The sequence below is a fragment of the Micromonospora sp. HM134 genome, assembly GCF_007833915.1.
GTDB lineage: Bacteria > Actinomycetota > Actinomycetes > Mycobacteriales > Micromonosporaceae > Micromonospora > Micromonospora wenchangensis.
In genome coordinates, this window is the sequence record NZ_CP041061.1 from 6417199 (window position 1) to 6530358 (window position 113160).

General features: G+C 73.2%; 103 protein-coding genes and 2 pseudogenes (2 of these 105 cut by a window edge). 50 read left to right on the top strand and 55 right to left on the bottom strand.

Translation table 11 applies throughout. From position 1 onward, the window contains the following. Nucleotides 1–334, bottom strand: partial view of a pitrilysin family protein gene (locus tag FJK98_RS27790; protein WP_145921591.1) — the 5' end (the start) only. The gene continues 977 nt to the left of window position 1, outside the view; only the first 334 of its 1311 coding nucleotides appear in the window; the start codon lies at nucleotides 332–334; its stop codon lies beyond the left edge, outside the window. A gap of 54 nt (nucleotides 335–388) precedes the next feature. Continuing rightward, on the bottom strand, nucleotides 389–1474 hold the full coding sequence (locus FJK98_RS27795; RefSeq protein ID WP_145921592.1) for an LLM class flavin-dependent oxidoreductase: 1086 nt from the start codon (nucleotides 1472–1474) through the stop codon (nucleotides 389–391). 188 nt (nucleotides 1475–1662) lie between these two features. On the opposite strand from FJK98_RS27795, the gene FJK98_RS27800 reads away from it, so the two are divergent. The 4 genes from FJK98_RS27800 to FJK98_RS27815 are packed head-to-tail and all read left to right on the top strand — an operon-like array spanning nucleotide 1663 to nucleotide 4876. Continuing rightward, nucleotides 1663–2730, top strand: a complete 1068-nt coding sequence (locus tag FJK98_RS27800; protein WP_145923040.1) for an ABC transporter substrate-binding protein — start codon at nucleotides 1663–1665, stop codon at nucleotides 2728–2730. Continuing rightward, entirely contained in the window at nucleotides 2727–3506 is a 780-nt protein-coding gene (locus FJK98_RS27805; protein ID WP_145921593.1) for an ABC transporter ATP-binding protein, read from the top strand. The genes FJK98_RS27800 and FJK98_RS27805 overlap by 4 nt, the downstream gene beginning before the upstream one ends. Then, entirely contained in the window at nucleotides 3496–4380 is an 885-nt protein-coding gene (locus FJK98_RS27810) for an ABC transporter permease (RefSeq protein WP_145921594.1), read from the top strand. The genes FJK98_RS27805 and FJK98_RS27810 overlap by 11 nt, the downstream gene beginning before the upstream one ends. 1 nt (nucleotide 4381) lies before the next feature. Continuing rightward, complete coding sequence (locus tag FJK98_RS27815) at nucleotides 4382–4876, top strand: Rrf2 family transcriptional regulator (RefSeq protein ID WP_145921595.1); 495 nt, start codon at nucleotides 4382–4384, stop codon at nucleotides 4874–4876. 102 nt (nucleotides 4877–4978) lie between these two features. On the opposite strand, the gene FJK98_RS27820 is transcribed toward FJK98_RS27815, so the two are convergent. From FJK98_RS27820 to FJK98_RS27850, 7 genes and pseudogenes are all read right to left on the bottom strand, one after another. After that, entirely contained in the window at nucleotides 4979–5179 is a 201-nt protein-coding gene (locus FJK98_RS27820) for a hypothetical protein (protein ID WP_088644250.1), read from the bottom strand. Between the two features lie 370 nt (nucleotides 5180–5549). Further along, entirely contained in the window at nucleotides 5550–6923 is a 1374-nt protein-coding gene (locus FJK98_RS27825; protein WP_145921596.1) for a DEAD/DEAH box helicase, read from the bottom strand. Nucleotides 6924–7147: 224 nt separating this feature from the next. Next, nucleotides 7148–7351: a cold-shock protein gene (locus tag FJK98_RS27830; RefSeq protein ID WP_067374184.1), complete on the bottom strand. Its 204-nt coding sequence runs from the start codon at nucleotides 7349–7351 to the stop codon at nucleotides 7148–7150. Between the two features lie 200 nt (nucleotides 7352–7551). After that, nucleotides 7552–11040 carry an ATP-dependent DNA helicase gene (locus tag FJK98_RS27835; protein WP_145921597.1) on the bottom strand — a complete coding sequence of 1163 codons (3489 nt, stop codon included), beginning with the start codon at nucleotides 11038–11040 and terminating at the stop codon, nucleotides 7552–7554. Further along, a complete protein-coding gene (locus FJK98_RS27840; protein ID WP_145921598.1) occupies nucleotides 11037–14705 on the bottom strand; it encodes an ATP-dependent DNA helicase in 3669 nt (1222 codons plus the stop codon). Before FJK98_RS27840 ends, FJK98_RS27835 begins: the two co-directional genes overlap by 4 nt. A gap of 107 nt (nucleotides 14706–14812) precedes the next feature. Continuing rightward, nucleotides 14813–15358 carry a TIGR00730 family Rossman fold protein gene (locus tag FJK98_RS27845; protein WP_145921599.1) on the bottom strand — a complete coding sequence of 182 codons (546 nt, stop codon included), beginning with the start codon at nucleotides 15356–15358 and terminating at the stop codon, nucleotides 14813–14815. A gap of 106 nt (nucleotides 15359–15464) precedes the next feature. Next, a pseudogene (locus tag FJK98_RS27850) lies at nucleotides 15465–16286 on the bottom strand (TIGR00730 family Rossman fold protein); the annotation flags it as partial. A 155-nt stretch (nucleotides 16287–16441) separates the two neighbouring features. Here FJK98_RS27850 and FJK98_RS33395 point away from each other — a divergent pair. Further along, the gene (locus FJK98_RS33395) at nucleotides 16442–16609 is read left to right on the top strand and encodes a hypothetical protein (protein WP_158224170.1); all 168 of its coding nucleotides are present in this window, start codon (nucleotides 16442–16444) and stop codon (nucleotides 16607–16609) included. Between the two features lie 327 nt (nucleotides 16610–16936). Here FJK98_RS33395 and dapE read toward each other — a convergent pair whose 3' ends face one another. Further along, nucleotides 16937–18010: a succinyl-diaminopimelate desuccinylase gene (gene dapE, locus FJK98_RS27855; protein WP_145921600.1), complete on the bottom strand. Its 1074-nt coding sequence runs from the start codon at nucleotides 18008–18010 to the stop codon at nucleotides 16937–16939. Between the two features lie 81 nt (nucleotides 18011–18091). Here dapE and dapD point away from each other — a divergent pair, with 81 nt between their 5' ends. Further along, a complete protein-coding gene (gene dapD, locus FJK98_RS27860; protein ID WP_145921601.1) occupies nucleotides 18092–19048 on the top strand; it encodes a 2,3,4,5-tetrahydropyridine-2,6-dicarboxylate N-succinyltransferase in 957 nt (318 codons plus the stop codon). 50 nt (nucleotides 19049–19098) lie between these two features. On the opposite strand, the gene FJK98_RS27865 is transcribed toward dapD, so the two are convergent. Continuing rightward, the gene (locus tag FJK98_RS27865) at nucleotides 19099–22440 is read right to left on the bottom strand and encodes a S8 family serine peptidase (protein WP_145921602.1); all 3342 of its coding nucleotides are present in this window, start codon (nucleotides 22438–22440) and stop codon (nucleotides 19099–19101) included. 221 nt (nucleotides 22441–22661) lie between these two features. Here FJK98_RS27865 and FJK98_RS27870 point away from each other — a divergent pair, with 221 nt between their 5' ends. Continuing rightward, complete coding sequence (locus FJK98_RS27870) at nucleotides 22662–23219, top strand: sugar O-acetyltransferase (RefSeq protein WP_145921603.1); 558 nt, start codon at nucleotides 22662–22664, stop codon at nucleotides 23217–23219. 91 nt (nucleotides 23220–23310) lie between these two features. Beyond that, a complete protein-coding gene (locus FJK98_RS27875; RefSeq protein ID WP_145921604.1) occupies nucleotides 23311–25881 on the top strand; it encodes a hypothetical protein in 2571 nt (856 codons plus the stop codon). On the opposite strand, the gene FJK98_RS27880 is transcribed toward FJK98_RS27875, so the two are convergent. The 5 genes from FJK98_RS27880 to fdxA form a co-directional block, all read right to left on the bottom strand. Then, nucleotides 25864–26505 (bottom strand): nucleoside/nucleotide kinase family protein, encoded by a 642-nt coding sequence (locus FJK98_RS27880; RefSeq protein WP_145921605.1) that lies wholly within the window; start codon nucleotides 26503–26505, stop codon nucleotides 25864–25866. The genes FJK98_RS27875 and FJK98_RS27880 overlap by 18 nt on opposite strands. Next, nucleotides 26505–27143 (bottom strand): SIMPL domain-containing protein, encoded by a 639-nt coding sequence (locus FJK98_RS27885; protein ID WP_145921606.1) that lies wholly within the window; start codon nucleotides 27141–27143, stop codon nucleotides 26505–26507. Before FJK98_RS27885 ends, FJK98_RS27880 begins: the two co-directional genes overlap by 1 nt. Nucleotides 27144–27190: 47 nt before the next feature. Then, nucleotides 27191–28195, bottom strand: a complete 1005-nt coding sequence (locus FJK98_RS27890; RefSeq protein ID WP_145921607.1) for a prephenate dehydrogenase/arogenate dehydrogenase family protein — start codon at nucleotides 28193–28195, stop codon at nucleotides 27191–27193. Nucleotides 28196–28206: 11 nt separating this feature from the next. Then, nucleotides 28207–29292 carry a succinyldiaminopimelate transaminase gene (gene dapC / locus FJK98_RS27895; RefSeq protein WP_194821199.1) on the bottom strand — a complete coding sequence of 362 codons (1086 nt, stop codon included), beginning with the start codon at nucleotides 29290–29292 and terminating at the stop codon, nucleotides 28207–28209. A 104-nt stretch (nucleotides 29293–29396) separates the two neighbouring features. After that, nucleotides 29397–29723, bottom strand: coding sequence for a ferredoxin (gene fdxA / locus FJK98_RS27900; protein ID WP_007072862.1), 327 nt, complete (start codon nucleotides 29721–29723; stop codon nucleotides 29397–29399). A 79-nt stretch (nucleotides 29724–29802) separates the two neighbouring features. Between fdxA and FJK98_RS27905 the strand changes: the two genes are divergently transcribed. Then, nucleotides 29803–30876, top strand: a complete 1074-nt coding sequence (locus FJK98_RS27905; RefSeq protein ID WP_145921609.1) for a GNAT family N-acetyltransferase — start codon at nucleotides 29803–29805, stop codon at nucleotides 30874–30876. Nucleotides 30877–30987: 111 nt separating this feature from the next. Here the strand turns inward: FJK98_RS27905 and FJK98_RS27910 are convergent, their stop codons facing one another. The 3 genes from FJK98_RS27910 to mshB all read right to left on the bottom strand — a co-directional run bounded on the left by FJK98_RS27910 (nucleotide 30988) and on the right by mshB (nucleotide 32981). Next, complete coding sequence (locus tag FJK98_RS27910) at nucleotides 30988–31452, bottom strand: hypothetical protein (protein WP_145921610.1); 465 nt, start codon at nucleotides 31450–31452, stop codon at nucleotides 30988–30990. Nucleotides 31453–31533: 81 nt separating this feature from the next. Beyond that, nucleotides 31534–31977 carry a hypothetical protein gene (locus tag FJK98_RS27915; RefSeq protein WP_145923041.1) on the bottom strand — a complete coding sequence of 148 codons (444 nt, stop codon included), beginning with the start codon at nucleotides 31975–31977 and terminating at the stop codon, nucleotides 31534–31536. Nucleotides 31978–31994: 17 nt separating this feature from the next. Next, nucleotides 31995–32981 (bottom strand): N-acetyl-1-D-myo-inositol-2-amino-2-deoxy-alpha-D-glucopyranoside deacetylase, encoded by a 987-nt coding sequence (mshB, locus tag FJK98_RS27920; protein ID WP_205789256.1) that lies wholly within the window; start codon nucleotides 32979–32981, stop codon nucleotides 31995–31997. Between the two features lie 86 nt (nucleotides 32982–33067). Between mshB and FJK98_RS27925 the strand changes: the two genes are divergently transcribed. Continuing rightward, the gene (locus FJK98_RS27925; RefSeq protein WP_145921612.1) at nucleotides 33068–35212 is read left to right on the top strand and encodes a prolyl oligopeptidase family serine peptidase; all 2145 of its coding nucleotides are present in this window, start codon (nucleotides 33068–33070) and stop codon (nucleotides 35210–35212) included. A gap of 22 nt (nucleotides 35213–35234) precedes the next feature. Here the strand turns inward: FJK98_RS27925 and FJK98_RS27930 are convergent, their stop codons facing one another. Next, entirely contained in the window at nucleotides 35235–35999 is a 765-nt protein-coding gene (locus FJK98_RS27930; protein WP_145921613.1) for a bifunctional 2-polyprenyl-6-hydroxyphenol methylase/3-demethylubiquinol 3-O-methyltransferase UbiG, read from the bottom strand. 234 nt (nucleotides 36000–36233) lie between these two features. Here FJK98_RS27930 and FJK98_RS27935 point away from each other — a divergent pair, with 234 nt between their 5' ends. Both FJK98_RS27935 and FJK98_RS27940 read left to right on the top strand, forming a co-directional pair. After that, nucleotides 36234–36674: a DUF5980 family protein gene (locus FJK98_RS27935; protein ID WP_145921614.1), complete on the top strand. Its 441-nt coding sequence runs from the start codon at nucleotides 36234–36236 to the stop codon at nucleotides 36672–36674. Nucleotides 36675–37001: 327 nt separating this feature from the next. Next, nucleotides 37002–37376 carry a hypothetical protein gene (locus FJK98_RS27940; RefSeq protein WP_145921615.1) on the top strand — a complete coding sequence of 125 codons (375 nt, stop codon included), beginning with the start codon at nucleotides 37002–37004 and terminating at the stop codon, nucleotides 37374–37376. Nucleotides 37377–37524: 148 nt separating this feature from the next. Here FJK98_RS27940 and FJK98_RS34595 read toward each other — a convergent pair whose 3' ends face one another. Further along, nucleotides 37525–37659: a hypothetical protein gene (locus tag FJK98_RS34595; RefSeq protein WP_255470053.1), complete on the bottom strand. Its 135-nt coding sequence runs from the start codon at nucleotides 37657–37659 to the stop codon at nucleotides 37525–37527. A 15-nt stretch (nucleotides 37660–37674) separates the two neighbouring features. Further along, the gene (locus FJK98_RS27945) at nucleotides 37675–38262 is read right to left on the bottom strand and encodes a TetR/AcrR family transcriptional regulator (RefSeq protein WP_145921616.1); all 588 of its coding nucleotides are present in this window, start codon (nucleotides 38260–38262) and stop codon (nucleotides 37675–37677) included. Between the two features lie 90 nt (nucleotides 38263–38352). On the opposite strand from FJK98_RS27945, the gene FJK98_RS27950 reads away from it, so the two are divergent. Then, on the top strand, nucleotides 38353–39198 hold the full coding sequence (locus FJK98_RS27950) for an SDR family NAD(P)-dependent oxidoreductase (protein WP_145921617.1): 846 nt from the start codon (nucleotides 38353–38355) through the stop codon (nucleotides 39196–39198). 186 nt (nucleotides 39199–39384) lie between these two features. Here FJK98_RS27950 and FJK98_RS27955 read toward each other — a convergent pair whose 3' ends face one another. The 5 genes from FJK98_RS27955 to FJK98_RS27975 all read right to left on the bottom strand — a co-directional run bounded on the left by FJK98_RS27955 (nucleotide 39385) and on the right by FJK98_RS27975 (nucleotide 45393). Then, nucleotides 39385–41127 (bottom strand): ABC transporter substrate-binding protein, encoded by a 1743-nt coding sequence (locus FJK98_RS27955; protein WP_145921618.1) that lies wholly within the window; start codon nucleotides 41125–41127, stop codon nucleotides 39385–39387. A 119-nt stretch (nucleotides 41128–41246) separates the two neighbouring features. After that, nucleotides 41247–42233, bottom strand: a complete 987-nt coding sequence (locus tag FJK98_RS27960) for an ABC transporter permease (protein WP_145921619.1) — start codon at nucleotides 42231–42233, stop codon at nucleotides 41247–41249. A 12-nt stretch (nucleotides 42234–42245) separates the two neighbouring features. After that, entirely contained in the window at nucleotides 42246–43250 is a 1005-nt protein-coding gene (locus tag FJK98_RS27965) for an ABC transporter permease (protein WP_145921620.1), read from the bottom strand. Next, the gene (locus tag FJK98_RS27970) at nucleotides 43247–44305 is read right to left on the bottom strand and encodes an ABC transporter ATP-binding protein (RefSeq protein ID WP_145921621.1); all 1059 of its coding nucleotides are present in this window, start codon (nucleotides 44303–44305) and stop codon (nucleotides 43247–43249) included. Before FJK98_RS27970 ends, FJK98_RS27965 begins: the two co-directional genes overlap by 4 nt. Before the next feature lie 41 nt (nucleotides 44306–44346). Further along, nucleotides 44347–45393, bottom strand: coding sequence for an ABC transporter ATP-binding protein (locus FJK98_RS27975; RefSeq protein WP_145921622.1), 1047 nt, complete (start codon nucleotides 45391–45393; stop codon nucleotides 44347–44349). A 194-nt stretch (nucleotides 45394–45587) separates the two neighbouring features. Here FJK98_RS27975 and FJK98_RS27980 point away from each other — a divergent pair, with 194 nt between their 5' ends. From FJK98_RS27980 to FJK98_RS28005, 6 genes are all read left to right on the top strand, one after another. Beyond that, on the top strand, nucleotides 45588–46136 hold the full coding sequence (locus FJK98_RS27980) for a Uma2 family endonuclease (RefSeq protein ID WP_145921623.1): 549 nt from the start codon (nucleotides 45588–45590) through the stop codon (nucleotides 46134–46136). A 32-nt stretch (nucleotides 46137–46168) separates the two neighbouring features. After that, nucleotides 46169–47605, top strand: a complete 1437-nt coding sequence (locus tag FJK98_RS27985; protein ID WP_145921624.1) for a TldD/PmbA family protein — start codon at nucleotides 46169–46171, stop codon at nucleotides 47603–47605. Continuing rightward, complete coding sequence (locus FJK98_RS27990; protein WP_145921625.1) at nucleotides 47602–49029, top strand: TldD/PmbA family protein; 1428 nt, start codon at nucleotides 47602–47604, stop codon at nucleotides 49027–49029. The genes FJK98_RS27985 and FJK98_RS27990 overlap by 4 nt, the downstream gene beginning before the upstream one ends. 284 nt (nucleotides 49030–49313) lie before the next feature. Next, complete coding sequence (locus FJK98_RS27995) at nucleotides 49314–50120, top strand: hypothetical protein (RefSeq protein ID WP_145921626.1); 807 nt, start codon at nucleotides 49314–49316, stop codon at nucleotides 50118–50120. A gap of 13 nt (nucleotides 50121–50133) precedes the next feature. Further along, nucleotides 50134–52050 carry a fumarate reductase/succinate dehydrogenase flavoprotein subunit gene (locus tag FJK98_RS28000; protein WP_145921627.1) on the top strand — a complete coding sequence of 639 codons (1917 nt, stop codon included), beginning with the start codon at nucleotides 50134–50136 and terminating at the stop codon, nucleotides 52048–52050. Further along, entirely contained in the window at nucleotides 52050–53117 is a 1068-nt protein-coding gene (locus tag FJK98_RS28005) for a succinate dehydrogenase/fumarate reductase iron-sulfur subunit (RefSeq protein WP_088644277.1), read from the top strand. Before FJK98_RS28000 ends, FJK98_RS28005 begins: the two co-directional genes overlap by 1 nt. Nucleotides 53118–53278: 161 nt before the next feature. On the opposite strand, the gene FJK98_RS28010 is transcribed toward FJK98_RS28005, so the two are convergent. Beyond that, entirely contained in the window at nucleotides 53279–53719 is a 441-nt protein-coding gene (locus FJK98_RS28010; RefSeq protein WP_145921628.1) for a (deoxy)nucleoside triphosphate pyrophosphohydrolase, read from the bottom strand. A gap of 182 nt (nucleotides 53720–53901) precedes the next feature. Here FJK98_RS28010 and FJK98_RS28015 point away from each other — a divergent pair, with 182 nt between their 5' ends. Continuing rightward, the gene (locus FJK98_RS28015) at nucleotides 53902–54210 is read left to right on the top strand and encodes a 4a-hydroxytetrahydrobiopterin dehydratase (protein ID WP_145921629.1); all 309 of its coding nucleotides are present in this window, start codon (nucleotides 53902–53904) and stop codon (nucleotides 54208–54210) included. A gap of 171 nt (nucleotides 54211–54381) precedes the next feature. Here the strand turns inward: FJK98_RS28015 and FJK98_RS28020 are convergent, their stop codons facing one another. Continuing rightward, complete coding sequence (locus FJK98_RS28020; RefSeq protein ID WP_168222564.1) at nucleotides 54382–55752, bottom strand: DUF4190 domain-containing protein; 1371 nt, start codon at nucleotides 55750–55752, stop codon at nucleotides 54382–54384. 111 nt (nucleotides 55753–55863) lie between these two features. Here FJK98_RS28020 and FJK98_RS28025 point away from each other — a divergent pair, with 111 nt between their 5' ends. Beyond that, nucleotides 55864–56226: a PH domain-containing protein gene (locus tag FJK98_RS28025; protein WP_088647519.1), complete on the top strand. Its 363-nt coding sequence runs from the start codon at nucleotides 55864–55866 to the stop codon at nucleotides 56224–56226. A gap of 43 nt (nucleotides 56227–56269) precedes the next feature. Here FJK98_RS28025 and FJK98_RS28030 read toward each other — a convergent pair whose 3' ends face one another. After that, nucleotides 56270–56635 carry a MerR family transcriptional regulator gene (locus tag FJK98_RS28030; RefSeq protein WP_145921631.1) on the bottom strand — a complete coding sequence of 122 codons (366 nt, stop codon included), beginning with the start codon at nucleotides 56633–56635 and terminating at the stop codon, nucleotides 56270–56272. 60 nt (nucleotides 56636–56695) lie between these two features. On the opposite strand from FJK98_RS28030, the gene FJK98_RS28035 reads away from it, so the two are divergent. After that, on the top strand, nucleotides 56696–57589 hold the full coding sequence (locus tag FJK98_RS28035; RefSeq protein WP_145921632.1) for an NAD(P)-dependent oxidoreductase: 894 nt from the start codon (nucleotides 56696–56698) through the stop codon (nucleotides 57587–57589). An 80-nt stretch (nucleotides 57590–57669) separates the two neighbouring features. After that, the gene (locus FJK98_RS28040) at nucleotides 57670–58152 is read left to right on the top strand and encodes a GNAT family N-acetyltransferase (RefSeq protein ID WP_145921633.1); all 483 of its coding nucleotides are present in this window, start codon (nucleotides 57670–57672) and stop codon (nucleotides 58150–58152) included. Nucleotides 58153–58250: 98 nt separating this feature from the next. On the opposite strand, the gene FJK98_RS28045 is transcribed toward FJK98_RS28040, so the two are convergent. Then, on the bottom strand, nucleotides 58251–58718 hold the full coding sequence (locus FJK98_RS28045) for a GNAT family N-acetyltransferase (RefSeq protein WP_145921634.1): 468 nt from the start codon (nucleotides 58716–58718) through the stop codon (nucleotides 58251–58253). Nucleotides 58719–58838: 120 nt separating this feature from the next. On the opposite strand from FJK98_RS28045, the gene FJK98_RS28050 reads away from it, so the two are divergent. Both FJK98_RS28050 and FJK98_RS28055 read left to right on the top strand, forming a co-directional pair. Continuing rightward, on the top strand, nucleotides 58839–59456 hold the full coding sequence (locus tag FJK98_RS28050; protein WP_145921635.1) for a hypothetical protein: 618 nt from the start codon (nucleotides 58839–58841) through the stop codon (nucleotides 59454–59456). A gap of 88 nt (nucleotides 59457–59544) precedes the next feature. Then, on the top strand, nucleotides 59545–60198 hold the full coding sequence (locus tag FJK98_RS28055) for a Uma2 family endonuclease (RefSeq protein WP_240762398.1): 654 nt from the start codon (nucleotides 59545–59547) through the stop codon (nucleotides 60196–60198). 51 nt (nucleotides 60199–60249) lie between these two features. Here the strand turns inward: FJK98_RS28055 and FJK98_RS28060 are convergent, their stop codons facing one another. The 7 genes from FJK98_RS28060 to FJK98_RS28090 all read right to left on the bottom strand — a co-directional run bounded on the left by FJK98_RS28060 (nucleotide 60250) and on the right by FJK98_RS28090 (nucleotide 64471). Further along, entirely contained in the window at nucleotides 60250–60759 is a 510-nt protein-coding gene (locus FJK98_RS28060) for a GNAT family N-acetyltransferase (protein ID WP_145923043.1), read from the bottom strand. A 45-nt stretch (nucleotides 60760–60804) separates the two neighbouring features. Next, nucleotides 60805–61200, bottom strand: a complete 396-nt coding sequence (locus FJK98_RS28065; protein WP_145921636.1) for a PIN domain nuclease — start codon at nucleotides 61198–61200, stop codon at nucleotides 60805–60807. Then, nucleotides 61197–61436 (bottom strand): hypothetical protein, encoded by a 240-nt coding sequence (locus tag FJK98_RS28070; RefSeq protein WP_145921637.1) that lies wholly within the window; start codon nucleotides 61434–61436, stop codon nucleotides 61197–61199. The genes FJK98_RS28065 and FJK98_RS28070 overlap by 4 nt, the downstream gene beginning before the upstream one ends. 156 nt (nucleotides 61437–61592) lie before the next feature. Further along, nucleotides 61593–61988, bottom strand: a complete 396-nt coding sequence (locus FJK98_RS28075) for a VOC family protein (protein WP_145921638.1) — start codon at nucleotides 61986–61988, stop codon at nucleotides 61593–61595. Nucleotides 61989–62060: 72 nt separating this feature from the next. After that, nucleotides 62061–63146, bottom strand: coding sequence for a redox-regulated ATPase YchF (gene ychF / locus FJK98_RS28080; RefSeq protein WP_088647525.1), 1086 nt, complete (start codon nucleotides 63144–63146; stop codon nucleotides 62061–62063). Between the two features lie 58 nt (nucleotides 63147–63204). Beyond that, entirely contained in the window at nucleotides 63205–63939 is a 735-nt protein-coding gene (locus FJK98_RS28085) for a peptidase E (protein ID WP_145921639.1), read from the bottom strand. A gap of 70 nt (nucleotides 63940–64009) precedes the next feature. Continuing rightward, on the bottom strand, nucleotides 64010–64471 hold the full coding sequence (locus FJK98_RS28090; protein ID WP_145921640.1) for a hypothetical protein: 462 nt from the start codon (nucleotides 64469–64471) through the stop codon (nucleotides 64010–64012). A 143-nt stretch (nucleotides 64472–64614) separates the two neighbouring features. Between FJK98_RS28090 and FJK98_RS28095 the strand changes: the two genes are divergently transcribed. The 8 genes from FJK98_RS28095 (at nucleotide 64615) to valS (ending at nucleotide 76085) form a co-directional block, all read left to right on the top strand. Continuing rightward, a complete protein-coding gene (locus FJK98_RS28095; RefSeq protein ID WP_145921641.1) occupies nucleotides 64615–65124 on the top strand; it encodes a SigE family RNA polymerase sigma factor in 510 nt (169 codons plus the stop codon). After that, nucleotides 65121–65711, top strand: a complete 591-nt coding sequence (locus tag FJK98_RS28100) for a hypothetical protein (protein ID WP_145921642.1) — start codon at nucleotides 65121–65123, stop codon at nucleotides 65709–65711. Before FJK98_RS28095 ends, FJK98_RS28100 begins: the two co-directional genes overlap by 4 nt. Before the next feature lie 113 nt (nucleotides 65712–65824). Beyond that, nucleotides 65825–67375: a DNA-3-methyladenine glycosylase 2 family protein gene (locus FJK98_RS28105; protein ID WP_145923044.1), complete on the top strand. Its 1551-nt coding sequence runs from the start codon at nucleotides 65825–65827 to the stop codon at nucleotides 67373–67375. Further along, entirely contained in the window at nucleotides 67372–67884 is a 513-nt protein-coding gene (locus FJK98_RS28110; protein WP_145921643.1) for a methylated-DNA--[protein]-cysteine S-methyltransferase, read from the top strand. Before FJK98_RS28105 ends, FJK98_RS28110 begins: the two co-directional genes overlap by 4 nt. Before the next feature lie 37 nt (nucleotides 67885–67921). Next, nucleotides 67922–69727 carry an ABC transporter ATP-binding protein gene (locus FJK98_RS28115; RefSeq protein WP_145921644.1) on the top strand — a complete coding sequence of 602 codons (1806 nt, stop codon included), beginning with the start codon at nucleotides 67922–67924 and terminating at the stop codon, nucleotides 69725–69727. Between the two features lie 95 nt (nucleotides 69728–69822). Next, complete coding sequence (locus tag FJK98_RS28120; RefSeq protein ID WP_145923045.1) at nucleotides 69823–71655, top strand: ABC transporter ATP-binding protein; 1833 nt, start codon at nucleotides 69823–69825, stop codon at nucleotides 71653–71655. A 144-nt stretch (nucleotides 71656–71799) separates the two neighbouring features. Continuing rightward, nucleotides 71800–73374 carry a trypsin-like serine protease gene (locus FJK98_RS28125; protein WP_145921645.1) on the top strand — a complete coding sequence of 525 codons (1575 nt, stop codon included), beginning with the start codon at nucleotides 71800–71802 and terminating at the stop codon, nucleotides 73372–73374. A 95-nt stretch (nucleotides 73375–73469) separates the two neighbouring features. After that, a complete protein-coding gene (valS, locus tag FJK98_RS28130) occupies nucleotides 73470–76085 on the top strand; it encodes a valine--tRNA ligase (RefSeq protein WP_145921646.1) in 2616 nt (871 codons plus the stop codon). A gap of 119 nt (nucleotides 76086–76204) precedes the next feature. On the opposite strand, the gene FJK98_RS28135 is transcribed toward valS, so the two are convergent. The 7 genes from FJK98_RS28135 to FJK98_RS28165 form a co-directional block, all read right to left on the bottom strand. Next, complete coding sequence (locus FJK98_RS28135; protein ID WP_145921647.1) at nucleotides 76205–76915, bottom strand: ABC transporter permease subunit; 711 nt, start codon at nucleotides 76913–76915, stop codon at nucleotides 76205–76207. Next, nucleotides 76915–77865, bottom strand: a complete 951-nt coding sequence (locus FJK98_RS28140) for an ABC transporter ATP-binding protein (protein WP_088647152.1) — start codon at nucleotides 77863–77865, stop codon at nucleotides 76915–76917. The genes FJK98_RS28135 and FJK98_RS28140 overlap by 1 nt, the downstream gene beginning before the upstream one ends. Continuing rightward, the gene (locus FJK98_RS28145) at nucleotides 77862–78743 is read right to left on the bottom strand and encodes an ABC transporter permease (protein WP_145921648.1); all 882 of its coding nucleotides are present in this window, start codon (nucleotides 78741–78743) and stop codon (nucleotides 77862–77864) included. The genes FJK98_RS28140 and FJK98_RS28145 overlap by 4 nt, the downstream gene beginning before the upstream one ends. Next, entirely contained in the window at nucleotides 78736–79650 is a 915-nt protein-coding gene (locus FJK98_RS28150; protein ID WP_145921649.1) for an ABC transporter ATP-binding protein, read from the bottom strand. The genes FJK98_RS28145 and FJK98_RS28150 overlap by 8 nt, the downstream gene beginning before the upstream one ends. Nucleotides 79651–79760: 110 nt before the next feature. Beyond that, nucleotides 79761–81530, bottom strand: coding sequence for a CotH kinase family protein (locus FJK98_RS28155; protein WP_145921650.1), 1770 nt, complete (start codon nucleotides 81528–81530; stop codon nucleotides 79761–79763). Beyond that, nucleotides 81530–82207, bottom strand: a complete 678-nt coding sequence (locus FJK98_RS28160) for a DUF4956 domain-containing protein (RefSeq protein ID WP_145921651.1) — start codon at nucleotides 82205–82207, stop codon at nucleotides 81530–81532. The genes FJK98_RS28155 and FJK98_RS28160 overlap by 1 nt, the downstream gene beginning before the upstream one ends. A gap of 6 nt (nucleotides 82208–82213) precedes the next feature. Further along, the gene (locus FJK98_RS28165) at nucleotides 82214–83140 is read right to left on the bottom strand and encodes a polyphosphate polymerase domain-containing protein (RefSeq protein WP_145921652.1); all 927 of its coding nucleotides are present in this window, start codon (nucleotides 83138–83140) and stop codon (nucleotides 82214–82216) included. 175 nt (nucleotides 83141–83315) lie between these two features. Here FJK98_RS28165 and FJK98_RS28170 point away from each other — a divergent pair, with 175 nt between their 5' ends. The 4 genes from FJK98_RS28170 to galT all read left to right on the top strand — a co-directional run bounded on the left by FJK98_RS28170 (nucleotide 83316) and on the right by galT (nucleotide 87543). Then, nucleotides 83316–83903 carry a DM13 domain-containing protein gene (locus FJK98_RS28170; protein WP_145921653.1) on the top strand — a complete coding sequence of 196 codons (588 nt, stop codon included), beginning with the start codon at nucleotides 83316–83318 and terminating at the stop codon, nucleotides 83901–83903. 127 nt (nucleotides 83904–84030) lie between these two features. Further along, nucleotides 84031–85560 (top strand): adenylyl-sulfate kinase, encoded by a 1530-nt coding sequence (gene cysC / locus FJK98_RS28175; protein ID WP_145921654.1) that lies wholly within the window; start codon nucleotides 84031–84033, stop codon nucleotides 85558–85560. Between the two features lie 103 nt (nucleotides 85561–85663). Beyond that, on the top strand, nucleotides 85664–86470 hold the full coding sequence (locus tag FJK98_RS28180; protein ID WP_145921655.1) for a DeoR/GlpR family DNA-binding transcription regulator: 807 nt from the start codon (nucleotides 85664–85666) through the stop codon (nucleotides 86468–86470). After that, on the top strand, nucleotides 86467–87543 hold the full coding sequence (gene galT, locus FJK98_RS28185) for a galactose-1-phosphate uridylyltransferase (protein ID WP_145921656.1): 1077 nt from the start codon (nucleotides 86467–86469) through the stop codon (nucleotides 87541–87543). The genes FJK98_RS28180 and galT overlap by 4 nt, the downstream gene beginning before the upstream one ends. A gap of 303 nt (nucleotides 87544–87846) precedes the next feature. Here the strand turns inward: galT and FJK98_RS28190 are convergent, their stop codons facing one another. Further along, a complete protein-coding gene (locus tag FJK98_RS28190) occupies nucleotides 87847–89064 on the bottom strand; it encodes an NADP-dependent isocitrate dehydrogenase (RefSeq protein ID WP_145921657.1) in 1218 nt (405 codons plus the stop codon). Nucleotides 89065–89307: 243 nt separating this feature from the next. On the opposite strand from FJK98_RS28190, the gene FJK98_RS28195 reads away from it, so the two are divergent. Both FJK98_RS28195 and FJK98_RS34405 read left to right on the top strand, forming a co-directional pair. After that, a complete protein-coding gene (locus FJK98_RS28195; RefSeq protein WP_145921658.1) occupies nucleotides 89308–89514 on the top strand; it encodes a hypothetical protein in 207 nt (68 codons plus the stop codon). Beyond that, a complete protein-coding gene (locus FJK98_RS34405; protein ID WP_240763076.1) occupies nucleotides 89457–89717 on the top strand; it encodes a hypothetical protein in 261 nt (86 codons plus the stop codon). Before FJK98_RS28195 ends, FJK98_RS34405 begins: the two co-directional genes overlap by 58 nt. Nucleotides 89718–89855: 138 nt before the next feature. On the opposite strand, the gene FJK98_RS28200 is transcribed toward FJK98_RS34405, so the two are convergent. After that, the gene (locus FJK98_RS28200) at nucleotides 89856–90806 is read right to left on the bottom strand and encodes a malate dehydrogenase (protein WP_145921659.1); all 951 of its coding nucleotides are present in this window, start codon (nucleotides 90804–90806) and stop codon (nucleotides 89856–89858) included. 259 nt (nucleotides 90807–91065) lie between these two features. Next, nucleotides 91066–91926 carry a bifunctional methylenetetrahydrofolate dehydrogenase/methenyltetrahydrofolate cyclohydrolase gene (locus tag FJK98_RS28205; RefSeq protein ID WP_145921660.1) on the bottom strand — a complete coding sequence of 287 codons (861 nt, stop codon included), beginning with the start codon at nucleotides 91924–91926 and terminating at the stop codon, nucleotides 91066–91068. A 405-nt stretch (nucleotides 91927–92331) separates the two neighbouring features. On the opposite strand from FJK98_RS28205, the gene FJK98_RS28210 reads away from it, so the two are divergent. The 5 genes from FJK98_RS28210 (at nucleotide 92332) to FJK98_RS28230 (ending at nucleotide 98102) form a co-directional block, all read left to right on the top strand. After that, nucleotides 92332–93936 carry an ABC transporter substrate-binding protein gene (locus tag FJK98_RS28210; protein WP_145921661.1) on the top strand — a complete coding sequence of 535 codons (1605 nt, stop codon included), beginning with the start codon at nucleotides 92332–92334 and terminating at the stop codon, nucleotides 93934–93936. 152 nt (nucleotides 93937–94088) lie between these two features. After that, nucleotides 94089–95027, top strand: coding sequence for an ABC transporter permease (locus FJK98_RS28215; RefSeq protein WP_145921662.1), 939 nt, complete (start codon nucleotides 94089–94091; stop codon nucleotides 95025–95027). Nucleotides 95028–95045: 18 nt separating this feature from the next. After that, nucleotides 95046–96002, top strand: coding sequence for an ABC transporter permease (locus FJK98_RS28220; RefSeq protein ID WP_145921663.1), 957 nt, complete (start codon nucleotides 95046–95048; stop codon nucleotides 96000–96002). Between the two features lie 5 nt (nucleotides 96003–96007). Further along, a complete protein-coding gene (locus FJK98_RS28225; protein ID WP_194821194.1) occupies nucleotides 96008–97081 on the top strand; it encodes an ABC transporter ATP-binding protein in 1074 nt (357 codons plus the stop codon). After that, nucleotides 97065–98102 carry an ABC transporter ATP-binding protein gene (locus tag FJK98_RS28230; RefSeq protein WP_145921665.1) on the top strand — a complete coding sequence of 346 codons (1038 nt, stop codon included), beginning with the start codon at nucleotides 97065–97067 and terminating at the stop codon, nucleotides 98100–98102. The genes FJK98_RS28225 and FJK98_RS28230 overlap by 17 nt, the downstream gene beginning before the upstream one ends. A 95-nt stretch (nucleotides 98103–98197) precedes the next feature. Here the strand turns inward: FJK98_RS28230 and purH are convergent, their stop codons facing one another. After that, nucleotides 98198–99769 carry a bifunctional phosphoribosylaminoimidazolecarboxamide formyltransferase/IMP cyclohydrolase gene (gene purH, locus FJK98_RS28235; protein WP_145921666.1) on the bottom strand — a complete coding sequence of 524 codons (1572 nt, stop codon included), beginning with the start codon at nucleotides 99767–99769 and terminating at the stop codon, nucleotides 98198–98200. Continuing rightward, nucleotides 99766–100386, bottom strand: a complete 621-nt coding sequence (purN, locus tag FJK98_RS28240) for a phosphoribosylglycinamide formyltransferase (RefSeq protein ID WP_088647168.1) — start codon at nucleotides 100384–100386, stop codon at nucleotides 99766–99768. The genes purH and purN overlap by 4 nt, the downstream gene beginning before the upstream one ends. Before the next feature lie 138 nt (nucleotides 100387–100524). On the opposite strand from purN, the gene FJK98_RS28245 reads away from it, so the two are divergent. Then, nucleotides 100525–100872, top strand: a complete 348-nt coding sequence (locus FJK98_RS28245) for a CD225/dispanin family protein (protein ID WP_228542951.1) — start codon at nucleotides 100525–100527, stop codon at nucleotides 100870–100872. Between the two features lie 26 nt (nucleotides 100873–100898). Next, nucleotides 100899–101498, top strand: a complete 600-nt coding sequence (locus FJK98_RS28250) for a DUF4190 domain-containing protein (RefSeq protein ID WP_145921667.1) — start codon at nucleotides 100899–100901, stop codon at nucleotides 101496–101498. Between the two features lie 324 nt (nucleotides 101499–101822). Here the strand turns inward: FJK98_RS28250 and FJK98_RS28255 are convergent. Next, nucleotides 101823–103097 (bottom strand): annotated as a pseudogene (locus tag FJK98_RS28255) (DUF6350 family protein); the annotation flags it as partial. 156 nt (nucleotides 103098–103253) lie between these two features. Between FJK98_RS28255 and FJK98_RS28260 the strand changes: the two are divergent. After that, nucleotides 103254–103511, top strand: coding sequence for a hypothetical protein (locus FJK98_RS28260; protein WP_145921668.1), 258 nt, complete (start codon nucleotides 103254–103256; stop codon nucleotides 103509–103511). 69 nt (nucleotides 103512–103580) lie between these two features. Here FJK98_RS28260 and sucD read toward each other — a convergent pair whose 3' ends face one another. The 3 genes from sucD to FJK98_RS28275 form a co-directional block, all read right to left on the bottom strand. After that, nucleotides 103581–104468 carry a succinate--CoA ligase subunit alpha gene (sucD, locus tag FJK98_RS28265; RefSeq protein WP_145921669.1) on the bottom strand — a complete coding sequence of 296 codons (888 nt, stop codon included), beginning with the start codon at nucleotides 104466–104468 and terminating at the stop codon, nucleotides 103581–103583. 2 nt (nucleotides 104469–104470) lie between these two features. Further along, on the bottom strand, nucleotides 104471–105649 hold the full coding sequence (gene sucC / locus FJK98_RS28270; protein ID WP_145921670.1) for an ADP-forming succinate--CoA ligase subunit beta: 1179 nt from the start codon (nucleotides 105647–105649) through the stop codon (nucleotides 104471–104473). A 503-nt stretch (nucleotides 105650–106152) separates the two neighbouring features. Then, nucleotides 106153–106557: a cobalamin B12-binding domain-containing protein gene (locus FJK98_RS28275; RefSeq protein ID WP_088645808.1), complete on the bottom strand. Its 405-nt coding sequence runs from the start codon at nucleotides 106555–106557 to the stop codon at nucleotides 106153–106155. 385 nt (nucleotides 106558–106942) lie between these two features. On the opposite strand from FJK98_RS28275, the gene FJK98_RS28280 reads away from it, so the two are divergent. Next, on the top strand, nucleotides 106943–107659 hold the full coding sequence (locus tag FJK98_RS28280; RefSeq protein ID WP_145921671.1) for a M23 family metallopeptidase: 717 nt from the start codon (nucleotides 106943–106945) through the stop codon (nucleotides 107657–107659). Between the two features lie 265 nt (nucleotides 107660–107924). Then, nucleotides 107925–108767 carry a M23 family metallopeptidase gene (locus FJK98_RS28285; RefSeq protein ID WP_194823315.1) on the top strand — a complete coding sequence of 281 codons (843 nt, stop codon included), beginning with the start codon at nucleotides 107925–107927 and terminating at the stop codon, nucleotides 108765–108767. 58 nt (nucleotides 108768–108825) lie between these two features. Here the strand turns inward: FJK98_RS28285 and pcrA are convergent, their stop codons facing one another. Continuing rightward, nucleotides 108826–111228 (bottom strand): DNA helicase PcrA, encoded by a 2403-nt coding sequence (pcrA, locus tag FJK98_RS28290; protein ID WP_145921672.1) that lies wholly within the window; start codon nucleotides 111226–111228, stop codon nucleotides 108826–108828. Between the two features lie 213 nt (nucleotides 111229–111441). Here pcrA and FJK98_RS28295 point away from each other — a divergent pair, with 213 nt between their 5' ends. Next, nucleotides 111442–113160: the 5' portion of a bifunctional UDP-sugar hydrolase/5'-nucleotidase gene (locus FJK98_RS28295; protein ID WP_145921673.1), read on the top strand. It continues 132 nt past the right edge of the window; 1719 of the gene's 1851 nt are visible here — the first part of the coding sequence; the start codon lies at nucleotides 111442–111444; its stop codon lies beyond the right edge, outside the window.

Consider the following 113160-nt stretch of genomic DNA (forward strand, 5'->3'; position numbering starts at 1 on the left):
GCGCCCGTTCCAGGGCGTTGCCGGGAAGCGTCTCGTAGTAGTCGGTGTAGTCCAGGTGGGTGGAGCCGTTGAAGGTGCCACCGGCACCCTGCACGTGCCGGAAGTGGGCCAGTTTCTCCAGGTTCTCCGAGCCCTGGAACATCAGGTGCTCGAAGAGGTGGGCGAAGCCGGTGCGGCCCTGCGGCTCGGAGCGGATGCCGACGTCGTAGACGACCGCCACGCCGATCACCGAGGCGCTACGGTCCGGGGTGAGCACCACCCGTAGGCCGTTGTCGAGGGTGAACCGCTCGACCGGGTACTTCGTCGCTGGGATTCTCGCTCTCCGGGTCGGCACGTGATCGACCCTAGCGTGTCGCCACCGGTGACACGGGCGTCCTCGGCCTGCGTCTCAGTGCGCCACCGCGACGGGCAGCGCGGTGACCCGGGGCAGCACCTCCGCGCCGACCCGTTCCGCCTCCTCACGGTGCGGCCAGCCGGAGAGGATGAACTCGTCGACGCCGCTCTGGGCGTACTCGTCGATCCGGGCCGCGACCTCGGCGTAGCTGCCGACCAGGGCGGTGCCCGCGCCCTCGCGGACCAGGCCGATGCCGGCCCACAGGTTCGTCGCGACGGCGAGGCGTCCGCTGCCGCCGCCGTGCAGCGCGGTCATCCGGGCCTGGCCGACGGAGTCCATCCGGCCGAACCGGGCCTGGGCGGCGGCGATCCGCTCCGGGCTCATCCCGGCCCGCAGCCGGTCGGCCTCGGCCCACGCCTCGGCGGCGGTGTGCCGGGCGATGACGTGCAGCCGCAGCCCGGTGCGCAGGGTGCGGCCCAGCTCGGCGGCGCGGGCCCGGACCCGGGCCACCCGGGTGGCGATCGCCGCCGGTGGCTCGCCCCACATCAGGTACGCGTCGGCCTGCCGGGCGGCGACCGCCTCGGCGGCCGGGGACGCGCCACCGAGGTAGACCGGCGGCGGGTCGGTCAGCGGGCTGGAGAGCCCGCCGCCGTCGACCCGGTAGTGCTCGCCGGCGAAGTCGAACGGGCCGCCGCGCCAGGAGCGGCGGAGCACCTCGATGAACTCACCGGTACGGGCGTAGCGGGCGTCGTGGTCGAGGAAGTCGCCGTACGCCCGCTGCTCGGTGGGGTCGCCGCCGGTGACGATGTTCAGCGCGAGCCGCCCGCCGGAGACCGCCTGGAACGCCTCGGCCTGCTGGGCGACCAGGGTGGGCAGGGCGAAGCCGGCGCGCACGGCGACCAGCAGGCCGATCCGCTCGGTGTGCTGGGTGACCGCGGCGCAGACGATCCACGGGTCGGGGCAGCCGGAGCCGACCGGGGTGAGCAGGGCGCTGAACCCGCCCGCCTCGGCGGCCCGGGCCACCTCGGTCAGATATCCGACGGTGGCGGCCCGTGCGTGCCGGGCCGCGCCGGCGGTGACGGTGGCGGCACCGACCTGGTCGCCGTCGCCGGAGGTGGGGAGGAACCAGTGGAAGGTCATGTCGGCCGCCCTCTCGCCGTGTCCCGCCCGGTCTACCTCGCCGGGGGTAGCTAAACCTATCAAGAAGGTAGGAAAACCAGGAATATCTGAGAACCGACATCCCATGATGTGGACGGCGCTTGACGCCGATCGACTCCTGACCCACTCTTCCTACCAACTAAATAGGAATACTGCGGATTGGATAGATGATGAGACGGCTCCCCTTCCGTCGGCTGATCTCCCTCGCCACCCTCGCCGCCGTCGGCGTGGCCACGATGGGAACCACCGCGGCGTGCGGTGACGACGACAGCGCCACCGGCGGCGGCGACTCCGGCCCGGTCACCCTGCGGCTGGGCTACTTCCCCAACATCACGCACGCCCCGGCCGTGGTCGGCGTCGAGAAGGGCATCTTCGCGGAGAAGCTCGGCAGCGACGTCAAGCTGGACCCCAAGACGTTCAACGCCGGCCCGGCCGCCATCGAGGCGATCTTCTCCGGCGCGCTCGACGCCACGTACATCGGTCCGAACCCGACGGTGAACGCGTTCTCCAAGTCCAAGGGCGAGGCCGTCCGGGTCATCTCCGGCGCCGCCTCCGGCGGGGTCGCCCTGGTGGTCAAGCCCGAGATCACCTCGGTCGAGCAGCTGCGCGGCAAGAAGATCGCCACCCCGCAGCTCGGCAACACCCAGGACGTCGCCATCCGCTACTGGCTCAAGGAGAAGGGCCTCAAGACCACCAAGGAGGGCGGCGGCGACGTCAAGATCGTCCCGCAGGAGAACGCCCAGACGGTCGAGACCTTCTCCAGCGGCTCGATCGACGGCGCGTGGGTGCCCGAGCCGTTCGTCTCCCGCCTGGTCAACGCCGGCGGCAAGGTCCTCGTCGACGAGCGGGACCTCTGGCCGGACAAGAAGTTCGTCATCACCAACCTGATCGTCTCCACCAAGTTCCTCAAGGCCCACCCGGAGACGGTGAAGAAGCTGGTCGAGGGGCAGGTCGCGGCGAACGACTTCGTCAACACCAAGCCGGACGAGGCCCAGCAGGCCATCTCCGACCACATCGGCAGGATCACCGGCAAGCCGCTGGACCTCAAGCTGATCAAGCAGGCGTGGCCCACCCTGCTGTTCACCAACGACCCGATCGCGTCCTCGCTCAAGACCGGGCTCGACCACGCCGTCGCGGTCGAGTTGACCCAGCCGGTCGACCTCGACGGCCTCTACGACCTGAAGTACCTCAACGAGGTGCTCAAGGCGCAGGGCCAGGCCGAGGTCACCCAGCCGTGACGTCGACCACGACGCCGCCGCAGAGCGCGACCACCGCGGTCGCGCTCTCCGGCGTGACCAAGGTGTACGGGCGCGGGACGAACGCCGTCCTCGCCCTGGACGGGGTCAGCCTCGACGTCCGGCCCGGGGAGTTCGTCTGCCTCGTCGGCGCGTCCGGCTGCGGCAAGAGCACCCTGCTCAACCTCGTCGCCGGGCTGGACCGGGCGCAGGGCGGCACCATCACGGTGGCCGACGACGCCCACCCCGGCCTGATGTTCCAGGAGCCGGCGCTGTTCCCGTGGCTGACCGTCGAGGCCAACGTCGAGGTGCCGTTGAAGCTGCGCGGGCTGCCCCGGGCCGAGCGTCGGGAACGGGTGGCGGAGCTGCTGAGCACCGTCCACCTGTCCGACTTCGGCCGCAAGCGGCCGCACGAACTCTCCGGCGGCATGCGGCAGCGGGTCGCCCTGGCCCGCACCCTCGCCCTGGACACCCCGGTCCTGCTGATGGACGAGCCGTTCGGCGCGCTCGACGCGATGACCCGGGACATCCTGCACGACGAGTTGGAACGGATCTGGACCGAGCGGCAGCTCACCGTGCTGTTCGTGACGCACAACGTCCGCGAGGCGGCCCGGCTCGCCGACCGGATCATCCTGCTCAGCAGCCGGCCCGGCCGGATCATCTGGTCCACCGAGGTGAACGTGTCCCGACCCCGGCGCATCGACTCCCCCGAGGTGGCCGCGATCGCCTCCGAGGTCACCGACCGACTCCGTACGGAGGTGGGCCGCCATGGCAAGTGACACCCTGACCGACGCGGCCCGTACCGACGCGGAGATCTCCGGCCTCGACGCGCTGGAGATCGCCGGCCGGGAGAAGGAGGTCTCCCGGGGCGCCCGGCTCTGGGCGTCCACCTGGCCCAAGCTCGCCGCGCTCGCCATCGCCATCGGGCTGTGGCAGGTGGTGGTCTGGAGCGGGTGGAAGCCGCCGTACTCGCTGCCCGGCCCGGTCACCGTGGCCGAGGAGCTGGCCCGGCAGGCCAGCGGGCGGCAGCTCTGGGACGGGCTCGCCACCACGCTGCAACGGGCCGCACTCGGCTACGTCTTCTCGGTCGCGGTCGGCCTGCTGGTCGGCCTGGCGGTGGCCCGGTCCAAGGTGCTGCGGGCGGCGATCGGCTCGATGATCACCGCATTGCAGACGATGCCGTCGATCGCCTGGTTCCCGCTGGCCATCCTGCTGTTCGAACTGAGCGAGAAGGCGATCTTCTTCGTGGTGGTGCTCGGTGCCGCGCCGTCCATCGCCAACGGGGTGATCAGCGGGGTCGACTACGTGCCGCCGCTGCTGGTCCGGGCCGGCCGCAACCTCGGCGCCCGGGGGCTGAACCTCTACCGGTACGTCATCGCGCCGGCCGCGCTGCCCGCCATCGTCGCCGGGCTCAAGCAGGGCTGGGCCTTCTCCTGGCGCAGCCTGATGGCCGGTGAGCTGCTGGTGGTCGGCATCTCGCAGACGTCCCTGGGTGCCCAGCTCACCTACTCCCGGGAACTGTCCGACGCGCCCTGGCTGCTCTCCACGATGATCGTCATCCTGGTCGTCGGGCTGGTGGTCGATGCCGCCTTCGGGGCGGCCGACCGGGCGATCCGACGCCGCTGGGGCGTGCTGGACCAGGCTGGTCAGTGACGTGTACATCTCCGCGCGCAGCGACTATGCGCTCCGGGCCATGCTCGCCGTCGCCGCCTGCGACGACGGCGAGACCACCCGCCCCGACAGTGGCAACGGCCGACCCGACGGCGGCGACGGCGGACGCCCCGACGGCGGCGGCGAGCTGGTCAAGGCGGCGAGCCTGGCGCGGGCGCAGGGCATCCCGCTGAGCTTCCTCCAGGGCATCCTGCTCGACCTGCGCCGCGCCGGCCTGCTGCACAGTCACCGGGGCACCGAGGGTGGCTACGCGTTGACCCGTCCCGCCTCACAGATCAGCGTCGGGGACGTGCTGCGCGCCGTCGCCGGGTCGCTGACCACCGTACGGGGGCTGCCCGCCGAGGACGCCGGCTACCACGGGGTGGCCGCCGGCCTGCGCGACGTGTGGCTCGCGGTGGACGGTGCGATCGCCGTGGTGGTGGACCGGACCACGCTGACCGACCTGCTCACCCACCAGGAGCAGGCCCCGGCCCGCTGACGTCGGTCGCCCGTCCGACCGTCGGTCCCCCAGGACCCGACGGTCGGACGGGACGCCCGGACCTACCGCCCCCACCGGCCCCACCGGCCCCCGGCAGGAGGCTCAGCCGGCGGTCAGCTCGACCGTCGGCGGACGCCCCTCGTCGGGGCTGTGCAGTTCGACCAGCCCGGCCGGAGCGGCGCGCCCCGGCCTCGGGTGCCAGGGCGCGAACGCCGCGACCATGGCGAGCAGGAGCCCGGCACCCGCCACGGCGAACACCACCAGTAGCTCGCGCCCCGCCCCCGACTCAGCGTCGCCCCCCATGGTCACCCCTCCCGTGCCCGGCCGTGCCGGCCGGTTCTTCCCCCGGGAGCAAGCTTCGACCAGCCGGACCGAATGGAACAGTCACCGATCGGACGCAATAGAGCCGGCAAGCCGACCCACCCCGACGCATGATCACCGTGGGTCCGCACCCGACCCCGCACGGTCCCCGACGTGCGACGACGCCACCCACTCCACAAGATCAACTGACCAGCCATGATCGACTCAAGTGAGGCGATGTTGCGCCATCCTCAGCGCGCCGACACCGCAACATCGGCCCCAATGAGTTGATCTCCCCGACCCTGCGGCCCCGGGGAGGCCGGGGCCGCAGGGCAGCAGGGCCGGGAGCCGCAGGGCCGGGGCGGCGGGGCGGTCAGGCGGTACGGGGGCGACGCGGGCGCCGGGAACGGCCCGACGTCCGGTGCGGCCGACCACCCTCACCGCCACCACCGACGGCGGTCCGCGACCGACCGCCCTCACCGAGGGCAGCACGAGACCGGCCACCCTCGCCACCGGCGGCGGGACGGGGCCGGGCGGCCGGGGTGGGCGTCGGGGCGACGATGGTAACCGGCACGCCGGACGGCTCACGGGCCCCGGTCACCCGGGCCAGCGCACCGTCGCCGAGGCGCACCTGGGTCGACTGCGGGGTGATGCCGGCGATGCTCATCAGCCGGGAGACGTCCCGACGCTGCTCCGGCAGGACCAGGGTGACCACCTGACCGGCCTCACCGGCCCGTGCGGTCCGGCCGCCCCGGTGCAGGTAGTCCTTCGCCTCGGTCGGCGGGTCCACGTTGACCACCATGTCGAGGCCGTCGACGTGGATGCCCCGGGCCGCCACGTCGGTGGCGACCAGGGCGGTCACCTGGCCGGTGCGGAACTGCTCCAGGATGCGGGTGCGCTGCGGCTGGGACTTCCCCCCGTGCAGCGCCGCCGCGCGGACGCCCTTGGCGAGCAGTTGCCGGGCCATCCGGTCGGCGCGGTGCTTGGTCGCCATGAACAGGATGGTGCGGCCCTCACGGGCGGCGATCTGGGTCAGCGCGGCGGGCTTGTCGGCCGCGTCGACGTGCAGGACGTGGTGGGTCATCGCGGTCACCGTGGCGGTGCCCGGGTCCACCGAGTGCGACACGGGGTTGCTGAGGAACCGGCGGACGAGGCGGTCCACCCCGCCGTCCAGGGTCGCCGAGAAGAGCATCCGCTGGCCGTTCGGGGCGACCTGCTCCAGCAGCTTGGTCACCTGCGGCAGGAAGCCCATGTCGGCCATCTGGTCGGCCTCGTCGAGCACGGTGATGGCGACCTGGTCGAGCCGGGCGTCACCCCGGTTGATCAGGTCGTGCAGCCGGCCCGGGGTGGCGACCAGCACCTCGGCCCCGGCGCGCAGCGCGTCCGCCTGCCGTTGCAGGGACAGGCCACCGACCACGGTGGCGCAGCGCAGCCCCAGCGCCCGGGCGTACGGGGTCAGTGCCGTGGTGACCTGGGCGGCCAGTTCGCGGGTGGGGACCAGCACCAGGGCGAGCGGGCGGCCGGGGCGGGCCCGGTGGCCGGCGGTGCGGTGCAGCAGCGGAAGCCCGAAGGCGAGGGTCTTGCCCGAGCCGGTGCGGCCCCGGCCGAGCACGTCCCGGCCGGCCAGCGAATCCGGCAGGGTGGCCGCCTGGATCGGGAACGGCTCGGTGATGCCCTGCGCGGTCAGCTCGGCGAGCAGCGCCGGTGCGAGACCGGTCGCGGCGAAGGTGGGAACGGTCATGGTCATGCGGAAATGCCTTCCTCGACGCGGCACGTGTCGAGGGAGGGCGCCGGGAGCCGGCGCGGTCGCCGACGGAGCGTTCCGTCGGGGACTCACAAGCACGAACCGATGGGGTACGGGAGCCGGTCCGCCGCAGCACGCCGCGTCCCGCCGGAGCGGGGGGCGGCGCGGCGGACCGGTCCGTCACCGGGCCCGGAGGACCCGGAGGGTGTTACCGGACGATCCGAAGATCAGAGCGGACGGATGTTCTCCGCCTGCGGGCCCTTCTGGCCCTGGGTCACCTCGAACTCGACCCGCTGGTTCTCGTCCAGGCTCCGGTAGCCGGAGGTCTGGATCGCCGAGAAGTGGGCGAAGACGTCGGCGCCGCCGCCGTCCGGGGTGATGAAGCCGAAGCCCTTGTCAGCGTTGAACCACTTGACGGTGCCAATTGCCATCTGTTTCGTCTCCTTGACGGAACGTCGGACCCGCACCTGTTGCGGGCCCGAAGAGGAGCGCTCCGCGCGGGATGCGCGAATCGCCTGTTGTTTTTGGTCGCCCCGCCCGGAGAACTCCGGACACAACAAAGAGCGCCTGGGGCCACAATCCGCCAGGCGCACACAGAGTCTCTGGAAACCAAAACTGCAACAAGAGCAACTTACCACGGATCTCCCGCCGCGCCACCCCCTACCGGATTTTCCGGCAACCCGGCGATGATCGCGGTCAGCCCGTCGGCGTCCAGCAGGTCGGCCGGGCGCACCGTCACCCCCTCCCGTACGTAGTGGAAGGCGGCCCCCACCCGGTCCACCGGCACCCCGGCCAGCTCCGCCCAGGCCAGCCGGTAGACGGCCAACTGCACCGCGACCACCTCGGCCTCCGCGCCGGTCGGCTGCCGGCCGGTCTTCCAGTCGACCACGTCGTACCGGCCGCCGGGGCGGGAGAAGACGGCGTCCATCCGGCCCCGGACCACCACGCCGGCCAGCACCGTGGCGAACGGCACCTCCACCTCCACCGGCACCCGGTCGGCCCACTCGCTGGCCAGGAAGCGTTCCTGGAGCTCGGCCAGCGCCCCGTCGGGCGCGGCGTCCGCGTCGGCGGCACCCGGCAACTCGTCCACGTCGAGCAGCCGGTCGATCCCGAACCGGGACTCCAGCCAGGCGTGGAAGGCGGTGCCCCGCCGGGCGTACGGGCTGGGTGGGGTGGGCATCGGCCGGCGCAGCGTACGGGCCAGTTGGGCCGGGTCCCGGCGCAGGGCCACCAGCTGGGTCACCGACAGGTGGCCGGGCAGCGTCACCTCGACCGCCTCGGCCTGCCGCAGCAGCTCCGCCCGCTCGGCCAGGAGCAGGTCCGCCTCCCGCCGCCACCGGGCCACCTCCGGATCGGGCTCCGGAGCAGCCGTCGCCGGGCCCGCCGCCTGCGCACCCGCCGCCGATGGGCCCGCCGCCTCCTGGTCCACCGCCTGCGGATCAGCCAGGTCACCGCTGGCCGGGGTGGGGGCGGGAGCGCGGCGGGCCGCGTCGGGGTCGGCGAGGAAACGGCGGACCAGGGCCGCCGCCTCGGTCAGCGCCGGCCGGCGGGGGCCCAGCGGGTCGGCCGGCCAGTCGGCCCGCAACACCAGCGCGGTGGTCGGATTGACCGCGTCCCCGGCCGGCTCGGGCGCCCACTCGTCGATCAGCAGGCCGTCGCCACCGGTCAGGCAGGCGTCGTACACCTCGCGGAGCAGCACCGACGGGCCCCGGAACCGTTTGGTCCCCTCCCCCCACCAGTACCCGGAGCAGAGCAGCAGCCGCCGGGGCCGGGTCACCGCCACGTACGCCAGCCGGCGTTCCTCGCGTTCGTCGTGCGCCCGCCAGGCGTCGGTGAAGTCGGCCACCGCCCGCGCCACCCCCCGCTGGTCGGTCACCTCGGCCAGGTCGAGCGCGGGCAGCCCGTCGGCGTCGCCGCGCAGCGGGAACGGCAGCACGCCGAGCCCGCCCAGCCAGTGGTCGGAGTTGCGGACCTGACCGGGCCAGCCGCCCCGGGTCAACCCGGCGACCGCGACGACGTCCCACTCCAGGCCCTTGGCGGCGTGCGCGGTGAGCACCTGCACCGCGCCCTCCACCACCTCCACCTCGCCCGGGGACAGCCCCCGCTCCTCGTCCTCGGCGGCGGCCAGGTAGGCCAGGAAACCGGCGAGCGTCGCCGCCGGGGTCTCGCCGCTGAACCGGGCCGCCACGTCGCCGAGCGCGTCCAGGTGCCCCCGGGCCAGACCGGCGTCGCCGGTGCCGTCCCGGCCGGCCCGGACCGCCACCTCGACGTCCAGCCCGATGGTGCGTTCCACGTCCGCGATCAGCTCCGGCAGCGTCTGGTCCAGCCGGTAGCGCAGCAGCGCCAGTTCCATCCCGTACGACCGCAGCCGCGCGTAGCCCTCCGCCGAGTACGCCTGCGCCGGCCCCAGATCGGCGAGCGCCTCCACCAGGGTCGCCTCGTCGAGGGCGTCCACGACGATCTCCGGCCCGTCGTCGCCGGTCACCTCCCGGCGGGCCCGGGCGAGGGCCCGCGCCCGTCGGTGCAGGGCCACCAGGTCACGCGGCCCGATCCGCCAGCGCGCCCCGGTCAGCAGGCGCAGCAGCGCCGCGCCGTCGGTCGGGTCGGCCAGCACCCGCAGGGTGCAGACCACGTCCCGTACCTCCGGGGTGTCCAGCAGCCCGCCCAGGCCGACCACCTCGACCGGCAGCCCCCGGGCGCGCAGGGCCGCCTCGATCGCCGGGATCTGGCTGCGGACCCGGACCAGCACGGCGGTGGAGGGGCGCTGCGGCACCGGGATGTGCTCGGGCAGCGCGCCGGGCATCCGGGCCGCCCCCCGCCAGGCGGCGAGCACGCTGTCGGCGATCCAGTCCGCCTCGTCGACGTACGTGGGCAGCAGCGCGCAGTGCACGGTGCCGGCGGCCCGCCCGCGCGGGCTGCGGTGCGGGATCGGGTCGCGGACGCTCATCGCGGCGTGCAGCTCCGGCACCCGGGCGCCGGCCGCCCGCAGCGGCACCGACAACGTGTTGGCCACCCCGAGGATCTCCGGCCGGTTGCGCCAACTGGTGGTGAGGCTCATCGCCCCGGCGGGGGTGCCGTCGGCGTGGGCGAAGTCGGTGGGGAACCGGTCGAGCGTGCCGGCGCTGGCCCCCCGCCAGCCGTAGATCGACTGGCAGGGGTCGCCGACCGCGGTGACCGGGTGACCGCCGCCGAAGAGGTGGTTGAGCAGCACCACCTGGGCGTGGCTGGTGTCCTGGTACTCGTCGAGCAGCACCACCCGGTAACGGTCCCGCTCGACCGCGCCGACCGCCGGGTGGTCGCGGGCCACCCGGGCGGCGCGGGCGAGCTGGTCGGCGAAGTCCATCGCCTCGAAGTCGTCCTTGCGCCGGGCGTACGCCCGCACCAGCGGCAGCAGCTTCAGCCGGGTCCGTTGCAGCTGGAGGGCCCTGCGGACGTCGGCGTAGACCCGCCCGGGGTGGGCCTGCACCTCGGCGAAGAACCGGCCCGTCCAGGCGGCCAGGGCGTCCGGGTCGACCAGGTGCTCGTCCAGCTCGCCGGCCAGCGCGAGGACGGCGTCGGTGACGGTGCTGGGCATCCGGTCGACCTCGGACATGTCGCCGTCGTAGTTGCGGACCAGCAGGTCGACGAGCTGCCACCGGGACGCCTCGGTGAGCAGCCGGGTGGTCGGCTCGTAGCCGGCCCGCAGCCCGTGCTCGGTGACGATCCGCCCGGCGTACGAGTGGTAGGTGGCGACGGTGGGCTCGCCGGCAAGTGGATCGTCCAGCGGGTTGCGGGCCCGCCGGCCGAGCCGCCGCACCAGCTGGTCGAGCCGGGTACGCACCCGGTGCGCCAGCTCACCGGCCGCCTTGCGGGTGAAGGTCAGCCCGAGGATCTGTTCCGGGCGCACGTACGAGTTGGCGACCAGCCACACCACCCGGGCGGCCATCGTCTCGGTCTTGCCCGAGCCGGCACCGGCCACCACCAGCAGCGGCGCGACGGGTGCCGCGATGATCGCGGCCTGTTCGGTGGTGGGGGCGTCCAGCCGGAGCAGCCGGGCCAGCTCCACCGGCGTGTAGCGCGGCCCGGCGTCGGCGGCGCGCGGGGCGGGGGTGGCGGCGCTGAACAGCGTCGGCTGGGTCACCGCTCCCCCTCGTGGCCGGTGGCCGGTGGCTCCACGACCTGCCGGCCCTGCCCGGAGACCGGGCAACTGGTCCGCACCGGGCAGACCCGGCACTTCGCGTTGGCGACGGCGGCGAAGGTCGAGGCGGCCATCGTATCGGCGGTGCGCCGGACCAGGGCGGTGGCCCAGCCGGCCTCGGGGCCCTGCCCGGCGGCGGCCTGGGTCTGCTCGCGGGCGTCCTTCGTGCCGGTGCCGAGCTGCACCAGCGCCGCGCCCCCGGCCTCGTCGCCGAACTCGGCGAACCCGCCCGCCTCCACCGCCGCCTGGTACGCCCCGAGCTGCGGATGCTCGGCCATCTCCCGCTCGGTGACCGCCGTCGACTTGCCGGTCTTGAGGTCGATCACCACGAGCCGGCCGTCGGCGTCGACCTCCAGCCGGTCGACCCGGCCGGTCAGCTCGACCGGGCGGGTCGGGTCGTCGAGGCGGACCGCGAACTCGTGCTCGATGGCGAGCAGCCGGCGCGGGTTGCCGGCCAGCCAGCGCAGCAGCTTGTCCACCATGGCCTCGGCGCGTTCCCGCTCCGGGCCGACCATCCACCGGGCCGCCAGCTCGATCGCGTCGAACCGGGCGGCGACGTACTCCAGCAGGGCCGTCCGGTCGGCGCTGGCGTCCTCGGCCAGCATCGCGGCGGCGTGCACCAGGTTGCCGACGCCCTGGGCGGCGCTGGCCGGCCCGCTGCCGCCGTGCCGTTCGAGCAGCCAGCGCAGGCTGCACCGCAGCGCGCTCTCCATCCCCGACGGCGTGACCCGCACCGGTTCGCCCTCGTCCACCAGCGGCCGGTCGTCGGAGAGGCTGCGCAGGCCCCACCAGTCGTCCGGGTGCGCGCCGGGGATGCCGGCGGCGGCCAGCCGGGCCAGTTCGGCCGCCGCCGCGCGCCGCCGGGCCACCGACGCCGCCGGGTCGACGACCGCGGTACGCAGCTCCGCCACCAGCGCGGAGAGGGTGAGCGCCCGGGGTGGCCGCCCCACGGGCAGCTCCCCGGCCGGGCCGTCCCCGGCGTCCCCGGGCAGGTTCTCATCCGGCCCCCCGGGCAGGTTCTCGCCCACCTCCCCGGGTTCCCCGTCGGATGACCGACCCGCTTCGTCTCCCGCGCCGTCCCCGTCGCTCCGGGTAGCCAGCGGATCGTGGCGGGGAAGTGCCGATGTGGCGGGGCCGGGCGGGGTGGGGCCGGTTCCGGTGGGGCCGTTCCCGTCCTGGTCGGTGACGCCGAGTTCGTGCAGGAAGCGGCTGGGCTGCTCCTCGTGGTCGTCGCCGCCGACGGCGGCCGAGGCCACGGCGGTGACCAGCAGCCGATGCCGGGCCCGGGTCACCGCGACGTGGAACAGCCGGCGTTCCTCGTCGAGCAGGGCGGAGGTCTGCCCGACCAGGCTGGCCCGGGCGCCGGTGCCGTCCGCCCGGCCGACCAGCACGTCGACCAGCCGTTCGGAGCCGAGCAGGCTGCCCCGCAGCCGCAGGTCGGGCCAGACGCCCTCCTGCACCCCGGCCACCGCGACCAGGTCCCACTCCAGGCCCTTGGCCGCGTGCGCGGTGAGCAGGCGGACGGCCTCACCCCGGTCGGCGCTGGCCGCCAGGGTGTCGGCCGGCAGGTCCTGGCCGAGGACGTGGTCGAGGAAGACCTCGGTCCGCGCGCCGGGCAGCCGGTCGACGAACCGGGCCGCCGCGTCGAAGAGGACCAGCACCGCATCGAGGTCCCGGTCGGCGGCCTCGGCCCGCCAGCGCTGGGCGGTCTCGTGCTCCCCGGTGGCCGCCCGCCCCCGGTTGACCGCCCCGGCCCAGCGTTCGGCGAGCCCACTGGATTCCCACACCGCCCAGAGCACGTCCTCGGCGGTCGCCCCGGGCACGGCCGCCGCCGTCCGCGCGGTGGCGAGCAGCTCCGCGACCGTACGGGCCGGTTCGACCCAGCGCCGTTCGATGCCGGCCAGCTCCGCCGGGTCGGCCAGCGCCTCGACGATCAGCTCACCGGAGGGCCGCCGGTCACCCCGGGCCAGCGCGAGCGCCCGCAGCCCCTGGCGCAGCCGCCGCTCGGCGAGCGGGTCGGCCCCGCCCAGCGGCGAGTGCAGCAGCGCGATCGCGGACTCCTCGTCGAGCCGGGCCGGTTCGAGCGCGCAGCGCAGCAGGAGCAGCAGCGGGGCGACCGCCGGTTGCAGGTGCAGCGGCAGGTCCTCGCCGTGCACGACGGTGGGCACCCCGGCGGTGTGCAGCGCCCGACGCAGCGACGGCAGGTGCAGGTGGGTCGAGCGGACCAGCACCGCCATCGCCGACCAGGGCACCCCGTCGAGCAGATGGGCGGAGCGCAGCGCGTGGGCCAGCCAGGCGGCCTCGCTGGTGGCCGAGCGGAAGGTACGCACCTCGACGCTGCCGGGCGGCGCGTCGGGCAGGGGGCGAAGCCGCCGGTGCCCGGCCGGGCCACGCAGCCGCCGGGCGAGTCGACCGGTGGCCCCGAGCAGCACCGCGCCGGCCCGGTACGAGGTGGTGAGGGTGACCTGTGCCGCCGGTGCCCCGGAGGCGGTGCGGAACCGGTGCGGGAAGGCGGTCACCACGGCCGGGTCGGCACCCCGGAAGGCGTACGTGGAGGAGTCCGGGTCGGCGAACGCCACCAGGGACCGGCCGCCCCCGGCCAGGACGGCCAGCAGGTCCTGTTGGGCCGGGTCGGTGTCGGCCAACTCGTCGACGTAGACGTGGGCCAGCCGGCGACGTTCGGCCGCCAGCAGCTCCGGATCGTCGAGGAGCATGCCGGTGGCCGCCCGCACCAGCTCGGCCGGGTCGTACGCCACGGAACCCCGGTTGCCGACGTCACGCAGGGCGAGGACGGCGACGTACTCCCGCAGGAAGCGGGCGGCGGCCGGCCAGTCGGCGCGGCCCAGCTTCTCCCCCAGCCGGGCCAGCTCGACCGGCCCGACGCCGCGTTCGGCGGCGCGCATCAGCAGGTCACGCAGCTGGGCGGCGAACGCCCGGGTACGCAGGGCGGGGAGCAGGTCGTCCGGCCAGCCGACCGGGTCGTCGTCGGGTTCGCCGCCGACGACGTCGAGCAGTTCCCGGATGATCAGATCCTGTTCGGGGCCGGTGAGCAGCCGGGGGGACGGTTCGCCCCGCTCGGCGGCGGCCCGGCGCAGCAGCCCGAAGGCGTACGCCGGGAAGGTGCGTACCAGCGGCTCCCGCAGCACCCGGTGGCCGTCGGCGGCGATCCGGGCCTCGATCCGGTGCCGCAGCCCGGTGGCCTGCCGACGGCTGAAGGTGAGCACCAGCAGGCGTTCCGGGTCGACCCCCTCGGCGACCCGGGCGGCGACCGCCTCGACCAGGGTGCCGGTCTTGCCGGTGCCCGGCCCGCCGAGGACCAGCATCGGCCCGTCGGTGTGCGCCACCACCTCCGCCTGGAGCGGGTCGTGCCGGCGCCCGTCGGGGCGCACGGCATCGCCCGCCGGACCCCGGGCCGGTGGCCTCCCGGCGGGGCGCACGGCATCGCCCGTCGGCCCCCCGGGCCGCGGCTCCCCCTCGACGCCCGCACCGGCCCGGCCCGGCCCCTCGGCCGGCCCGCCGTGCCGACCGTCCCCCCGAACGTCCGCGGCGGACCGCCCGTCCTGCGGGCCCGGTCCGGCAGGTCGGCGCACCAGCCGGTACCCCTGCACCCCCACATCCCACCATGTCGGTACGACACCACCCACCGCACCACCCCGCCCGGGTCTGACCCGGCCCGGCGTGCCTCGGGCCGACCGTGGCCCAGCCCGGCCCCCGGTCAGGGCAGCCGGGCCTCCAGGGCGTCGAGCGCGGCGGCGACGGTCGGGGTGACCGTGAGCAGGTCCAGGCCGGCGGGCTTGAGGAAGGTCTGGTCGGTGATCGTGCCCAGCCAGTCGAGCAGCGGGCGGTAGAAGCCGTCGGTGTCGACCAGCACCATCGGCTTGGTGTGCATGGCCAGGGTGGCGGTGGTCCAGACCTCGAACAGCTCGTCCAGGGTGCCCAGGCCGCCGGGCAGGGTGAGGAACGCGTCCGACTTGTCGATCATGATGGTCTTGCGGCCGGCCATGCCGTCGGTGACCAGCAGTTCGTCCGAGGCCAGGTCGGCGACCTCCAGGTCCACCAGCGCCTGCGGGATCACCCCGACGGTGCGCCCACCGGCCGCCCGCGCCCCGTCGACGAGCGCGCCCATCATCCCGACACAGCCGCCGCCGCTGACCAGCGTGTGACCGCGCCGGGCCAGCTCCGCCCCGGTCTCGGCGGCCAGATCCAGCCAGCGCTGGTCGAGGGTGCGGGAGGACGCGCAGAAGACACAGATCGCCGCCACCGGCTCAGCCCTCCCGACCGTCGACCACGCCCCGGCCCGCGCCACCGGCCCCGGTGCCGTGGGACGGCGTACCCGGGGAGGGGGTGTTGGTGTCGGCGGCCCGGCGGGCGGCCTGCTGGTCGGCTGCGGTACGCGCCACCGCCTCCTCGCGTACCGCCTCCTGGTCGACGGCGAGCGCCGCCTCGGCCTCGACGATGTGCCGTACCGCCGCGTCGACGTCGTCGGTGAGGCAGATCAGCTCCAGGTCCACCGGGCCGATCTTGCCCTCGGCGGCCATGCTGTCCCGCAGCCAGTCGAGCAGGCCCCGCCAGTAGTCGGTGCCCATGAGCACCACCGGGAAGCGGGTCACCTTGCCGGTCTGCACCAGGGTGAGTGCCTCGAACAGCTCGTCCATGGTGCCGAAGCCGCCCGGCAGCACGACGAACGCCTGGGCGTACTTGACGAACATGGTCTTGCGGGCGAAGAAGTAGCGGAAGTCGATGGCCAGGTCGACCCAGTCGTTGAGCCCCTGTTCGAAGGGGAGTTCGATGCCCAGCCCGACGGAGAGGCCACCGGCCTCGCTGGCCCCCCGGTTGGCCGCCTCCATGACGCCGGGTCCACCACCGGTGATCACCGCGTAGCCGGCCCGGGCCAGCCCCGCGCCCAACTCCTCGGCCAGCCGGCACTCGGGACTGTCGGGTTTACTACGGGCGGAGCCGAAGACGCTCACCGCGGGCGGCAGATCGGCCAACGTGTCGAAGCCCTCGACGAACTCGGCGAGGATGCGCAGCGCGCGCCAGGCGTCCTTGGTCTTCCAGTCGCTGCGCCCCCGGGAGTCGAGCAACCGCTGGTCGGCGGTGCTGGTGGGGATCGCGCCACGGCGCAGCGTCACCGCCCCCCGGTGCCGCTCCGGATCGCGGCCCGACTGCCGCCCGTTGGTCTGACTCATGACAGCCACCGTAGTGGAGGCGCACGTCAGGGCGGTGCCGGCCGACGGGTCGGAGAAAAAGTTCGCGATCTTGGGCAACTAATTCTGTCGCCCGTACGTCTTACTATTCACATACCGGGTATGGCCCGGCGCGCGCCTTCGGGGGAGGAGCAAGCGTGATCAGCAACAACGAACGGATGCGGATCCGTCGGCAGATGCAGCGAAGGATCAACGAGGTGGTGGCCGAGCGCCGCCGCGCCCGACAGTTGGAGGTGCCGGTGGAGCCGGCCGCCCCGTCCGTCGAGCCCACCGAGCCCGACAGTCCCCGCCTCACCACCGTCTGACACCACCAGCCCGACCCGCACCACCCGGCCGGCCGCCGCCTCACACCCCTGGCCGGCCACCCGAACCCTCACCTGTACGTACCGAGGCCCCCGCGGTCCCCCGACCCCGGGGGCCTCACCACACCCACCACGCCCCGCCGGCCCGACTCCCGTGACCGGCCGAGCTCAGCCCGTTGCCACCAACCCCTTCGCCCCGGCGCTGCCACACTCGGCGATCAAGAGAATTGCGTCACGGGAGAGCGCTCTCGATGACGCAAACTTCTTGATCACCGGAGCGAACCCGGGCCGGGCCCGGGGCGGAGCGAGCCCGGGGCGGGGCCGGCGGGGTCAGGCGGGGGCCAGCCAGCGGTGGAGGGTGGCGGCGCCGTCGCGGATCTTGGTGAGTTCGACGTGTTCGTCCCTGTGGTGGGCGAGGTTGGGGTCGCCGGGGCCGAAGTTCAGCGCCGGGATGCCCATCGCCGCGAACCGGGCCACGTCGGTCCAGCCCAGCTTGCCGATCGGGGCGGCACCCACGGCCGCCAGGAACTCCTGGGCCACCGGCGCGTCGAGTCCCGGGGCCGCGCCGGCCGCCGCGTCGGTGATCGCCAGTTCGTAGCCGGCGAAGACCTCCCGCAGGTGCGCCTCGGCCGCCGCCGGGTCCCGGTCCGGGGCGTACCGGTAGTTGATCTCGATTTCGCAGCGGTCGGGGACGACGTTGCCGGCCACGCCGCCGTCGATCCGTACCGCGTTGAGGCCCTCACGGTAGTCGCAGCCGTCGATGGTGACCCGGCGGGCCCGGTAGTCGCCGAGGCGGCGGAGCACCTCGCCCGCGCCGTGGATGGCGTTGACCCCGCGCCAGGAGCGGGCCGCGTGGGCGCGCTCGCCCGGCACCGTGACGATCGCCCGCATGGTGCCCTGGCAGCCCGCCTCGACGATGCCGTACGTCGGCTCCAGCAGCACCGCGAAGTCGGCCCGGAGCCACTCCGGGTGCGCCTCGGCGACCAGGGTGAGCCCGTTGTACCGGGACTCGATCTCCTCGGCCTCGTAGAAGAAGTACGTCACGTCGTAGCGGGGGTCGGGCAGGGTCACCGCCAGGTGCAGCGCGAAGGCCACCCCGGACTTCATGTCGGAGGTGCCGCAGCCGTACATCAGGTCCCCGCGCATGGTCGACGGGAAGTTGTCGTTGTGCGGCACCGTGTCCAGGTGCCCGGCGAGCACCACCCGCGAGGACCGGCCGAGATCCGTCCGCGCCATCACGGTGTTGCCGTGCCGGAAGGTGCTCAGGTGCGGCACCCGGCGCAGCACCTCCTCGACACAGTCGGCGATGGCCTTCTCGTCGAGGGAGACGGACTCGATGTCGACGAGGGCACGGGTCAGCGCCACCGGATCGGCCAGGACCTCGGGGGTCAGCGGGTTCTCCATGATTCGCACGGTACCGTCCTGAACGGTGGGCGTGAGGGGTGAGCCCACCGGCCCCGCAGCCGCGAACGAGAGGGTAGAACAGTGACGTCCCAATCCGCCTGGGGTATCGGCCTGGCCACCGTGACCGCCGCCGAGCAGGTGCTCGACACCTGGTACCCGACCGGCAAGCTGGGCCTGGGTGAGCTGCCGCTGGTCCCCGGCGAGGACCAGGCCGACGTGCTGGACCTGCCGCCCGGCGCGATCGGCGAGCGGGCCCTGCCGGGCCTGCGTACGGTGCAGGTGGTCACCGTGATCGGCGCGCTGGACGAGCCGATCAAGGACGCCGCCGACGCGTACCTGCGGCTGCACCTGCTCTCGCACCGCCTGGTGCGGCCCAACGAGCTGAACCTCGACGGCATCTTCGCCCAACTGGCGAACGTCGCGTGGACCTCGGCCGGCCCGTGCCCGCCGGAGCGGGTGGACGAGCTGCGCGTGATCGAGCGGGCCGCCGGCCGCCACCTGGCCGTGTACGGGGTGGACAAGTTCCCCCGGATGACCGACTACGTGGTGCCCGCCGGGGTGCGGATCGCCGACGCGGACCGGGTCCGGCTCGGCGCGCACCTCGCCGCCGGCACCACCGTGATGCACGAGGGTTTCGTCAACTTCAACGCCGGCACGCTGGGTACCTCGATGATCGAGGGCCGGATCGTGCAGGGCGTGGTGGTCGGTGACGGTTCCGACATCGGCGGCGGTGCGTCGATCATGGGCACCCTCTCCGGCGGCGGCACCGACCGGGTGCGCATCGGCGCGCGGAGCCTGATCGGCGCGAACGCCGGGGTGGGCATCTCGCTCGGCGACGACTGCGTGGTCGAGGCCGGCTGCTACATCACCGCCGCCTCGAAGATCACCCTGCCGGACGGCCGGGTGGTGAAGGCCCGCGAGCTGTCCGGCGTCGACGGCCTGCTGTTCTGGCGCAACTCGGTGACCGGGGCGTTGGAGGCGAAGCCGCGTACCGGCCAGGGCATCACGCTCAACGCCGCCCTGCACGCCAACGACTGAGCCGCCCGGTCCGGGCCCGCGACGAGACCGTCGCGGGCCCGGACGTCGGTTCACTTCAGGCGGTACGCCTGGATGATCCGGGTGCTCGCGGTGTTGCCCTCGGTGTCCCGGGCGGTCGCCCGCAGGGACGCGTACCCGGCCCCCGCCGGGTGCTTGACCAGCGCCACCGTGCCCTGGCCCGGCACCTTCACCACGGTCGCCCGCCGCCAGGTCCTCCCCCCGTCGTACGACACGTCGACGCTGAGCTTCGCCAGCTTGGCGGTGCCGGCGCCCGGCTGCCGCCGTACCTGCACGGGGACGGCGAAGACCTGCCCGGCCGGGGCGGTGTTGTCGACCCTCAGTTGCGGGGTGAACCGGATCTCCGACAGCGGCAGCAGCTTCGGCGTGTCACCGGCCACGTGCCCGGAGCGGAACGTCCAGCTCGCCTCCACCTCGGTGCCGAGGTCGGTGAGGCTCCGCTTCGCCTCGACGGTCAGCTTGTAGTCGCCGGCCGCCTTCGGCACGGTGAACTCGCCGTACCCCGGGTTGTCCAGTTCCTCCACCAGCTTGCCGTTGCGCCACAGGGCGGTACGGGCGCGGTCGGTCAGCGACCCGCCGGGGTGCCCCGCCGCGTCGCTGTGCAACGCCACGCTCACCACGATCGTGTCCCCGGTCCGGGTGACGCCGTCCTGCGGCCAGCGCGGGGCGGGCAGGGACGGCCCGAGCGGCGCGGTCCCCCAGGTTTCGGTGATCCGGCGGCCGGCCTGGTATTTGGTGGGCAGGCCCAGCAGGATCGCCTGGACGTCCAGCCAGCCCTCCTCCGGGTCACGGATGCCGAAGTCGAGCTCGGACTCCCAGCGCACGCCCCTGGTGCTGTAGTGCTCGGTGCGCTGGCCGGGCAGGTCGGTGGGGAGGACGACCGCCCAGCCGCCGAGGTTGAGGCCGTTGTTCGGGAAGACCAGCCGTTCGGCCTCCATCTTCGGGTACGGGTCACGGAACTTGTGCACCACCGTGGCCAGGTCGCCCCGCCGGTAGTCGCGGACGAACCCGCTGGGCACCTTGCCCGGGACGGTCTCGCCGAGCGCGTACAGGTACGGGCTGTTCTCGGCCTCCCGGTCGGCCCACTGGCTGTTGATCGTGGTGACGAACTCGTCGGCCGGCACCGTCTTGCCGAGTTGGCCGGTGGACAGCCCGTCGAAGGTGTCGAAGGAGACGATGCCGAACCCGTAGCTGCCGTCGTCGGGCAGCAGGTAGTTGGCGCTGATGTCGACCAGGGCGACCTGGGCGTCGGCCTGCGGAACGGTCATCCGTACCGGCTTGGCCTTCCGCAGGTCGATGGTGACCGCCGTGTCGCCGGCGACCACCAGTTCCGGCTGGGCGAGCATGGCCAGCCCGCCCGACTCCTCGTCCGGGCCGGCCTCGAAGAAGACGCTGTTCAGCCCGTACCGGCCCTTGGGGACCCGGACCTCGACGACGCCGTCGGCCTCGAACACGTCGCGTACGTCGCCGTCGGCGAGGTCGACCAAGGCGGTCGAGTAGTCGCCGCCCGGCTTGCCGCCCCGGTCGAGGTGGGTGAGCGTGACGGTGTAGCTCTCCACCTCCCGGTGCACGGCCAGCGGGGTCACCGCGACGGTGCCGCCGGAGCGGGCCACGACCCGGCCGGTCCAGTAGCCGTCGACGCCGAGCCGGGTGTTCGCGGTGACGGTGGTCTCGGCCCGGCCGCCGGCCGGGACGGTGATCCGGTTGACGCCGAGGGTGAACATGCCGGCCGGTGCGGCGGCCCCGCCCGGCCCCTTGACCTCGACGGTCAGGTCGAGGGTGAGCGGGGTGGCGCCACCGTTGTGCCAGGCGACGGTCCGGGTGATCGGGGCGTCGTCGCCGTGCGGCCACAGGGCCCGGCCGAACGAGACGCTGACCGGGTCGGTGGTGACCTGCTCGGTGATCGCCCGGGTCAGGTCCACCCGGCCGGCGCCCTGCTCGTAGGCGGTCTGCGTCGGGTGCGGCTTCGCGGCGGCCATCAGGGTCGCCTTGAGCTGCCCGGCCTTCCAGCCCGGGTGCTGCTGGGCGAGCAGCGCCACCGAGCCGGCCACGTGCGGGGTGGCCATCGACGTGCCGGAGAGCGCGACGTACTTCGTGCCGACCGGGTCGCCGATCTGGCCGTCGACGGAGCGGGCGGCCACGATGTCGACGCCGGGGGCGGTGATGTCGGGCTTGAGCGCGTCGTCGCCGACGCGGGGGCCGCGGCTGGAGAAGTCGGCGAGTTCGTCGTCCCGGTCGACCGCGCCGACGGCGAGCGCGGCGTCGGCGGTGGACGGCGAGCCGACCGAGCCGTCGGAGCCGTCGTTGCCGGCGGCGATGACGAAGAGGCTGCCGGTCTGGGCGGTCAGCGTCTGGACCGCCTCCTCCAGCGGGTCGACCTCGGGGGTGTCGCCACCGCCGAGGCTCATGTTGACCACGGCGGCCTTCTTCTCGGTGGTGGCCCACTGCATGCCGGCCAGGATCGCCGACTCGGCGCAGCCGAACTCCTCGCAGACCTTGCCGTCGAGCAGCGTCGCGTCCGGCGCGACACCCCTGTACTTCCCGCCGGAGGCGGCACCGCTGCCGGCGATGGTGGACGCGACGTGGGTGCCGTGCCCGACGATGTCCCGCTGGTCGGGCAGGTCGCTGAAGTTGCGGGCCTCGCCGACCTTGCCGGCGAGGTCCGGGTGGGTGGCGTCGATGCCGGTGTCCAGCACCGCGACGGTCACCCCCTTGCCGGTCCAGCCGGCGGCCCAGGCGGTGGGCGCGCCGATCTGGGGCACGCTGTGGTCGAGGGAGAGCGTGCGCCGACCGTCCAGCCAGATCCGCTCGACGCCCCCTGCCGCGTCGAGCCGGGCTCCGGCGTCGCCGCCGGTCAGCGTCGACCAGACCGCGCCGGTCGAGGACTTGCCGGCGGTCAGCGCCGCGCCCTGGATCGCCGGCAGGTCGCGGGTCACCCGGGTGCCCGGCAGCACGGCCGCGCCGCGTCGGGCCTGCCCCTGGCGGTACGACACCAGCAGCGGCAGGTTGTCGCGGTGGGCGTCGTCGTAGCGGGCGGCGATCAGGCCGGTGACGTCGAACAGCCGCCTGTCGACCTGCCCCGAGCGCAGCAGCGGCACCGCGTCGCGGGGCACCACGGAAAGGTGGCCGTGTTCCCGGCGGACCAGGAACTGCTGGTGTTCCCGGCCGGCACCGGGGCGTACGGCGGCGCCGCCGGTGCGGGTGACGGTGACCTGGTCCCCGGTGATCAGGGTGACGGTGCTGGCGCCGGTGGCCGGCGTGGCGGGCCGGGACGCGGCGGGGCCGGCGGGCGCGGCGTGCGCGCCCGTCGCCGGCAGACCGAGGGCCAGGGCGAGCACCAGCCCGCCGGCCGCGGTTCTTCTGCTTCGGTGCAACGGAACCTCCTCCTAAGACGTCTACATGACAGGAGCCATCGAGATGACCAGTCACCTCGCGATGACCAGCTACCTCGCGACGACCGAGTCACATCGATGCCTCAGAATTACATACTCGGTATGCAAAAAGAAGTCCGGGGGATGACCGTCCGGACACATTGCTGAGACACGACCGACCCGATTCCGTCCCGCCGGGCCGCCCGATCGGCGACGATCACCTGGTGACGTCCATGAGGGAACGCATGCTCGCCGGCGAGCCGTACATCGCCGACGATCCCGAGATCGTCGCGGATCTCGACCGCGCCGCGCGGCTGGCCGAACGCTTCAACCGCAGCCCCGCCCACGACCCGCAGGCCCGGCTCGCCGCTTTGCGCGAACTGCTCGGCAGCGTCGGCGAGGGCGCCTGGGTACGCCCACCCCTGCACTGCGACTACGGCTGGCAGACCCACCTCGGGGACCGCAGCTTCGTCAACTTCAACGCCGTCCTGCTCGACGTCGCCCGGATCACCATCGGCGCGGACGTCCAGATCGGACCGAACGTGCAGCTGCTCACCGCCACCCACCCCGTCGAGGCCCGGGCGCGAAGGGCCAAGTGGGAGGCCGCCCAGCCGATCACCATCGGGGACAACGTCTGGCTCGGCGGCGGGGTGATCGTCCTCGCCGGAGTGACCGTCGGGGAGAACACGGTGGTCGGCGCGGGCGCGGTGGTCACCCGCGACCTACCCCCCAACGTGGTCGCCGTGGGTAACCCCGCACGGGTGATCCGCACCCTGCAATAACAGCTTGAGCTGCGAAAACCTCGACGCAACCGTGGGCGAACGGCAAATTCCGATGCACTCTGGGTAGTGACTTCGTTACCAGGGAGCACCGATGGCCGAGCGGGTACTCGAACTTCGGGTACACGGCGTGTCCAACACCCCACCCGACCAGATCCTCGGCCTGCCCGCCGACCCGACCGGCACCGGCCCGCAACCCCGGCTCGTCTCCGGCGGCGACGTCACCGGCTTCTACCGCGCCAGCGACTCCGCCCCCGACGACCCCGTCGTCGTCGAGGCGTACAGCTGGGGGCAGTTGACCTCGGGGGCGCGGACCGCGCGGGACGTCGAACGCGCCCTGTGGACGCTGCTGCTGCCGTTCACCCTCGCCAACGTCGCCCTGTACGCCCGCCCCGGCATCCCGCCCGACCCGGACACCGAACGCTGGGGCAGCCGCTCCGGCATCACCGCCTGGCTGATCCGGCTGTTCTGCCTCAGCCTCACCGGCACCCTGGTACTCGCCGCCACCGGCATCGGCGTCGACCTGATCGCCTGGCAGTGCGTCGACCAGGAGTGCCTGCGGCAACTGCCCGGCCCGTGGGAGTTCCTCGGCCGGGGCTGGTGGCGCGCGGACGCCCACGCGCTCGCCGTCGGCCTCCTGGTGCCGCTGGCGACGCTGCTGGTGCTCGGCATCGTCTCCTGGCGCACCTACCAGTACGAGGCCGAGATGCCCGCCGAACCCCGACCCCCGGCGGGCGACGGGGAGCACCCGGCCGAGCCGACGCCCGACCTGGCCAACCCGTTGCAGGACCCCACCTTCTGGGGCGGGGAGGGACAGCTGCGCCGGGCCGCCGTGCTGCACCTGTGCGTCGGCGCGGCGCTCGCCGCGGCGGTGCCCGTCGGCGCGGTGCTGGTGCTGGACCCGGCCCGGGGCGTCCGGGCCGTGGTCGCCGTCCCGACCGTCGCCGCCCTGGTCACGGTCGTGGTGATCGCGGTGGTGGCGGTGGGCCGCCCCTGGCTGACCCGGCGCGGCGGGGCCAGCCCGCTCGGCCGGTGGAGCCTCACCGTCGGCCTGCTCACCGGCCTCGCGCTGACCGGCACCTTCACCCTCCTGCTGCTGCCGGACGGCCCCGCCGGCACCCCGCTGGCGCAGTTCCGCCCACCGGTCGGCTGCACCCGCGACCCCGGCCTCGCCGGCTGCCGCGCCGACCACTCGCTGCCCGGCTACGACGGGCTGGTCGCCTGGCTCGCCACCTACCAGGTGCTGCTGCTGTTCGCCATCGGCACGGTCGCCCGGTCCGGCCGACGGGCGCTGCCCGTCCCCGGCACGGCCGCCGTGCTGCTGCCCCTCGGCGTGGCCTGGCTCGACGGTCGGCTGCCCGGCGTCCCCGCCGCCCCCGACGGGCTACGGATCTGGATGCTCGCCGCACCCGCCATCGCGCTCGCCGCGATCGGACTGCTGCTGCCCCGCACCGGCAGCGACGCCGGCCAGCAACCGCTCGGCGTGCACACCGACGTCGCCTGGGGCGGACGCGGGGCCGCGGTGATCGCCGGCTTCGGCTGGATGATGGCCATCGCCTACTGCGCCGGCCTGCTCTACTGGGTCACCGACCGGCTCGACGGGGCCGCCTCACCCAGCGGGTTCTCCCCGATCGTGCTGCCCCTGCCGGTGATGTGGGCCGGGCTGGCCTTCACCCTCGCCACCGCCGCACTGCTCGGCACGCTGGTCCGCGCGGGGGTGCTCTTCCACCGGCTGCGCCGCGTCGAATACACCCGGCTCACCGCCGCCGGGCAGGCCCTCTCCGCGCACGACCTGCGCCGATGCCGGCACGTCAGCACCTTCCGCGCGCTGCACCGCCTGGTCGGCGAGCACGCGGTACGGCTGATCGGCTGCTACGCCACCATCGCGGCGGTGCTGGTGGCGCTGTCCTGCGTGGCGGCGCTAAGCCGTACCCGCCCGGCGCCGGTCGGCGCGGCGGGCTGGCCGGGGCTGGTGCACGCCGCCGCCGACCTCGGGGACACCCTGCTGGGCTGGCTGCCGCTGGTGGTCGCCGGCCTCGGCATGCTGGTCTACCGCAACGACACCGTCCGGCGCAGCGTCGGGGTGCTCTGGGACGTCGGCACCTTCTGGCCGCGCGCCGCACACCCGCTCGCCCCGCCCAGCTACGCCGAACGCGCCGTCCCCGAGTTGCAGACCCGGATCGCCGGCATCCTGGCGCTGGCCGAACGCGACCCGCGCCGGATGGACGGGGTGATCCTCTCCGGCCACAGCCAGGGCACGGTGATCTGCGCGGCGACGGTGCTCCAACTGCCGACCCGGTGGCGGCGACGGATCTGGTTCCTGTCGTACGGCTGCCAGCTCACCCGCCTCTACGGGCGGGTCTTCCCCGCCTACTTCGGCCCGGCCCGGCTCCGGGTGCTCGCCGACAGCCTGACCTGGCCCTCCGGCCACGTCGCGTGGACCAACTTCTGGCGGGACACCGACCCGCTCGGCTGGCAGGTCAACGCCGGGGAACGGGACGTGCCGGTGACCGACCCGGAGGCGCTGCACCCCAGCGGGGGCGAGGTCGCCGACCCGCCGATCCGCAACCACAGCGGCTACCCGGAGGCGTGGGAGTTCCACCGGGAACGGGCCCTGGTGGCCCGGCTGCTGCGACGTACCGTCCCGTCACCCCGGGTCGGTTGACCGGACCACCAGGTCGGCCCGGTCGGCGGTGCCCGCCACCACGGCGGCGTTCGCCTCGTCGCTGCCGTACGCCCAGGCCTGCGCCGCCTCCGGCGACCGCCCGTACGCCACGTGCCGCGCCACCAGCCGGCGCAGCCGTGCCCCGGCGTCCAGGTCGAGGAACCACGCCTCGTGCAGCAACGACCGCACCTCGTCCCACGGCGGCTCGGCGAGCAGCAGGTAGTTGCCCTCGGTCACCACCAGCCGGACCGAGGGCGGCACCTCCACGGCCCCGGCCACCGGCTCCTCCAGGTCGCGGCGGAACAGCGGCGCGTACACGGCGGTCGGCTCCAACCGGCGCAACCGGCGCAGCAGCGACACGTACCCGTTGGCGTCGAAGGTGTCGACCGCGCCCTTGCGGTCCGCCCGGCCCAACCGGACCAGCTCCGCCTGGGCGAGGTGGAAGCCGTCCATCGGCACCAGCCGGGCGCTCGGACCGACCGCCGCGACGATCCGCTCGGCCAGGGTGGACTTGCCCGCCCCGGGCGCACCGGCGATGCCCAGCAGCTGCCGGGGGCCGGCGTCGGCCAGCGACCGGGCCCGGGCCACCAGGTCGTCGAGGGAGAACGGACGCGCCCCGGGCATCAGCTCAGGACCGGCTCGCTGATGGTGAACCGGGCCCGCACCACCGCGTGCACCGACTGCGGACGGGGGTCCAGGTCCAGCTCCGGCGGGCCACCCTGGCGGGCCTGGCGGGCGAACATCGCCCCGCCCGCGCCGGAGCCCTCGTCGGTGTCGGCCAGCTCCCGCAGCGCGGTCACCCGCGCGCCGAGCGCCTCGGCGTACTCCCGGGCCCGGCGCAGCGCGTCGGCGATCGCCGCGTGCCGGGCCTCCCGGTGGGCCGGGCTGTCCGGGCGCAACGACCACCAGGGGCCGGCCACCTCGACGTGGTCCAGCTCGGCCAGCCGCAGCATCAGCTCGGCCAGGGAGCCGAAGTCGGTGACGGTGACCGTGGTGGAGACGCTGCCGAGGTAGCCGACGACCCGCTCGCCGGACCGGTTCGTCTCGGGGCGGACCCGCAGCTCACCGGCCTCCCGGCGGTCCACCGCCGGCTCGTGCTCGTCGAGCAGCACCCGGACGGCGGCGGCCCGCTCGGCGAGCCGGGCCAACGCGACCTGACGGTCCCGTTCCCGGGCCGTCGCGGTCACCTCGAAGCGGGCCAGTTCGGGCGGCACCTCCCGGTACGCCTCACCGCGCACCGCCACCACCGGTCCGTCCGCCACGCACCCACCCTAGCGGCGCGGTCGGCGCGCCGCCGGTTTCCGCGCGGTCAGGCCGGCCGCAGCCCGGTGTACGTCACCGTCGCCCGCGCCACCGCGCAGCCGGTCAGGTGTCCGCCGGACTCGCCGACCGACCGGACGAACGCCAACTCCCCGGCGGGGTCGGCGTCGAGGTCGAACGTCCGGCGGACGGGCAGTTCCCGGCCCGACCCGGCCGTCCGCACCGCGCCGGCCCGCTCGTAGTGGGCCACCAGCGTGGGCAGGTCGTCGTCGCGGACCGCCTCGGCGAGCGCGTCGAGCGCGGCCCGTACCTCGGCCAACTGCCGCAGCACCTGCTCCCGGTTGGCCAGCAGCATGGCGGCGGTACGCCGGGCCGGGGTGGTCGCCACCCGGGTTCCGTCACGGAAGCTGCCGGCGGCGAGCCGGACCACCGCGTCGCGCACCGTCGAGTCGGCGGCGGCCCCGGCCAGACCGCCGGCCAGCAGGTGCGGCACGTGCGAGGACAGCGCCACGACCCGGTCGTGCACCTGCGGCGACATCGGGACGACGTGCGCGCCGAAGACGTCGACCACCAGCCCGACCAGCGCCCGGAACGGCACCAGCCCGTCGACGCTCGGGCAGAGCACCCAGGCCGCGTCGGCGAACAGGCCGGCCCGGGCGGCGGTGAGCCCGGCCCGTTCGGTGCCGGCCATCGGGTGCCCGGGGACGAACCGGCCGGTCAACCCGTGCGCCCCGGCGAACCCGGCGACGGCTTCCTTGGTGCTGCCCACGTCGGTGACGATGCATCGGTCGCCGGTCAGCCCCGCCACCGTGAGCAGGGTCTGCGGCAGGCTGGGCAACGGGCCGCCGAGGAACACCACGTCCCGGTCGCGGACCGCGTCGGCGAGCTCGTCGGGGAAGTCGAGGCCCCGGCGGCGGCCCTCGGCCCGGGTCGCCGGGTCCGGGTCCCAGCCGGTCACCGGGACGCCCGCCTCGTGCAGGCGCAGCAGGATCGACCCGCCGATCAGGCCGGTGCCCACCACGGCGGCCCGGAGCCGGCCGACGTCGTCGCCCACCGCAGCCGTCCCTACGGCTGGGCGAGCCGGTGCGCGACCGCCCCGACGTGCGCGTCGGACCCGGTCAGCGCCACCCGGACGTGCCGCTGCCCCGCCGGGCCGTAGAAGGCCCCGGCGGCGACCAGGATGCCCCGGCGGGCCAGCCAGTCGACGGTGTCCCAGCAGTCCTCGTCGCGGGTGAGCCAGAGGTAGAGGCCCGCCTCGGAGTGTTCCAGCCGGAAACCCGCCCCGGTGAACGCGGCGAGCAGCGTCTCCCGCCGGGCCCGGTAGCGTTCCCGCTGCTCGTCGGCGTGCGCCTGGTCACCGAGCGCGGCCACCATGGCGGCCTGCACCGGTGCCGGGACGATCATGCCGGCGTGCTTGCGGATCTTCAGCAGCTCGGCGACGAGCGCCGGGTCACCGGCGACGAACCCGGCCCGGTAGCCGGCCAGGTTGGACCGCTTGGACAGCGAGTGCACCGCCAGCACCGAGTCGTACGAGCCGCCGCAGACCTCCGGCGCGAGCACCGACACCGGGGCCGCGTCGGCCGTCCAGCCCAGCGGGAGGTAGCACTCGTCGCTGGCCACCACGGCACCGCGCTCCCGGGCCCAGTCGACCACCTTGCGCAGGTGGGCGGCGGGCAGCACCCGGCCGGTCGGGTTGCCGGGCGAGTTGACCCAGACCAGGCGTACCCGCGAGGTGGGACCGACCGCGGTCAGCGCGTCGGACCGCACCACGGTGGCACCGGCCAGCCGGGCGCCGTCCTCGTATGTCGGATAGGCGATCGTCGGCACCACGACCACGTCGCCGGGGCCGATCCCGAGCAGGGTGGGCAGCCAGGCGACCAGCTCCTTGGAGCCGATCGTCGGCAGCACCCCGAGCCCGTCGACACCGGCGGCGCAGGCGCGCGCCACCCAGCCGGCGATGGCCTGCCGCAGCGCCGGGGTGCCCGCCGTCAGCGGATAGCCCGGCGTGTCGGACGCGTCGGCCAGGGCCTGCCGGATCACCGTGGGCACCGGGTCGACCGGCGTACCCATGGAGAGGTTGATCAGGCCGTCCGGGTGCGCCGCGGCCAGGGTGGCTGCGGCGTCCAGGGTGTCCCAGGTGAACTCGGGCAACCGGGCCGACACCGGCACGGGCCGGGCCGACGGTTCCGGCGCGGACCCGACCGGACCCCTACCGGGCCCGGTCGGCGACCCCGCTGCCACGGCGGCGGGCCGGTTCAGTGGCCCTCGCCGCGCGGCGGCTGGCCGGCGACGAACGTCGCGTCCTTCTCCACCTTGCCGATCTTCGACGCGCCCCCCGGCGAGCCCAGGTCCTCGAAGAACTCGTAGTTGGCCCCGGTGTAGTCCTTCCACTGCTCGGGGACGTCGTCCTCGTAGAAGATGGCCTCCACCGGGCAGACCGGCTCACAGGCACCACAGTCGACGCATTCGTCGGGGTGGATGTAGAGCATCCGGTTGCCCTCGTAAATGCAGTCGACCGGGCATTCCTCGATGCATGCCTTGTCGAGCACATCCACGCACGGCTCGGCGATGATGTAGGTCACCGGTCTTCTCCTCCGCAAGACTCGTCGCGATCACCCGCGACGCTAAGAGCCTAGTATCTCGCCGGGGAGGAGGTCGATCGTGCTCCGACAGCAGGATGTGGGACACCGGATCGTGGTTCGCCGCATTGTGGGGATTCGTGAGGGCCGGCCCCTCTTCTCGGACGCCCTCGGCGAACTGGTCGAGCTGAGCGAGACCCATCTCACCATCGCCACCGCGCAGGGCCGGGTCCGGGTGCCGGTGGCCGAGGTGCACCGGGCCAAACGGGTGCCGCCCACCCGCCGGCCCACCGCCTCCGCCGTGGTCGAGCTGGAACTCGCCGCGGACGAGGCGTGGCCCGCGCCGGTACGCGGCCGGCTCGGCGACTGGCTGCTGCGCTCCGCCGACGGCTGGACCGGACGCGCCAACTCGGCCCTGCCGGTGGGCGACCCGGACCGGCCGCTGCCGGCGGCGGTCGACGCCATCGAACGCTGGTACGCCGGACACGGCCAACCCGCCATGGTCAACACACCGTTGCCGCTGGCCGTGCCGGTCGGCGCGGAACTGGACGCCCGGGGCTGGACCGCCCGGCCGCTGACCCTGGTCCAGACCGTCCCCCTGGCCGCCCTGCTGCCCCCGGAGCCACTCCCCGCCGGGACGGATGGCACGTCCCCGGAGCCACTCCCCGCCGGGACGGGTGGCACGTCCCCGGGGCCCGGGGTGGGCCGCCACGGACCGGTCCCGCGCGACGCGGGTCGGGGCGTCGACGGCCCGCCCGTGGTGCTCGACGTCGCGCCGTCCGAGGAGTGGCTCGCGGTCGCCGCCGGGCGCAAGGGCGGCCTGCCGGACTCCGCCCGGCACATCCTCACCGCCGTGGCCCGGGTCCGCTTCGCCCAGGTGTACGCCGACGGCAGGCTGGTCGCGACGGGCCGGGGCACGGTCACCGGGCAGGGCCGCTGGCTGGGGCTCAGCCTGATCGAGGTGGCCCCGTCGGCGCGCCGGCAGGGGCTGGCGGCCCGGGTGATCCGGGCGCTGGCCGGGTGGGGCGCGGCCGAGGGGGCGACGCACGCCTTCCTCCAGGTGGAGCAGCGCAACACCGGGGCGGTGGCGCTCTACCGCAAGCTCGGCTTCACCACCCACCACACCTACCTGACCCGGGTCGCCCCACCCACCTGATCCGGCCCGGCCGCCTTGATCGACTCCTGTGGGCCGAGGTTGCGGCATCCCCTCGGTCCGGACACCGCTACCTGCGCCCCGTTGAGTTGATCAAGCCTGGGCCGGCAGCGGTCAGCGGCGGACCACCCGACGCGGCTTGCCGACGTTGCGCTCGGCGTACCGCCGCAGCTGCTGCGAACGGTGGTCACGGCCGAGCGCGACGAGCACCAGGTAGCCGATCGCCACACCGGCCCCGGCGGCGAGGAGGTAGAGCCAGATCTGGGCGAAGAACAGCCCCGCACCGCCACCGAACGGGTTGTTCCCCACCAGCAGCGGGCCGACGAGCACCGTCAGCAGCAGCGCCACGGCCACCGCGGCGGACACGTCGGCACCCCAGCGCGCCGCCGGAACGGCCCGGCCCCGGATGAACACCACCCCGGCCAGGATCAACCCGACCACGACGAACATGCCCAGCGAGACCCGGTCGGCGGCGGTGTCGTTCCCGTCGAAGCCGAGTTTGATGATCACCCGGGCCACCACGTTGACCGCGAACAGGGCCGCCGCGAGTGCGCCGACCACCCGCCACCGTTCCGTCATCACACGCCTCCCGCCGTACCACCCGCCCCGTCGGCGGGTCTCCTGGCAGGAATATCTACCACCGCCGGCTGTGTGTCGTCATCACCCGTCGTGGCGGCGCGGCTGCGGGCTGAGCATCTGCCGGAACGCCATCACCGCGAACGTCATCGCCCCGGTGGTGATCATCGCCAGCCCGACCCAGTTGTCCCCGGCGACCAGCAGGTCACCCTCGGCGGTACGGACCGCCGCCACCGCCATCAGCACGAACCACGGCAGCGCCGGCAACGCCACCGCCCACTTCCGGCCGACCGCCGCGTACGCGAACCAGCTCACCGCGACCGCGCCCAGGATGGTGACCACCACCGACACCCCGATCAGCTGCCCGCCGGCCCGGACGGTGGACAGCAGCAGCCCGATCAGGGCGGTGAGCACCCCACCGACCACGGCGACCAGCCCGCCGGCCACCCGCAGCACGACGTCGAGCAGGCGGGCCGTCCAGCCGGGCGGCGGCGGGACGGCGGCGGTCTCCTCCTCGACGACCGGCATCGGCGTGGCGGGCAGGGTCACCGGAGCCCGGCCGACGCCGTGGCCGCCGACGCGTCACCCGCCGGGGTCGCCTGCTCCGGCCGTCGCGCCGCCACCGGCCGGCCGCCCGGCAGGTCCGCCGGGTCCGGGTCGATCCCGGCGAAGAGGTCGCTCTCCCAGCCGTTCGGGCCGCCCCCCGGGCCGGGCTCCCCCACCGCCAGGGTGAAGTACTCCACGCCCATGAACTCCGCGCCGAAGTTGCCGGCGATCGCGTACAGCCAGGAGTTGGCCGGGATCTGGGTGGCGTGCGCCCGCATCGCCGCCTCCTTGGCGGCGTGCTGCTCGGTGGCGTCGATCCGGGCGGCGATCTGGTCGTCGGGGGTGCCGAACGGCAGGTCGTCGACGCTGTCGATGGCGGCGAAGGGGTTGTCCGACGACTCGGTGAAGTGGCTCATCCCGGCCTCCAGGACGCTGCGCGGCAGCGCCGTCCAGTAGACCTTGGCCGGGGCGATGCCCTCCGCGCCGGCCAGCTCGTGCGCCCGCATCGCCACCCGGTGCGCCTGGATGTGGTCCGGGTGCCCGTAGAAGCCGTTCGGGTCGTAGGTGACCAGGACCTGCGGGCGGATCTCCCGGATGACCTCCAGGAGCAGCCCGGCGGCCTCGTCGAGGTCGGCCCGCCAGAACGCCCGGGGGTGCCCGTTGGTGGGCATGCCCATCATGCCCGAGTCCCGGTAGCGGCCCGCGCCGCCGAGGAACCGGTGGTCGGTGACGCCGAGCGCGGCGCAGGCGGCGGCCAGCTCGCCGATCCGGAACCCGCCGAGCTGGTCTGCCTCGGCGGCGGCGAGCTGCGCCAGCGCCGGCACGTGGATCTCGCCCTCCTCGCCGAGGGTGCAGGTCACCAGCGTGACGTGGGCCCCGGCGGCGGCGTAGTGCGCCATCGTCGACCCGGTGCCGATGGACTCGTCGTCGGGGTGCGCGTGGACCAGCAGGAGGCGTCGGTCGGGCAGCGTCGTCACGACCGTCACTCTAACCGGCGGTCCGGCGGCACCGGGGCGTACGCGTCCAGGCAGGTCGGCCACATCACGCCCGGCACGGCTCTACGATCCGGGTTGTGGACTTTCCCGAGCTGGCCGCCCGTACCCGTCGGTTCAGCCACGGGGCGCCGCGCGCCGTTTCCGTGGCCGACGACGGTTCCCGGGTGGTCTTCCTCCGCTCGGGCGGCCCGCAGGACCCGGCCGACGCGCTCTGGGCGCTGGAGACCGCCTCCGCCGAGGAACGGCTGATCGCCGACCCGGCCGTGCTGCTCGGCGACGACGCCGACCCGGCGGCGCTGGCCCCGGGCGAGCGGACGTTACGCGAACGCCGCCGGCTCAGCGCCGCCGGCATCGGCTCGTACGCGCTGGACGGCGCGGGCCGGGTGGCGGTGTTCGCGCTGGCCGGCCGGTTGTTCCGGGCCGACCTGGTGCACGGCGACGTGATCGAGGTGACCACCGTCGGGCCGGTGATCGACCCCCGACCCGACCCCACCGGGCAGCGGGTGGCGTACGTGACCGACGCCGCCGACGGGGTACGCCGGGGCGAACTGCGGGTGGTCGCCCCGGACGGCACCGACTCCCTGCTGGCCGGCGAGGACGGCGGGGTGACCTGGGGGCTCGCCGAGCACGTCGCGGCGGAGGAGTTCGGCCGGTACCGGGGCTACTGGTGGGCCCCGGACGGGCGGATGGTGCTCGCCGCCCGGGTCGACGAGTCCCGGCTGCCCCGCTGGCACCTGCACGACCCGGCGGACCCGGCGACCCCGCCGACCACCGTCGCGTACCCCCGGGCGGGTGGGCCGAACGCCGAGGTCAGCCTGCACCTGCTCGACCTCGACGACGGCTGGGTCGACGTGCACTGGGACCGGGAAACCTACCCGTACCTGACCTCGGTCGACTGGGCCGACGGCAACCCGCTGATCACCGTGCTGCGCCGGTCGCAGCAGCACGGCCTGGTGCTGGCGGTGGACCCGCGTACCGGGGAGACGCAGGTGCACGCCGAGCTGGCCGACCCGCGCTGGGTGGAGCCGATCCCCGGCACCCCGGCGCACCTGCCCGACGGCCGGGTGCTGGTCGGCGGCGAACTGGCCCACGACGGGTACGACGCCCGCTGCCTGTTCGCCGACGGCACCCTGCTCACCCCGCCCTCGCTGTACGTACGGCGGGTGGTGGGCCGGCTGCCCACCGGCCCCGGCCCGGCCGACCTGCTGGTCGAGGCGAGTGAGGGCGAACCGAGCCAACGGCACCTCTACCGGGTCCGTACGGTGATCGGTGGCGGGGTGGACGCCCGCCGGATGAGCAGCACCCCCGGCTGGCACACGGCGGTGGTCGGCGGGGACACCCTGGTCGTCGGCACCGCCTCGTTGGACGACGCAGGGACGACCTGGTCGGTGTGGCGCGGCGACGGCGAGGTGGCCCGGCTGCGGTCGCTGGCCGCCACCCCGTCGTCGGCGCCCCGGCCGATGCTGGTCCGGGTGACCGACAGGCGGTTACCGACGGCGGTGCTCTACCCGTCCGAGCACGTCAAGGGCACCCGGTTGCCGGTGCTGCTGGACGTCTACGGCGGCCCCGGCCACCAGGAGGTGGTGGCCGCCCGGTCGGCCTGGCTGGAGCGGCAGTGGTGGGCGGACTCCGGGTTCGCCGTGGTCACCGTCGACAACCGGGGTACGCCGGGCGTGGCGCCGTCGTTCGAGAAGGCGATCCACCGGCGGGTGGCCGACGTGGTCCTGACCGACCAGGTGGACGCGTTGACCGCGCTGGCCGGCAAGCACCCCGACCTGGACCTGGACCGGGTGGCGATCCGGGGGTGGTCGTTCGGCGGCTGGCTGGCCGGGCTGGCGGTGCTGCGCCATCCGGAGCTGTTCCGGTGCGGCATCGCCGGCGCCCCGGTCAGCGACTGGGCGCTGTACGACACCGCGTACACCGAGCGCTACCTCGGCCTGCCCGACGACGGCATCGACGTGTACGGACACCACTCGCTGGTGGAGCTGGCGGCGGAGCCGCTGCATCCCGGCGAGCCGGCCCGCCCACTGCTGCTGGTGCACGGCATGGTCGACGACAACGTGGTGGCCGCGCACACGCTGCGGCTGTCGGCGGCGCTGCTGTCGACCGGTCGGCCGCACGCGGTGCTGCCGCTGACCGGGGCCACCCACATGGCGGCCGGTGGGCTGTCCGAACGCCTGCTCCGCCTGGAACTCGACTTCCTCCGTACCCACCTGGGCTGAGCCGGGCCGCCGGTCGGGCGGGTCAGCGGGCGGCGGAGCGGCGGGCCAGCAGGGCGAACGCGTTCGGCAGGCGACCCCGGAAGGCCGCCGCGTCGATGTCACCCATCCGCCAGAACGGCTCCGCGTACTCGGCGAGGTGCCGGACCTCCAGGCCGGCGGTGACCACGGCGGTGACGATCCGGCCGAGGGTCCACTGCCACATCACCGCCCCGTGGGCCGGGAAACTGTCGTCGGCGCAGACGAACGAGCGGCCGAAGTAGCTACGGTCGGGGCGGATGCGCGGTTCGTCCAGATCCCAGGTCCACAGGTCGGTGGCCGGATGACCGTCGTGGATGAACAGGTGGCCGCCGGGGCGCAGCAGCCGGGCCATCTCCACGGCCCAGGCATCGATGTCGGGCATCCAGATCAGCGCGCCCTTGCCGGTGTAGACGAGGTCGACGCACCCGTCGCGGACCGGCACCCCGGGGACCGTCCCGACCAGGTGGCGGCAGGCGGCTCCGAGGGTGTCGGCGCGGCCCCGCGCGGTACGGATCGCGTTCTCGCTGTAGTCGACCCCGATCACCACCCGGGCACCGGCCTGGGCCAGGGCGATGTCGTCCTGACCGTTGCCGCTCTGCGGGTGGACCACCAACGGGCGGGCCACCAGGATGTCCCGGAGCAGCGCGCGTTCGCTGGCGATCAGCGTGACACCGGCCGCCGCCTCGGCCAACATCTCGTCGTTGGCCCAGACCCGCTCCTGGTGGGCATGCTCCCAGGCGATCCGGTTGGCGCGCGAGGTCGGGTCCATGCCCTGAACTCTTCCGATCGACCATCCGACGGTCAATCGATGTTTGCATCCCCGTCTGACGACCGCCACCCGCGTCCGCGGCGGTGCCGACCCCGCCCCTGGTCCGCGCCACGTGACCCCCGGCGCAAGGGGTCCCGACGGCCGACCTTCCGCACTTTCTTCTCAGGGCCCTCTGAAATCGACCTGCCAGGCTGGCCGGTGACCGAGTCATGCCGGACAGGTAAGGAGTCGATGGTGAAGTTCTCCCGCACCGCCCGACGGATCACCACCACCGCACTGGCGGCGATGCTGCTCGCCCTCGTCGGCGGCACACCGGTCGCGGCAGCCCCGGCCACCACGGCCACGGGCACCACCTCGACCTGGACGCTCGTCAACCTGCCGCAGCGGATCTGCGCCACCCCCGACGACCCGCGCGCCCTGTACTACTTCGTCGTCCTCGACGGGACGTGGTCGTCGACGATCACCGCCAGCTACACCGGGATGCCCGCCGGGACCGAGGTGTACAGCCCGCAGACCACGCCGCCCGGGTCCGGAGACGGCCACATCGTGCAGATCCTGGCCGCGTTCCGGCTGCACGGTGCCCCGCTCGGCCACTACGTCCCCCAGCTTCGGGCCACGGACGGCACCGTCACGCAGAGCGTCCCGGTCACCCTCGACATCCAGTCGTCCTGCTGAGCCGAGACGGCCAGCTCGATCGACACGGCCGGCTTGATCGACTCAATGTCACCGATGTTGCGGTGTCCCGTCGCCCGGACACCGCAACATCGGCCCCACAGAGTGGATCAAGCCGACCGGTTGACGCGCGAGCACCGGGAGAGGCGGGGGCGGACCCGACAATGGGGCTGCGGTGCCGGACGAACTCGATCACACTCCCCGGTGACCCCGCCGCCCCACCCCTCCGGAGACGACATGCAGCCGTTGCGTCCAGAGCCGACCGCACGGCGTCCCGGCTGGATGTGGGCCGGTGCTGCCGCTGGGCTCCTGCTCGCCGTCAGCATGTTCGTGAACAGCACCAAGGCCCGTACTCCCGCTGCGGCGAGTCGGCCGCCGACGGAGACGTTCGTGGTCTCCGGCACGGTGCTGCTCGGCGACGGCGCGTCCTTCGTCGCCGACGGCCAGGGTGGCTGCGCCGGTACGGGCGACCACGCCGACGTCAAGGAGGGCGCCCCGGTGGTCATCTTCGCCGGCCTCGGATTCGCCGGCGCACGGTTGACCGACCCCCGCGTACTCGCCGACGGCGGCTGCCAGTTCCGGTTCTCGGTGTCGGGGGTTCCGGCCCGGCAGGACAGCTACCTGCTCATGGTCGCCGACCGGGATTCCCGGAAGTACTTTGAACAGGAACTGAAAAGCCCCCTGCTGGCCCTGCGCGTCGACTGAACGCCGGCGAGCCAAGCACCCGCCCCGAGCCACCGGCCGCTTGACGATCAACGGCCCGGCCACACCCGCCGCCGACCACTTTCACCCGGCTACTGGCGGATGCCCTCGTCCAGGCAACCTGCTGTCCGTCGCTGTCCAAGCGGGAGACTCAGAGCAGCCCGAGGCTGACGGCGAGCGGGGTGATCGTGGTCGGGGCGTGCGGGTCGCGGGCGGGGCGGGCGACCGCCTCGCGTACCGCCAAGGTGCGTCGGACCTCGGCGGCGCACGCCCGTTCCGCCCGCACTGACGACGCCCCGGCTCACGCGGTGGGGTGGACGGCATTCATGGTCGTGTCGAGCAGCGCGCCGAGGTCCCGCTGCTCGTCGGCGGTCAGCCATTGCGCCTGTGCGACGTGCAGGCAGGTGATCGCGGCGGCGGAAAGGGCGTGCGCGCGAAGAGAGCCGTCGTCGGCCCCGCCGGCCGCCAGGCGGGGCAGCAGGGCGGTGGCGATCTCGGTTTGCCAGACGGCGTCCTTGCCCTGTTGCAGGGCGGGGCGTTCGAGGATGAGCCGCCCCAGGGCTTCGGCGTTCGGATCGGCGCCGGCCTGTTCGAGCAGCGGATCGAAGGAGCGGCGCAGCGCGGCCCAGGGCGGCTCGTCTGCGGGCCGTCGGCTGAGCGTCTCGGCGATCGTCCGGCCGATGGAGGCGAGGGCTGCCGCGAACGCCTCGTCCTTGCTGGCGAAGTAGCGGAAGTAGCTGCGGCGGGAGATGCCTGCCGCCCGGGCGATCTCCTCGATCGTCGTCGCCTCGAACCCCTGGCTCAGGAACAGGCTCATGGCCGCGTCGACGATCTCGGTCCGTACGGCCCGGCGGGTCCGCTCGCGCAGCGACATCTCCTGCTCAGCCATCCGACCATGCTACCCTGGCGAGACAGAAGTGGCACTCAAGTGCCAAGTTCAACACTGGCGTGACAGGTCAGAGACAGGGCGGATGTGGCGATGGCGGGACGGACGATCGTGATCACCGGTGGATCGGACGGGATCGGGGCCGAGGCGGCCCGGCAGGTCGCGCGTACGGGGCAGGACCGGCTCATCCTGGTCGGGCGTTCCGCCGAGAAGACGGCGTCCGTGGCCCGCGAGGTGGGCGCGGATCACGTCGTCGCCGACTTCACCAGGTTGGGCGACGTACGTCGGTTGGCCACGGACATCCGGCAGCGCACGGACCGCGTCGACGTGCTGGCCAACAACGCCGGTGGCGTGTTCGGGGAGCGCACGGTGACCGAGGACGGCAACGAGAAGACGTTCCAGGTCAACCTCCTTGCCCCCTTCCTGCTCACGCACCTGCTCCTGGACCTGTTGCGGGCCGGCACCGGCATCGTGGTCAACACGTCGAGCGCGTCGGCGAAGATCGTGGGGAAGGTCGACATCGACGACCTCAACCATGAGAAGACCTACACACCCATGCGCGCCTACGCCGACGCGAAGCTCGCCAACATCCTGTTCGCCCGGGGCCTGCACGCCCGCTACCACCCCCTGGGGATCAACGCCGTCGCGTTCGATCCCGGCAACGTCCGTACCGGTTTCGGGGCGGAGAACAACGACCTCCTCACCCGGCTGCTCTACCGGACCCCGCTGTCGCGGCTGGCGTTGATCCCGCCGGAGAAGGGCGGAGCGAACCTCGCGTACTTCCTCACCGGCACCCCCGGCGTGGACTGGGAGCCCGGACGCTTCTACGCCCAGCAGCGGCCGGCGACGCCGAGGCAGACCAACAGGCAGGTCAACGACGACATCCTCGTCGACCGGTTCTGGAACCGGGCCGCCCTACTCGCCGGGGCGAAGGACTGACCGCGCCGGGCGGGAGTGCCGGATGCCCGAGGGGGCAGGCGGCAGGAGGCAGGCGTCACCACCGGCCGTCGGTACGCCTCGGCACGGCGGTGGAGCAAAGGGCCGCGTTGGACGACGTTCCCCCTCCCGACAGCGGTACCGGGAGGGGGAACGTGTTCGCCGGCCGAGCGGGGCGTCAGTGTGACGTCACTGCTTGACGTGGGCGTTGACGAACGAGGGGTAGCCGAAGACGCTGGAGATGAAGATCCCGCCGACCTTCGAGCCGTGCACCGTGTAGGCCACGTCCACGAAGAGCGGCACCACCGGGGCGTACTCGGTCATGATCCGCCGGTCGAGCTTGCCCCACTCAGGGCCCTGGTCGGCCGGGGGCATGGCCTGGATGCGGTCGATCTCGGCGTTGACCGCCGGGTCGTTGAAGTACGCCTGGTTGCTGTTGCCCTCGGCCTTGATGGTGCGACCGTCGTAGAGCACCGGCAGGATCGACGCGCCGCTGGGCCAGTCGGCGGCCCAGTTGCCGATGTAGAGGTCCCACGGGTTGTTCTTCTTCTTGATCTCGTCAAGTTTCGCGTCGTCCGGGATGTTCCGCAGCGTGATCCTGAACCCGGCGCGTTCCAGGTTGGCCTTGAGCTGGGTGCCCATCTGCTGCTCGGTGGTGTTGTCGGCCACCCCGAGGACCAGCTCCGGGGTCTTGCCGGCGAGCAGTTCCTTGGCTTTGTCGACGTCGCCGTTGGCACCGGCCGGGTAGGCGTCGTACGCCTGGTAGCCGATGGTGGACGGCGGCATCAGGGTGGTCATCGGCTGGGCGACGGTCTGCCCGCCGAGCGCCTTGACCAGGCCGTCGCGGTCGATGGCGTAGTTGAGTGCCCGGCGGACGGCGAGGTCGGTGACCCGCTGGTTGTTGATGACGAGCTGGTTGGCGCTCGGCGTCGGCGACAGGACGCTGCGTGACTTGAGGCCCCGGTCCTGCGCGACCCGGGCGACCAGCGAGGCCGGCACGTAGTTCCAGGCCAACGCGCTCTGGTCGGCGCCGTTGTCGGCGATCACCCGGTTGACGGCCGCGTCGGCGGTCGGCCCGAAGGTCCAGACGAACTGGTCCGGGTACTGGTGGCGGACCGGGTCGGTGGCGGCGTCCCAGTGCGGGTTGCGGTCCAGGGTGAGCTGCACGCCGGCCTGGTTCTTGGCGATCTTGTACGGCCCGGAGGAGAACGGCCGCTGGTCCAGGTTGACGCCGGTGTCCTGGTCCGGCCGCAGCGGCGCGGTGGTCGGCAGCGAGACCGCGAACGGCAGGTCACAGCGGGGCTTGGCGAACTCGAAGCGCAGCGTCTTCGCGTCCGGGGTGGTCAGGCCCGGCGGCAGCGACGTCTTGTTCTTCTTGAAGTCCCACTTCGTGTCGTACTGCGGGGTGTCGGCGAGCCACTCCTGGAGGTAGGTGGGGCCGCCGGTCAGGTCGGGGTCGAAGGAGCGGGCGATGCCGTACGCGATCTCCTTCGCCGTGATCGGGCTGCCGTCCTCGAACTTCACCCCGTCCTTGATGGTGAACTCCCAGACCCGGCAGTCGCTGTTCACGTTGTTGCCCGGGTTCTGCGCCAGGTCACCGACCAGGACCAGGCCGCCCCTGCCGTCGTCCTTCCAGGTGGTCAGGTAGCGGGCGAACAGCGGGTTGGCCATCAGACCGGCGAACGAGTACGTCCGCTGCGGGTCCAGGTGCGAGATGGGCGTCTCCCGGATGATGGTGAAGGTGCCGCCCCGGGTCGCCCCGTCGATCTCGGCGGCCGGGCCCTGGGAGTCCTTCGGGTCGGTGGCGATCACCCCGGTCTGCTGCCGGTCGGTGTCCACGGTGGTGCCCTCACCCGTGTTCTCCGAGCAGGCTCCCAACGCCACCACCAGGGCGATCGCCCCGCCCACGGCGGCTGCTGCGCGTGGTCGCATCTCCTACCTCCTCCACCCGGTCACCGGCGGAGGTGACCGCCGACACCCGGGGATCGTCAAGAAGAAAAACTTCGGACTGTCTAGCAGATTTCGGTAACTTCCACCGCCCGACGGGCCGGTCAGCGCAACCGCACCCGGGGGTCGATCGCCGCGTACAGCAGGTCCACCAGCACGTTCGCCAGCACCACGAAGACCGCCGCGATCAGCACGGTCGCCATGATGGTGGGCAGGTCACCGGCGCGGACCGCGTCGACCGCCGTACGCCCCATGCCGTTGAGGCCGAAGGTCGTCTCGGTGATCACCGTGCCGCCGAGCGCGCCGCCGACGTCCAGACCGGCGATCGTCACCACCGGCGTGATCGCCGCGCGCAGCGCGTGCCGGCCGTACACCGTGGGTTTGGCCAGGCCCTTGGCCCGCGCGGTCCGGACGAAGTCCTCCGACAGCGTCTCCAGCATCTGCGCCCGGGACAGCCGGGCGTAGATCGCCGAGAACAGGAACCCCAGCGACAACCAGGCCAGCACCAGCCCGCCGGCCCACCGGAGCGGGTCGTCGGACAACGGTGTGTAGCTCGGCACCGGCAGCCAGCGCAGCGTGTAGACGAACACCAGCAGCAGCACCGCCCCCACGAAGTAGAGCTGCAACGACGCCCCGGCCAGCGAGAAGCCGATCGCCGCCCGGTCCAGCCAGGTGCCCCGGCGCAGCGCCGAGACCATGCCCAGGCCCACCCCGAGCAGCAGCCACAGCACCGCCGCCGGGACGACGATGCTCAACGTCACCGGCAGCACCCGGGCGATGGTGTCGCTGACCGCCTCGTTGGCGACGTACGACCAGCCCAGGCAGGGCGCGTCGCACCGGCCACCCTGGGCGCTGCCGAGGTCCCGCCCGGTGACGATGCCCTTCATGTAGCCGGCGTACTGGCTGATCAGCGGGTCGCGCAGGCCCAGCTCCTGACGGACCCGCTCCAGCCGTTCCGGGTTGCAGTTCTTGGGGCACATCCCGGTGACCGGGTCCCGGGGCAGGGCGAAGAACATCAGGAAGCTGAGCACGCTGACCGCGAAGAGCGTCAACGCCGCCGAGAAGAGCCGCTTGACCAGGAACCGCGCCATCGCCGGGCCCTCCTACCGGGACGACTTCGGGTCGAGCGCGTCCCGCAGCGCGTCGCCGAAGAGGTTGAAGGCGAACACGAGCGCGAAGATCGTGATGCCGGGGAAGAAGACGTACGCCGGGTCGGTCTGGAGGTAGTCCAGGCTGCGGTAGATCATCCGACCGAAGCTCGGGGTGGCGTCGGTCAGCCCGACGCCGATGAACGACAGCGCCGCCTCGCTGGTGATGTACGCCGGCACCGCCAGCGAGAACGACACCAGGATGGGCGCCCAGAGGTTCGGCAGCAGTTGCCGGAACAGCATGTGCCCCAGCCCCGCGCCGCTGGCCCGCGCCGCCTCCACGAACTCCCGCTCGCGCAACGCGATCACCTGTCCGCGTACCAGCCGGGCGGTGCTCGTCCAGCCGAACAGCGCGAAGATGGCGATCAGCACCCCGATCTGGAACGCGGCCGGCACCTCCTCCCGCTGGCCGTAGAAGCGCAGCGCGACGGTCGGCGTCAACGCCAGCGCGATGATCAGGAACGGCATCGCCAGGGTCAGGTCGGTGACCCAGTTGACCACCGCGTCCAGCCAGCCGCCCAGGTAGCCGGCGAGGGTGCCCAGCACGACACCGATCGCCGCCGTGGTCACCGCCGCCGCGAACGCGATGAACAGCGAGGTGCGCAGCCCGTGCACCATCCGGATGAAGATGTCCCGGCCCAGCCCCGGCTCCAGCCCGAACCAGTGTTCCCCGGTCACCCCGCCGGCGTACCCGAGCGGCATCCCGAAGCCGTCCAGCCGGGACTGGAACTGCTCCCGGGGGCCGATCCCGTACGCCCACTCGATCAGCGGCACGGCGAGCGCCACCAGCACGAAGAAGACCAGCATCCCGCCGCTGACCAGGCCGGTGCGGTCCCGCCGCAGCCGGGCCCAGGCGAGTTGGCCGGGCGAGCGTCCGACGAACCCGGACCCGGGCCGGTCGCCACCCGTCCCGGCCTCGGCCTCGGCCAGCGTCGCCGGGTCGACCGGGGACACACTCATGTCGCCACCTCCTCGGCGTTCCCGCCGACCCGATCCGCGCCGGCAGCCGCCACGGCACCGCCCGCCCCGGCCGGCGGCGGTCCGGTCTCCGGGAAGTGGCAGGCGGTGGCGTGCCGGCCCCCGGCGTCGACCACCAGCGCCGGCTCCTCGCGGGCGCAGACGTCCTGCGCCCTGGGGCACCGGGTGCGGAACCGGCAGCCCGACGGCGGGTCCAGCGGCGTGGGCACGTCCCCGGTCAGCCTGATCCGCCCCGCCCCACCCGTCGCGGTCACGTCCGGAACCGCCGACAGCAGCGCCCGGGTGTACGGGTGCCGGGGCCGCCGGTAGATGTCGTCCCGGTCGCCGATCTCGACGATCCGGCCCAGGTACATCACCGCGACCCGTTGGCAGAAGTGCCGCACCACGGCCAGGTCGTGCGCGATGAACACGAACGCCAGGCCGAGGTCGCGTTGCAGGTCACGCAGCAGGTTCACCACCTGCGCCTGGATCGAGACGTCGAGCGCGGAGACCGGCTCGTCGGCGACGATCAGCTTCGGCCGCAGGGCCAGCGCGCGGGCGATCCCGATCCGCTGCCGCTGCCCGCCGGAGAACTCGTGCGGGTAGCGGTTGTAGTGCTCCGGATTGAGCCCGACCAGTTCCAGCAGTTCCCGTACCCGCTGCCGCACCCCGCCGGGCGGGTCGATCCCGTTGACCTGCAACGGCATCGCCACGATCCGTCCGACGGTGTGCCGGGGGTTCAGCGAGGCGTACGGGTCCTGGAAGATGATCTGGAGGTCCTGGCGCAGTGGACGCAGCTCACGCCGACGGGCGTGGGTGATGTCCCGGCCGGCGAACTCGATTGTCCCGGCGGTCGGCTCCAGCAGCCGGACCAGCATCCGGCCGGTGGTGCTCTTGCCGCAGCCGGACTCCCCCACCAGGCCCAACGTCTCGCCGGGCCGCACGTCGAAGTCCAGCCCGTCCACCGCCCGCACCAGTCCCCGGGACCGCAGGCCGGTGCGGACCGGGAAGTGCTTGGTCAATCCCCGCACCCGCAACAACGGCTCACCAGCGTTCATGGACCCGCCTTCCGTCCGCGACCGTGGCACGTTCGTCGCGCTCATGGGGACACCCCGGCCCGGGACACGGCCTGGTGGGAGAGGGCGGCGCGGTCGTCGGCGGGGAGGTGGCAGGCGACCAGGTGGCCGTCCGTGCCGGCCGGGGCGAGGCGCGGCACCTCGGCGCGGGAACGGTCGCCGGCGTACCGGCAGCGGGGGTGGAACGCGCAGCCGGACGGCAGGTCGATCAGCGAGGGCGGGTTGCCCGGGATGGGCACCAGGTCCGCGTCCGGGTCGCCGTGCAGCGACGGCACGCTGGAGAGCAACCCCCAGGTGTACGGGTGCTGCGGCCGGCGGAGCACCTGCGTCACGCCGCCCTGCTCGACCACCCGCCCGGCGTACATGACCAGCACGTCGTCGGCGACCTGGGCGACCACCCCCAGATCGTGGGTGATCAGCACGATCGCGGTGCGGAACTCGGCCTGGAGGTCGGCGAGCAGGTCGAGGATCTGGGCCTGCACCGTCACGTCCAGCGCGGTGGTCGGCTCGTCGGCGACGACCAGCGCCGGGTCGTTGACCAGCGCCATCGCGATCATCGCCCGCTGCCGCATCCCGCCGGAGAACTCGTGCGGGTACTGGTCGTAGCGGCGGGCCGGCTGCGGGATGCCCACCCGGTCGAGCATGTCCACCGCACGGGTCCGCGCCGCCCGCCGCCCCGCCCGGGGATGGTGCACCCGGTACGCCTCGGCGATCTGCCGCCCCACGCTGTAGTAGGGGTGCAGCGCGGAGAGCGGGTCCTGGAAGATCATCGCCGCATCCCGGCCGCGCAGCCGGCGTACCCGGTCCTCGGGAAGGCCGACGAGTTGCCGCCCGCCGACGGTGATCCCGCCGGTGACGGTGCTGCGTCGGGGGTCGTGCAGGCCGAGCACGGCCAGCGCGGTGGCGCTCTTGCCGGAGCCCGACTCGCCGACGATGCCGAGCGTCCGGCCACGCGGCACGGTGAAGGACACCCCGTCGACCGCGCGTACCACGCCGTCGGCCGTGTCGAACCGCACCCGCAGGTCGTCCACCCGCAGGTACGGGTCGTCGCCTGCCTTCGGACTGTCCACGACCGCCTCCTCGGGTTGTAGGGAACCTACAACAAAGAGCCGAGGCTGAAAATAAGCTACGGAGCGGGGGCTGTCACCGGACCACAGCGTAGTCGCCGCACGGTGTCGTCGCCGTCCGGTCGCACCCGGGGTGCGACCATGGGCGGGGTGCCCGGTGGAGGATGCCCGGCGACACGAGGTGGAGGTGGCCGACCATGACCGCAGCGGTGTTCGGCCACGACGGACCGTGGACCGAAGAGGAGTACCTCTCCCTCGGCAAGACGTCCCAACGCGTCGAACTCTTCGACGGGAGCCTCCACGTGACCCCAGCCCCTACCCCCCGCCACCAGAACATCTCGGGTGAGCTCCGGGCCGCGCTACGGCAGCCGGCCCGCAGTGCGCACCTGCGGGTCCTGGAGGCGGTCAACGTCCGCCTCAAGCCGGGTCGGATCACCATTCCCGATCTCGTCGTCACCGGCGAGATCGACTTCGACGAGGTCCACGTCGAGGCGCACGACGTCCACCTGGTGTGCGAGATCATCTCGCCCGGCAACGCGGCGACCGACAAGGTCCTCAAGATGCACTACTACGCCACCGCCGGGATCGAGTGGTACCTGCTGGTCGAGCAGCAGAACGGCAACCTGCACCTCTACCGCCGACACGGCCGGCACTACCTGGAGCACGCGGTCGCCAAGGTCGGGGAGACGCTCGACCTCACGGAGCCGGTGCGGGCCACGATCCGACCCGAGGATCTGCTGCCCTGACGGATGTCGGTGGACTGGCCTAGGGTCGGTCCATGACCGAGTTCGACGCGGCGGCCGCAGCCGTACAGGCCGCTCTCGACGCGGGTGCCCGGTATGCGGACGCCCGGGTGATGCACCTGCGCTACGAGTCGATGTCCGCGCGCAACGGCGCGATCGAGGAGCTGACCCAGAACGAGAGCATCGGCCTGGGCGTACGCGCGCTGGTCGGGTCGGGGTGGGGCTTCCACGCCGTACCCGAACTGTCCGACGCGGCGGCCCGCGCGGCCGGCCGGCGGGCCGCGGAGGTGGCCGCCGCGAGCGCCCGGGTGGCCGGCCCACCGATCACGCTGACCCCGGCCGAGCCGGTGGTGGCGAGCTGGGCCTCCGACTGCGCGGTCGATCCGCTCGGCGTGCCGCTGTCCGACAAGGGTGACCTGCTGGTCCGGGCCACCGAGGCGGCACGCGGGCAGGGGGCCGACCTGGCCGAGGGGCTCTACCAGATCTGGGACACCCGCAAGTGGTTCGTCTCCAGCGAGGGGCACCGCATCGACCAGCACATCCGCGAGTGCGGCGGCGGCATCTCGGCCACCGCGATCGGCGAGCACGAGACCCAGCGCCGCTCCTGGCCGAGCTACCGGGGCCAGTACGGCACCACCGGGTGGGAGCTGGTCGAGTCGCTCGACCTGACCGCGCACGCCGCCCGGATCGCCGACGAGTCCCGGGCGCTGCTCACCGCGCCGGAGTGCCCGTCCGGCGAGACCGACCTGATCCTGGGCGACGAGCAGCTCGCGTTGCAGATCCACGAGTCGGTCGGGCACGCCATCGAGCTGGACCGCATCCTCGGCTGGGAGGCCGCCTTCGCCGGCACCTCGTGGCTCGACCTGGCCCAGCTCGGGTCGCTGCGCTACGGCTCCGAGCTGATGAACGTCACCATCGACCCGACGATCCCCGGCGCGCTGGGCAGCTTCGGCTTCGACGACGAGGGCTCCCCGGCGGTCAAGCGCGACGCGGTACGCGAGGGCCGCTGGGTCGGGGTGCTCGCCGGCCGGGACTCGGCCGCCGTCGCCGGCCTGGGTTACGGCGGCAGCGTACGGGCCGACGGCTGGGCCCGGCTGCCGATGGTGCGGATGACCAACGTGGGCCTGGAACCCGGGCCGCACACCCTCGACGAGATCATCGCGGCCACCGACGACGGGGTGCTGATGGACGTCAACCGGTCCTGGTCGATCGACGACCGGCGGCTGAACTTCCAGTTCGGCTGCGAGATCGCCTGGGAGGTGCGCAACGGCCGGCGCGGCCGGATGCTGCGCAACCCCACCTACACCGGCATCGGCCCGCTGTTCTGGCGGTCGATGGACATGCTCTCCTCCGAGATCGTCCCGTGGGGCACCCCGAACTGTGGCAAGGGCCAGCCCGGCCAGATCGGGCACACCGGGCATCCGGCGGCGCCGGCCCGGTTCCGGGGCGTCCGGGTGGGGGTGCGGGCATGACCGGCCTGCGGGACACCGGGGCGACCGAGTTGGACGTCGCCGCCCGGGTGGTGGAGCTGGTCCACGAGGTCGCCGGTCCGGCCGCCGAGGCCGAGGTCACCGTCGTCCGGCACGATCTGGCGCTGACCCGGTTCGCCAACTCGTTCATCCACCAGAACGTCGCCGAGTCGCAGCTGACGGTCCGGCTGCGGGTGCACGTCGACGGTCGGACGGCCGCCGGGAGCGGCAGCCTGGTCGGCCCGGACGGGCTGCGGGCCCTGGTCGGGCGGACCCTCGCCGCGGCCCGGCTCTGCCCGCCCGACCCGGCCTGGCCGGGGCTGACCCCACCGTCGGCGGTGCACTCCAACGGCCTGCTCGACGAGGCGACCGCCTACGCCGAGCCGGCGGCCCGGGCCGACCGGGTCCGGGCCTTCGTCGACGCGGTGGGTGGGCTGGAGGCGGCCGGGTACTGCCGGACCGCGTACCGGTCGGGGGCGTTCGCCAACTCGGCCGGCCAGGCGGCGCAGGGGCGCACCACCGAGGCGGCGATGGACGGCATCGCCCGGGCGGGCGGCGCGGACGGGGTGGCCCGGCTCTGCGCCGGTCGCCTCGACGAGGTGGACGGCGCGACCCTGGGGGCGCGGGCGGCGGCGAAGGCACGGGCCGCCGCCGATCCGGTCGAGCTGCCCCCGGGCCGGTACGAGGTGGTCCTCGAACCGGCCGCGGTGGCCGACCTGTTGCAGAATCTCGCCTGGTACGGCTTCAACGGCAAACGGCACGTCGAGGGCCAGTCGTTCGCCCGTCCCGGCGTCGCCCAGTTCGATCCGGCGGTGACCCTGGTCGACGACCCGACGTACGGCGGGGCGATGCCGTTCGACCTGGAGGGCACCCCGCGTACGGCGCTGACCCTGGTCGAGGCGGGCACCACCCGCGCGGTGGCCCACGACCGGCGCAGCGCCGCCGGTGCGGGCACGTCGTCGACCGGGCACGGGACGCCGGGCGGCGCCACCTTCGGCCCGATCCCCCGTAATCTCCGGATGCCCGGGACGGCCGACGGCCCGGTGGACCCGGCGGTCGGCGGCGGTCCGACCGGCGGCCCGGTCGCGGGGGCGGTGGCGGACGCGGACACCGCCGCGCTGGTCGCGCCGATGGCCAGGGGGCTGCTGGTCAGCGACTTCTGGTACACCCGGGTGCTCGACCCGAAGAGCCTGGTGATCACCGGGTTGACCCGTAACGGGGTGTGGCTGGTCGAGGACGGCGTGCCGGTGCGGGCGGTGCGGAACTTCCGGTTCACCCAGGCGTACCCCCGGGCGTTGGGGCCGGGGGCGGTGCTCGGCCTCGGCCGGCGGCCGGTCCGTCAGCCGGACCGGTTAGACGGCGGCTGGTGGGAGGGGCCGTCGCTGCGGCTGGCCTCGTGGAACTTCACCGGCGGCGCGTCGGGCTGACCGGTGCCGCAGCGCCCGTGCGGCCGGGCCCGCAGCCGCCTGACGCCGACGGTACATTGATCTTGGCTCGGGTCTTTCCAAGGTGCGGGACACACGGGACACTGCGTTGCGCGGCCCGGCCGTGATGATCGGCGTAACGTGTGTCACTTAGCTGCGCCGATGTCCCGGCGTGGCCGCCTGCTTGCGCACGACGCGGCAGTGGACACGGTCCGGCCGGTCCACTGACCGGCACGGAACGTGAACCGCCGCCCGCGAGGGCCCGTCCCGTCAGGAAGACGACTCGAATGACATCAACGGCAACGAAGCCGCGGGGGGCGCGGGCGCGCGCCGCCATCGCGGCGAAGACGTTGCGGACCGACCGCTGGTGGTTCGCCCCCCTGATCACCGTCGTCGGGCTCAGCGCCTGGGTGGCGTACGCGACCGTCCGGGTGTTCATGCACAAGTGGTACTGGGTGGACCAGTACCACTACCTGACGCCGTTCTACTCCCCCTGTGTGACCGACCGGTGCGTCGAGGGCTCCTCGCACTTCGGCAGTTTCCTGCCCGGCTGGTGGATCATCCCGGACGCGGCGCTGACCCTGCCGTTCCTGCTGCTGTTCCGGTTGACCTGCTACTACTACCGCAAGGCGTACTACCGGTCGTTCTGGTTGTCGCCGCCGGCCTGCGCGGTGCCGGACGGGCACAAGACCTACTCCGGGGAGACCCGGTTCCCGCTGCTCGGGCAGAACCTGCACCGCTACTTCTTCTACGCCGCCGCGATCATCTCGCTGATCAACACCTGGGACGCGGTCCTGGCCTTCCACTCGCCCGAGGGCTTCGGCTTCGGGCTGGGCAACATCATCCTGCTGGGCAACGTGGTGATGCTGTGGGCGTACACCATCTCCTGCCACTCCTGCCGGCACATCATCGGCGGGCGGCTCAAGCACTTCTCCGCGCACCCGGTGCGGTACCGGGCCTGGACGTTCGTGTCCAAGCTGAACACCCGGCACATGCAGCTCGCCTGGATCACCCTCGGCACGCTGGCCTTCACCGACTTCTACGTGATGGCCATCGCCGCCGGCTGGTTCACCGACCTGCGGTTCATCAACTAGAGGGCGCGGCGACATGACCACTACCACTCGCATCGAACGACACCACTACGACGTCGTCGTGATCGGGGCCGGCGGCGCCGGCCTGCGCGCGGCGATCGAGGCCCGGCTCGCCGGCAAGAAGACCGCGATCATCTCCAAGTCGCTCTTCGGCAAGGCGCACACCGTGATGGCCGAGGGCGGCGCGGCGGCCGCGATGGGGAACGTGAACAGCCGGGACAACTGGCAGGTGCACTTCCGCGACACCATGCGCGGCGGCAAGTTCCTCAACAACTTCCGGATGGCCGAGCTGCACGCGAAGGAGTCGCCGCAGCGGATCTGGGAGCTGGAGACGTACGGGGCGCTCTTCGACCGGACGAAGGACGGCAAGATCTCCCAGCGCAACTTCGGCGGGCACGAGTACCCCCGGCTGGCGCACGTCGGTGACCGCACCGGCCTGGAGCTGATCCGCACCCTCCAGCAGAAGATCGTCTCCCTCCAGCAGGAGGACAAGCGCGACCTCGGCGACTACGAGGCCCGGATCAGGGTCTTCTCCGAGACCACGATCACCGAGCTGCTGCTCGACGGCGACCGGGTGGCCGGCGCGTTCGGCTACTACCGGGAGTCCGGCGAGTTCATCCTGTTCGAGGCCCCGGCGGTGGTGCTGGCCACCGGCGGCGTCGGCCGGTCCTACAAGGTCACCTCGAACTCCTGGGAGTACACCGGGGACGGGCACGCGCTGGCGCTGCGCGCCGGGGCCACTCTGATCAACATGGAGTTCCTCCAGTTCCACCCGACCGGCATGGTCTGGCCGCCCTCGGTGAAGGGCATCCTGGTCACCGAGTCGGTCCGGGGCGACGGCGGGGTGCTGAAGAACTCCGAGGGCAAGCGGTTCATGTTCGACTACGTCCCCGACGTCTTCCGCAAGCAGTACGCGGAGACCGAGGAGGAGGCGGACCGCTGGTACACCGACCCGGACAACAACCGACGTCCGCCGGAGCTGCTGCCCCGCGACGAGGTCGCCCGCGCGATCAACAGCGAGGTCAAGGCCGGTCGGGGTACGCCGGCCGGCGGTGTCTACCTGGACATCGCCTCCCGGCGTTCGGCCGACGAGATCCGCCGGCGACTGCCGTCGATGTACCACCAGTTCAAGGAGCTGGCCGACGTCGACATCACGGCCGAGCCGATGGAGGTCGGGCCGACCTGCCACTACGTGATGGGCGGCGTCGAGGTGGACCCGGACTCGGGGGCCGCGTACGGCACCGTGCAGGGGCTGTTCGCCGCCGGTGAGGTCTCCGGCGGCATGCACGGCTCCAACCGGCTCGGCGGCAACTCCCTGTCCGACCTGCTGGTCTTCGGCAAGCGGGCGGGCGGGCACGCGGCGTCGTACACCGATCAGTTGACCTCGCGGCCGAAGGTGCCGGTGAGCGCGGTGGAAACCGCAGTGGAGACGGCGCTGGCGCCGTTGCAGCGGGACACCGGGGAGAGCCCGTACACCCTCCAGCAGGACCTCCAGGCGGTGATGGGAGATTTAGTAGGAATCATCCGCCGGGAGGGTGAGCTGGTCGACGCCCTGCGCCGGCTGGCCGAGCTGCGCGAGCGGGTGGCGAAGGTGAGCGCGGTCGGCGGCCGGCGCTACAACCCGGGCTGGCACCTGGCGCTCGACCTGCGCAACATGCTCGTCGTCTCGGAGTGCACCGCGAAGGCGGCGCTGGAGCGGCAGGAGTCGCGCGGCGGGCACACCCGGGAGGACTTCCCGACCATGGACCCCCGGTGGCGTCGGGTCAACCTGGTCTGCGCGCTCGACGACGACACCGTACGCCTGGAGCACAAGCCGCTGCCGAAGATGCGGGCCGAGCTGATCGGCCTCTTCGACCGTACCGAGCTGGCCAAGTACCTGACCGACGAGGAGCTGGCCGACTTCGACGCCGTCGGTGAGGAGGCGAGCAACTGATGGGAAGCAAGAGGGAGTTCCGCATCTGGCGGGGCGACGAGACCGGCGGTGACCTCCAGGACTACTCGGTCGAGGTGAACGAGGGCGAGGTCGTCCTCGACGTCATCCACCGGCTCCAGGCCACCGACGCGCCGGATCTGGCCTGCCGGTGGAACTGCAAGGCCGGCAAGTGCGGCTCCTGCTCGATGGAGATCAACGGCAAGCCCCGGCTGAGCTGCATGACCCGGATGTCGACGTTCGAGGAGTCGGAGACCGTCACGGTCACCCCGTTGCGCACCTTCCCGGTGATCCGGGACCTGGTCACGGACGTCTCGTTCAACTACGAGAAGGCCCGGGAGACGCCGGCCTTCGCCCCGCCGGCCGACCTGGCCCCGGGCGAGTACCGGATGCAGCAGGTCGACGTGGAACGCTCGCAGGAGTTCCGCAAGTGCATCGAGTGCTTCCTGTGCCAGAACGTGTGTCACGTGATCCGCGACCACGAGGAGAACAAGCCGGCCTTCTCCGGCCCCCGGTTCTTCATCCGGGCCGCCGAGCTGGACATGCACCCGCTGGACGCGAAGACCGACCGCAAGCAGTACGCGCAGCAGGAGCAGGGGCTCGGCTTCTGCAACATCACCAAGTGCTGCACCGAGGTCTGCCCCGAGCACATCAAGATCACCGACAACGGGATCATCCCCATGAAGGAACGGGTCGTCGACCGCAGGTACGATCCCCTGGTATGGCTCGGTAGCAAGATCTTCCGTCGGGGCGAGACGCCCCAGAGCACCGCGAACAGCGGGGGAAAGGGGTCCGTGGTGCACAGCGGCGCCCGTCAGGCTGGAGTCCACTCGCACGCCGGCGGCTCCGGCGACCCGGCCGCGGAGGCCCAGGCCCAGCAGGGCGTGAACTGGCACCGTGAGGTCCCGCACCCGACCATGCCGGCGGTCGACGACCGGGGCAAGCTCCCGCTGACGGAGTTGACCTTCGACCGTGCGGCGGCCCCGTCGCCGTTCGGTGACGACGTCACCTTCCCGCTGCCGCCGGAGCACCTCAACTTCGCCCACCCGAGCCAGGACGAGAAGCACTGAACCTGCTTGACGGGCGCTAGACCGGTCCGACGGGCACCGGACCGGGACGACCGGTACCGCTGCGGCGCGACGCGCGGCGGAGCGGGCACGACGAGGTCAACGGGGGTTGACGGCGTACGCCGTCGGCCCCCGTTGCCGTGCCGGCCGGGTCCGTGCCGCCGTCAGCCGGCGGCCAACAGCGGGCGGAGGGCGGCGACGATGGGCACGTCGGCGGGAAGCCAGGTGACGCTGTCCAGTTCGTCGGCGGTGAGCCAGCGCATCGCGGAGTGCTCCAGCGCGCTGGGCTGGTCACCGTGCAGCAGGCGGGCCGCGTACACCTTCAGCACCGACCGGCCGTGGGCCATCCGGACGTCCCGGCCGACCCGGTCGCCGACCGCCACCCGGACGGCCAGTTCCTCGGCGCACTCGCGGACCAGCGCCGCCGTCTCGCTCTCGCCCGGCTCGACCTTGCCGCCGGGGAACTCGAACATGCCGGCGACCTCGGGAGGCGCGGTACGCGCACAGGCGAGCACCCGCCCGGCGGAGATGATCGCCGCTCCCACGACCACCCTCGGCTCACGCCGGTCGGTCGGTCCGTTACCGCTACGCCGTTCGGTCTGCACGGGCGTCCAGCGTGCCAGATCAATCGTCGGTTTGGGTACCGTGGCCGACCGGTAGGCCAATAAGAGACGGAAGTGTGGGCGTGGACACACCGCCATCAGGCCGACAGACTGGTGACACCACGAGGACACGGGACGGCGACGATTTGGCCACAAGCCGGCAACGGCGCCTGGGAGGTGCGGTGATGCGCGCGCTGTTCACCAGTCGAAGCAAGCACGACTATCTCAGTGACGCCCTCACGCTCCTGCACGGGTGGACCCGCGACGGTGAGCAGATCCGCCGCACCCTGGTCATGGACGACACCCAGCACGCGGCGCTGACCGAACGGGTCAAGGTCGTCGCGGACGCGCTGCGGCTGCGACCGGACATCAGCCGGCTGGACACCGAGACCCGCATCCGGGTCGGGCACGGCGACGGGGAACCGCTCACCGAGGGTGAGGTGCTGCTCGCCGCCCGGATCGAGGACGCGTACCGCGCGGTGATGGCGGACTGACCGGCCGGCCGCAGCGGTCCCGCGTGACCGGCCGTTCCCGTCATCGTCGACCCCCGTCGTCACCGCCGGCCGTACCTTCGTCGCCAGCCTAGAGCCGTCCGGGGCCCGACCCGGTCGGCGGAACGTCCGACCCGCCCGCGCCGAGTGGTCGGAACATCACCCTCGGTCGGATCAGCGCATCGGCTCGCCCTGCGTCGTCGGCAACCCCAGCGCCTGGCGTACGGCCAGCTCGGTGGCCGGGTCCGGGTGCTGCCCGGCCTGCGCGACCACCTGGAGCAGCCGGCCCCGGTCGGGTTCGCCGTCGGCGTCCCGCCAGGCCGGCTCGTCCTGCTCCATCTCGGTGAGCAGCCGCTCCATCGCCGGGCGGACCGCCTCCGGCCAGGTTTCCCGGCGCAGCCGGAACCACATGTCGGTGTGGATCGTCTCGGCCCGGCGCACCGCGTCCCGCAGCCCGGCCGGGGTGCTGGTCGGCGCGCTGGCCACCAGGGCGGCCCGCGCCTGCGTCCAGTCCCGGCTGGCCAGCAGGTAGCCGAGCTGCGCCGGGTTGAGCACCGTGGTGTCCATCCGCAGCGACCGGGACAACCCCGTCGGCGAGGTCAGGTAGCAGGTGATGGTGGGGTCGGTGGACCAGTCGACCCGGGTCGGCAGGTACCAGCTCAGCCGCACCTCGGCCGGCAGGCCCAGCGGGTCCACCACGTAGCTGTGCTGCCGCTGCCGGCAGAGCGTCTCGGCCCGCTGGGAGAGCACCGCCGCGCCGGGGTACCGCTCGTCGGCGGAGCGCTCGTAGGCGGGGAAGTCGTCGACGTACTCGGCGTGGTGCGGGGTGTCGCAGGCCACCCGGGCGACCTCCTCGGGGGCGGTCCGGCTGGTGGTGGCACCGGAGGGCACCCGGAAGCAGTCCCCCACCCGCAGCCCGCGCAGCCCCGGGTCGGGGTCGGACCCGGTCATCGTGACGCCCAGCGCCACCAGACCGGCCAGCACCCAGCCACCGAGCAGCACCAGGCCGGCGATCACCAGGCCCCGGCCCCGCTCGCCGTCCCGCCTGATCCGGCGCAGCGCGAACCCGGCGGTGACCGGTGCCAGCACCCCGCCGAGCAGGCCCAGCACCAGCGTGACCACGGCCAGCCGGTTCAGCCGGCCCTGCACGGCGGGACGCTGCGGCCACGGCTCCCAGTCGGGCACGGCACGCGACGCCCGGCCCGCCTCCGCGTCCCCGGTGCCGCCCGGCAGGGCAGGGGTCTTGTCACCGCCCTTGTCGCCGCCACCGCCCGGGGCCGGATCGCCGCCACCGGCAGGAGACGGAGCCTTGCCACCGGCAGGAGACGGAGCTTTGGCGGCAGGTGCCAGGGCCGCCGTGGCGGGCGGAGTCGCGCCGGCACCGGCGGGGGCCGGCGGCACCGCAGGGGACGGGGTCGCGCCGGCACCGGCGGCGGCCGGGGTCGCCGCGTCTGGCGGGGCCGCGTCGGCGGCACCGGCTGCGGTCGTCGGCGGCTCCGGCCGCGACTCGTCGGCGGGCTGCGTCTCGGAACGTTCGCTGGTCACACCGCTTCCCTCCCCCGTCGCCCGCGTCCGGCCAGGCATGGGGAGACTAGTCGACCGGGCTGACGGGCGGGCAACGGCCGACGCTGGCGCCCACTTCCTACCGTGGAACCCATGGCAAATGTGACGTACGACCGCAAGGAGCAGTTCCAGCAGATCCGCAGCGGACTGCTCGACGGGGAACAGATCATCGCCGTCTACGACGCCATCGGCACCGGCACCGGGTTCATCGGCCTGACCGACCGGCGGGTGATCATCCAGGACCGCTCGTTCGTGGGCAAGAAGTTCGCGATCACCAGCATCCCGTACTCGAAGATCACCAGCGTGAGCGTGGTGAGCAACAAGTCGTGGGGCGGGGAGTTCTTCTCCACCGGCGCGATCGCCGTGCACGTCGGCACCCACACCTACGAGGTGGAGTTCCGGGGCGCGCAGAAGAGCCACCACGTGCACAACGTGATCCTGCACTACATCTCCTGACCACCGGCCCGCCCGCCGACGCCTCGGCCTCCCGGCGGCCAGCTCACGGCCGCCGGGCGGGACCACCCGTGGCGATCAGGGCGTCGAGGATGTCCCGGGCGGCGGCGAGCCGCTGGATGGACGCGGTGATCCGGGCCCGTTCCTCGGCCAGGCCGTCGAGCAGTTCGGGGCAGGTGGGGGCGAGCACCGTGGTGTCGTCCGGCACGCAGGGCAGGATCTCGGCGATCACGGCCGTACCGAGCCCGGCCGAGAGCAGCAGCCGGATGTGCCGCACGGTGGTCAGCGCCTGCTCGCCGTACTCGCGGTAACCGCTCGATCGCCGGTCGGGCCGCAGCAGGCCCTGCTCCTCGTAGTAGCGCAGGGCCCGGGTGCTCACCCCGGCCCGCCGGGCCAGTTCGCCGATCCGCATGCCGCACAGCAGACCGCGGACTTGACCTTCACGTCAACGTGAAGGTCTACCGTCCCCGGCATGAGCGATCGACAACTCACGCACCGTACGCCGGTGGCGGTGCTCGGCCTGGGGCCGATGGGCCGGGCGCTCGCCGCCGCCCTGGTCTCCGCCGGGACGCCGACGACCGTCTGGAACCGTACGCCGGACCGGGCCGGCCCCCTCGTGGCGCTCGGCGCGACGGCCGCGCCGACCGTCACCGGGGCGGTCCGGGCCGCCCCCGTCGTGATCACCTGCCTGCGGGACCCGGCGGCGGTCGGCACCGTGCTGGCCGCCCACGACGACTGGGCCGGGCGGACCGTCGTCGACGTCACCACCGGCCGACCGGACGAGGCGCGGGCGCTGGCGGACTGGGCCGACGGGCACCGGGTCGACCTGGTGAAGGGCGCCATCCTGACCCCGACGCCGACCATCGGCACACCCGCCGCCACGGCACTGTGGTGCGGCAGCCGGCCCGGCTTCGACGCCGTCCGGCCCGTCCTGGCGGCCTTCGGCGGCACCCCCGGCTACCTCGGCCCGGACCCGGGCGCGGCGGCGGCGTACGACATGGCGCTGCTCGACCTGTTCGGGACGGCGGTCAGCGGCCTGACCCACGCCTTCGCGCTGGCCTCGGCCGAGGGCATCGCCCCCCGGTCGTTCGCCCGCTACGCCGCCGGAATCGCCCCGATGCTCGCCGAGATGACGGCCCGCTTCGCCGATCAGCTCACCGAGGGGCGGTTTCCCGGCGACCGGTCCACCGTCGCCTCTGCCGGCGCGGGCCTCGGCCACGTCATCGCGACCACCGAGGCCCACGGCATCGACTCCGGGGTGCTGCGCGCCGCCCGGTCGGTCGTCGAGCAGGCGGTCGCCGCCGGTCACGGCGGGGACGGGCTCGCCCGGCTGGCCCGGTTCCTCGACCCGGCCCGCCCCGGCTGACCCCCGCCGCGGGTCGGCCTTTGGAATACTCGGGCGCATGCGGACGACTCTCCACAGTGGCCGGCCGGAGCGGGTGCGGCGTGTTCCTGCGTGACGTGCTGGCCACCGACGTCGAGGCGTACCAGCGGATGCGCTGCGACCCGGCGATGATGGCCGAACTCGGCGGGCCGCTGCCGGCCGCCCACGTGGCCCGGCAGGTCCGCCGGGACGCCCAGCTGGCCGCCGACGGCGTCGCGCTGATCAAGATGATCGTGGTGGACGACGCGGTCGCCGGGACCGTCACCCTGTGGCGCGGGCCGGGTGACGGGGCACTCACCGAGATCGGCTGGATGGTGCTGCCCGAGTTCCAGGGCCGGGGCCTGGCCAAGCAGGGCGTACGCGCGCTGCTCGACCAGGCCCGCACCGAGGGGCGGGGAGACACCGTGCACGCCTTCCCGGCGGTCGGCAACGGCCCGTCGAACGCGATCTGCCGGGCGCTCGGGTTCACCCTGCTCGGCGAGGAGGACGTCGAGTTCAACGACCAGGTCATCCGTACCCGGCACTGGACGCTCGACCTGACCTGACCTGACCTGACCTGACCTGCCCGGGTCGGGTCGGGTCGGGTGGCCTTGCCGCGGCCGGGGTCGGGGCACCCGCCCCGACCCCGGGGTGTGCCGGCGTACTACAGCCTTTTGATCATGCGGATGGCGGTGGCCTCGAAGCCCATCTGCTCGTAGAGCGCCCGCGCGCCGGTGTTGAAGCCGAAGACGTTCAGCCCGATGGCGACCACCCCCAACTCCCGGCACAGTCGCTCGGCGGCCTCGATGATCGCCCGGCCGTGGCCCTGGCGACGCAGTTCCTCGCGCACCTGGAAGTCGTAGCCGAAGGCGTGCAGGCCGTCGGACTTCTGCTCCAGGTGCAGCCAGAGCCGGCCGATCTCGGCGTCGCCGTCGTACGCCGTCCACAGCCGGTGCCCCTCGGTGCCCAGGCCGTCGGGCAGCAGACCCTGGAAGTCCTGCCGGGCCTTCTCCCGCGCCTCCGGCAGCGGCATCGCCCCGGAGGCGACGATGTTGCGCGCGTAGTCCTCCTCGGCGTGTTCCCGGTAGCGGAGGTACTGCTCGTCGGTCATCGGTTCCAGTCGCAACGCCACGCCGCCACGGTAGGGCAACACCGCCCCGCCCGCCGCCCCGTGGTCGCAGGTCGACCGGCGACCCGTGAGAGCGCCGGGTCCCGGCTGGCGTTCGGCGGGACCGGCTGTCAGCCTGGGTCCGTGCGGTACGACCCCCGACGGCACCTCTGGTCCGCGCTCTCGGTCGCCCAGGTGCGCGCGTTGTTCACCACCTGCCCGGCGCGCTGGTGGCTCTCCGGGGGATGGGCCATCGACCACTGGCACGGCAGCGGCAGCCCGAGCCGACCGCACGGCGACATCGACGTCAGCACCCTGCGGCCCGCGCTGCCCGCCCTGCGGCCCGCGCTACCGGCGGACCTGCGGCCGTTCGCGGCCCGGCGGGGGCATTTGTTTCCCCTGGGGAAGCGGCACGACGACCCCGAGGTGCACAACATCTGGGTGCACGACCCCGGTCGGGACCGCTTCGTCCTCCAGATCAACCTGGAGGACGGTGCCGAGACGGGCTGGCGCTACCGACGCGATCCACGGATCACGCTCCCGTGGGACTCGGCGGTGGCGTCCGTCGACTCCGTACCGACCGGGACGCCCGTCACCCAACTGCTGTGGAAGTCACCCGACCCGCGCCCCCGCGACGAGCACGACCTGGACGTCGCCCACCACCTGCTGGGCCCGGCCCAGCGGCGGTGGCTGCGCGACGCGGTCCGGCTGGCCCACCCGCACTCGCCGTGGGCGGACGACCCCCGGCTGGGGCACCCCTGACCCGCGCCCCTCGGCGGCGGCGAGGCAGCCGCGGACCGCGGCTGGGCGGGCTGGGATCAGGCGTTGAAGCGGAACTCCACCGCGTTCCATGGCGGAGCAGAGCCCGGGCGGGCGAGCGCAGGAGGCCGGGACCGCGACTACCGAATGCTACGGTGACGGCATGACTGCGGTGCCCGAGTGGATGCGGCCGCCCCGCCCGGAGGGGTGGTACGCAGACGACCTCGACACGCTCGCCGAGGCACCCCGTCACACCGAACTGATCGACGGAGCGCTCGTCTTCATGATGTCCCCCCAGCGGGTCTGGCACGCCCGGACGGTCACCGCGCTGGTGAACGCCCTGACCAACCAGGCGCCCCCAGGCGTCGAGGTCGACAGGGAGATCACGATCCGACTCGACAGATGGAACCGTCCCGAGCCCGACCTCCTGGCAGCGGCAGCACCTTACGACCCGTCGCGGACCTTCTACACACCTGAGGAGACCCTCCTGGTCGTGGAGGTGGTGTCGCCGGAGTCGGCCCACCGCGACCGTACGGTCAAGCTGCGCAAGTACGCGGAAGCCGGCATCGCCAACTACTGGCGCGTCGAGGAGGAGGACGGATCACCTGTGGTCCATGCCTACGAACTCGACGAGCCCACCCGGTCGTATGTGCCGGCCGCGATCCATCGACACGGCCTGCGCACCACGACGCCGTTCGAGATCACACTCGATCTGGACGGGCTGGTGCCGGGCCGCAAGGCCTGAGCGTGGCGACCACCACACGCTGGAGCGAACCTCACCGGATCCCGTCGCCGGTCACCGTGACGGTGGCTCGGGAGCGCCCAGATTCAGGAACATCACGTGCAGCCCCACCAGGCCGTGCTCGGGGTGGTCGAATGCCTCGGGGACAGTGGCGAGCACCTCGAAACCCAACGAACGCCACAGCCGGACCGCGACCTCGTTCGACTCGACGACCGCGTTGAACTGGATGCTTCGGTAGCCGGCGGCCCGTGCCCACCCGACGACGTGCTCGCCGAGTGCGCGACCGACGCCACGACCGGAGTGCCGTGGGTCGACCATGAAGCTGGCCGTTGCCACATGCGCGCCGCGACCGGGCCGGTTCGGACCCATCTTCGCGCTGCCGAGAACGGTCGGCCCGTCGATCGCGACGACGGTGCGGCCCGGAGGGGACTCCATCCACCACCCGCGAGCCTGTTCCAGGGACAGGTTCCCGGGGAACGCGTACGAGCGGCCCTGCGCCACGATCTCCCTGAAGAAGGGGTAGATCGCAGGCCAGTCGCCGTCCTCGGCGTCTCGGATCGTCACCGGATCACCGTAGGACCGGTCGATAGGCCCGACAACGCGATTCACCTACAGCGCTATGGTCCGCACCTGCCGCCCGCACAGCTTGACCATGTCGTCGACATCGGATGTCAGGAGCGCCACCGGTGCGGGTAGCCGTAGCGCCACCTCGGCGACCATGGCGTCGATGGCGTACTTGTGCCCATGTAGCCCTGCCGCCTTCAGTAGCGCAGCACTGCGACGGGCACTCTCCTTCGTCACCACCTCCACCCGGATCCGGGACAGCAGCCAGTTCAGCCGCGCGATGTCCACACCGGAGTGGGAGACCTCGATGATCGTGGCCGCCGACATAGCGAGATCGACCCCGTCACGCTCCGCCTGCTCCAGCAGGCGCATTACCTTTCGATCCTGGTCGATCCACCCTGAGAAGCCCTGCGAGTCGAGCACCAGCGACTCAAGGCTCACGCCGCACGCCCGATCTCCTCGGTCCCGTGCAGGAGCGCCCGAGCCTCGGCCATTTCCTCGTCAGTGAACGCCCCGAGGTCGCCTTGGTAGCGATCCAGCTCCTCCCGGAGAAGTCTGCGCCGCTCGGCCCGCTCGGCCAGCTCGGTGAGGTAGCCGGAGACGTTGTCGGTGTGCGTCTTCATGCTTTCCAGCAGCTCTGCCGGCAGCGTGATCGTGACCTTCTTCGTCCTCGCCATTCACCGACCATACCATGGTGTTACCGCCGCTGAGCGAACCGATCCGATGCGGCAGAGGTTGGACCGGGAATCAGACGTTGAACCTGAATTCCACGGCGTTCCGTAGGCGATCAACCTCTGTCGGATCTGTTTGTCCTGGCAGCCATGCCCACATGCTCAGTCGCGGAACTGCTCGAACATCACCTCGTAGCCGTCAGGGTCAAGGCCGTAAAAAATCTCGGCGAACCCCACGTCCTCCGGCTCCAACGTGACGGGAAGACCTTCGCGTCGCCAGATCTCACGCGCCGCCGCGATATCAGCAGTCGGCACCACGAGGACGAAACCGCTACCGAGCGGACCCGACCGGGCAGCTCGCTCGCGCTCCGCGTTGTGATACCCGTGCGAGTGACGGCTGGAGAGGATGAGCCAGGTGTGGCCGAACGTCAGGTACCTCAGCATCGGCTGATCTTGATTTGGGATCTGCCGAAACCCGATCTGGCGATAGAGCGCGATCGACCGCTCCAGATCGTCGACCCGAAGTCCGACCTTCAACTGCCGTGCGCCAGCAACCATGCCTTCAGGCTAGAGCTCACCTGTGCACCGCCCATCGCGATGGGGCGCAGGAGACGTTGGACCGGAATCCGACTACACGTTGAAGCGGAACTCGACCACGTCGCCGTCCTGCATGACGTACTCCTTGCCCTCGATCCGGACCTTGCCGGCGGCCTTCGCCGCCGCCATCGAGCCGGCCGCGACCAGGTCGTCGTAGGAGACCACCTCGGCCTTGATGAAGCCACGCTGGAAGTCGCTGTGGATCACCCCGGCGGCCTCCGGGGCGGTCGCGCCCACCGGCACGGTCCAGGCCCGTGCCTCCTTCGGCCCCGCCGTGAGGTACGTCTGGAGCCCGAGCGTGCGGAAGCCGACCCGGACGAGCTGGTCCAGCCCCGGCTCGGACTGCCCGATCGACTCCAGCAGCTCGCGGGCCTCCTCCTCGGGCAGGTCCACCAGCTCGGATTCGATCTTGGCGTCCATGAAGACGGCCTCGGCGGGGGCCACCAGGGCACGCAGCTCGTCGAGGAAGGCGGCGTTACCCAGCTCGGCCTCGTCGACGTTGAACACGTAGAGGAACGGCTTCGTGGTGAGCAGGTGCAGCTCCCGCAGGTGCTCCAGCTCGATCTTGGCGGCGGCGGCCCCGGCGTAGAGGGTGGTGCCGCCGTCGAGCACCTCGACGGCCTGCTTCGCGGCGGTCACGGCGGCGGCCCGGTCCTTGCGGAGCTTGGCCTCCTTCTCCAGCCGGGGCAGCGCCTTCTCCAGGGTCTGCAGGTCGGCCAGGATCAGCTCCGTGTTGATCGTCTCGATGTCGTCGGCGGGCGAGACCTTGCCGTCGACGTGCACCACGTTCGGGTCGGAGAAGGCCCGCACCACCTGGCAGATCGCCGAGGCGTCCCGGATGTTCGCCAGGAACGCGTTGCCCCGGCCCTGCCCCTTCGACGCCCCCCGGACCAGGCCGGCGATGTCGACGAACGACACCGGCGCGGGCAGCACCTTCTGCGACGAGAAGATCTCGGCGAGCTTGTCGAGCCGCGCGTCCGGCAGCCCCACCACCCCGACGTTGGGCTCGATCGTGGCGAACGGGTAGTTCGCCGCGAGCACGTCGTTCTTGGTCAACGCGTTGAACAGGGTGCTCTTGCCGACGTTGGGCAGGCCGACGATGCCGATGGTGAGACTCACGACGGGCCAGCTTACGCCGTCACCCGGCAGGCAGCCCCGTCGGCACCGCCGGGACGGCTCAGGCGGTGAGCAACCGGGGCTCGATCCGGGTCTCCCGCACCCCACCGGCACCGTCCGGCACCACCTCGTACGCGGCCACCCCGGCCCGGTCGGCGACCGCCTCGGCCAGCCTGGTGCCCCGGTAGACCAGCCCCACCCCGTCGTCGGTGCAGTGGCTGGCCGGCAGGGTGCCGTCGGCGACCAGCCGGTGCAGCAGCGGCCGGCGCTGCGCCTCGCTGTCGTAGTGCACCCCGTTGCCGTACGGCAGCCAGCCCAGGCCGTCGGTGTAGGCGCGCAGCCGCCGGCCGAAGCTGTCGGTGGTGCCGCCGACGTGCCAGCAGATCGAGCCGGCGGAGACCCCGCCGAGCACCACCCCGGCCTCCCAGCACTCCCGCAGGATCTCCGGCAGCCCGTGCACCCGCCACACCGCGCAGAGGTTGGCCACGCTGCCGCCACCGACCCAGATGATGTCCTGGCCCAGCAGGTGCGCCCGGACGTCCTCGACGTTGGGCATCGGGAACAGCGCCAGGTGCGAGGGGCGGTAGCGGGTGCCGGCGAACGCGCCGTGGAAGACCGTCAGCGAGGTGGGCTGGTCGCCGACGGCCTGGTTGAGGTAGCAGATCCTCGGTTCGTCGGCCTGCGCCAGCTCGGCCATCAGGTCGAAGACCGGCCCCGGGTCGGCATCCCACGGGCCCCGGTCACGGCTGGTGAAACCCATGCTGGTGGCGACGATCGTCGGTTCGGTGGCGGGCATGCTGGTCCTCTCTGCGGCTGGCTCCGCTGCCATCCTGCGCCACCGCCGTCCCCCGGCCCGCCGGCCGGGGTCACCCGGCGAGTCGCCAGCCCGCCCCGCCGTCGGCCACCCCGGGCAGTTCGCCGGCCGCCGCGAGCGGCAGGGTGAGCCGGTCCCCGGCGCTCGGGCCGGCCCGTTCGGACTCGCCGAGCATCCAGCGCACCTCGTCGACCGTCCAGCCCAGGCCCCGCCGGCCGGCGATCTCCCGGACCAGCCGTCGGCCGACCCGGGTGTCGTCGTCGTAGAACCGCATGCACCAGTGGTGCGCCCACATGCCCAGGGCCCGCAGGCCGGCCGCGTCGAGGGAACCGGCGAGCCGGCCGCAGGCGGTGTCGGCGAACGGCCGTGCCGGATCGTCGGCCCGGTCCCGCTCGATCGCCCCGAAGGCGGCCGGCGCGACCACCCGCATCCGGTCGTAGAGGCCCTGCGCGGCGGCGTCGTCCAGCTGCCCCCGCCCTGACCGAGGGTCGCCCCGCCCGGTCACGCTCGCCATCGCCGCACCCTTTCTGGAGTTGGTGCCGGGACGCTACCGACCACTACCGACACTTTCCGAACCGGAAACTGCCCCCGGCGACCGGGATAGGCGGGATGAGCTGGGGCGTCTGTATCGGTGACAGACAACGACGGGGAGGGTGGGTGGACGAGGACGATCGGGTCCGGCTGGCCGAGTTCGTGGCCAGCCGGGCACCGGCCCTGATGCGGGTCGCGTACCTGCTCACCGGGGACCGGCACGCCGCCGAGGACCTGTTCCAGTCGGCGTTGGCCAGGACGATTCCAAGGTGGCGTGACCTGCGCCACACCGACCCGGAGGGTTACCTGCGCACGGTCATGTACCGGGAGCAGGTCAGCTGGTGGCGGCGGCTGCGCCGGTACCGGGAGACGCTGCTCACCGGCGTCGACGACCGGGCCGGGCCGGACCTGTTCGGCGGCACCGACGTACGGCTGGCGATGCGGGCCGCGCTGCGCGCGCTGCCGGCGGCCCAGCGCACGGTCGTGGTCCTGCGCTACTACGAGGACCTGACCGAGACCCAGGTGGCCGCCGCGCTCGGCTGCTCGGTCGGCACCGTGCGCAGCCGCACCCACCGGGCCGTGGCCCGGCTGCGGCAACTCCTGCCGGACATCGAACTGCTGGAGGTACGGCGGTGACCACGCCCATCGAGAACCTCATCCGCGCCACCCTCTCCGACCTCGCCGAGGAGGCACCGACAGTGCACGACCAGTTGAACCGGGCGGAACGCCGGGCCCGGTCCCGCCGCCGCGCCACGATCACGATGAGCGCGGTCGGTGTCCTCGCCGCCGTGCTGATCGGCACCCCGCTCGCGATGGCCGCCAGCGGTGGCGGGGACGCCCCGCCCGCCGTACCGGCCACGACGCCGAGCGGGCCGCCCGCCGCGCCCGTCCCGGCAGCGGTGACCGACCCCCCCGTCGACCAGGACGCCCGGACCGGCCGCGGCGCGCCGGCACCGGCCCGGACCGCCATTCCCGCACCGCCGGGCAAGCCGGCCTCGACGGCCGTACCCGCGACGTCCACTCCGGCACCGCCCGCCATTCCCGCATCGCCCGCGACGACCGCCGTACCGGCATCGCCGGTTCCGGCGTTGACCGCGCCGCCCGTCGACGGGCCGCGCACCGGCCCGGTCACCGCACCGGCCCCCGCCCGCACCGCACCGCCCGTCGACCGGGCCCCCGCGACCGGCCGGACGGCCGCCCCGGTCCCGGCACCCGGGCGCTGACGCACGACCTCCCCACCCCGGACCGTCCCGGGGTGGGGAGGTTACCGCCGCCCGCACGCTCAGGTCCGATTCCCGCGAGCCACCGCCGGTGAGCTGCGGGCATGATCGGTGACGTGGAGTTGGACTTCGAACGGTGCTACCGGGCCGTGGACAGCCGTGACCAGCGGTTCGACGGCTGGTTCTACACGGGCGTCACGTCGACCGGGATCTACTGCCGGCCGTCCTGCCCGGCGATCACCCCGAAGCGGCGTAACGTCCGCTTCTTCCCGTCGGCGGCCGCCGCGCAGGGGGCCGGCCTGCGGGCCTGCCGCCGGTGCCGGCCGGACGCCGCGCCCGGCTCGCCGCAGTGGGACGTCCGCGCCGACGTGGTGGGTCGCGCCATGCGGCTCATCGCCGACGGGGTGGTCGACCGGGACGGCGTACCCGGGCTGGCCGCCCGGCTGGGCTACACGCAACGGCACCTGCACCGGATGCTCCGGGCGGAACTGGGGGCCGGCCCGCTGGCACTGGCGCGGGCCCAACGTGCCCAGACCGCCCGGACGCTGATCGAGACGACCGGGCTGGGACTGGCGGAGGTGGCGTTCGCGGCCGGGTTCGGCAGCGTACGGCAGTTCAACGACACCGTCCGCCAGGTGTACGGGACGGTGCCGTCGCAGTTGCGTACCGGGCGGGGCGGGCCGCCGACGCCGGGCGGGGCGGGCACGATCACGCTCCGGCTGGCGTACCGGCCGCCACTGCACGCCGCCGCCCTGCTGGAGTTCCTGGCCGCCCGGACGCTGCCCGGGCTGGACGAGGTGCACGACGGGACGTACCGCCGGGGGTTGCGGCTGCCGCACGGCCCGGCGGAGGTCGCGTTGACGCCGACGACCGGGTACGTCGTGGCGACGCTGCGCCTGGCCGACCTGCGGGACCTGGCCCCGGCGGTGGCCCGGTGCCGTCGCCTGTTCGACCTGGACGCCGACCCGGAGGCGGTCGACCAGACGCTGGCCGCCGATCCGGCCCTGGCCGGGGCCGTCGCCGCCGAACCGGGCGTGCGGGTGCCCCGGGCGGTGGACGGCTTCGAGATGGCGCTGCGGGCCGTCGTCGGCCAACAGGTTTCCCTCCCCGCCGCCCGCACCACCCTCATCCGTCTCCTCACCCACGCTTCCGCCCCCACCCGCCCCGACCTCGACTCCGGTGATCAAGAGGTTTGCGTCACGGAGAGCGCTTCCCTGCGACGTGAACCTCTTGATCACCGCGCCGAGGCGGGTGGGAGCGGCGGCGAGCCGGGTGGGGGCGGGTGGGGGGTGTGGGGGTTTCCGGGGGCGGAGGAGGTGCTGGGGTTGCCGGATGCGGCGTTCGGGATGCCGGCCGCCCGGCGGGAGACGATCCGGGCGCTGGCCCGTGCGGTCGCCGCCGGGGAGGTCGACCTGGAGCCGGGCAGCGACCGGGCGGAGACGGTACGACGGTTGACCGCGCTGCCCGGGATCGGCCCGTGGACCGCCGGCTACCTGGCCATGCGGGCCCTCGGCGACCCCGACGTCCTGCTCCCCACCGACCTCGCGGTACGCCGGGGCGCCGCCGCCCTCGGCCTGCCGGCCACCCCCACCACCCTGGACACGTACGCCGACCGCTGGCGGCCCTGGCGGTCGTACGCGGCGATCAGACTCTGGAGAGCGGCATGACGACCCTCGGCACCACCACCATGGACACCCCGACCGGCCCGCTCAGCGTGCTTGTCGACCCGGACGGCGCGGTCCGGGCCGCCGGTTTCACGGCCGACCCGGACAGCCTGCTGCCGCTGGTGCACCCGAGCCTGCGCGGCCCGCTGGAGCCGTACGCCGACCTCGGCCCGGTGACCGCCGCCGTCCGCGCCTACCTCGACGGGGACCTGACCGCGATCGACGGGGTGCCGGTGCGGCAGCACAGCGGCGGGGCGTTCCAGACCCACGCCTGGACCGTGCTGCGCGACGTCAAACCCGGTGAGCCGGTCACCTACACCGGGTACGCCGCACTGGCCGGCCGGCCCGCCGCGGCCCGGGCGGCCGCCGCCGCCTGCGCCCGCAACGCCGCCGCCCTCTTCGTCCCCTGCCACCGGGTGCTGCGCACCGACGGCACCCTCGGCGGCTACCGGTACGGGCTGCCGGTGAAGAAGTGGTTGCTCGGTCACGAGCGGCGGCTGACGGCAAGCTGACAGCGGCATCGACGCCGTTCGACGCTACCGTCGGGTAGTGCCTGCGCAGCGCGACGGCGACCCGGCCCCGAGGGCGGACGGTCGGGTCCGGTCGCTGCGCAACCTCTGGCGGCTGCGCCGCTACCTGCGCCCGTACGCCCCCGCGTACGTCCTGCTGCTGCTGGCGGCGCTGGCGGCCACCGGGGCGGGTCTGGCCGTACCCCTGGTGGTGCAGCGGGTGGTGGACGGGCCGATCGCCCGGCACGACCCGGCGGGGCTGCTCCGCCTCGGCGGGCTGACCCTGCTGCTCGGCCTGGCCGAGGCGGTGCTGATCTTCATCCGGCGGTGGAGCCAGTCCTCCTCCTCGGTCGGCATGGAGGCGACCATCCGCGCCGACCTGTACGCCCACCTGCAACGCCTGCCGGCCGGCTTCCACGACCGCTGGCAGTCCGGGCAGCTGCTCTCCCGGGCGATCAGCGACCTGTCGGTGCTGCGCCGGTTCCTCTCCTTCGGGCTGCTGTTCCTGGTGCTCAACGTGGTCACCTACGTCGCCGTGGTGATCCTGCTGATCCGCCTGCACGGGCCGCTGGGGCTGCTGGTGGCGGCCAGCGCGGTGCCGCTGTTCCTGATCAGCCGCCGGTTCGGCCGGCACTACCACACCTCGTCGCGGCGGATGCAGGACCAGCAGGGCGACGTGGCCACCCTGGTCGAGGAGACCGCGCAGGGGCTGCGCACCATGAAGGCGTACGGGCGGGGGCCGGAGCTGGCCGACCGGTTCGCCGGGCGGGCCCGCGCCCTGCACGACACGGGCGTGGCCAAGGGGGCGCTGCTGGCCGGCGCGTCGGCCCTGTTCGACCTGGTGCCCAACCTGACCCTGGGCGCGACACTGGTCGGCGGCGCGACGCTTGTCGCCCGGGACGCGTTGACCATCGGCGAGCTGGTCGCCTTCGTCAGTCTCCAGCTCATGCTGATCTGGCCGGTGCAGTCGCTCGGCTGGATCATCGCCAACGGGCAGGAGGCGGCCACCGCCGCCGACCGCATCCAGGAGGTGCTGGACACCCCGCCGTCGATCGTGGACGCCCCGGACGCCGTACCGCTGGCCCGCTCGGCGGTGCGGGGCCGGCTCCGCTTCGAGGGGGTGTCGTTCCGCTATCCGGGCAGCGCCGAACCGGTGCTGCGGGAGATCGAGCTGACCGTCGAGCCGGGCGAGACGCTGGCCCTGGTCGGGGCGACCGGCTGCGGCAAGAGCACCCTGCTGTCCCTGGTGCCCCGGCTGCACGACGTCACCGGCGGCCGGCTCACCCTGGACGGGCACGACCTGCGCGGGATACGGCTGGACGCGCTGCGCCGGCTGGTCGGGGTGGCCTTCGAGGAGCCGACGCTGTTCTCCATGTCGGTCTGGGAGAACCTCACCCTGGGCTGCCCGGACGCCACCGACGACGAGGTCCGGGCCGCGCTGGCGCTGGCCCAGGCCGACTTCGCGTACGACCTGCCGTGGGGGTTGGCGACCCGGGTGGGCGAGCAGGGCCTGTCGCTCTCCGGCGGGCAGCGGCAACGGCTGGCGCTGGCCCGCGCGGTGCTCGGCCGGCCGGCGCTGCTGGTCCTCGACGACCCGCTCTCCGCCCTGGACGTGCACACCGAGGCGCTGGTCGAGGCGGCGCTGCGCCGGGTGCTGCGGGACACCACCGCGCTGCTGGTGGTGCACCGGCCGTCGACCGTCGCGCTGGCCGACCGGGTGGCGCTGCTCGACGGGGGTCGGATCACCGCCGTCGGCCGGCACGGCGACCTGCTGGCCACGGTGCCGGCGTACCGGGCGGTGCTCGCCGCCGGGCCCGCGCCGGCACCGGGGCTGGTGCGCTCGTGAGTCCCCGGCCGCCCCGGCAGCGCCACGCGGCCGGGGACGACGGCCGGCCACCCCGACAGGACGGCACGACCGGGGGCGACGGCCGGTCGGCCGCGCTGGACCACTGGCGGGGCCGGGCCACCGACCCGGACGCCGACCGCAGCCGCGCCGAGGACGACTCCCCGGAGGCGGTGGCCCGGCTGCGGGGGCGCAGCCGGGCGCTGCTGCGTGACCTGCTCCGCCCGCACCGCAGGTCGCTCGGCGTGGCGGTGGGCCTGCTGCTGGCCCAGAACGCGGCCGCGATGGCCGGGCCGTACCTGGTCATGCTCGGCATCGACCGGGCGGTGCCGCCGCTGCGCGCCGGGGACCCGGGTCCGCTGGCCGCCGTCGCGGGGGCGTTCGCCGTCGCGGCCGTCACCGAGTACGCCGCCCGGCGCAGTTACCTCGCCCGCTCCGCCCGGATCGGCCAGGCCGTCCTGCTCGACCTGCGCCAGCGGGTGTACGGCCACCTGCTGACCCTCTCGGTCGGCTTCCACGAGCGCTACACGTCCGGTCGGGTGGTGTCCCGGCTCACCAGCGACGTCGACTCCATCGCCGAACTGGTCGACGGGGGGATCGACACCCTCGTCGCCGCCGCGCTGTCGGTGCTGTCGGTCGCCGCCATCCTGCTCTGGCTGGACCTGCCGCTGGCGGCGGTGACCCTGCTGGCGTTCCCGTTCCTGTTCTGGCTGTCCCGCTGGTTCGCCCGCGCCTCGGCCCAGGCCTACCGGCACAGCCGGGAGGCGGTGGCCCTGGTGATCGTCCATTTCGTGGAGTCGTTGCGGGGCATCCGGGCGGTGCAGGCGTTCCGCCGCGAGCCGCGCAACCAGCAGATCTTCGTGGCGGTCAACGACGAGTACCGGCGGGCCAGCCTGCACGGGTTCCGGTTGATCGCCACGTACTCGCCGGGGATCAAGGTGATCGGCAACCTCACCGTGGCCTCCGTGCTCGGGTACGGCGGCTGGCGGGTGCTGGGCGGCGACACCGAGGTGGGGGTGCTCGCCGCGTTCCTGCTCTATCTGCGCCGGTTCTTCGACCCGATGCAGGAGCTGAGCCAGTTCTACAACTCGCTCCAGTCGGCGACCGCCGCCCTGGAGAAGCTCGCCGGGGTGCTCGACGAACGACCGGGGGTGCCCGAACCGGCATCGCCGGTGCCGTTGCCGGCCGGGCCGGGTCGGGGCGCGGTGGCGTTCCGCGCGGTCTCGTTCGGTTACCGGCCGCAGACGCCGATCCTGGCCGGGCTGGACCTGGTCGTGCCGGCCGGGCAGACGGTGGCCCTGATCGGCCCGACCGGCGCCGGCAAGTCGACGGTGGCGAAGCTGCTCGCCCGCTTCCACGACCCGGACGCCGGCACGGTGGAGCTGGACGGCGTCGACCTGCGGGACCTGTCCGACGCCGAGCTGCGGCGGGCGGTTGTGCTGGTGACCCAGGAGAACCACCTGTTCGGCGGCACGGTGGCGGAGAACATCCGGTTCGGCCGGCCGGCCGCCTCCGACGCGGCGGTGCAGGCGGCGGCGCGGACGATCGGCGCGCACGACTTCATCGCCGCGCTGCCCGACGGGTACGCCACCGAGGTGCACCGGCGCGGCGGCCGGCTCTCCGCCGGGCAACGGCAACTCGTCGCGTTCGCCCGCGCGTTCCTGGCCGACCCCCGGGTGCTGATCCTGGACGAGGCGACGTCGTCGCTGGACGTGCCGACCGAGCGGCTGGTGCAGCGGGCGCTGGCCAGCGTGCTGCGGGACCGCACCGCGCTGGTGATCGCGCACCGGCTCTCCACGGTGGAGACCGCCGACCGGGTGCTGGTCGTCGACTCCGGACGGATCGTCGAGGACGGCCCGCCGGCCCGGCTCGCGGCGACCGGCGGCCGGTACGCCACGCTGCACCGGCAGTGGCGCGAATCGCTGAGCTGACCGGTCGTTGGGGACAGCCGGTGGCTCACCGGGCGGCTAGACTCGGCCCGCATCGATGGGCCTCGCCCCTGTTCCCACCGGTCCGACCGGTCGGGCGGGCGTGGCGGGGTCGATCGCGTCGCCGGCATACGGGGAGGTTGCGGCGTGCGGATCCGTGGACGAGTGGTGCTGGCGGCGGCGCTGGCGCTGAGCACGGTGGGGACGACCGGGGTGGCGTTGGCCGTGGACCGGGGCGCCGGTCCGGCCGGCGGACCGACAGGTGGCACCTGGGCGGCCGGGGCGGTCCCGGTCGCCGGGCAGGCCCACACGGCGACCCGCACCGACGCCGGTGGCCGGGCCGCGACGCCTGCCGCACCGCGCCCGGCGCCGGTGGCGAGCCGCCCGGCGGCCCAGGTCGCCCAGGCGGCCCCCGCCTCGGTGAGTTACCTCAGCGACCGTTACCGGGTCTCCCCCGACGAGGCCGCCCGCCGGCTGGCCCTCCAGGAACTGTCCGCGCCGCTGGCCGACACCCTGGCTGCCCGCTTCCCCGACGCGTACGCCGGGATGTGGCTGGACCAGGCCGGCGGCGGGGTGCTCACCATCGCCGCCACCGACCCGGCCCGGGTCACCGGGGCGGTCGCCGGGCTGCCGGACGCCCGGCACGTCACCGTCGTGCCGGCCCGGCACTCGCGGCGCGACCTGGACGCGGCGGCGATCCGGCTGGCCGGGACGCTGGGCGTCACCGCCGGGCGGGACGTGCTGGTCGACGAGCGGGCCAACGAGGTGCTGGTGCTGACCGGCGACGCGGTGCCGGCCGGTGACACCCGGCTGGCCGGCGCGCTCGACTCGGCCGGGGTGCCGGTGCGGACCCGGGCCCGGCTCGACGACGGCACGGTCCCCAAGGCGTGCGACCCGCGCTACTGCGCGCAGGCGCCGATGCGCGGCGGCATCCGGCTGGACGTGCCCCGCGACGACGGCACCGTCGGCGGCTGCACCACCGGCTTCAACGTCCGGGCGAAGTCGGGGCGGTACTACGTGCTGACCGCCGGGCACTGCGTGGTCGGCGGCCGGCACCAGCGCGTGGACGACACCTGGCACCAGTTCCTCGGGCCGAAGGTGCCGGTGGGCATCGAGTCGACCAACCCGGTGCTGGCCGAGAACGCGTTCCCCTACGACTACTCGGTCCTGCCCTACGCCGAGGGGGCCAGCACCCGCTGGGCGTACCCGAGGCGCGGTGTCGGCAGCACGCCGAGCCTGGTCAACTACTGGTGCGTGGCCGACAATCCGGCCTGCGCCAGCAGGGGCAGCCGCGACGTGCCGATCACCGGCGTCACCGCGTACTCCGCCGTGCAGGCCGGCTGGGTGGTCTGCGCCACCGGCTCGGCGTACACCCCGAAGGCCGGCGAGCAGTACGTCGACTCGGGCGCGGGGGCCGGCTACCTGCCGGGCACCCGCTGCGGCGAGGTCATCGGCAAGGCCAGTGGCGGCATCGACGTACGGGTGTGCGCCCGGCCGGGTGACAGCGGCGGCCCGCTGTTCACCGAGTCCGACGGGCGGGCCCTGGGCATCCTGAGCAACGGTGACGACGGCGAGGGGCCCTGCACCAACCCCAACGAGAAGAACACCTACGCGCCGGTCTCGGTGATCCTCGACCGGGTCAACGGCCGCACCGGGCTCGACTTCCAGATCGCCACCAAGGGGCCGCTGCTCGCCCCACCCACCGGCTCCTCGAACCGGTAGCCGGGGCGGGGCGCACGCCGGGCACCCGGTGCGGTACTGCCGGCGTGCACGGTAAAGCCGTGGGCGGAAGGTCGACGGCTGCCTACCATCGACCGATGACTGATACGGCGAGGACGGCCCGCGCCGGTGTTCCCGAACGTCCCACCCTGGACGGCATCGAGGAGCGCTGGGCGCGCCGCTGGCAGGAGGAGGGCACGTACGCGTTCGACCGGGAGAAGGCGACCGTAGCGGGTCGCGGGTCGACGGCGGGGACCCCGCGTCGGCACGGTCGCGGCGACGACGTGTACGCCATCGACACCCCGCCACCGACCGTATCCGGCGAGCTGCACATGGGGCACGTCTTCTCGTACACGCACACCGACACGGTGGCCCGGTTCCAGCGGATGCGCGGGCGCAACGTGTTCTACCCGATGGGCTGGGACGACAACGGCCTGCCCACCGAACGCCGGGTGCAGAACGTCTACGGGGTGAGCTGCGACCCCTCCCTGCCGTACGACCCGGCGTGGCAGCCGCCCGACGCCCCGGTCACCGAGGCCCGCCGCCGGGAGCCGACGCCGATCTCCCGCCGCAACTTCGTCGAGCTGTGCGCGCGGTTGACCGCCGACGACGAGCAGGTCTTCGAGGCGCTCTGGCGGCGGCTCGGGCTGTCGGTGGACTGGTCGTTGACGTACACCACGATCGGGCGGGCGGCGCGGGCCACCTCGCAGCGGATGTTCCTGCGCAACCTGGCCCGGGGTGAGGCGTACCAGGCGCAGGCGCCGACGCTCTGGGACGTCGGGTTCGGCACCGCCGTGGCCCAGGCGGAACTGGAGGACCGGGAGCGCCCCGGGGCGTACCACCGGCTGCGGTTCACCGGGCCGGACGGGCGGGAGGTGCTGATCGACACCACCCGGCCGGAGCTGCTGCCGGCCTGTGTGGCGGTGGTCTGCCACCCCGACGACGAGCGGTACGCCGACCTGGTGGGCGCGACCGTGCGTACCCCCGTGTTCGGGGTCGGGGTGCCGGTGCGCGCGCACCCGCTGGCGGACCCGGCGAAGGGCACCGGCGTCGCGATGGTCTGCACGTTCGGCGACCTGACCGACGTGACCTGGTGGCGGGACCTCGACCTGGCGACCCGGGTGGTGATCGGCCGGGACGGCCGGCTGCTGGCCGAGCCGCCGGCCGGCGTGCCGGCCGGACCCTACGCCGCGCTTTCCGGGCAGTCGGTCAACGCCGCCCGGCGGGCCGTGGTGGAGCTGCTGCGCGGGGCCGGTGACCTGGTGGGTGAGCCGCGCGAGATCACCCATCCGGTGAAGTTCTACGAGCGCGGCGACCGGCCGCTGGAGATCGTCTCGACCCGGCAGTGGTACCTGCGCAACGGCGGCCGGGACGCCGGACTGCGGGCGGAGCTGCTGGCCCGGGGCGACGAGCTGCGCTGGGTGCCGGAGCACATGGGGCACCGGTACGCGCACTGGGTGGGCGGGCTGACCGGGGACTGGCTGGTCAGCCGGCAACGCTTCTTCGGGGTGCCGGTGCCGGTGTGGTACCGGCTCGACGCCTTTGGCGAGCCGGACCATGCCAACCCTCTCACACCGGACGAGGCGTCGCTGCCGGTCGACCCGTCGGGTGAACCGCCGCCCGGCTACGACGAGTCGCAGCGCGGCGTGCCCGGCGGGTTCGTCGGTGACCCGGACGTGCTGGACACCTGGGCCACCTCCTCGTTGACCCCGCAGATCGTCGGCGGCTGGGAGACCGACCCGGAGTTGTTCGACCGGATCTTCCCGATGGACCTGCGCCCGCAGGGGCAGGAGATCATCCGGACCTGGCTCTTCGGCACCGTCGTGCGCGCCCACCTGGAGCACGGGGTGCTGCCCTGGCGGGACGCGGTGCTCTCCGGCTGGATCCTCGACCCGGACCGCAAGAAGATGTCCAAGTCCAAGGGGAACGTGGTCACCCCGATGGCGCTGCTGGAACAGCACGGCTCGGACGCGGTGCGCTACTGGGCGGCCAACGGCCGGCCCGGCATGGACCTGGCCTTCGACCCGGCGCAGATCAGGGTGGGGCGGCGGCTGGCCACCAAGCTGCTCAACGCGTCGAAGTTCGCGCTCGGGCTGGGTGCCGCCGACGCCCTGCGCACCCCGGCGACCACCCCGCTGGACACCGCCCTGCTCGCCGAACTGTCCACCGTGGTCGCCACCGCGACCACCGCCTTCGACGGGTACGACCACACGACCGCGTTGCAGGCCACCGAGGCGTTCTTCTGGCGGTTCTGCGACGACTACATCGAGTTGGTGAAGGAACGCGCCTACGGCACCGGGCCGGGTGCCGACTCGGCCCGGGCGGCGCTCGCCACCGCCCTGTCGGTGCAGTTGCGGCTGTTCGCCCCGGTGCTGCCGTACGTGACCGAGGAGGTCTGGTCGTGGTGGCGGTACGGCTCGGTGCACCGGGCCACCTGGCCCACCACGTACGAGGTGGGGCGGGCGATCACCGGCACCGGTGACCCGGCGTTGTTCCGGCTGGCCGGGGACGCCCTGGCCCAGGTGCGCCGGGCCAAGTCGGAACGCAAGCTGTCGATGCGGGCGGAGATCCCGCTGGCCGAGGCGCTGGGCCCGGCCGCCCTGCTCGACCAGCTCACCCTGGTCGCCGACGACGTGCGCGCCGCCGGCCGGATCACCACCCTGGACCTGCTCCCCGACCGCACCCCCGAACTCGTCATCGCCAGCGCCTTCTGACGCGGGTCGGCGGGTTGGCGCCAGATGGCCGATGTGGCGGTATCCAGGCGAGTGGATACCGCCACATCGGCGCAATCGTGTCGATCATCGGCCGGCCGGGCAGGACCGGCCGGGCCGGGTCAGCTGGTTTCGCCGGCGATGCTGAAGGAGCGGAGCCGGTCGATGGCCAGCACGGTGAAGCCGACGCTGACCAGGGCGGTCAGCACCGCCGCCACCGGCACCGACACGGTGGTCGACAGCAGGTCGGTGGGGGCGATCTTGTCGGCCAGGGCGATCACCCACTGCTGGATCGACAGCACCCGGGTGCCGCTGACGAAGTTGCCCAGCAACCCCTCCCAGATCAGCACGTAGACCAGGCCGAGCAGCACCGGCCGCCGGGTGACCAGGCTGAGCGCCAGGAACAGCGCCGAGTAGGCCAGCGCGCCGAGCGCCGAGGCGGCGACCAGGCCCAGGCCGAGGCGTACCGAATCGGCGAGCACGCCCGCGACGTAGAGCGGCACGGCGACGGTGACCGCGCTGACCCCGGCGGCCACCGCGAGTTTCGGCAGCACGATCTGCCAGCGGGGCAGCGGCTTGGTCAGGATGTGCACCACGGTGCCGTCGTCGATCTCCGCGCCCAGCACGCCGGTGCCGACGATGAGCGCGACCACCGGCAGCACCACGGCCAGCCCGAGGCCGACCAGCACCGGCGGGGCCCACTGGCCCGGGTCCACCCCGAGCGACCGGCACAGGACGGCGAGCAGCACCAGCACCGCCGGCAGCGGCAGCAGCATGAGGAACCGGCGACGGCCGAACAGCCCGCGCGCGGTGATCCAGGAAACGGTCGACATCAGGCCTCCACCAGGTAGGAGAAGACGCTCTCCAGGGATTCGTCCTCGGGGGTCAACTGCCGGACCCGGATCTGCCGGGCGAGCGCGATCTTGGGCAGCGCCCGGGTGAACGCGCCGTAGTCGCCGGCGCGTACGGTCAGGCCGGTCTTGTCCAGTTCGACGCCCGCGACCGACGGGTCGGCCATCAGCGCCACCGCCAACGCCCGGTCGTCGGTGGAGCGGACCGCGAAGACGTGCGGCCGGTTGGTCATCAGCCGGCGGATGGTCCGGAAGTCGCCGGAGGCGGCCAGCCGGCCGGCCACCATCACCTGCACCGTGCCGGAGACCTGCTCGACCTCCTCCAGGATGTGCGAGCTGAACAGGATCGTCCGCCCGGCGTCGCCGAGGGAGTGCAGCAGGCCCATCATGTGCAGCCGCTGGCGCGGGTCCATCCCGTTGAACGGCTCGTCGAGCAGCAGCACCTGCGGGTCGTGCACCAGTGCGGCGGCCACCCGGGTACGTTGCCGCATCCCCTTGGAGTACGTGCCGATCCGGCGGTCCTGCGCGTCGGTCATCTCGACCAGCTCGATCGCCCGGCGGGCGGCGGCCTCCGGGTCGGGCAGCCGGTGCAGCTTCGCGCTGGCCAGCACGAACTCGCGGGCGGTGAGGAACGAGTGCACCGCCTCCCGCTCGCTGACCAGCCCCAGCCGGCGGTAGACGGCCGGGTTGCGCCAGGTGGACTCCCCGTCGAGGGTGAGCGTGCCCCGGGACGGGGCGAGGAAGCCGGCCATCATGTGCAGCAGGGTGGTCTTGCCGGCGCCGTTCGGGCCGAGCAGGCCGGTCACCCCGGGGCCGAGCCGCATGGTGACGTCGTTGACCGCCACCACGTTGCCGTACCAGCGGGAGACCCCGGCGAGATCCAGGGTGCTGGTGGTGGCCACCGGCCGGGCGTCGGTGTCGAGTGTGGTCATCGGGCGGCCACCTTCCGGTATCGCAGCAGCAGCAGGGCGGTGCAGGCGGCGACCAGCAGCGCGGTGACGACCGCGTAGACCGGGCCGAAACCGCCGATCGGCGGGCCGGTGCCGGCACCCGGGTAGAGCAGGTCCTGCAACGCCCACGAGCCGACCCCCTGCACCAGCGTCGACGGGGAGGCCAGGAGGGCCAGCTCGTTGACGGCCTGCGAGGGCAGGATCGACAGCACCCCGACGATCGGGGTGGTCATCAGGAAGACCGCCACGATCCCACCGGCGGCGAAGGCCCGCTTGCCGGTGAGCGAGGCGACCAGCAGCCCGATCGCGGCGAAGACCACCGCCCACAGCCCGGCGTAGAGCAGGCCGGGCAGCAGGTCCAGCAGCTCGTTCCAGGTCCCGCGCAGGCCGTCGGGGGTGGTGAACGCCGCCCCCAGGAACATCACCAGTTGCGGCCCGCCCAGCAGCAGCCACAGCGCGCTGGTCAGGGACAGCAGCTTGGCCAGCGCGTAGTCGTCGCGCGGCAGCGGCCGGGAGAAGTACAGCGGGAGCACGCCGCTGCGCAGGTCCCGGGAGACCAGCTCGGGGGCGGCCACCGCGACGAAGAAGATGACCAGCCAGCTCATCGCGTCGGCGAACTGGGCGTACGTCATCACCACCTCGCCGATCTGGCTGCGGACGGCGGTGAGGCCGGCGGCCACCACGGTCACGATGCCGACCACCAGCCAGGGGAAGATCTTCGCCTTGGCGCTGCGGCCCAGCCCGAAGACCGTCCGCAGGCCGTGCAGGTAGAGCGCACCGAAGACGTGCCGGCGGCCCAGCCTCGGGCCGGTGTACCGCTGGTAGCCGATGTCGTGGATGACGCCGGTCGGCTCAGACATTGCTGGGCTCCCTCGGGGCGAAGAGTTCGGCCACCCGGTGCCGGCGCTGGTCCAGCCGGTGCAGCGGCAGGTCCAGCTCGGCGACCGCGCCGAGGATCAGGTCGTAGGTACGCTCGTCGGCCAGCGGGACGAGCAGCATCCGGCCGTCGCGGGTCACCGGCAGGTCGAGCGCGGCGAGCCGGCCGGCCAACTGGTCGGTGCCCTCGCTGACCTCGACGGCGAGCAGGTCGGTGGCCGAGGTCATCGCGTCGATCCGGTCGGCGCGCAGCAGCCGCCCGCCGTCGATGGCGACCAGGGTGTCGCAGATCCGCTCCACCTCGCCGAGCAGGTGCGAGCAGACCAGGACGGAGATGCCGAACTCGGTGCCGATCCGGTGGACCAGGGCGAGCATGGCGTCCCGGCCGGCCGGGTCGAGCCCGTTGGTGGGCTCGTCGAGCAGCAGCAGGTCCGGGTCGTGCACCAGGGCCTGGGCGAGCTTGACGCGCTGCTTCATACCGGTGGAGTAGCCGCCCACCGGGCGGTACCGCTCCTCGTAGAGGCCGACGTGGCGCAGCGTCTCGGAGGCTCGCTCGCGGGCCACCGTGCGGGGCAGGCCGCTCATCCGCCCGAGGTGGGTGACGAGTTCGGCGGCGGAGAGGTCGGGTGGAAGCGCCTCGTGTTCGGGCATGTAGCCGACCCGGGCGCGGACCGCCGCCGGATCGGTGGTGGGGTCGAGGTCGAGCACGGAGACCCGTCCGCTGGTCGGCGGGAGCAGGCCCAGCAGAATCTTGATCAGGGTCGACTTGCCGGCGCCGTTCGCGCCGACCAGACCGATGATCCCCGGCTCGACCGCGACGGTCAGGTCGGCCAGCGCGGTGACCCGGCCTCCGTACGTCTTGGTGAGCGACTCGGTCGCGATCAGTGTCACGTCCGCCAGCCTAGGGAGCGCCCACCCTGGCGGGTATCCGGAATCGCCCGGGGACTTCCCTGAGGTCGGGACGGGACGCGGGCCCGGTGCCGGCCCGCGTCCCGTCGGCTTCAGCTCCGGGCGATCACCTCGTGCTTGGCCAGGCTCTCGGTCCGCTGGCCGATGAGGGTACGCAGCCGGGCCGCGTCGGAGTCGACGGCGGCGGCGTCGACCCCCTCGACGCCCTTCAGCGTCGTGCTGATCGCGGTGAGCGACTCCGCCGCCTTCCCGCTGCCGTAGACCTGCTGGTACAGCTCCCGGTAGGCGTCCTCGTAGGTCTCCTTGAAGGCGTCGTCGGCGAGGAAGCGCTCCTTGAGCTTGTGGCCCGTCATCATCCCGCCGCGCGGACCACCCCCGTCGGCAGCACCCCGGGCGCCCGGTCCGGCCGGCTGTCCGGCCTGGCCGGCGGGCAGACCCGGTTGCCCGGGTTGCTGACCGGTCCCGCCCGGTGCGGCCTGGCCCGGGGCCGCGCCGTCGGCACCGGCCGCGCCGGGGCCGCCCCGGCCCATGCCCAACCCGCCGCTGTCGTGCGGGCCCTGGCTGGCGTTGCCGCTGAAGGTCAGGTTGTGGTCCCAGCTGATCACGCTGAACTTCTTCGTCCCCAGGTCGTACCAGAGGTAGTAGTTCTTCCCCGGGCCGGCCATGTCGTCGAAGTTGAGCAGCAGATTCTGCAACGCGACGTACCGGGCGAAGGACGCCACGTCGACCCTGTCGGCGAGGTGCGCGGCGAACTCCTCGTCGCTTGCCGAGTTCACCCACCGGATCAGGTTCATCACCGGTTGCAGGTCCTGGCTGCCCTTCATGGTGATCTGCTTGAAGTCGTCGGCGTACTCGGTCGGATCGTCACCCTGGTCGGTGAAGCTGCCGCTGGCCAACGACTTGTAGAGCACCCCCGTGCCGTCCATCTGATCGGCGAAGTGTTCGTCCGGGTGCTCGACCAGCAGCCGGGCGGTGGTGGGCCGGTCGTTGACGCTGAACGAGGAGTACGCGTACCGCTGCGCGGGCTCACCCGTGGCGTCGAGCAGCGACAGCGACAGGGCCTCGTTGAGCACCGTCGAACCGCCGCCCATGCCGCCCACCCGCACGGCCACCTCCCGGTGCCCCTGGTAGCGCCGGCCGTCGACGAACTCGTCGAAGCTGATCAGCCACGGCAGCGTCTCCGGCTCCTCGGCCTTCAACGCCATCCGGGTCATCCCACCGGGAAACTGGCCGCCACCGGGCTGCTGACCACCCTGCTGCTGACCACCGGGAAGACCACCGGGCTGCTGACCGCCACCGGGCTGCTGCTGGCCACCGGGGGCAGCACCGGCCGGCGGTCCCCCTTCGGGCAGCCCACCGGGGAACCCTTCGGGCGGACCCCCGGGGAACCCACCGTCCGGTCGCGGCCCGCCGCCGCCCTCCCTGCCGCCGAAGCCGCGTGTCTCGCCCTTCCAGCTGAGCTGGCCGAGCGTCGAGTTGCCCTTGAGTCGGATGCCCACGCTGGGGATCGTGGTCCCGTCGACGGTGAGGTCGGCCTCGACGTACCCCTTCTCACCCTCCTTCCAGTACCCGTCGAGCATCCGCTCGTAGTCCGCGTCCCGGAAGGTCAGCGAGATCTCGTGCGCCCGCCCGGGGTCGAAGAGATCGACGGTGCCGGCGACGTCCACGCTCACCACGTCGCCCCCGGAGTCCCCGGTGCTGGTCACGTAGGGGCGGATCCGTTCCGTGCCCAGCACCAGGGTCAGCACGGCGAGGAACGCCACGCAGGTGGTGAGCAGCTTCCAGTTCTGCCGCACCCGGACCGGCAGCCGGCGACGCAGCCGGCGCGGCAGAACCGACCGGGTACGCAGGGACTGCGCCATCACAGGTCCGTCTGGTCGTAGCCGGTCAGCACGGTCACCCGCTGGCCCGAGGTCCGCTCGCTGAGCGCGCTGATCAGGTCGCCCGGCTCGCCGCCCTTCTTCAACCGGACCGTGTACGTCATCTCGGTGAGCGCACCGGCCCGGATCGTCTCCATGCTGACCAGCTCGAACTCGGTGGTGTGCCGGACCAGCACGTCCTGGATGTCGGCGGTGTGGTTGCCACCGGCCGGGACCTGGACCTTGACCACCTGCCGCTGCACGTTCAGCGCGAACCAGTTGAACCGGTACATCACCACGATGATCAGGCTGATCGCCACGGCGGCGGCGACGGCCAGGCTGTAGAACCGGGTGCCGCAGGCCATCCCGACGCCCATCACCAGGAAGATGAAGCCGACGTCGCGGGTCTCCTTGATGGCGTTGCGGAACCGCACCACCGACAGCGCGCCGACCAGGGCGAACGCGCGGGCGATGTTGGAGCCCACCACCAGCATGATCAGCGAGATCAGCATGCCCAGGATGATCAGCGTCTGGACGTACGACTGGCTGTACGACACGTTGCGGTGGGTGGCCCGGTAGACCCAGCCGATCATCGCGCTGAGCAGGAAGGACAGGGACAGCGTGAGGGCGATGTCGCCCGCGCTGAAGGTGCCGGACAGGTCCTGGAACGTGATGTCCATCGGGGTTCAGGCCTCGTTTCTCGGGGTGGGGGCCGCCAACTCGGCGGCGGGGTCGGCGTCCTGGACGTGGAAGATCGAGCGCGGCACCCGGCCGAACGCCTCGACGCTCTGGCAGTACTTGGAGACCCGCACCACCGACAGCTCGGCCCGGCCGGCCAGGTCGGTGAGCCAGTACGGAACCCGTTCGTTCGCCTTGACCTCGACGATCGACTTCGAGGCCGGGATGATCAGGCGGTTCTCGGCGTCCGCGCCGAGGTGGAAGTCGCGGTCCCGGCCGCGTACCCGGTGGTCGAGGGTGACCCGCAGGCCCAGGTCGGCCTCCTGGCCGACGAACGCCTCACGCTGGTAGCCGGTCATCGCCACCGGGCGCAGGTCGAGGCCGGAGACGAGTTCCAGCACCTCCTCGACGAAGCCGCGTTGGGAGGGGTCGTGTTCGATCATGACCCGCTCGTCGCAGAGCCGGCGGGCCACCCGGTACGGCACCGCGATCCGGCGCTTCTGGGTGACCCGGTTGACCCGCTGCTTGATCTCGACGTGCACGGTCCCGTCGTCGGTCACGCCGGACCGGTCGCCGTAATGGCGTACCCGCAGCTTGCGACGGAACTTCAGCCCTTCGATCTTCTCCCAGTAGAACCGCAGGTCGGTGGTGTCGTAGTAGACGCTCCAGACGCCGTAACCACCGTCACCGCCGTGCGCGTCGGGCACCATCCGGGCGGCGAGTGCGGCCCGCAACGCCGGCACCCTCGTCGTCTCGACCAGGTACTTGATCTCGTACCGGTTGAACGCGTGCAGCTTGCTCGGCGCCCGTAGGGCGTGGCCGGTGTGGTCGGTGTCGCCGTGCCGGGTCGACGACTCGCGATGCCCTCCGGCGGAGGGTTCGGTGGCGGTGGACGGATCGGCTCTGGGGGTCCGGCGGGGGAACCGTGGTCGCATGCGGTGGGCGCTTTCTGGTCGCGAAAGGGTCGCAGGCAGCCAAGGTGACCGGACCGGAAAGTCGATATGAACGACCTATGAATGAGCTATGGATCGTGGATGTCCGGCGACGGTAAGGCTTTCGTAACGGCGTCGGGCGGTGACCGGCCGCCGTTGTCCGGCGAGACTGGGCGGCATGTCCCGTCGCCTGTTCCGTACCCCGCTGACCTGGGTCGCCGTCGCCGTCATCGGCATCGGGGCCGCCTTCGGGCTGTACTGGTTCCAGCCCTGGAAGGTGGTGACCGACCGCCAGGTCGACGAACGGCTCTCCGGAGTGGAGGATGCCGCCCCGACCGGGAGCGCGCCCGCCGCCCCGCCGGCCGTCCTGCCCCGGGCGACGCCCGCGACCAGTCCGACGGCCACCCGCCCGGTGCTGGTCAGCCGGGGTGAGTTCGTCAGTCACGAACACGACACCTCGGGCACCGCCCGGATCGTCCGCACCGCCGACGGTCGGCACCGGCTGGAACTGGTCGGGCTGGACACCTCCAACGGCCCGGACCTGCGGGTCTGGCTCTCCGACCAGCCGGTCCGCACCGGCCGGGCCGGTTGGCACGTCTTCGACGACGGCCGCCGGGCGGAGCTGGGCCGGCTCAAGGGCAACCGGGGTGACCAGGCGTACGCCGTCCCGGCCGGCACCGACCTCGCCGAGCTGACCAGTGTCACCATCTGGTGTCAGCGATTCGCCGTCTCGTTCGGTGCCGCGTCCCTGGTCCCGACCGGTTGACTCCCCCCAACGACCGGTCGGGACAGGCCGCCGATGATCCACTTCCGGGTCGGCAGTGGAGTGGCGCTCTCGACCGATCGCCGGCCGGCTGAGAAACTGTGAGCCGGCCAGCGAGTGAGGGGTACGGATGAGCAACGGTTCAGTGCTGCCCGAGGACGTGCTGCGGGACGCCCCCGCGTACGCGCCGCGCCCCGGTGAGCTGGCCGATCTGGAGTTGTTGCTGAGTGGGGCGTACACCCCGCTGGCCGGCTTCATGACCCGCGCCGACCTGGCCTCCCTGCAGCGTCGCGGTCGACTGGCCGACGGCACGTCCTGGCCGGTCCCGGTGACCCTCCAGGTGCCCACCGCCGTCGCCGACGGGCTGGACCCGGCCGACCCGGGCCGGCGGACGCTGGTGCTCACCGACGGCGAGGGCGCCCCGGTGGCCGGCCTGGAGGTGACCGACGTCTGGTCGGTCCGCGAGGGCGTGGCCGGGCTGGGCGGCCCGGTGCGCCGGCTCGGCGACGGCGGGCACGGCCCGTTCCAGCGGCTGCGCCGGGGCCCGGACGAGGTACGCCCGCTGCTGCCGCCGGGCCGGGTGCTCGGGGTGATCGCCGACCGGCCGCTGCACCGGCCGCAGCTGGCGCAGATCGCGCACGCGGCCCGTACCCTCGGCGCGCATCTGCTGGTGATGATCCCGGTCGGCGAGGACGGCGCGGGTGGGCTGCCCACCGAGGCCCTGGTCCGCAGCATCTTCGCCGCCCGCGACCGGATGCCCCCGGCGACGCTGGTCGCCGTCCCGCTGCCCCGCCGGGCCGACGAGATCAGCGACGCGCTGCTGCGGGCCCGGATCTCCGCCGCCTACGGGGTGACCCACCTGCTCTCCACCGGCGGCATGCTCTCCGGAGCGGGGCTGCGGGTGCTGGTCCCCCGCGAGCTGGCCTACGACAGCCGGGACGGCCAGTGGCGCTGGCGGGACGACATCCCGCCGCGCAACCGCAAGCTGGCGCTGAGCGAGGCGGAGATCGACGACCTGCTCGACCGGGGTTTCCCGTTGCCCGAGTGGCACACCCCGCCGGCGGTGGCCAAGGAGCTGAGCCGGGCCCGTCCGCCGCGCCGGCACCGGGGGCTGGTGGTCTTCCTCACCGGGCTCTCCGGCTCCGGCAAGTCGACCATCGCCCGGGGCCTGGCCGATCTGCTGCGGGAGCAGGGCGACCGGACGATCACCCTGCTCGACGGCGACGTGGTGCGCCGGGAGTTGTCGGCCGGGTTGACCTTCAGCCGGGCCGACCGGGACGCCAACGTCCGCCGGATCGGCTGGGTGGCGGCCGAGATCGCCCGGCACCGGGGGGTGGGGATCTGCTGCCCGATCGCCCCGTACGCGCAGGCGCGGGCCGCCGTGCGGGAGATGGCCCGGTCGGCCGGGGCGGGTTTCCTGCTGGTGCACGTGGCCACCCCGTTGGAGGTGTGCGAGCAGCGCGACCGCAAGGGCCTGTACGCCCGCGCCCGCGCCGGCCTGCTCACCGGGATGACCGGCATCGACGACCCGTACGAGACGCCGACCGATGCCGATCTGGTGGTCGACACCACCGACCAGAGCATCGACGAGGCGGTGCAGGCGGTGATGACCCATCTGACCGAGACCGGGTGGGTGGAGCCGCGGCTGCCGTCCGCCTGACCTCGGGGGTTCCACTTCCGCCGCTGCCTGCTGCGCGCTAGTGTTCAATCTTGTTGGAACACGTTCGAGCGCGTGCAGGTGCGGGGGCCCGGGAGGTACGGCGATGCTGGCGCGGCAGCGACAGGCGACCATCCTCGACCGGGTCCGCACCGCCGGTGGTGTCCGGGTCACCGAGCTGGCCGCCGAGTTCGGTGTCTCCGACATGACCATCCGGCGTGACCTGGACGCGCTGCACGACCGGGGCCTGCTGGCCAAGGTGCACGGCGGGGCCACCGTCACCGACCCGGGCTCGACCGACGAACCGGGCTTCCACGCCAAGTCCGTCCGGCAGTCCGCCGAGAAGGCCGCGATCGCCACCCGGGCCGCCGAACTGGTCCGCCCGGGTGCGGCGGTCGCCCTCTCCGCCGGCACCACCACCGCCGAGCTGGCCCGCCGCCTGGTCGACGTGCCGGGGCTGACCGTGGTGACCAACTCGCTGCCGGTGGCCGAGATCCTGCACACCGCCGGCCGCCCCGACCAGACCGTGGTGCTGACCGGCGGGGTACGCACCCCGTCCGACGCGCTGGTCGGCCCGCTGGCCGTGGAGGCCATCCGCTCGCTGCACCTGGACCTGCTCTTCCTCGGCGTGCACGGGATCACCGAGCGGGCCGGCTTCACCACCCCGAACCTGATGGAGGCGGAGACCGACCGGGCCCTGGTGGAGGCCGCCGACCGGCTGGTCGTCCTCGCCGACCACACCAAGTGGGGCACCGTCGGCATCTCCTCCATCGTCGGCCTGAGTGCCGCCGACGTGCTGGTCAGCGACGACCGGTTGGCCCCCGAGGCGCGCCGGGTGATCGACGAGAAGGTGGGCGAACTGGTGATCGTGACAGGCACGGGCCGGGCGACCGGGCGGGAGACGACGCGGTGAAGCGTACGGCGATCGAGTTGGCCGACGGCCGCGAGCTGATCTACTTCGACGAGCGCGACGACGCCGTCCGGGACCAGCCGGACCGGCGGGAGCTGCCGCCGCCCCCGCCCGCCTCCCAGCTGCGCTACGACCCGCTCACCGACGAGTGGGTGGCGGTGGCGGTGCACCGGCAGACCCGGACCTTCCTCCCACCGGCCGACCAGTGCCCGCTGTGCCCGTCGCGGGGGGACCGGCACAGCGAGATCCCCGCGCCCGACTACGACGTGGCGGTCTTCGAGAACCGGTTCCCCTCGCTGAGCCAACGGATCGCCGACGAGCCGGCCGAGATCACCGCGTTCACCCCGGTCCGTCCCGGCCAGGGGCGCTGCGAGGTGGTCTGCTTCACCGACGACCACGAGGCGTCCTTCGCCAGCCTCTCCCCCACCCGGGTCCGGCTGGTGCTGGACGCGTTGGCCGACCGGACCACGACCGTCGGCGCGCTGCCCGGGGTGGAGCAGGTGTTCTGCTTCGAGAACCGGGGCGTGGAGATCGGGGTGACCCTGCACCACCCGCACGGCCAGATCTACGCGTACCCGTTCGTCACGCCGCGTACCCGGTCGCTGCTGGCGGCGGCCCGCCGGCACGCGGAGCGCACCGGCGGCGGCAACCTCTACGCCGACGTGCTCGCCGCCGAACGCGCCGACGGTGACCGGGTGGTCGCCGCCAACGGGCACTGGACGGCGTACGTGCCGGCGGCGGCCCGCTGGCCGTTCGAGGTGCACGTCGCGCCGCACCGGCCGGTGCCGGACATCCCGGCGCTCGACGACGCCGAGCGGGACGCCTTCGGCCCGCTCTACCTGGACGTGCTGCGCCGGTTCGACGGGCTGTTCGACCTGCCCATGCCGTACATCGCCGCCTGGCACCAGGCGCCGGTGCGGATCGACCGGGAGTTGGGCCACCTGCACCTGCAACTGTTCAGCGTCCGGCGGGCGAGGGACAAGCTGAAGTACCTGGCCGGTTCCGAGTCGGGCATGGGGGTCTTCATCAACGACATCGCCCCCGAGCGGGCCGCCGAACTGCTACGCGCCGCCTGACCCCGGAGGCAGGGCGCGGGGGGCCCCGGAACAGGGCCCCCCGCGGGGAAGGGACGGCTGGCTGTGCTCGACAGCCGGGAAGGCTGGCCGGTCGGCACCGGTGCCGTGCGGCGACCGACGACAACCTCCCTGGACGCGACTGGCACCACGTCCACTCAGCTCAACGACCTGTTTCCGGGCCGGTGACGCGGCCGTCACCCGGACGGGTGGCGGCTGCGGGACACCGCGGTGCGCGGGCGTCGCACCGGAGACGACGGAACCCGCCGGCGGTCCGCCGGCGGGTTCCGTGGGTACGGGCGATGCTCAGGCGCCGAGCTTGCGCGCCAGGTTCTCGTCGAGGGTGTTCATGAACTCGTCGGTGGTCTGCCACGGGGCGTCCCGCGAGATCAGCAGCGCGAGATCCTTGGTCATCTGGCCGCTCTCGACGGTGTCGACGATGACCTGCTCCAGCGTGTCGGCGAACTCGGTGACCGCCGGGGTGCCGTCCAGCTTGCCCCGGTGGGCGAGGCCCCGGGTCCAGGCGTAGATCGAGGCGATCGGGTTGGTCGAGGTCTTCTCGCCCTTCTGGTACTGCCGGTAGTGCCGGGTGACGGTGCCGTGGGCGGCTTCCGCCTCGACGGTACGGCCGTCCGGGGAGAGCAGCACGGAGGTCATCAGGCCGAGCGAGCCGAAGCCCTGCGCGACGGTGTCGGACTGCACGTCACCGTCGTAGTTCTTGCAGGCCCAGACGTAGCCGCCCTCCCACTTGAGCGCGGCGGCGACCATGTCGTCGATGAGCCGGTGCTCGTAGGTGAGGCCGGCGGCGGCGAACTCGTCCTTGAACTCGTTCTCGAACACCTCGGCGAAGAGGTCCTTGAACCGGCCGTCGTACGCCTTGAGGATGGTGTTCTTGGTCGACATGTAGACCGGGTAGTTGCGGTCCAGGCCGTACCGGAACGAGGCGCGGGCGAAGTCCCGGATCGACTCGTCGTAGTTGTACATGCCCATGGCGATGCCGCCGCCGGGGAAGTTGGCGACCTCCATCTCCATCGGGGTGCCGCCGTCGGCCGGGGTGTAGGTGATGGTGACCGTGCCCGGACCGGGGACCACGAAGTCGGTGGCCTTGTACTGGTCGCCGTGCGCGTGCCGGCCGATGATGATCGGCTTGGTCCAGCCCGGGACGAGCCGCGGCACGTTCGACATGATGATCGGCTCGCGGAAGACCACGCCGCCGAGGATGTTACGGATGGTGCCGTTCGGCGACCGCCACATCTTCTTGAGGCCGAACTCCTCCACCCGGGCCTCGTCCGGGGTGATGGTGGCGCACTTGACGCCGACGCCGTGCTCCTTGATGGCGTTCGCGGCGTCGATGGTCACCTGGTCGTCGGTGGCGTCCCGGTGCTGGATCGACAGGTCGTAGTAGTGCAGGTCGACGTCGAGGTAGGGCAGGATCAGCTGCTCGCGGATCTGCTTCCAGATGATCCGGGTCATCTCGTCGCCGTCGAGCTCCACGACCGGGTTGTTTACCTTGATCTTCGCCATCGGCCGGCGCTCCTCTCGGGGGACACGTGCTCAAGCAGTACGAGCGTACTGGAAACCGGTCGGCGGCACCGAGCCGGCCTCCACCCGGCGGCCCCGGCCGGCGGAAAAACGCCGGGTGGGCCACGGCCGGCCCTGGCAGGATCACCGGATGCCGGCCAGCCGCACCCTCGGGTCTATCACGGTCAACGCCCTCACCGACCGTTCTTCCAGCCCTGCGCGAGGCATTCACCGGGGCGACCGGCCGTGGAGAGCATCAACCCGGGGCCGCCGGCCGGCCTGGTCGCGCCGTTGCGCACCGCCGGCCAGCTCCGGGTGGTCGACGGTGACGCCCCCCTCACCCCGGGGGTACGTCCGCTGCCCACCCGGGGCACACCCCCGGCCACCAGTCCGTCCTGGTCGACACCGGCGACGGCCGCGTCCTGCTCACCGGCGACCTGCTGGTGCACGTGACCCGGGCCCCGCCTGCGCCCACGGGGCTTACCCGGCAACCTCCCGCCGCTGGCGCACCACCCTGCTCTCGACCAACTCGCCGACACCCCCACCCTCTCTCCCCTCCCCCGCTCTCCCCGCCCGCCCCCACGCCGCCCCGGCCCACCCCGGTGATCAAGAGGTTTGGGTCACGTCAGGCCAGTCTCCTGACCGAAACCTCTTGATCACCGGGGCGGGCCGGGGCAGGGCGGGGCGGGGCGATCGGCGGAGAGGGCGGCCGGCGGGGCGGGACGGTGGGCGGGGACGGCGCAGGGGCGGGACGGCGGGAGCCGTCCCGCCCCTGCGGCGGATGGTTCAGTGGATCACATGTTGGCGACGTCGGCCTGCTTGGCGCGGACGGCCTCGGCGGCCTCCTTGAGGCTGGCCAGCTCGTCGGCGTCCAGGTCGGTCTCGACGACCCGCTTCACGCCCTCGGCGCCGATCTCGGCCTCGACGCCCAGGTAGACCCCGGCGATGCCGTACTCGCCGTCGACCCAGGCGCAGACCGGCATGACCGCGCCGGAGTCCTCGGCCACGGCCCGCGCCATCCGGGCGGCGGCGGCCGACGGCGCGTAGTACGCCGAACCGGTCTTGAGCAGCGCGACGACCTCGGCGCCACCGTTGCGGGTCTTGACGACCAGTTCCTCGATCTGCTCGGCGGGCATCGCGTCGCGCAGCGGCCGGCCGTCGACGGTGCTCTTCGAGGGCACCGGGACCATCGTGTCGCCGTGCGAGCCGAGGGTCAGCGTCTTCACCGACTTCACCGGTACGTCGAGGGCCTCGGCGACGAAGTTGGTGAACCGGGCGGTGTCGAGCATGCCGGCCTGGCCGAGCACCCGGTTCTTGGGGAACTGGGTGGCGAGCTGGGCCAGCGCGGTCATCTCGTCGAGCGGGTTGGACACCACGATGACGACGGCGTTCGGGGCGTACTTGGCGACGTTCTCGGCGACCTGCCGCACGATCTTGGCGTTGGTCTCCAGCAGGTCCATCCGGCTCATGCCCGGCTTACGGGGCAGACCGGCGGTGATCACGACGACGTCCGAGCCCTCGATGGCCTCGTAGCCCTCGCCGTTGGGGCCGGTGGTGACGCCGACGACCTTGGTCTCGAAGCCCTCGACCGCGCGGGACTGGTTGAGGTCCAGCGCGAGGCCCGCCGGCTTGCCCTCCACGATGTCGGTGATGACGACGGTGTCGAAGACGTCGTACTCGGCCAGGCGCTGTGCGGTGGTGGAGCCGTAGAAGCCGGCCCCGACGACAGTGACCTTCTTACCCATGGTCGTCCCACTCCCTGCTACCAGTCGGTTTTCCCGACCGTAACAGTCACCCCGGCACCGTTTCGGCCAGGGGCGGCGACCGTCCCCGGGATGGGGCCAACGTCACCACCGCCCGGTTCCCGGCGGGTGGCGCGCCGGGCGGTGGCCCGGCCACGAGGCACTGCCTCCGGGCGGGGAGGTCAGCGGCGGGGCACCGCCGCCGGGCGGGGAGGTCGGCTGCGGGGCACTGCCGCCGAGCAGGCGAGACGAGCGGGGGAGGTCAGCCGCGCTCGGCGCGTTCGACGACGTTGGTGAGCAGCATGGCCCGGGTCATCGGCCCGACACCGCCGGGCATCGGGGCCAGCCGACCGGCCACCTGCGCCACCTCTGGGTCCACGTCGCCGGTGTAGCGGCCCTTGCCGTCGTCGCCGATCACCCGGGTGATGCCGACGTCCACCACGGTGGCGCCCGGCGTGATCATGTCGGCGGTGAGCAGGCCGGGCACCCCGGCGGCGACGATGACGATGTCGGCGGCGCGGGTGTGCGCGGCGAGGTCGAGGGTGCCGGTGTGGCAGAGGGTGACTGTCGCGTTCTCGCTGCGCCGGTTGAGCAGCAGGCCGAGCGGGCGGCCGACGGTGTTGCCCCGGCCGACGAGGGCGACGTTGGCGCCGCGCAGCGGCACGTCGTACCGGCGGAGCAGCTCGACGATGCCGCGCGGGGTGCAGGGCAGCGGGCCGTCGTAGCCGAGCACCAGCCGGCCCAGGTTCACCGGGTGCAGGCCGTCGGCGTCCTTGTCCGGGTCGATCATCTCCAGGGCCCGCTGGGTGTCCAGGTGCGCCGGCAGCGGCAGCTGGACGATGTAGCCGTGGCAGCCCGGATCGGCGTTCAGCTCGGCGAGGACGTCGTCGAGCTGCTGCTGGGTGGCGTCGGCGGGCAGTTCGCGGCGGATCGAGGCGATGCCCACCTCGGCGCAGTCGCGGTGCTTGCCGTTGACGTACGCCTCCGAGCCGGGGTCCGTGCCGACCAGGACCGTGCCCAGGCCGGGGGTGACCCCGCGCTCGGCCAACGCCTTGACCCGTACCCGCAGCTCGTCCTTGATCTCGGCCGCGGTCGCCTTGCCGTCCAGGATGATCGCCGTCACGACCAGATCGTCTCATGGCCGGCGGACGGCGGACCGACGACGGGGAACCCGTGACTTTCCGTGAGGTGCCATTACTCACCCTGAGTGACCACATGCGGGTCGGCCCACCTGCCGTACCGGACGGGCGGGTCGCGTCGGGCCCGGACCGGACATCCGGCGACGCCGGCACCAGACGGCCCGACGGGACCCCGGAACCACCCTCGACACCCCCGCCTCACGCAGGATCTCGTCCGATCGCTATACCAGCGACGGTCGTCGCCGACAAGGCCGGTGGCGGCGATCCGTTATCCGTTCGCAACGCTGCCGTTGTCGACGCGCCGGGCCCGGCCTACCGTTGCCGGACGTTGCGCAGAGTCACCCAACGCCGGGTCCGGCTGCGCTACGTGATGAGATGAGGAGACCCCCATGCGTGTGCGCAGGCTTGCCGCCTGGACCGCTCTCCCGCTCGCGGTGACGCTGGGCCTGGCGGCCTGCGGCTCGGGCGGCGGCAGCGGAACCGGCCGGTCCGACCCCGACGCGGCCGTGCGGATCGAGATCGCCGAACCGCAGCACCTGGTGCCGACCAACACCAACGAGACCAGCGGCTCCCAGGTGCTCGCCGCCCTGTTCAGCCCGCTCGTCGACTACGACGAGGCCAACAAGCCCCACGAGGTGGCGGCCGAGTCGGTCACGTCGTCGGACAACCGGGTCTGGACGGTCAAGCTCAAGGACGGCTACACCTTCCACAACGGCGAGAAGGTCACCGCCGACAACTACCTCGACGCCTGGAACTACGGCGCGTACGCCCCCAACGGGCAGAACTCCGGCTACTTCTTCGAGAAGATCGCCGGGTACGCCGACCTCCAGGGCGACAAGCCGGCCGCCGAGCGGCTGTCCGGGCTGAAGAAGGTCGACGACCTGACCTTCACCGTCACGCTGACCGAGCCGTACAGCGAGTTCAAGTCGATGCTCGGGTACACCGCCTTCTACCCGCTGCCGAAGGCCGCATTCTCGGGCCCCGGCGTGCTCAAGGAGGGCTACGAGCAGGCCCCGGTCGGGCAGGGCCCGTTCCGGATGAAGGGCTCCTGGCAGCACGACGCCAAGGTCGAGGTGGAGCGCTACGACGCCTTCCCCGGCGAGCAGCCGAAGGTGGGCGGGGTCGAGTTCCGGATCTACCAGCAGCCGACCGCCGCGTACGCGGACGTGCTCTCGGACAACCTCGACGTGATCAAGACGATCCCGACCGAGAACCTGTCCACCGCCGCCACCGACCTGGGTGACCGGTTCCGGCAGAGCCCCGCGTCGTCGTTGCAGGTGCTGGCCTTCCCGACCTTCCAGAAGGAGTTCAGCAAGCCCGAGGTGCGCAAGGCGATCTCGATGGCGATCGACCGGGACGAGATCACCAAGTCGATCTTCAAGGACTCGCAGCAGCCGGCCCGCTCGTTCGTCTCGCCGGTGGTCGCGGGCTACCGGGAGAACACCATCGGCACGGCCGGCGAGTTCGACCCGGCCAAGGCGAAGGCGGCGTACGAGGCCGCCGGCGGCCCGAAGCGGATCGAGCTGTCGTACAACGGTGACGGCGGGCACAAGGACTGGATCGACGCGACCTGCAACCAGCTCAAGGCCAACCTGGGCGTGGAGTGCGTCGGCACCGCCGAGCCCAAGTTCGCCGACCTGCTGACCAAGGTCAAGGCGAAGCAGCCGGTGGGCCTGTTCCGGATGGGCTGGGTGATGGACTACCCGTCGATGGAGAACTACCTCGGCCCGCTGTACAGCACCAACGGTTCGTCGAACTACTACGGCTACAGCAACCCCGAGTTCGACAAGCTCCTCGCCGAGGGCGCCAAGGCGCCGAACGAGGAGGCCGCGATCGCGAAGTACCAGGCGGCGGAGGACCTGCTGGCGAAGGACATGCCGGTGATCCCGCTGCGCTACGGCCAGAACAACTTCGGCCACTCGACCAAGGTGAAGAACGTGCAGATGGACCTCTTCGACCGGGTCGACCTGCTGAAGATCGAGGCGGTCAGCTAGGTCGGAAGGGCGTCGGCGGCGAGCGGGCCGCCGGCACGTGAAGGCGCGTCGGCGGCAACGGGGCCGTCGGCGGGGAGCAACGGGTCGGGTCATCGGTGGACGGTGACCCGACCCGCCTCCGTCTCCGCCGCTTTTGGGCAAGACTGCACATTATGTTCCGCTTCGTTCTGCGGCGTCTGCTCCAGATGGTCCTCGCCTTCTTCGGGACCACCCTGATCGTGTACGCCCTGATGTTCGCCGGCCAGGGCGACCCGATCCAGGCCCTGGCCGGCGAACGGCCGGTCACCCCGGCCCAGCGGGCGTACCTGACGGAGAAGTTCCACCTCGACCGCACCGGGATCGGCGGCTTCCTCTACCGCTACCTCGACTACCTCAAGAACCTGCTCCAGGGCGACCTCGGGCAGTCGCTGACCGGCCGGTCGATCGGGGACATCCTCGCCGCCGCCTGGCCGGTCACCGTCAAGCTGGCGCTGATCGCGATGGCCGTGACGATCCTGTTCGGGGTCACCGCCGGGGTGCTCGCCGGCATCCGCCGGGCCAGCCTCTTCGACAACGCCACCCTGGTGCTGACCCTGCTGGTGCTGGGCATCCCCACCATCGTGCTGGCCCCGCTCGCCCAGTACCTGCTCGGCGTCCGGTGGCCCGTCTTCCCCCCGACCGCCGGCGCCGACCCCGACCTGTACGCCCTGCTGCTGCCCGGCATCGTGCTCGGCTCGCTGTCGCTGGCCACCGCGCTGCGGCTGACCCGTACCTCGGTGGCCGAGAACCTGCGCGCCGACTACGTGCGTACCGCCCGGTCGAAGGGGCTAGTCCGGCGGCGGATCATCGGCGTGCACGTGCTGCGCAACTCGCTCATCCCCGTGATCACCTTCCTCGGCGTCGAGCTGGGCAACCTGATGAGCGGCGCGATCATCACCGAGGGCGTGTTCAACATCCCGGGGGTCGGCTTCAACCTGTTCCGGGGCATCCGCACCGAGGACGGCCCGCTGGTGGTGGGCATCGTCAGCGTCCTCGTCGTGGTCTACCTCGTCGCCAACCTGGTGGTGGACGTCCTGTACGCCGTCCTCGACCCGAGGATCCGCTATGAGTGAACGCAGCGAGGTGCCGGCATGAGCGACTTCGAGACGGTGGCGGCGACGGAGGACCAGGCCGCCCGGCGCGGGGTCTCCGGCGAGCCCGGGACGCCCGACCGGGTCGGCGTACCGCACAAACCCCGCAGCCTGGCCGGGGACGCCTGGCGCGACCTGCGCCGCAAGCCGGTGTTCTGGATCAGCCTCGTGCTGGTCGTGCTGGTCGCCGCGATGGCCGCCGTGCCGTCGCTGTTCACCGCGAACGACCCGCGCGACTGCGTGCTGTCCCGCCAGCACGCCGGGGCCTCCGGCGGGGCCGTCTTCGGGTACGACTTCCAGGGCTGCGACACGTACGCCCGCGCCGTCTACGGGGCCCGCGCCTCGCTGCTGGTCGGCGCGCTGTCCGCCCTGCTCACCGGGGCGATCGCGCTGGTCGTCGGGATGGTGGCCGGGTACTTCGGCCGCTGGGTCGACGCGGTGCTATCCCGGGTGATCGACATCGTGCTCGGCATCCCGCTGCTGCTGGCCGCGATCGTGCTGCTCAAGCGGGTCAGCACCAGCAGCGACACGGTCCGGCTGTTCGCGGTGATCTTCGTGCTGGCGGTGCTCGGCTGGACCACCGCCGCCCGGGTCGTCCGCTCCTCGGTGATCACCGCCAAGGAGCAGGACTACGTCGCCGCCGCCCGGATGCTCGGCGCTGGCCACGGCCGGATCATGTGGCGGCACATCCTGCCCAACGCGCTCGCCCCGGCGATCGTGGTGCTGACCATCGCGCTCGGTTCGTTCATCGCCGCCGAGGCGACGCTGAGCTTCCTCGGCATCGGCCTCAAGGCCCCGACCATCTCCTGGGGCATCGAGATCGACGCCGGCCGGGTGCACATGCGCGAGTCGGCGACGCCGCTGGTCGTCCCGTCCGCCTTCCTCGCGCTGACCGTGCTCGCCTTCATCATGCTCGGCGACGCGATCCGCGACGCCTTCGACCCGAAGCTGCGGTGAACCCGATGAGCGAACCCGGGCGTGAGCGAGAGGCGGATCCGGTGACCGAGCCCGCACCCCGGCCCACGCCGGCCTCACCCACCCCGCCCGGCGGGCACCTGCTGGACGTACGCGACCTGCACGTCGAGTTCCGCACCGGCGAGGGGGTGGCCAAGGTGATCAACGGGGTCTCCTACCACCTGGACCCGGGCGAGACGCTGGCCGTGCTCGGCGAGTCCGGCTCCGGCAAGTCGGTCACCGCCCAGGCGGTCATGGGCATCCTGGACAGCCCGCCGGCGGTGATCCGTTCCGGTCAGATCCGCTACCGGGGCCGCGACCTGCTCACCCTGCCCGAGGAGCAGCGCCGGCAGGTACGCGGCAAGGAGATCGCGATGATCTTCCAGGACGCCCTGTCGGCGTTGAACCCGGTCTTCCCGGTCGGCTGGCAGATCGGCGAGACGCTGCGGCACCGCGACGGGATGTCCCGCGCCGACGCCCGACGGCGGACCGTCGAGCTGATGGACCTGGTGCGCATCCCCGGTGCGGCCGGGCGGCTCGGCGACCACCCGCACCAGTTCTCGGGCGGGATGCGGCAACGCGTCATGATCGCGATGGCGCTGGCGCTGGACCCGAAGGTGCTGATCGCCGACGAACCGACCACCGCCCTCGACGTCACCGTGCAGGCCCAGATCATGGACCTGCTGGCCGACCTGCGCCGCGACCTCGACATGGCGATGATCCTGATCACCCACGACCTGGGGGTGGTGGCCGGCGTCGCGGACCGGATCGCCGTCATGTACGCCGGCCGGATCGTCGAGCACGCCGACGTCCGCCCGCTGTACCGGGCGCCGGCCCACCCGTACACCAAGGGGTTGCTGGCCTCGATCCCCCGGCTGGACGTGCGCGGCCGGGAACTGTCCACCATCCGGGGCCTGCCGCCGAACCTGATGCGCATCCCCGGCGGCTGCCCGTTCCACCCCCGCTGCCCGTACGTGCAGCAGGTGTGTGTGGACGTGGTGCCCGACGACCTGGTCCTCGCCGACGGCCGGACCAGCGCGTGCCACTTCGCGCAGGAGGTCCACGATGACCGCGACCGCTGACCCGGCCAAGGTCCGGGGCGAGACCATCCTCAGCGTCGACGACCTGGTCAAACACTTCCCGATCACCCGGGGGGTGCTCTTCCGCCGGCAGGTCGGCGCGGTCCGGGCCGTCGACGGGGTCAGCTTCACCCTGCGCCGGGGCGAGACGCTCGGCATCGTCGGCGAGTCCGGCTGCGGCAAGTCGACCCTCGCCCGGGTGCTGATGCGGCTGGAGACACCGACCTCCGGCCGGGCCACCCTCCAGGGCCGGGACCTGCTCTCCGCCGCGGGGGGCGAGCTGCGCCGGCTGCGCCGCAACATGCAGATGGTGATGCAGGACCCGTACACCTCGTTGAACCCCCGGATGACGGTCGGCGACATCATCGGGGAGCCGTTCGACATCCACCCGGACGCGGCCCCGAAGGGCAGCAAGCGCGGCCGGGTACGGGAGCTGCTGGACGTGGTCGGCCTCAACCCGGAGCACATCAACCGCTATCCGCACCAGTTCTCCGGCGGCCAGCGGCAGCGCATCGGCATCGCCCGCGCGCTCGCCCTGCGCCCCGAGGTGATCGTCTGCGACGAGCCGGTCTCCGCCCTGGACGTCTCGATCCAGGCCCAGGTGATCAACCTGCTGGAGCAGCTCCAGGACGAGTTCGGACTGTCGTACGTGTTCATCGCGCACGACCTGTCGGTGGTGCGGCACATCTGCGACCGGGTCGCGGTGATGTACCTCGGTCGGATCGTGGAGATCGGCACCGAGGAGGAGATCTACGAACGGGCCACCCACCCGTACACCCAGGCGCTGCTGTCGGCGGTGCCGGTGCCCGACCCGGAGGCCCGGGGCGCGGCCGGCATCATCCGGCTCACCGGCGACGTGCCCAGCCCGGCCGATCCGCCGTCCGGCTGCCACTTCCGCACCCGCTGCTGGAAGGCCGAGGACATCTGCGCCCGGGAGGACCCGCCCACCGTCCCCCGGCCCGCCGACCCCCACCCCAGCGCCTGCCACTTCGCCGCCCTGCGCGACCCGCCGGGCGGGGGGTGACCACCGGTCGCCGCCGCCGGCGACCGCACCTGCGGCCGAGCACGGGATGCCGCTCGGCCGCAGGTGGTGCGCCGGGTCGGGCCCGGCCGGGTCGATCAGTGGAAGAAGTGCCGGGTGCCGGTCAGGTACATGGTGACGCCGGCCTGCTGGCAGGCGGCGACGGTGTCCTCGTCGCGGATCGAGCCACCGGGCTGGACGATCGCCTTCACCCCGGCGTCGATCAGGATCTGCGCGCCGTCGGCGAACGGGAAGAAGGCGTCGGAGGCGGCGACGGAACCCCGGGCCCGCTCCGCGCCGGCCCGGCTCACCGCCAGCCGGGCCGAGTCGACCCGGTTGACCTGGCCCATCCCCACCCCGACCGACGCGCCGTCCTTCGCCAGCAGGATCGCGTTGCTCTTCACCGCGCGGACCGCCCGCCAGGCCAGCGCCAGGTCCCGCAGGGTGGCCTCGTCGGCCGCCTCACCGGTGGCGAGCTTCCAGTTGGCCGGGTCGTCGCCCGGGGCGTCGATCCGGTCCCGCTGCTGGACGAGGACCCCGCCGGTCACCTGCCGCCACTCGGCCGGCAGCGGGGCGAAGGCCGGGGCCCGCAGCAACCGGATGTTCTTCTTGCCCTGGAGGATCTCCACCGCGCCGGGCTCGAACTCCGGCGCCACCAGCACCTCGGTGAAGATCTCCGCGACCTGGCCGGCCAGCTCCACCGAGACCGGCCGGTTGACGGCGATCACCCCGCCGAACGCGGAGACCGGGTCGCAGGCGTGCGCCTTGCGGTGCGCCTCGGCGACGTCCGCGCCGACGGCGATGCCGCACGGGTTGGCGTGCTTGATGACCGCCACCGCCGGCTGGTCGGGGAAGTCGTTCGCGGCCCGCCAGGCGGCGTCCGCGTCGACGTAGTTGTTGTAGGACATCTCCTTGCCGTGCAACTGCTCGGCCTGGGCCAGCCCCGGCGGGCTGCCCGGGTCGGCGTAGACGGCGGCGCCCTGGTGCGGGTTCTCGCCGTACCGCAGCGTCGCCTGCCGGCGCAGCGCCAGCCCGGCGAAGTGCGGCCAGCCGTCCTCGGCCGGGGCGGCGGTGCCGGCGAACCAGTCGGCGACCGCCACGTCGTACTCGGCGATGTCGGCGAACGCGCGGGCGGCCAGCGCCCGCCGCTGGGCCAGGGTGAACCCGCCCTCGGCCAGGGCGGCGACCAGCGCCGGGTACGCGGCCGGGTCGGTCACCACGGCGACCGAGGCGTGGTTCTTGGCGGCGGCCCGGACCATCGCCGGCCCGCCGATGTCGATCTGCTCGATGCACTCGTCCGGGGACGCGCCGGAGGCGACGGTGGCCTGGAACGGGTAGAGGTTGGAGACCAGGACATCGATGCCGGCGATGCCGTGCTCGTCGAGCTGGTCGGCGTGCGACTCCTTGCGCAGGTCGGCCAGGAGCCCGCCGTGGATCTTGGGGTGCAGGGTCTTGACCCGGCCGTCGAGGATCTCGGGGAAGCCGGTCACCTGCTCGACCGGGGTCACCGGCACACCCGCGCCGGAGATCGTCGACGCGGTGGAACCGGTCGAGACGATCTCGACCCCGGCCTCGTGCAGCGTACGGGCCAGCTCGACCAGACCGCTCTTGTCGTAGACGCTGACCAGCGCCCGCCTGATCGGGCGGCGGGTGTCCTGCGGGGCACTCACGGAACCGTGACCTTTCTTCCGGTGATCGTCCAACCTGCACGGACCAGGCGACCGACCTGCTCGACGAGCTGGCGGCGCTCGGCTTCCTTGATGCGCTCGGTGAGCGTCTCCTCGTCGTCGTCGTCGAGGACCGGCACCGCCACCTGCGCGACGATCGGGCCGGTGTCCATCCCGGCGTCGACGAAGAAGAGGGTGGCCCCGGTGACCTTGACGCCGTAGGCGAGCGCGTCCCGGGGGCCGTGGATGCCGGGGAACGCCGGCAGCAGCGTGTTGTGCGTGTTCAGGTAGCGGTCACCGAAGGCCGCCAGGAACTGCGGCCCGACCAGCTTCAGGAAACCCGCCGAGATCACCAGGTCGGGCCGGTGCTCGGCGACGTGCGCGGTGAGCGCCTTGTCCCAGTCGGCGCGGGTGGGGTGGTCCTTCACCCGGTCGACGAACGTCGGCACCCCGGCGGCGGCGGCCCGGTCCAGCCCGACGATGCCGTCCCGGTCGGCGCCGACGGCCACCACCCGGGCCCCGTAGCCGGGGTCGGCGGTGGCGTCCAGCAGCGCCTGGAGGTTGCTGCCGGAGCCGGAGACGAGGACGACGAGGCGGGCGACGGACGCGGGCTCGGTCACCCGGCCACCCTAGCGGGCAGGTCGGCACGCCCATCCTGCGGGCGGCGACGTTTCGGGTGATCACGCGTGTCGCCCCGACACGGTACGCTGCCGGTCGCCCGGTGGCCGGGCCGCGCCCGCCACCGCACCCCATAGCCAATGATCAGGTACGGACGCCGTACCGACGTGAACGAGGAGCACTCGCAGATGCAGCCCGGCTACCCCAACCCGCAGCAGCCGATCAACAACAACATGACCGCGTCGATCGTGGCCATCTTCTTCTTCTGGCCGTTGGCGATCCCGGCCATCATCAACGCCTCGAAGGTCAACCCGGCCCTCCAGCAGGGCGACTACGCGGGCGCCGAGGCCGCCGCCCGGGAGTCCAAGAAGTGGTCGAAGCTGGCCTTCATCATCGGTGCCGTCTGGCTCGTCATCGTGCTGCTCTGCTGCATCTTCGGTGGTCTGATGGGCGCGATCGGCGGCAGCAACAGCACGAGCAGCTACTGACGGACCACGACTGAGGAGCACCCGAGATGCAGCCCGGAAACCCCGGCCACGACCCGTACGGCCAGCAGCCCCCGCACGATCCGTACGGGCAGCCGCCCGTCTCGGGCCAGCCGCAGGACCCGTACGCCGCGCCGCAGGCACCGTACGGGCAGCAGCCGGCGGCACCGTACGGCGAGCAGCCGCAGTACGGGCAGCCCCCGCACGACCCGTACGGCCCCCAGCCCACCTCGGGCCAGCCGTACGGTCAGCCCTTCCAGCCGGACCCGTACGGCCAGCCCGTCCACAAGGACCCCTACGGGCAGCAGCCGTACGCGGCGGCGGCCAGCTCCTACCCGGGGGCCGGCTACCCGGCGCCGCAGGGGCAGCAGAACACCCTCGGCCTGGTGTCGCTGATCCTCGGCATCGCGTCCCTTCCGCTGCTCTGCTGCCTCTTCCTGGGCCTCCCGCTCGGCATCGGCGCGGTGATCACCGGCTGGTTGGGCATGCAGAAGGCGAACCAGGGCCTGGCCAGCAACGGCGGTCAGGCCAAGGCCGGCCTGATCTGCGGGGCGGTCGCGGTCGGCCTCGGCATCCTGCTGCTGCTCCTCAACCTCATCGGCAGTTTCACGCTGCCCACCTCGCCCTGACCCGGGCGACGCACGACCGAGGGGCGTTCCGGCACCGTCCGGGGCGCCCCTCGCCGTGTGCGCGACCGGACCAGGCACCCGGCGGCACGGACGACGCACCCGGTCGCGCCGCGCGGCGGGTCGAGCCCGGCTGGCCCCCGGGCCGCGCCCCGGGTGCGGGCCGGGTGGTCAGTCCGGCACCGGGCGGGCCGGCCGGTCCTCGGCCGGCCGGGGGTGCTCCCGGGCCGGCCGCTGCCGGTCCCCGGCCGGGTCGGGCCGCTCCGGAGCCCTCCGGGGGCGGCCGGCGGGCGGCCGGGGCCGGGTCGCCGGGCGGGCCGGCGCCGGCCGGTCGAGCACCTTGGCGGCGGCGGCCCCGAGCAGCGCGCCGACCGTGACCACCGCGGCCGCCACCGCAGCCACCTGCCACGGCACCGGGCCGATCTCGGCCAGCCGGCCGCCGCCGAGCGGGCCGCCGGAGGCCGCCGCGGCGAGCCCGACGACCAGGCCGACCACCGGACCGGCGAGCGCGGCCGGGCCGAGCAGCGCCGGCCAGGCCGGCGGGGTCCACTCGTCGGCGTCCGGGCGGAGCAGCCGGCGGGCGAGCAGCCAGCCCGCCGTCATGCCGGCCAGCACCGGCACCGCCAGCAGCGCCGCGCCGAACCCGTCGACCGGGCCGCTGGGCAGCCCGGCGAGCAGCGGTACGGCCGGTAGCGACCCGACGGAGACCTCGCTGAGCCGGACCGCCGTGCCGGTGCCGACGGCGAACCCGGGGCCGAGCAGGTAGGCCGTCGACCAGACGGTGGCGTTCGGCGCGTAGGCGAGGCTGACCAGGGTGATCCCGGCCTGCCCGGCGACCCCCGTCCGGTAGGCCCCGATCAGGTCGGCGGCGTCTCCCCCGCCGGTCGCCACCGCCAGGCCCGCCGCGCTCGCCCCGGCGGCGAGCAGCAGCAGGGCGGCGACCAGGCCGGTGCGGACGCCGTCGCGCAGCACCGGTGGGGCGCGGTCGGCGAGCAGGCGGGTGACGGCGGTGGTGCGGGCCGCCCCGACCAGGGCGGCCAGCGTGCCGAAGAGCAGCAGGGTCAGCCCGGACCGGACCGGGGACACCCGCAGGCCGCTGCTGTCGACGAGCAGCGCGGCCAGGACGCCGAACACGGCGTAGCCGATGCCGACCGCGAGGGCGACGGTGGCCGCCCGCCGGGGTGACCGGCCGCCGCGTGCGCCGACCGCGCGGCTGGTGTGCACCCCGGCCCGGCTCAGCCGCCAGAAGGCGAACGCGCAGAGCGTCAGCGGGACGAGGCCGAGCCGGCCGGCGGTGGTCTCCAGCGGCACCCCGTGGCCGAGCAGCCAGCCGGCGAGTCCGGCGCGCAGCGCACCGACCAGCGAGCCGGCGTCCTCGCTGAACTGGGCCAGCCCGAGCACCACCGCCACCGGCAGGTACGAGGTGACGGCGGCGCCGGCTGCGGCCACCCCGGCGGCGACGGGCAGCGGCGCCCGGGAGCGCCCGGACTGCTCCGGCCGGCGGGGTGCGGGCACCCGGGCGCCACCGGCACGGCCGGGCGGCCTGCCGCCGGTGCGGGCACCGCTGGGACGGCGGGGCTGATCAGGGGTGGTCGAGGACATCGGCTCTACTCTGGCATGCCGCGCCGGTGGTGGCTGCCCGTCGGGGCCGCCCGGGGCCGGCGAGTTCCGTGATCCACCGTCGTGGGGGCCCGATCCGGTTTAGCCTCGGCGCAGGGACGCGACCCAAGTCGCGGCACCGATCGCCCGGAGGAAGCCGTGAACGCTCCGTACCCACCGCCACCGGCCGCGGCCGGGCGGGACCGCACCACGCTCTGGGGGGTGCTCGGCATCGTCCTCGGCCTGATCTGCTGCGGCATCCTGGGCATCGTCTTCGGCTACCTGTCGATCCGCGACGCCAAGCGGTACGGCCAGTCGCCGGTCCTCGGCTACCTGGCCATCGCGTTCGGCGTGATCAACATCATCGGCACCGCGATCTGGCGGGCCAGCGGGACGTACCCGCTCTGGAACAACTGAGGGGGCCGACCGTCTCCGGTCGACCCCCTCGGTCGGTGCGTCGTTCGCTCGGGCGCTGCGGCCCACGGCTCAGCGGCCGGACATCAGCTCCCGCATCAGCTTGGCGGTCTCGGTCGGGGTCTTGCCGACCTTGACGCCGACCGCCTCCAGGGCCTGCTGCTTGGCCTCGGCGGTGCCGGCCGAACCGGAGATGATCGCGCCGGCGTGCCCCATGGTCTTGCCGGGGGGCGCGGTGAAGCCGGCGATGTAGCCGACCACCGGCTTGGTGACGTTGTCCTTGATGAACTCGGCGGCCCGCTCCTCGGCGTCGCCGCCGATCTCGCCGATCATCACGATGGCGTCGGTCTCCGGGTCGGCCTCGAACGCGGCGAGCGCGTCGATGTGGGTGGTCCCGATGATCGGGTCACCGCCGATGCCGACGCAGGTGGAGAAGCCGATGTCCCGCAGCTCGTACATCATCTGGTAGGTCAGCGTGCCGCTCTTGCTGACCAGGCCGATCCGGCCGGAGCCGGTGATGTCGGCCGGAATGATGCCGGCGTTGGACGCGCCCGGCGAGGCGATGCCGGGGCAGTTGGGCCCGATGATCCGGGTCTGCCCGCCCTTGGCCACGTTGTACGCCCAGAACGAGGCGGTGTCGTGCACCGGCACGCCCTCGGTGATCACCACGGCGAGCGGGATCTGCGCGTCGATCGCCTCGACCACCGCGCCCTTGGTGAACTGCGGCGGTACGAAGATCACCGTGACGTCCGCCCCGGTCTCCCGCATCGCGTCCGCCACGGAGGCGAAGACCGGCAGTTCGGTGCCGTCGAAGTCGACGGTGGTGCCGGCCTTGCGCGGGTTCACCCCGCCGACCACGGTGGTGCCGGCGGCGAGCATCCGCCGGGTGTGCTTGGAACCCTCGGAGCCGGTCATCCCCTGCACGATGACCTTGGACTCCTTGGTCAGCCAGATCGCCATCGTCAGACCCCCGCAGCAGCCAGCTCGGCGGCCCGCTCGGCCGCGCCGTCCATGGTGTCGACCCGCTGCACCAGCGGGTTCCCGGCGCCGTCGAGGATCGCCCGACCGGCCTCCGCGTTGTTGCCGTCGAGCCGGACCACGAGCGGCTTGGTGACCTTCTCGCCGCGCTCCTCCAGCAGGGCCAACGCCTGGATGATGCCGTTGGCGACCTCGTCGCAGGCGGTGATGCCGCCGAAGACGTTGACGAAGACGCTGCGCACCGACGGGTCGGAGAGCACGATCTCCAGGCCGTTGGCCATCACGGCCGCGCTCGCGCCGCCGCCGATGTCGAGGAAGTTGGCGGGCTTGACGTTGCCGTGCCGCTCGCCCGCGTAGGCCACCACGTCGAGGGTGGACATGACCAGACCCGCGCCGTTGCCGATGATGCCGACCTCGCCGTCGAGCTTGACGTAGTTGAGGTCCTTCTCCTTGGCGGCCTGCTCCAGCGGGTCCACCGCGGCCTGGTCGACCAGGGCCTCGTGGTCCGGGTGCCGGAAGCCGGCGTTCTCGTCCAGGGTGACCTTGGCGTCGAGCAGCAGCAGCGTGCCGTCGCCGGTCTTGGCCAGCGGGTTCACCTCGACCAGGGTGGCGTCCTCGGCGACGAACGCCTTCCACAGCCCCACCGCGACGGCGACGACCTGGTCGGCGACCTCGGCCGGGAAGCCGGCCGCGTCGACGATCTCCCGGGCCTTCGCCTCGTCCACGCCCTCGACCGCGTCGATCGGGGCCTTGACCACCTTGTCGGGGGTCTCGGCGGCGACCTGCTCGATGTCCATGCCACCGGCGACGCTGGCGATGCAGAGGAAGGTGCGGTTCGCCCGGTCGAGCAGGTAGGAGAAGTAGTACTCCTCGGCCACGTCCGCGGTCACCGTGATCATGACCTTGTGGACGGTGTGCCCCTTGATGTCCATGCCGAGGATGTCGGTGGCCCTGGCCACCGTCTCGTCGGTGCCCTCGGCCAGCTTGACGCCGCCGGCCTTGCCTCGGCCGCCGACCTTCACCTGCGCCTTGACGACCACCCGACCGCCGAGGCGTTCGGCGATCGCGCGGGCCTCCTCCGGGGTCGTGGCGACGCCGCCGGCGAGCACGGGCAAGCCGTGCCGCTCGAACAGGTCCCGCCCCTGGTACTCGTACAGGTCCACGATTGCGCGTCCCGTCCCGTCTCCGCGGCGCGCCGTCGCGCCGCCGCCAGCGTTGTGGAAACTCCGTTGACGCCTGTCATCAGTTGAAACAGGCCATTGGCCGCAGCCTAGCGAGGTGGGCACCGGCGGCAACCGAGCGGGTGCGCGGTGTGCGGTAATGCACAGCGCGCCGTCGGCGACTCGCCGGTGACACAAATCGGTCCACAGGTTGTCCCACGTAACGCGTAACCCCACCGTACGGGCGTCGTTGAGTCTGATGTCGGAGCGCTGATCAGCGCGAAGACGGGAGCGGCCGATGCCCTGTCGGTCGAGGGGTGGCGGCGGGGCATCGTGCATAGAAGGGCCGGGCGTGTGAGGGGTGCGTCCGGCCCTTCACCCTGCCCGGATCCGGAAGCCCTCCCCAACCGGCCGCCGCCGGGGTCACCACACGACGGGACGGCGGCGGCCCGGAAACCGGTCCACCACCGTCGGCGTACGGGCGGGTGCGGGGCACCCGGAGGTCGTCAGGCGACCGGCTGGGCCACGTTGGCGCGGACCCACTCGACGATCGACTGGGTGGTCGCGCCGGGCGTGAAGATCTTCTTGACGCCGATCTCCACCAGCTCGGGGATGTCGGCGTCGGGGATGATGCCGCCGCCGAAGACGACCACGTCCCGCGCGTCCCGCTCGGCGAGCAGCTCCAGCACCCGGCGGAAGAGCGTCATGTGCGCGCCGGAGAGCACCGACAGGCCGACCGCGTCGGCGTCCTCCTGGATGGCGGTCTCGACGATCTGCTCCGGGGTCTGGTGCAGGCCGGTGTAGATGACCTCCATGCCCGCGTCACGCAGGGCACGCGCCACCACCTTGGCGCCCCGGTCGTGGCCGTCGAGGCCTGGCTTCGCGACGACTACCCGGATACGAGAGTTCATCAGCGCACACCCTTCACGGCTCCGCGGCTACCAGCTGAACGAACGGTAACCCGGCCCACCGGGGGTGGAGAACCCGGGCCGGACCCCTACCGTCCCGGCCCGCCCCCAGGAAGCCGGACGCCTCCGCCGATCGGTCACTGTGCGCGACGAACGGGCAGGAAGGGGGACAGCCGTCCGGCGTCTGCAGCTATGACAATGAGGGACGGAAAGGGACAGAACGAATCGCCGATTCGGGGGTCACGCTTGTGACCGGAGCGGCGGAGGGCTAACGTGTCCACGGTTGTCATCAGGTCCACGGACGGGTGATGACGCGATCAACGATCGTCGGGGCGGCTGCACCGATCGGTCGGAGGTTGCATCGGATCCCCGACAACGGAGGGTGTGCGTGCGCCAGCGCCTGTCGTCTGAGCCCGATAGATATCGCGGCCGTCGCCGCGTACCCACCCCCCCGCGGAGCCGCTACGCGGCGGTCGTGACCACCGCGTTCGTCGGCGCCGGGATCGTCGCGCTCGGCGCGGGGGCGATGCCGGACGCCAAGAGCGTCAGCCCGTCGGTCCTCGACGAGCTGCGGCAGGCCTCGATCACCAGCCAGGACGCGGCCGCCCGTGCCGACGCCGCCGACCGGGCCACCCGCAGCGACGCCCGGGACAGCCAGCCGGGCGTCAGCGAGCAGGACCCGTGGCTGCTGCCCATGCAGGGCTACGACTTCAACTCCCCGTACGGCATGCGCTGGGGCAAGCTGCACACCGGCATCGACCTGGTCGCGCCGGAGGGCACCCCCTACGTGGCCATCCACTCCGGCACGGTCACCAAGGCCGGCTGGTTCGGCGGCTACGGCTACGCGGTGATCGTGCAGCACGCCGACGGCAGCGAGGCCATCTACGGCCACTCCTCGGCGGTGAGCGTGCACGAGGGCCAGCAGGTGAAGGCGGGCGACCAGCTCGGCCTGGTCGGCAACACCGGCCACTCCTACGGCGCGCACCTGCACCTGGAGGTCCATGTCAAGGGCCAGCCCCTCGACCCGGTGCCGTGGCTCCAGGAGCGCGGAGTGGACATCAAGCTACAGGTCGAGGCGTACTACACCGAGGCAGCCGCTTCCTGACGCTCGGTAACGCCTGTTCACCGCCCGGATCTACGGATCCGGGCGGTTTTTCGTGCGGCCAAGTCTGCTGCGTCACACTCCGCAGTGTGACCGAGGGCACGCCCGGGTCACGCCGCGCAACGGGTCAGACGCCACCCCGACGGGACATAGCCGGTCAGGCGGCCGGGCGGCGTCGGCTACCGGCCGGTACCCGTACCCGCCCCGGCGCACGTCGGCACCCAGGATGGTCCGGGTCCGAAACCCCCTGAGTAGTTGAAGGTCCACCGTGCAGGAAGACAACAACCGCCCGGACGACGGCAGCACCCGCGACCACAGCACCGCCCCCACCAGCCCCGGCGCACGCCTCTCGGCCGCCGTCGTCCGGCACCGGCGGCGTCACCCGCGTGGCGTACGCGTCCTGGCCGTCGGCACCGTCGCGCTGGTCGGCCTCGGCCTGGCCGGGGTCGCCACGGCCACCCTGAACCGGGACGACGCCCCCGAACCGGCGGCCGTCGCGCTCGACGCCCGGGAGCGGGCCGAGGCCGCCGCCCGCGCCGACCGGTCCGCCCGCGAGTCGGCCGCCCCGGCCAGCCCCACCGCCGTGCCGACCCCCACCAGCGCCAGCCCCACCCCGACGGCCACGGCGACCCGGAAGGCCGCCGCGAAGCCGAAGGTCACCGCGAAGCCGAAGGTCACCGCCAGGAAGACGACCACGCCGAAGCCGAAGCCGTCCTGGGTGATCCCGATGGCCGGGGCCACGATCACCTCCTGCTACGGCCCACGAGGGGGTGCCCTGCACGCCGGCATCGACTTCGCCCTGCCGGCCGGCACCCCGATCCACGCCGCCGCAGCCGGCACCGTGGTCAAGGCCGGCGACGTCGGCGACGGCTACGGCATCTCGGTCTTCATCGACCACGGCAACGGCTACCTGACCCACTACGCCCACCAGAGCAGCGTGAAGGTCGCCGTCGGGGACCGGGTCGGCGTCGGCGAGGTGATCGGCTACGAGGGCTCCACCGGCGACTCCACCGGCCCCCACCTGCACTTCGAGGTGCACCAGGGGCAGATGTGGAACCAGATCGACCCGGCGCCGTTCCTGCGCGCCCGGGGCATCGACGTGGCCTGCTGAGCCGTACCGTCGACGGGCCCGGCCCGGCAGCACGCCGGACCGGGCCCGTCGACGTCGGTCAGAGCTTGTCGAGCGGGGCGTGCCGCAGCACCAGCCACATGGTCTGGTCGCCGAAGTCGATCTGCGCGCGGGCGCTCGGCCCGTGGCCCTCGACCGCGAGCACCCGCCCCAGGCCGTAGCGCTGGTGGTTGACCCGGTCGCCGGCCGACACCTTCGGCCCCTGCGGCAGCTCGCTGGCGGTGGCCAGCCGGCTGGCGTCCACCCCGAGCCGTTTCGCCAGCTCCGCCGCCCTCGGGGTGCCCCCGGTGAAGCCGCCACGCCCGCCGGGCGCGCGGTCCGCGCGACCGCCGACGCCGCCGCCCCCACCGGCCCACGAGGTGTACGTCCCCTCGGTGCGCTCCCAGCGGACCAGCTCCGGCGGCAACTCCTCCAGGAACCGCGACGGCGGGTTGTACGACGGCTGCCCCCAGGCCGAACGGGTGACCGCCCGGGACAGGTAGAGCCGCTGCCGGGCCCGGGTGATGCCCACGTACGCCAGCCGCCGCTCCTCCTCCAGCTCCCGGGTGTCGCCCAGCGACCGCAGGTGGGGGAAGACGCCGTCCTCCAGACCGGTCAGGAACACCACCGGGAACTCCAGGCCCTTGGCGGTGTGCAGGGTCATGAGCGTCACGACACCCTGATGGTCGGGGTCGTCGGAGGGGATCTGGTCGGCGTCGGCGACCAGCGCCACCTGCTCCAGGAAACCGGCCAGGGTGGCCCGCTCGTCGTCGGCGCCCAGCGCCTCGATCCGCTCGGTGTACTCCCGGGCGACGCTGACCAGTTCCTGGAGGTTGTCGACCCGGCCGGCGTCCTGCGGGTCGAGACTCTCCTCCAGCTCGGTCAGGTAGCCCGACCGGGTCAGCAGCGCCTCCAGCACCTCCTCCGGGGTGCCCTCCTCGGCCAGCTCGCGCGCGCCGTCGAGCAGCGCGACGAACTCGCCGATCGCGTTGGCGGCCCGGGTGGAGATGCCCGGCGCGTCCCGGGCCCGGCGCAGCGCCGCTCCGAAGGAGATCCGCTCCCGGCTGGACAGCGCCTCGACGCACGCCTCGGCCCGGTCGCCGATGCCCCGGCGCGGGGTGTTCAGCACCCGACGGAGGCTGACCGTGTCGTCGTCGTTGACCACCGCGCGCAGGTAGGCCAGCGCGTCGCGGACCTCCTTGCGCTCGTAGAAGCGCACCCCGCCGACCACCTTGTAGGGCAGGCCGACCCGGATGAACACCTCCTCGAAGACCCGGGACTGGGCGTTGGTGCGGTAGAAGACGGCGACGTCGCCGGGGCGGGTCTCCCCCGCGTCGACCAGCCGGTCGACCTCCCGGCCCACCCAGTCGGCCTCGGCGTGCTCGGTGTCGGCGACGTACCCGACGATCTGCTCACCCGCCCCGGCGTCGCTCCACAGCCGCTTGGGCTTGCGGGAGGTGTTCCGGTCGATCACCGCGTTGGCGGCGTTGAGGATGGTCTGGGTGGAACGGTAGTTCTGCTCCAGCAGGATCGTCCGGGCGTCGGTGAAGTCCCGCTCGAACTCCAGGATGTTGCGGATCGTGGCGCCCCGGAACGCGTAGATCGACTGGTCGGCGTCGCCGACCACGCACAGCTCGGCCGGCGCGACCCCCTCGGTGCCGGCGACCAGCTCCTTGATCAGGGTGTACTGCGCGTGGTTGGTGTCCTGGTACTCGTCGACCAGGACGTGCCGGAACCGGCGACGGTAGCTCTCGGCGACGTGCGGGTGCGACTGGAGCAGGTGCACCGTCGTCATGATCAGGTCGTCGAAGTCCAGCGCGTGCGCCTCCCGCAGCCGCCGCTGGTAGAGCGTGTACGCCTCGGCCAGGGCCCGCTCGTTGGGCCCCTTGGCCCGGCCGGCGAACTCCTCCGGGTCGACCAGCTCGTTCTTCAGGTTGGACACCTGGGCGGCCAGCCCCCGGGCCGGGTAGCGCTTCGGGTCGAGATCCAGCTCCCGGGCGACCAACTGCATCAACCGGCGGGAGTCGTCGGCGTCGTAGATGGAGAAGGTCGACTTCAGGCCGGCGTGCTCGTGCTCGGCCCGCAGGATGCGCACGCAGGCGGAGTGGAACGTCGACACCCACATCAGCCGGGCGCGCGGGCCGACCAGGTGGGCGACCCGCTCCTTCATCTCACCGGCGGCCTTGTTGGTGAAGGTGATCGCGATGATCTCGCCGGGGTGGACGTCCCGCGCGGCGAGCAGGTAGGCGATCCGGTGGGTGAGCACCCGGGTCTTGCCGGACCCGGCCCCGGCCACGATCAGCAGTGGCGAGCCGGAATGGGTGACCGCGTCCCGTTGGGGGCCGTTCAGGCCCTCCACCAGGGCCTGCGGGTCGAGGCGGTGGGCGGGGCCGGGCCGGCGCGGCGGAACCGACGCGGGCTCGGGCGCGGGCGGGGACGCGGGGATGTCGAAGAGAGGATGCATCGCACGGCGAGTCTATGCCGTCGGGCCGACACTTCCCGCCCGCGCACGCCCGGAACGGACGTGCCCGCCATCGCCCGAACGACGGGGCCGGCGACCGGTCCGGACTGAGACGAACCTGTCACGGTGGCCCCACTGGCATCTTCCGCCCCGAGGCGCGACGATGACCCGGGAAATCCCCGCCTGCTCCCCCGTAGACGACTTGGGAGAACAACCATGAGTCAACCGCGCTCGCGCGGTCGGGCCGTGCTGCGTCACCTCGCCGCGCCGGCCCTCGCCCTGGCCGTCGTGGCCAGCCTGCCCATCACCGGCCGCGCCACCACGCCGCCGGCCGACGCCGCCCCCGGGGCCGGCCTCGCCCCGGTCGCCGTCTCGTACGCCACCGCGACGGGTGGCGAGGTCAAGGGCCAGTTCCTCAGCTACAACGACTTCCACGGCGCGATCGACCCGCCCGGCGGCAGCGGCGCCACCGTCAACGGCACCCCCGCCGGCGGGGTGGAGTACCTCGCCACCTGGCTGAAGAAGCTGCGGGCCGAGGCGAAGGCCGAGGGCCGGGTCACCACCACCGTCGGCGCCGGCGACCTGATCGGAGCCACCCCGCTGGTCAGCGCCGCGTTCCACGACGAGCCCACCATCGAGCTGATGGACCAGGTCGGCCTCGACGTCAGCTCGGTCGGCAACCACGAGTTCGACGAGGGCGTCAAGGAGCTGCTCCGGATCAACAAGGGCGGCTGCCACCCGGTCGACGGCTGCCAGGACGGCGACGGCTTCGCCGGGGCGAAGTTCACCTACCTCGCCGCCAACACCATCAACAAGAAGACCAAGCTGCCGATCCTGCCCCCGATCGACGTGAAGTTCGTCGGCGGCGTGCCGGTCGGCTTCGTCGGGGTCACCCTGGAGGGCACCCCGGGCATCGTCAACCCGGCCGGCATCAAGGACGTCACCTTCACCGACGAGGTGCAGACCGCCAACAAGTGGGGCGGTCTGCTCAAGCTGTTCGGCGTCAAGGCGATGGTGCTGCTGGTGCACGAGGGTGGCGCGCAGTCCGCGCCGCCGGCCACCCCGGGCGTCTCCGACTGCGCCAACTTCTCCGGCCCGATCGTCGACATCGTCAAGGGCCTGCGGCCGGAGTTCGGCGTGGTGGTCTCCGGGCACACCCACCGCTTCTACTCCTGCTCGCTGCCGAACTCCTCGGGCAAGCCGAGCGTGGTCACCAGCGCCGGCAACAACGGCCAGCTGGTCACCGACATCGACTACTCGCTGAACCGGCGTACCGGCCGGTTCAGCGCCATCACCGCGAAGAACGTGATCGTGGAGAACGGTGTCCGCAACGCCGACGGCAGCTGGCAGCAGACCGGCGGGGTGTTCGCCAAGAACCCGGCGCTGGTCGACGCGGGCGCGAAGGCGCTGGCCGACAAGTACCGCACGGCGGTCGCCCCGATCGCCAACCGGGTGGTCGGGAAGATCAGCGCCGACATCGTCCGGGACGCCCGGCCCAACGGGGAGAGCCCGCTGGGTGACGTCATCGCCGACGCGCAGCTGGCGTACACGAAGGGCGACGGGGCGCAGCTCGCGCTGATGAACCCGGGCGGCGTCCGGGCCTCCCTGTCGTACGGGGCGTCGGCCGGTGGCGAGGCGCCGGGCGAGGTGACCTACGGCGAGGCGTTCACCGTGCAGCCGTTCAACAACCTGGTGGTCACCCAGACGTTCACCGGCGCGCAGCTCAAGAACGTGCTGGAGCAGCAGTTCGTCGGTTTCAAGGGGCAGACCACCCAGCGCATCCTCCAGCCGTCGGCCGGGCTGACCTACTCGTACGACAGCACCGCGCCGGCCGGCTCGCGGGTCAGCGCGCTGGCCCTGAACGGCACCCCGGTCGACCCGGCGGCCAGCTTCCGGGTCACCACGAACGACTTCCTCGCCAACGGCGGGGACGGG

Excerpts from the sequence above, each read along its gene's own strand:
- FJK98_RS27995 (WP_145921626.1), top strand. The coding sequence starts at position 49,314 with ATGACATCAACGGCAACGAAGCCGCGGGGGGCGCGGGCGCGCGCCGCC.
- FJK98_RS27945 (WP_145921616.1), bottom strand. The coding sequence starts at position 38,262 with ATGGCTGAGCAGGAGATGTCGCTGCGCGAGCGGACCCGCCGGGCCGTA.
- FJK98_RS28070 (WP_145921637.1), bottom strand. The coding sequence starts at position 61,436 with ATGGCGAGGACGAAGAAGGTCACGATCACGCTGCCGGCAGAGCTGCTG.
- FJK98_RS27910 (WP_145921610.1), bottom strand. The coding sequence starts at position 31,452 with ATGACGGAACGGTGGCGGGTGGTCGGCGCACTCGCGGCGGCCCTGTTC.
- FJK98_RS28055 (WP_240762398.1), top strand. The coding sequence starts at position 59,545 with ATGGCGGAGCAGAGCCCGGGCGGGCGAGCGCAGGAGGCCGGGACCGCG.
- FJK98_RS28075 (WP_145921638.1), bottom strand. The coding sequence starts at position 61,988 with ATGGTTGCTGGCGCACGGCAGTTGAAGGTCGGACTTCGGGTCGACGAT.
- FJK98_RS28170 (WP_145921653.1), top strand. The coding sequence starts at position 83,316 with ATGTCCCGTCGCCTGTTCCGTACCCCGCTGACCTGGGTCGCCGTCGCC.
- FJK98_RS28110 (WP_145921643.1), top strand. The coding sequence starts at position 67,372 with ATGACGACCCTCGGCACCACCACCATGGACACCCCGACCGGCCCGCTC.
- FJK98_RS27825 (WP_145921596.1), bottom strand. The coding sequence starts at position 6,923 with ATGACCATGACCGTTCCCACCTTCGCCGCGACCGGTCTCGCACCGGCG.
- FJK98_RS27915 (WP_145923041.1), bottom strand. The coding sequence starts at position 31,977 with ATGCCGGTCGTCGAGGAGGAGACCGCCGCCGTCCCGCCGCCGCCCGGC.
- FJK98_RS27980 (WP_145921623.1), top strand. The coding sequence starts at position 45,588 with ATGACCGCAGCGGTGTTCGGCCACGACGGACCGTGGACCGAAGAGGAG.
- FJK98_RS28225 (WP_194821194.1), top strand. The coding sequence starts at position 96,008 with ATGAGCGAACCCGGGCGTGAGCGAGAGGCGGATCCGGTGACCGAGCCC.
- FJK98_RS27810 (WP_145921594.1), top strand. The coding sequence starts at position 3,496 with ATGGCAAGTGACACCCTGACCGACGCGGCCCGTACCGACGCGGAGATC.
- FJK98_RS27930 (WP_145921613.1), bottom strand. The coding sequence starts at position 35,999 with ATGGACCCGACCTCGCGCGCCAACCGGATCGCCTGGGAGCATGCCCAC.
- FJK98_RS28245 (WP_228542951.1), top strand. The coding sequence starts at position 100,525 with ATGATCAGGTACGGACGCCGTACCGACGTGAACGAGGAGCACTCGCAG.
- FJK98_RS28160 (WP_145921651.1), bottom strand. The coding sequence starts at position 82,207 with ATGGACATCACGTTCCAGGACCTGTCCGGCACCTTCAGCGCGGGCGAC.
- FJK98_RS27985 (WP_145921624.1), top strand. The coding sequence starts at position 46,169 with ATGACCGAGTTCGACGCGGCGGCCGCAGCCGTACAGGCCGCTCTCGAC.
- FJK98_RS28015 (WP_145921629.1), top strand. The coding sequence starts at position 53,902 with ATGCGCGCGCTGTTCACCAGTCGAAGCAAGCACGACTATCTCAGTGAC.
- FJK98_RS28135 (WP_145921647.1), bottom strand. The coding sequence starts at position 76,915 with ATGTCGACCGTTTCCTGGATCACCGCGCGCGGGCTGTTCGGCCGTCGC.
- FJK98_RS28230 (WP_145921665.1), top strand. The coding sequence starts at position 97,065 with ATGACCGCGACCGCTGACCCGGCCAAGGTCCGGGGCGAGACCATCCTC.
- FJK98_RS27990 (WP_145921625.1), top strand. The coding sequence starts at position 47,602 with ATGACCGGCCTGCGGGACACCGGGGCGACCGAGTTGGACGTCGCCGCC.
- FJK98_RS28250 (WP_145921667.1), top strand. The coding sequence starts at position 100,899 with ATGCAGCCCGGAAACCCCGGCCACGACCCGTACGGCCAGCAGCCCCCG.
- FJK98_RS28145 (WP_145921648.1), bottom strand. The coding sequence starts at position 78,743 with ATGTCTGAGCCGACCGGCGTCATCCACGACATCGGCTACCAGCGGTAC.
- FJK98_RS28190 (WP_145921657.1), bottom strand. The coding sequence starts at position 89,064 with ATGGCGAAGATCAAGGTAAACAACCCGGTCGTGGAGCTCGACGGCGAC.
- dapE (WP_145921600.1), bottom strand. The coding sequence starts at position 18,010 with ATGGAGAACCCGCTGACCCCCGAGGTCCTGGCCGATCCGGTGGCGCTG.
- FJK98_RS28085 (WP_145921639.1), bottom strand. The coding sequence starts at position 63,939 with ATGCCCGCCACCGAACCGACGATCGTCGCCACCAGCATGGGTTTCACC.
- FJK98_RS27965 (WP_145921620.1), bottom strand. The coding sequence starts at position 43,250 with ATGAGTGTGTCCCCGGTCGACCCGGCGACGCTGGCCGAGGCCGAGGCC.
- pcrA (WP_145921672.1), bottom strand. The coding sequence starts at position 111,228 with ATGCATCCTCTCTTCGACATCCCCGCGTCCCCGCCCGCGCCCGAGCCC.
- FJK98_RS28030 (WP_145921631.1), bottom strand. The coding sequence starts at position 56,635 with ATGCGGATCGGCGAACTGGCCCGGCGGGCCGGGGTGAGCACCCGGGCC.
- FJK98_RS28140 (WP_088647152.1), bottom strand. The coding sequence starts at position 77,865 with ATGACCACACTCGACACCGACGCCCGGCCGGTGGCCACCACCAGCACC.
- FJK98_RS28025 (WP_088647519.1), top strand. The coding sequence starts at position 55,864 with ATGGCAAATGTGACGTACGACCGCAAGGAGCAGTTCCAGCAGATCCGC.
- FJK98_RS28165 (WP_145921652.1), bottom strand. The coding sequence starts at position 83,140 with ATGCGACCACGGTTCCCCCGCCGGACCCCCAGAGCCGATCCGTCCACC.
- FJK98_RS27960 (WP_145921619.1), bottom strand. The coding sequence starts at position 42,233 with ATGGCGCGGTTCCTGGTCAAGCGGCTCTTCTCGGCGGCGTTGACGCTC.
- FJK98_RS27880 (WP_145921605.1), bottom strand. The coding sequence starts at position 26,505 with ATGCCCGGGGCGCGTCCGTTCTCCCTCGACGACCTGGTGGCCCGGGCC.
- valS (WP_145921646.1), top strand. The coding sequence starts at position 73,470 with ATGACTGATACGGCGAGGACGGCCCGCGCCGGTGTTCCCGAACGTCCC.
- FJK98_RS27795 (WP_145921592.1), bottom strand. The coding sequence starts at position 1,474 with ATGACCTTCCACTGGTTCCTCCCCACCTCCGGCGACGGCGACCAGGTC.
- FJK98_RS27830 (WP_067374184.1), bottom strand. The coding sequence starts at position 7,351 with ATGGCAATTGGCACCGTCAAGTGGTTCAACGCTGACAAGGGCTTCGGC.
- FJK98_RS28155 (WP_145921650.1), bottom strand. The coding sequence starts at position 81,530 with ATGGCGCAGTCCCTGCGTACCCGGTCGGTTCTGCCGCGCCGGCTGCGT.
- FJK98_RS27970 (WP_145921621.1), bottom strand. The coding sequence starts at position 44,305 with ATGAACGCTGGTGAGCCGTTGTTGCGGGTGCGGGGATTGACCAAGCAC.
- FJK98_RS28090 (WP_145921640.1), bottom strand. The coding sequence starts at position 64,471 with ATGGCGAGCGTGACCGGGCGGGGCGACCCTCGGTCAGGGCGGGGGCAG.
- FJK98_RS28035 (WP_145921632.1), top strand. The coding sequence starts at position 56,696 with ATGAGCGATCGACAACTCACGCACCGTACGCCGGTGGCGGTGCTCGGC.
- FJK98_RS28210 (WP_145921661.1), top strand. The coding sequence starts at position 92,332 with ATGCGTGTGCGCAGGCTTGCCGCCTGGACCGCTCTCCCGCTCGCGGTG.
- FJK98_RS28275 (WP_088645808.1), bottom strand. The coding sequence starts at position 106,557 with ATGAACTCTCGTATCCGGGTAGTCGTCGCGAAGCCAGGCCTCGACGGC.
- FJK98_RS27820 (WP_088644250.1), bottom strand. The coding sequence starts at position 5,179 with ATGGGGGGCGACGCTGAGTCGGGGGCGGGGCGCGAGCTACTGGTGGTG.
- sucD (WP_145921669.1), bottom strand. The coding sequence starts at position 104,468 with ATGGCGATCTGGCTGACCAAGGAGTCCAAGGTCATCGTGCAGGGGATG.
- FJK98_RS28180 (WP_145921655.1), top strand. The coding sequence starts at position 85,664 with ATGCTGGCGCGGCAGCGACAGGCGACCATCCTCGACCGGGTCCGCACC.
- FJK98_RS27800 (WP_145923040.1), top strand. The coding sequence starts at position 1,663 with ATGAGACGGCTCCCCTTCCGTCGGCTGATCTCCCTCGCCACCCTCGCC.
- FJK98_RS28215 (WP_145921662.1), top strand. The coding sequence starts at position 94,089 with ATGTTCCGCTTCGTTCTGCGGCGTCTGCTCCAGATGGTCCTCGCCTTC.
- FJK98_RS28005 (WP_088644277.1), top strand. The coding sequence starts at position 52,050 with ATGGGAAGCAAGAGGGAGTTCCGCATCTGGCGGGGCGACGAGACCGGC.
- FJK98_RS27955 (WP_145921618.1), bottom strand. The coding sequence starts at position 41,127 with ATGCGACCACGCGCAGCAGCCGCCGTGGGCGGGGCGATCGCCCTGGTG.
- cysC (WP_145921654.1), top strand. The coding sequence starts at position 84,031 with ATGAGCAACGGTTCAGTGCTGCCCGAGGACGTGCTGCGGGACGCCCCC.
- FJK98_RS27875 (WP_145921604.1), top strand. The coding sequence starts at position 23,311 with ATGGCCGAGCGGGTACTCGAACTTCGGGTACACGGCGTGTCCAACACC.
- FJK98_RS28000 (WP_145921627.1), top strand. The coding sequence starts at position 50,134 with ATGACCACTACCACTCGCATCGAACGACACCACTACGACGTCGTCGTG.
- FJK98_RS28200 (WP_145921659.1), bottom strand. The coding sequence starts at position 90,806 with ATGGGTAAGAAGGTCACTGTCGTCGGGGCCGGCTTCTACGGCTCCACC.
- FJK98_RS27950 (WP_145921617.1), top strand. The coding sequence starts at position 38,353 with ATGGCGGGACGGACGATCGTGATCACCGGTGGATCGGACGGGATCGGG.
- FJK98_RS28220 (WP_145921663.1), top strand. The coding sequence starts at position 95,046 with ATGAGCGACTTCGAGACGGTGGCGGCGACGGAGGACCAGGCCGCCCGG.